The 112,777-nt window shown below is 72.2% G+C and carries 103 protein-coding genes, 8 pseudogenes and 1 riboswitch (1 of these 112 only partly in view); of the genes and pseudogenes, 66 read left to right on the top strand and 45 right to left on the bottom strand.

Features of this window, described 5'->3' with window-relative positions; genetic code table 11:
* The 3 genes from AB0D67_RS10150 to AB0D67_RS10140 all read left to right on the top strand — a co-directional run.
* On the top strand, positions 1-908 hold the 3' end of the coding sequence (locus tag AB0D67_RS10150) for an excinuclease ABC subunit UvrA (RefSeq protein ID WP_362932005.1). It extends 1,399 nt beyond the left edge of the window; the window shows 908 of its 2,307 coding nt (coding positions 1,400-2,307); the start codon falls outside the window, past its left edge; its stop codon occupies positions 906-908.
* A gap of 215 nt (positions 909-1,123) precedes the next feature.
* Positions 1,124-3,928 carry a LuxR C-terminal-related transcriptional regulator gene (locus AB0D67_RS10145; RefSeq protein WP_362932003.1) on the top strand — a complete coding sequence of 935 codons (2,805 nt, stop codon included), beginning with the start codon at positions 1,124-1,126 and terminating at the stop codon, positions 3,926-3,928.
* Positions 3,929-4,393: 465 nt separating this feature from the next.
* Entirely contained in the window at positions 4,394-4,807 is a 414-nt protein-coding gene (locus AB0D67_RS10140; protein WP_362932001.1) for a hypothetical protein, read from the top strand.
* Between the two features lie 115 nt (positions 4,808-4,922).
* On the opposite strand, the gene AB0D67_RS10135 is transcribed toward AB0D67_RS10140, so the two are convergent.
* The 4 genes from AB0D67_RS10135 to AB0D67_RS10120 all read right to left on the bottom strand — a co-directional run bounded on the left by AB0D67_RS10135 (position 4,923) and on the right by AB0D67_RS10120 (position 10,353).
* Positions 4,923-6,035, bottom strand: coding sequence for an ABC transporter substrate-binding protein (locus AB0D67_RS10135; RefSeq protein WP_362931999.1), 1,113 nt, complete (start codon positions 6,033-6,035; stop codon positions 4,923-4,925).
* Entirely contained in the window at positions 6,032-6,841 is an 810-nt protein-coding gene (gene map / locus AB0D67_RS10130) for a type I methionyl aminopeptidase (RefSeq protein WP_362931997.1), read from the bottom strand. Before map ends, AB0D67_RS10135 begins: the two co-directional genes overlap by 4 nt.
* Positions 6,842-7,043: 202 nt before the next feature.
* Positions 7,044-9,608 carry a glycosyl hydrolase family 18 protein gene (locus AB0D67_RS10125; protein ID WP_362931995.1) on the bottom strand — a complete coding sequence of 855 codons (2,565 nt, stop codon included), beginning with the start codon at positions 9,606-9,608 and terminating at the stop codon, positions 7,044-7,046.
* A 121-nt stretch (positions 9,609-9,729) separates the two neighbouring features.
* Entirely contained in the window at positions 9,730-10,353 is a 624-nt protein-coding gene (locus AB0D67_RS10120) for a LysE family translocator (RefSeq protein ID WP_362931993.1), read from the bottom strand.
* Between the two features lie 110 nt (positions 10,354-10,463).
* Between AB0D67_RS10120 and AB0D67_RS10115 the strand changes: the two are divergent.
* A pseudogene (locus AB0D67_RS10115) lies at positions 10,464-11,437 on the top strand (LysR family transcriptional regulator).
* Positions 11,438-11,526: 89 nt separating this feature from the next.
* Here the strand turns inward: AB0D67_RS10115 and AB0D67_RS10110 are convergent.
* The gene (locus AB0D67_RS10110) at positions 11,527-12,531 is read right to left on the bottom strand and encodes a serine hydrolase (RefSeq protein ID WP_362931991.1); all 1,005 of its coding nucleotides are present in this window, start codon (positions 12,529-12,531) and stop codon (positions 11,527-11,529) included.
* 190 nt (positions 12,532-12,721) lie between these two features.
* Between AB0D67_RS10110 and AB0D67_RS10105 the strand changes: the two genes are divergently transcribed.
* The 3 genes from AB0D67_RS10105 to AB0D67_RS10095 are packed head-to-tail and all read left to right on the top strand — an operon-like array spanning position 12,722 to position 15,373.
* Complete coding sequence (locus tag AB0D67_RS10105; RefSeq protein WP_362932118.1) at positions 12,722-13,384, top strand: response regulator transcription factor; 663 nt, start codon at positions 12,722-12,724, stop codon at positions 13,382-13,384.
* Between the two features lie 7 nt (positions 13,385-13,391).
* Positions 13,392-14,882, top strand: a complete 1,491-nt coding sequence (locus AB0D67_RS10100; protein ID WP_362931989.1) for a HAMP domain-containing sensor histidine kinase — start codon at positions 13,392-13,394, stop codon at positions 14,880-14,882.
* Positions 14,879-15,373 carry a hypothetical protein gene (locus AB0D67_RS10095; RefSeq protein WP_362931987.1) on the top strand — a complete coding sequence of 165 codons (495 nt, stop codon included), beginning with the start codon at positions 14,879-14,881 and terminating at the stop codon, positions 15,371-15,373. The genes AB0D67_RS10100 and AB0D67_RS10095 overlap by 4 nt, the downstream gene beginning before the upstream one ends.
* A 97-nt stretch (positions 15,374-15,470) precedes the next feature.
* Here the strand turns inward: AB0D67_RS10095 and AB0D67_RS10090 are convergent, their stop codons facing one another.
* The 3 genes from AB0D67_RS10090 to AB0D67_RS10080 all read right to left on the bottom strand — a co-directional run bounded on the left by AB0D67_RS10090 (position 15,471) and on the right by AB0D67_RS10080 (position 18,700).
* On the bottom strand, positions 15,471-16,163 hold the full coding sequence (locus AB0D67_RS10090) for an aspartate/glutamate racemase family protein (protein ID WP_362931985.1): 693 nt from the start codon (positions 16,161-16,163) through the stop codon (positions 15,471-15,473).
* A gap of 132 nt (positions 16,164-16,295) precedes the next feature.
* A complete protein-coding gene (gene murF / locus AB0D67_RS10085; protein WP_362932116.1) occupies positions 16,296-17,666 on the bottom strand; it encodes a UDP-N-acetylmuramoyl-tripeptide--D-alanyl-D-alanine ligase in 1,371 nt (456 codons plus the stop codon).
* Between the two features lie 5 nt (positions 17,667-17,671).
* Complete coding sequence (locus AB0D67_RS10080; protein ID WP_362931983.1) at positions 17,672-18,700, bottom strand: D-alanine--D-alanine ligase family protein; 1,029 nt, start codon at positions 18,698-18,700, stop codon at positions 17,672-17,674.
* 463 nt (positions 18,701-19,163) lie between these two features.
* On the opposite strand from AB0D67_RS10080, the gene AB0D67_RS10075 reads away from it, so the two are divergent.
* The 9 genes and pseudogenes from AB0D67_RS10075 to AB0D67_RS10035 all read left to right on the top strand — a co-directional run bounded on the left by AB0D67_RS10075 (position 19,164) and on the right by AB0D67_RS10035 (position 26,525).
* Entirely contained in the window at positions 19,164-19,340 is a 177-nt protein-coding gene (locus AB0D67_RS10075) for a hypothetical protein (protein ID WP_362931981.1), read from the top strand.
* A gap of 140 nt (positions 19,341-19,480) precedes the next feature.
* A complete protein-coding gene (locus tag AB0D67_RS10070; protein WP_362931979.1) occupies positions 19,481-20,248 on the top strand; it encodes a class I SAM-dependent methyltransferase in 768 nt (255 codons plus the stop codon).
* A gap of 422 nt (positions 20,249-20,670) precedes the next feature.
* Positions 20,671-21,609 carry a cyclase family protein gene (locus AB0D67_RS10065; RefSeq protein WP_362931977.1) on the top strand — a complete coding sequence of 313 codons (939 nt, stop codon included), beginning with the start codon at positions 20,671-20,673 and terminating at the stop codon, positions 21,607-21,609.
* 233 nt (positions 21,610-21,842) lie between these two features.
* Positions 21,843-22,733 carry an RNA polymerase sigma-70 factor gene (locus AB0D67_RS10060; protein ID WP_362931974.1) on the top strand — a complete coding sequence of 297 codons (891 nt, stop codon included), beginning with the start codon at positions 21,843-21,845 and terminating at the stop codon, positions 22,731-22,733.
* 100 nt (positions 22,734-22,833) lie between these two features.
* Positions 22,834-23,577: an NAD(P)H-binding protein gene (locus AB0D67_RS10055; RefSeq protein WP_362931972.1), complete on the top strand. Its 744-nt coding sequence runs from the start codon at positions 22,834-22,836 to the stop codon at positions 23,575-23,577.
* Positions 23,574-23,972: a hypothetical protein gene (locus AB0D67_RS10050; RefSeq protein ID WP_362931970.1), complete on the top strand. Its 399-nt coding sequence runs from the start codon at positions 23,574-23,576 to the stop codon at positions 23,970-23,972. The genes AB0D67_RS10055 and AB0D67_RS10050 overlap by 4 nt, the downstream gene beginning before the upstream one ends.
* 166 nt (positions 23,973-24,138) lie before the next feature.
* Positions 24,139-25,602 carry an FAD-dependent monooxygenase gene (locus tag AB0D67_RS10045; RefSeq protein ID WP_362931968.1) on the top strand — a complete coding sequence of 488 codons (1,464 nt, stop codon included), beginning with the start codon at positions 24,139-24,141 and terminating at the stop codon, positions 25,600-25,602.
* 34 nt (positions 25,603-25,636) lie between these two features.
* A pseudogene (locus tag AB0D67_RS10040) lies at positions 25,637-26,101 on the top strand (SAM-dependent methyltransferase); the annotation flags it as partial.
* Positions 26,102-26,276: 175 nt separating this feature from the next.
* Positions 26,277-26,525 carry a hypothetical protein gene (locus AB0D67_RS10035; protein WP_362932130.1) on the top strand — a complete coding sequence of 83 codons (249 nt, stop codon included), beginning with the start codon at positions 26,277-26,279 and terminating at the stop codon, positions 26,523-26,525.
* A gap of 541 nt (positions 26,526-27,066) precedes the next feature.
* On the opposite strand, the gene AB0D67_RS10030 is transcribed toward AB0D67_RS10035, so the two are convergent.
* The gene (locus AB0D67_RS10030; protein WP_362931966.1) at positions 27,067-27,669 is read right to left on the bottom strand and encodes a TetR/AcrR family transcriptional regulator; all 603 of its coding nucleotides are present in this window, start codon (positions 27,667-27,669) and stop codon (positions 27,067-27,069) included.
* A gap of 147 nt (positions 27,670-27,816) precedes the next feature.
* Between AB0D67_RS10030 and AB0D67_RS10025 the strand changes: the two genes are divergently transcribed.
* Together AB0D67_RS10025 and AB0D67_RS10020 are read left to right on the top strand one after the other, a co-directional pair.
* Positions 27,817-29,259, top strand: coding sequence for an MFS transporter (locus AB0D67_RS10025; RefSeq protein WP_362931964.1), 1,443 nt, complete (start codon positions 27,817-27,819; stop codon positions 29,257-29,259).
* A 65-nt stretch (positions 29,260-29,324) separates the two neighbouring features.
* Positions 29,325-29,750 carry a hypothetical protein gene (locus AB0D67_RS10020; protein WP_362931962.1) on the top strand — a complete coding sequence of 142 codons (426 nt, stop codon included), beginning with the start codon at positions 29,325-29,327 and terminating at the stop codon, positions 29,748-29,750.
* A 430-nt stretch (positions 29,751-30,180) separates the two neighbouring features.
* Here the strand turns inward: AB0D67_RS10020 and AB0D67_RS10015 are convergent, their stop codons facing one another.
* Complete coding sequence (locus tag AB0D67_RS10015; protein WP_362931960.1) at positions 30,181-30,537, bottom strand: metalloregulator ArsR/SmtB family transcription factor; 357 nt, start codon at positions 30,535-30,537, stop codon at positions 30,181-30,183.
* Between the two features lie 155 nt (positions 30,538-30,692).
* Between AB0D67_RS10015 and AB0D67_RS10010 the strand changes: the two genes are divergently transcribed.
* On the top strand, positions 30,693-31,682 hold the full coding sequence (locus AB0D67_RS10010; protein ID WP_362931958.1) for a cation diffusion facilitator family transporter: 990 nt from the start codon (positions 30,693-30,695) through the stop codon (positions 31,680-31,682).
* 242 nt (positions 31,683-31,924) lie between these two features.
* Here the strand turns inward: AB0D67_RS10010 and AB0D67_RS10005 are convergent.
* A pseudogene (locus tag AB0D67_RS10005) lies at positions 31,925-32,011 on the bottom strand (transposase); the annotation flags it as partial.
* A 451-nt stretch (positions 32,012-32,462) separates the two neighbouring features.
* Here AB0D67_RS10005 and AB0D67_RS10000 point away from each other — a divergent pair.
* From AB0D67_RS10000 to AB0D67_RS09990, 3 genes and pseudogenes are all read left to right on the top strand, one after another.
* Positions 32,463-33,006, top strand: a pseudogene (locus AB0D67_RS10000) (Tn3 family transposase); the annotation flags it as partial.
* Positions 33,007-33,146: 140 nt separating this feature from the next.
* On the top strand, positions 33,147-33,656 hold the full coding sequence (locus tag AB0D67_RS09995) for a DUF4158 domain-containing protein (protein ID WP_362932114.1): 510 nt from the start codon (positions 33,147-33,149) through the stop codon (positions 33,654-33,656).
* A pseudogene (locus AB0D67_RS09990) lies at positions 33,611-34,696 on the top strand (transposase); the annotation flags it as partial. The gene AB0D67_RS09995 and the pseudogene AB0D67_RS09990, both read left to right, overlap by 46 nt.
* Positions 34,697-34,814: 118 nt before the next feature.
* Here the strand turns inward: AB0D67_RS09990 and AB0D67_RS09985 are convergent.
* A complete protein-coding gene (locus AB0D67_RS09985) occupies positions 34,815-35,453 on the bottom strand; it encodes a response regulator transcription factor (protein WP_357705956.1) in 639 nt (212 codons plus the stop codon).
* Positions 35,454-35,769: 316 nt separating this feature from the next.
* Entirely contained in the window at positions 35,770-36,897 is a 1,128-nt protein-coding gene (locus AB0D67_RS09980) for a sensor histidine kinase (RefSeq protein WP_362931955.1), read from the bottom strand.
* A gap of 165 nt (positions 36,898-37,062) precedes the next feature.
* Here AB0D67_RS09980 and AB0D67_RS09975 point away from each other — a divergent pair, with 165 nt between their 5' ends.
* From AB0D67_RS09975 to AB0D67_RS09960, 4 genes are all read left to right on the top strand, one after another.
* Positions 37,063-38,532: an alpha/beta fold hydrolase gene (locus tag AB0D67_RS09975; protein ID WP_362931953.1), complete on the top strand. Its 1,470-nt coding sequence runs from the start codon at positions 37,063-37,065 to the stop codon at positions 38,530-38,532.
* The gene (locus AB0D67_RS09970; protein ID WP_362931951.1) at positions 38,529-39,488 is read left to right on the top strand and encodes an ATP-binding cassette domain-containing protein; all 960 of its coding nucleotides are present in this window, start codon (positions 38,529-38,531) and stop codon (positions 39,486-39,488) included. The genes AB0D67_RS09975 and AB0D67_RS09970 overlap by 4 nt, the downstream gene beginning before the upstream one ends.
* Positions 39,485-40,237: an ABC transporter permease subunit gene (locus tag AB0D67_RS09965; protein WP_362931949.1), complete on the top strand. Its 753-nt coding sequence runs from the start codon at positions 39,485-39,487 to the stop codon at positions 40,235-40,237. Before AB0D67_RS09970 ends, AB0D67_RS09965 begins: the two co-directional genes overlap by 4 nt.
* Positions 40,238-40,522: 285 nt before the next feature.
* Positions 40,523-41,107 (top strand): recombinase family protein, encoded by a 585-nt coding sequence (locus tag AB0D67_RS09960; protein ID WP_362931947.1) that lies wholly within the window; start codon positions 40,523-40,525, stop codon positions 41,105-41,107.
* Positions 41,108-41,262: 155 nt separating this feature from the next.
* Here AB0D67_RS09960 and AB0D67_RS09955 read toward each other — a convergent pair whose 3' ends face one another.
* Positions 41,263-41,649, bottom strand: a complete 387-nt coding sequence (locus AB0D67_RS09955; RefSeq protein ID WP_362931945.1) for a PPOX class F420-dependent oxidoreductase — start codon at positions 41,647-41,649, stop codon at positions 41,263-41,265.
* 8 nt (positions 41,650-41,657) lie between these two features.
* The gene (locus tag AB0D67_RS09950; protein WP_362932112.1) at positions 41,658-42,593 is read right to left on the bottom strand and encodes an alpha/beta hydrolase; all 936 of its coding nucleotides are present in this window, start codon (positions 42,591-42,593) and stop codon (positions 41,658-41,660) included.
* Between the two features lie 87 nt (positions 42,594-42,680).
* Here AB0D67_RS09950 and AB0D67_RS09945 point away from each other — a divergent pair, with 87 nt between their 5' ends.
* Together AB0D67_RS09945 and AB0D67_RS09940 are read left to right on the top strand one after the other, a co-directional pair.
* Complete coding sequence (locus tag AB0D67_RS09945) at positions 42,681-43,115, top strand: MarR family transcriptional regulator (protein WP_362932110.1); 435 nt, start codon at positions 42,681-42,683, stop codon at positions 43,113-43,115.
* Between the two features lie 774 nt (positions 43,116-43,889).
* Positions 43,890-44,021, top strand: coding sequence for a hypothetical protein (locus AB0D67_RS09940; protein WP_362931943.1), 132 nt, complete (start codon positions 43,890-43,892; stop codon positions 44,019-44,021).
* Between the two features lie 248 nt (positions 44,022-44,269).
* On the opposite strand, the gene AB0D67_RS09935 is transcribed toward AB0D67_RS09940, so the two are convergent.
* Complete coding sequence (locus AB0D67_RS09935) at positions 44,270-44,668, bottom strand: nuclear transport factor 2 family protein (RefSeq protein WP_362931941.1); 399 nt, start codon at positions 44,666-44,668, stop codon at positions 44,270-44,272.
* Positions 44,669-44,756: 88 nt separating this feature from the next.
* On the opposite strand from AB0D67_RS09935, the gene AB0D67_RS09930 reads away from it, so the two are divergent.
* From AB0D67_RS09930 to AB0D67_RS09920, 3 genes are all read left to right on the top strand, one after another.
* Entirely contained in the window at positions 44,757-45,530 is a 774-nt protein-coding gene (locus tag AB0D67_RS09930) for a helix-turn-helix transcriptional regulator (protein ID WP_362931939.1), read from the top strand.
* 195 nt (positions 45,531-45,725) lie between these two features.
* Positions 45,726-46,244, top strand: coding sequence for a SigE family RNA polymerase sigma factor (locus tag AB0D67_RS09925; RefSeq protein ID WP_362931937.1), 519 nt, complete (start codon positions 45,726-45,728; stop codon positions 46,242-46,244).
* Positions 46,241-47,374, top strand: coding sequence for a hypothetical protein (locus AB0D67_RS09920; protein ID WP_362931935.1), 1,134 nt, complete (start codon positions 46,241-46,243; stop codon positions 47,372-47,374). Before AB0D67_RS09925 ends, AB0D67_RS09920 begins: the two co-directional genes overlap by 4 nt.
* A gap of 354 nt (positions 47,375-47,728) precedes the next feature.
* Here the strand turns inward: AB0D67_RS09920 and AB0D67_RS09915 are convergent, their stop codons facing one another.
* Positions 47,729-48,748: an aldo/keto reductase gene (locus AB0D67_RS09915; protein ID WP_362931933.1), complete on the bottom strand. Its 1,020-nt coding sequence runs from the start codon at positions 48,746-48,748 to the stop codon at positions 47,729-47,731.
* Positions 48,749-48,906: 158 nt separating this feature from the next.
* On the opposite strand from AB0D67_RS09915, the gene AB0D67_RS09910 reads away from it, so the two are divergent.
* A complete protein-coding gene (locus AB0D67_RS09910) occupies positions 48,907-49,497 on the top strand; it encodes a TetR/AcrR family transcriptional regulator (protein ID WP_362931931.1) in 591 nt (196 codons plus the stop codon).
* A gap of 82 nt (positions 49,498-49,579) precedes the next feature.
* On the opposite strand, the gene AB0D67_RS09905 is transcribed toward AB0D67_RS09910, so the two are convergent.
* Entirely contained in the window at positions 49,580-50,059 is a 480-nt protein-coding gene (locus AB0D67_RS09905; RefSeq protein ID WP_362931929.1) for a CGNR zinc finger domain-containing protein, read from the bottom strand.
* Between the two features lie 106 nt (positions 50,060-50,165).
* Here AB0D67_RS09905 and AB0D67_RS09900 point away from each other — a divergent pair, with 106 nt between their 5' ends.
* Positions 50,166-51,032 (top strand): alpha/beta hydrolase, encoded by an 867-nt coding sequence (locus AB0D67_RS09900; RefSeq protein WP_362931927.1) that lies wholly within the window; start codon positions 50,166-50,168, stop codon positions 51,030-51,032.
* 222 nt (positions 51,033-51,254) lie between these two features.
* Here the strand turns inward: AB0D67_RS09900 and AB0D67_RS09895 are convergent, their stop codons facing one another.
* A complete protein-coding gene (locus tag AB0D67_RS09895; protein ID WP_362931925.1) occupies positions 51,255-52,436 on the bottom strand; it encodes a hypothetical protein in 1,182 nt (393 codons plus the stop codon).
* Positions 52,437-52,748: 312 nt separating this feature from the next.
* Between AB0D67_RS09895 and trpB the strand changes: the two genes are divergently transcribed.
* Genes trpB through AB0D67_RS09880 form a run of 3 tightly spaced genes read left to right on the top strand, consistent with a single transcriptional unit; the run spans position 52,749 to position 55,468 of the window.
* Complete coding sequence (gene trpB / locus AB0D67_RS09890; RefSeq protein ID WP_362932108.1) at positions 52,749-53,903, top strand: tryptophan synthase subunit beta; 1,155 nt, start codon at positions 52,749-52,751, stop codon at positions 53,901-53,903.
* Positions 53,900-54,703 carry a tryptophan synthase subunit alpha gene (gene trpA, locus AB0D67_RS09885; protein ID WP_362931923.1) on the top strand — a complete coding sequence of 268 codons (804 nt, stop codon included), beginning with the start codon at positions 53,900-53,902 and terminating at the stop codon, positions 54,701-54,703. The genes trpB and trpA overlap by 4 nt, the downstream gene beginning before the upstream one ends.
* Before the next feature lie 9 nt (positions 54,704-54,712).
* Positions 54,713-55,468: a GntR family transcriptional regulator gene (locus AB0D67_RS09880; RefSeq protein WP_362931921.1), complete on the top strand. Its 756-nt coding sequence runs from the start codon at positions 54,713-54,715 to the stop codon at positions 55,466-55,468.
* 21 nt (positions 55,469-55,489) lie between these two features.
* On the opposite strand, the gene AB0D67_RS09875 is transcribed toward AB0D67_RS09880, so the two are convergent.
* The 3 genes from AB0D67_RS09875 to AB0D67_RS09865 form a co-directional block, all read right to left on the bottom strand.
* A complete protein-coding gene (locus AB0D67_RS09875) occupies positions 55,490-56,638 on the bottom strand; it encodes a hypothetical protein (protein ID WP_362931919.1) in 1,149 nt (382 codons plus the stop codon).
* Positions 56,639-56,721: 83 nt separating this feature from the next.
* On the bottom strand, positions 56,722-57,915 hold the full coding sequence (locus AB0D67_RS09870; protein ID WP_362931917.1) for a hypothetical protein: 1,194 nt from the start codon (positions 57,913-57,915) through the stop codon (positions 56,722-56,724).
* A gap of 4 nt (positions 57,916-57,919) precedes the next feature.
* Entirely contained in the window at positions 57,920-59,008 is a 1,089-nt protein-coding gene (locus AB0D67_RS09865) for a ThiF family adenylyltransferase (RefSeq protein ID WP_362931915.1), read from the bottom strand.
* Between the two features lie 229 nt (positions 59,009-59,237).
* Between AB0D67_RS09865 and AB0D67_RS09860 the strand changes: the two genes are divergently transcribed.
* The 3 genes from AB0D67_RS09860 (at position 59,238) to wrbA (ending at position 63,879) form a co-directional block, all read left to right on the top strand.
* Complete coding sequence (locus AB0D67_RS09860) at positions 59,238-62,147, top strand: BTAD domain-containing putative transcriptional regulator (RefSeq protein WP_362931914.1); 2,910 nt, start codon at positions 59,238-59,240, stop codon at positions 62,145-62,147.
* A 227-nt stretch (positions 62,148-62,374) separates the two neighbouring features.
* Complete coding sequence (locus tag AB0D67_RS09855) at positions 62,375-63,058, top strand: TioE family transcriptional regulator (RefSeq protein ID WP_362931912.1); 684 nt, start codon at positions 62,375-62,377, stop codon at positions 63,056-63,058.
* A 206-nt stretch (positions 63,059-63,264) separates the two neighbouring features.
* Positions 63,265-63,879, top strand: coding sequence for an NAD(P)H:quinone oxidoreductase (wrbA, locus tag AB0D67_RS09850; protein WP_362931910.1), 615 nt, complete (start codon positions 63,265-63,267; stop codon positions 63,877-63,879).
* A 36-nt stretch (positions 63,880-63,915) separates the two neighbouring features.
* Here the strand turns inward: wrbA and AB0D67_RS09845 are convergent, their stop codons facing one another.
* The gene (locus tag AB0D67_RS09845) at positions 63,916-64,821 is read right to left on the bottom strand and encodes a helix-turn-helix domain-containing protein (protein WP_362931908.1); all 906 of its coding nucleotides are present in this window, start codon (positions 64,819-64,821) and stop codon (positions 63,916-63,918) included.
* Positions 64,822-65,073: 252 nt separating this feature from the next.
* Here AB0D67_RS09845 and AB0D67_RS09840 point away from each other — a divergent pair, with 252 nt between their 5' ends.
* The 10 genes from AB0D67_RS09840 (at position 65,074) to AB0D67_RS09795 (ending at position 75,276) form a co-directional block, all read left to right on the top strand.
* Positions 65,074-66,090: a zinc-dependent alcohol dehydrogenase family protein gene (locus tag AB0D67_RS09840; protein ID WP_362931906.1), complete on the top strand. Its 1,017-nt coding sequence runs from the start codon at positions 65,074-65,076 to the stop codon at positions 66,088-66,090.
* Between the two features lie 123 nt (positions 66,091-66,213).
* On the top strand, positions 66,214-66,606 hold the full coding sequence (locus AB0D67_RS09835) for an SDR family NAD(P)-dependent oxidoreductase (RefSeq protein WP_362931904.1): 393 nt from the start codon (positions 66,214-66,216) through the stop codon (positions 66,604-66,606).
* A 250-nt stretch (positions 66,607-66,856) separates the two neighbouring features.
* Positions 66,857-68,104 (top strand): hypothetical protein, encoded by a 1,248-nt coding sequence (locus tag AB0D67_RS09830; RefSeq protein ID WP_362931902.1) that lies wholly within the window; start codon positions 66,857-66,859, stop codon positions 68,102-68,104.
* Positions 68,105-68,189: 85 nt separating this feature from the next.
* Positions 68,190-68,459 (top strand): metal-sensitive transcriptional regulator, encoded by a 270-nt coding sequence (locus AB0D67_RS09825; RefSeq protein WP_362931900.1) that lies wholly within the window; start codon positions 68,190-68,192, stop codon positions 68,457-68,459.
* A gap of 430 nt (positions 68,460-68,889) precedes the next feature.
* The gene (locus tag AB0D67_RS09820; protein ID WP_362931898.1) at positions 68,890-70,287 is read left to right on the top strand and encodes an MBL fold metallo-hydrolase; all 1,398 of its coding nucleotides are present in this window, start codon (positions 68,890-68,892) and stop codon (positions 70,285-70,287) included.
* Positions 70,288-70,366: 79 nt separating this feature from the next.
* On the top strand, positions 70,367-70,960 hold the full coding sequence (locus AB0D67_RS09815; protein WP_362931896.1) for a rhodanese-like domain-containing protein: 594 nt from the start codon (positions 70,367-70,369) through the stop codon (positions 70,958-70,960).
* Between the two features lie 79 nt (positions 70,961-71,039).
* Positions 71,040-71,822, top strand: a complete 783-nt coding sequence (locus AB0D67_RS09810; protein WP_362931894.1) for a sulfite exporter TauE/SafE family protein — start codon at positions 71,040-71,042, stop codon at positions 71,820-71,822.
* Positions 71,823-72,016: 194 nt separating this feature from the next.
* Positions 72,017-72,646 carry a class I SAM-dependent methyltransferase gene (locus AB0D67_RS09805; protein WP_362931892.1) on the top strand — a complete coding sequence of 210 codons (630 nt, stop codon included), beginning with the start codon at positions 72,017-72,019 and terminating at the stop codon, positions 72,644-72,646.
* Positions 72,647-72,784: 138 nt separating this feature from the next.
* Entirely contained in the window at positions 72,785-73,555 is a 771-nt protein-coding gene (locus tag AB0D67_RS09800) for an ABC transporter ATP-binding protein (RefSeq protein ID WP_362931890.1), read from the top strand.
* Complete coding sequence (locus AB0D67_RS09795) at positions 73,540-75,276, top strand: hypothetical protein (RefSeq protein ID WP_362931888.1); 1,737 nt, start codon at positions 73,540-73,542, stop codon at positions 75,274-75,276. The genes AB0D67_RS09800 and AB0D67_RS09795 overlap by 16 nt, the downstream gene beginning before the upstream one ends.
* Positions 75,277-75,303: 27 nt before the next feature.
* Here the strand turns inward: AB0D67_RS09795 and AB0D67_RS09790 are convergent, their stop codons facing one another.
* The 4 genes and pseudogenes from AB0D67_RS09790 to AB0D67_RS09775 all read right to left on the bottom strand — a co-directional run.
* Positions 75,304-76,380 carry an epoxide hydrolase family protein gene (locus AB0D67_RS09790; RefSeq protein WP_362931886.1) on the bottom strand — a complete coding sequence of 359 codons (1,077 nt, stop codon included), beginning with the start codon at positions 76,378-76,380 and terminating at the stop codon, positions 75,304-75,306.
* Positions 76,381-76,669: 289 nt separating this feature from the next.
* Positions 76,670-78,265 (bottom strand): polyketide antibiotic transporter, encoded by a 1,596-nt coding sequence (locus tag AB0D67_RS09785; protein WP_362931884.1) that lies wholly within the window; start codon positions 78,263-78,265, stop codon positions 76,670-76,672.
* The gene (locus AB0D67_RS09780; protein ID WP_362931882.1) at positions 78,262-78,906 is read right to left on the bottom strand and encodes a helix-turn-helix domain-containing protein; all 645 of its coding nucleotides are present in this window, start codon (positions 78,904-78,906) and stop codon (positions 78,262-78,264) included. The genes AB0D67_RS09785 and AB0D67_RS09780 overlap by 4 nt, the downstream gene beginning before the upstream one ends.
* Before the next feature lie 361 nt (positions 78,907-79,267).
* Positions 79,268-79,681, bottom strand: a pseudogene (locus tag AB0D67_RS09775) (AfsR/SARP family transcriptional regulator); the annotation flags it as partial.
* Positions 79,682-79,770: 89 nt separating this feature from the next.
* On the opposite strand from AB0D67_RS09775, the gene AB0D67_RS09770 reads away from it, so the two are divergent.
* Together AB0D67_RS09770 and AB0D67_RS09765 are read left to right on the top strand one after the other, a co-directional pair.
* Entirely contained in the window at positions 79,771-80,487 is a 717-nt protein-coding gene (locus tag AB0D67_RS09770) for a DUF4158 domain-containing protein (RefSeq protein WP_362931880.1), read from the top strand.
* Entirely contained in the window at positions 80,477-81,241 is a 765-nt protein-coding gene (locus AB0D67_RS09765) for a DinB family protein (protein ID WP_362931878.1), read from the top strand. Before AB0D67_RS09770 ends, AB0D67_RS09765 begins: the two co-directional genes overlap by 11 nt.
* A 421-nt stretch (positions 81,242-81,662) precedes the next feature.
* On the opposite strand, the gene AB0D67_RS09760 is transcribed toward AB0D67_RS09765, so the two are convergent.
* The 3 genes from AB0D67_RS09760 to AB0D67_RS09750 form a co-directional block, all read right to left on the bottom strand.
* Entirely contained in the window at positions 81,663-82,061 is a 399-nt protein-coding gene (locus tag AB0D67_RS09760; RefSeq protein WP_239128398.1) for an MmcQ/YjbR family DNA-binding protein, read from the bottom strand.
* Positions 82,062-82,180: 119 nt separating this feature from the next.
* On the bottom strand, positions 82,181-82,435 hold the full coding sequence (locus AB0D67_RS09755; RefSeq protein WP_362931875.1) for a hypothetical protein: 255 nt from the start codon (positions 82,433-82,435) through the stop codon (positions 82,181-82,183).
* A complete protein-coding gene (locus tag AB0D67_RS09750; protein WP_362931873.1) occupies positions 82,432-83,484 on the bottom strand; it encodes an STAS domain-containing protein in 1,053 nt (350 codons plus the stop codon). The genes AB0D67_RS09755 and AB0D67_RS09750 overlap by 4 nt, the downstream gene beginning before the upstream one ends.
* Positions 83,485-83,636: 152 nt before the next feature.
* Here AB0D67_RS09750 and AB0D67_RS09745 point away from each other — a divergent pair, with 152 nt between their 5' ends.
* Entirely contained in the window at positions 83,637-84,638 is a 1,002-nt protein-coding gene (locus AB0D67_RS09745; RefSeq protein ID WP_362931871.1) for a tyrosine-type recombinase/integrase, read from the top strand.
* On the opposite strand, the gene AB0D67_RS09740 is transcribed toward AB0D67_RS09745, so the two are convergent.
* From AB0D67_RS09740 to AB0D67_RS09730, 3 genes are read right to left on the bottom strand one after another with little or no spacing between them, the layout of a single operon-like run.
* Positions 84,625-84,840, bottom strand: a complete 216-nt coding sequence (locus AB0D67_RS09740; protein WP_362931869.1) for a DUF4158 domain-containing protein — start codon at positions 84,838-84,840, stop codon at positions 84,625-84,627. The genes AB0D67_RS09745 and AB0D67_RS09740 overlap by 14 nt on opposite strands.
* Positions 84,841-84,881: 41 nt before the next feature.
* Positions 84,882-85,436, bottom strand: coding sequence for a substrate-binding domain-containing protein (locus AB0D67_RS09735; protein WP_362931867.1), 555 nt, complete (start codon positions 85,434-85,436; stop codon positions 84,882-84,884).
* Between the two features lie 15 nt (positions 85,437-85,451).
* Entirely contained in the window at positions 85,452-85,937 is a 486-nt protein-coding gene (locus AB0D67_RS09730) for a bacterial transcriptional activator domain-containing protein (protein WP_362932106.1), read from the bottom strand.
* A 3-nt stretch (positions 85,938-85,940) separates the two neighbouring features.
* On the opposite strand from AB0D67_RS09730, the pseudogene AB0D67_RS09725 reads away from it, so the two are divergent.
* Positions 85,941-86,363 (top strand): annotated as a pseudogene (locus AB0D67_RS09725) (alpha/beta hydrolase); the annotation flags it as partial.
* A 102-nt stretch (positions 86,364-86,465) separates the two neighbouring features.
* On the opposite strand, the gene AB0D67_RS09720 reads toward AB0D67_RS09725, so the two are convergent.
* The 3 genes from AB0D67_RS09720 to AB0D67_RS09710 form a co-directional block, all read right to left on the bottom strand.
* A complete protein-coding gene (locus AB0D67_RS09720) occupies positions 86,466-87,752 on the bottom strand; it encodes a DUF6596 domain-containing protein (protein ID WP_362931865.1) in 1,287 nt (428 codons plus the stop codon).
* A 131-nt stretch (positions 87,753-87,883) separates the two neighbouring features.
* Positions 87,884-88,237: a YciI family protein gene (locus tag AB0D67_RS09715; RefSeq protein WP_362931863.1), complete on the bottom strand. Its 354-nt coding sequence runs from the start codon at positions 88,235-88,237 to the stop codon at positions 87,884-87,886.
* A gap of 138 nt (positions 88,238-88,375) precedes the next feature.
* Entirely contained in the window at positions 88,376-89,005 is a 630-nt protein-coding gene (locus tag AB0D67_RS09710) for a DUF899 family protein (RefSeq protein ID WP_362931861.1), read from the bottom strand.
* Positions 89,006-89,302: 297 nt separating this feature from the next.
* On the opposite strand from AB0D67_RS09710, the gene AB0D67_RS09705 reads away from it, so the two are divergent.
* Positions 89,303-89,947, top strand: coding sequence for a flavin reductase family protein (locus AB0D67_RS09705; protein ID WP_362931859.1), 645 nt, complete (start codon positions 89,303-89,305; stop codon positions 89,945-89,947).
* 268 nt (positions 89,948-90,215) lie between these two features.
* The gene (locus AB0D67_RS09700) at positions 90,216-91,352 is read left to right on the top strand and encodes a hypothetical protein (protein ID WP_362931857.1); all 1,137 of its coding nucleotides are present in this window, start codon (positions 90,216-90,218) and stop codon (positions 91,350-91,352) included.
* 203 nt (positions 91,353-91,555) lie between these two features.
* Here the strand turns inward: AB0D67_RS09700 and AB0D67_RS09695 are convergent, their stop codons facing one another.
* Positions 91,556-92,251: an alpha/beta fold hydrolase gene (locus AB0D67_RS09695; protein ID WP_362931855.1), complete on the bottom strand. Its 696-nt coding sequence runs from the start codon at positions 92,249-92,251 to the stop codon at positions 91,556-91,558.
* A gap of 134 nt (positions 92,252-92,385) precedes the next feature.
* On the opposite strand from AB0D67_RS09695, the gene AB0D67_RS09690 reads away from it, so the two are divergent.
* A complete protein-coding gene (locus AB0D67_RS09690; protein WP_362931853.1) occupies positions 92,386-93,273 on the top strand; it encodes a LysR family transcriptional regulator in 888 nt (295 codons plus the stop codon).
* A gap of 204 nt (positions 93,274-93,477) precedes the next feature.
* On the opposite strand, the gene AB0D67_RS09685 is transcribed toward AB0D67_RS09690, so the two are convergent.
* Complete coding sequence (locus AB0D67_RS09685; protein WP_362931851.1) at positions 93,478-94,215, bottom strand: SDR family oxidoreductase; 738 nt, start codon at positions 94,213-94,215, stop codon at positions 93,478-93,480.
* Positions 94,216-94,308: 93 nt separating this feature from the next.
* Here AB0D67_RS09685 and AB0D67_RS09680 point away from each other — a divergent pair, with 93 nt between their 5' ends.
* The 3 genes from AB0D67_RS09680 (at position 94,309) to AB0D67_RS09670 (ending at position 97,083) form a co-directional block, all read left to right on the top strand.
* Positions 94,309-95,163: a LysR family transcriptional regulator gene (locus tag AB0D67_RS09680; RefSeq protein ID WP_362931849.1), complete on the top strand. Its 855-nt coding sequence runs from the start codon at positions 94,309-94,311 to the stop codon at positions 95,161-95,163.
* A 424-nt stretch (positions 95,164-95,587) separates the two neighbouring features.
* Positions 95,588-96,142 carry a DUF2243 domain-containing protein gene (locus AB0D67_RS09675; protein ID WP_362931847.1) on the top strand — a complete coding sequence of 185 codons (555 nt, stop codon included), beginning with the start codon at positions 95,588-95,590 and terminating at the stop codon, positions 96,140-96,142.
* Positions 96,139-97,083 (top strand): cytochrome c oxidase assembly protein, encoded by a 945-nt coding sequence (locus AB0D67_RS09670; RefSeq protein ID WP_362931845.1) that lies wholly within the window; start codon positions 96,139-96,141, stop codon positions 97,081-97,083. Before AB0D67_RS09675 ends, AB0D67_RS09670 begins: the two co-directional genes overlap by 4 nt.
* Before the next feature lie 86 nt (positions 97,084-97,169).
* Here the strand turns inward: AB0D67_RS09670 and AB0D67_RS09665 are convergent, their stop codons facing one another.
* The 4 genes from AB0D67_RS09665 to AB0D67_RS09650 all read right to left on the bottom strand — a co-directional run bounded on the left by AB0D67_RS09665 (position 97,170) and on the right by AB0D67_RS09650 (position 100,270).
* Positions 97,170-97,583, bottom strand: a complete 414-nt coding sequence (locus AB0D67_RS09665; protein ID WP_362931843.1) for an STAS domain-containing protein — start codon at positions 97,581-97,583, stop codon at positions 97,170-97,172.
* On the bottom strand, positions 97,580-98,800 hold the full coding sequence (locus AB0D67_RS09660) for a SpoIIE family protein phosphatase (RefSeq protein WP_362931841.1): 1,221 nt from the start codon (positions 98,798-98,800) through the stop codon (positions 97,580-97,582). Before AB0D67_RS09660 ends, AB0D67_RS09665 begins: the two co-directional genes overlap by 4 nt.
* A 92-nt stretch (positions 98,801-98,892) precedes the next feature.
* A complete protein-coding gene (locus AB0D67_RS09655) occupies positions 98,893-99,666 on the bottom strand; it encodes an alpha/beta hydrolase (RefSeq protein ID WP_362931839.1) in 774 nt (257 codons plus the stop codon).
* A 118-nt stretch (positions 99,667-99,784) separates the two neighbouring features.
* On the bottom strand, positions 99,785-100,270 hold the full coding sequence (locus AB0D67_RS09650; RefSeq protein ID WP_362931837.1) for a GNAT family N-acetyltransferase: 486 nt from the start codon (positions 100,268-100,270) through the stop codon (positions 99,785-99,787).
* 134 nt (positions 100,271-100,404) lie between these two features.
* On the opposite strand from AB0D67_RS09650, the gene AB0D67_RS09645 reads away from it, so the two are divergent.
* The gene (locus AB0D67_RS09645; RefSeq protein ID WP_362931835.1) at positions 100,405-101,535 is read left to right on the top strand and encodes a hypothetical protein; all 1,131 of its coding nucleotides are present in this window, start codon (positions 100,405-100,407) and stop codon (positions 101,533-101,535) included.
* A gap of 60 nt (positions 101,536-101,595) precedes the next feature.
* On the opposite strand, the gene AB0D67_RS09640 is transcribed toward AB0D67_RS09645, so the two are convergent.
* Complete coding sequence (locus tag AB0D67_RS09640; RefSeq protein ID WP_362931833.1) at positions 101,596-102,531, bottom strand: LysR family transcriptional regulator; 936 nt, start codon at positions 102,529-102,531, stop codon at positions 101,596-101,598.
* A gap of 134 nt (positions 102,532-102,665) precedes the next feature.
* Here AB0D67_RS09640 and AB0D67_RS09635 point away from each other — a divergent pair, with 134 nt between their 5' ends.
* The 3 genes from AB0D67_RS09635 (at position 102,666) to AB0D67_RS09625 (ending at position 108,622) form a co-directional block, all read left to right on the top strand.
* Positions 102,666-104,093 (top strand): MFS transporter, encoded by a 1,428-nt coding sequence (locus AB0D67_RS09635; RefSeq protein WP_362931831.1) that lies wholly within the window; start codon positions 102,666-102,668, stop codon positions 104,091-104,093.
* Positions 104,050-107,223: a BTAD domain-containing putative transcriptional regulator gene (locus AB0D67_RS09630; RefSeq protein ID WP_362931829.1), complete on the top strand. Its 3,174-nt coding sequence runs from the start codon at positions 104,050-104,052 to the stop codon at positions 107,221-107,223. Before AB0D67_RS09635 ends, AB0D67_RS09630 begins: the two co-directional genes overlap by 44 nt.
* Positions 107,224-107,419: 196 nt before the next feature.
* Positions 107,420-108,622, top strand: coding sequence for a cytochrome P450 (locus AB0D67_RS09625; protein ID WP_362931827.1), 1,203 nt, complete (start codon positions 107,420-107,422; stop codon positions 108,620-108,622).
* Between the two features lie 130 nt (positions 108,623-108,752).
* On the opposite strand, the gene AB0D67_RS09620 is transcribed toward AB0D67_RS09625, so the two are convergent.
* Positions 108,753-109,262 carry a helix-turn-helix domain-containing protein gene (locus AB0D67_RS09620; protein ID WP_362931825.1) on the bottom strand — a complete coding sequence of 170 codons (510 nt, stop codon included), beginning with the start codon at positions 109,260-109,262 and terminating at the stop codon, positions 108,753-108,755.
* A 79-nt stretch (positions 109,263-109,341) separates the two neighbouring features.
* Between AB0D67_RS09620 and AB0D67_RS09615 the strand changes: the two genes are divergently transcribed.
* A complete protein-coding gene (locus AB0D67_RS09615; RefSeq protein WP_362931823.1) occupies positions 109,342-109,776 on the top strand; it encodes a tautomerase family protein in 435 nt (144 codons plus the stop codon).
* Between the two features lie 147 nt (positions 109,777-109,923).
* A pseudogene (locus AB0D67_RS09610) lies at positions 109,924-110,388 on the top strand (NAD-dependent epimerase/dehydratase family protein); the annotation flags it as partial.
* 40 nt (positions 110,389-110,428) lie between these two features.
* On the opposite strand, the gene AB0D67_RS09605 reads toward AB0D67_RS09610, so the two are convergent.
* Positions 110,429-111,178, bottom strand: a complete 750-nt coding sequence (locus AB0D67_RS09605; RefSeq protein ID WP_362931821.1) for a GH25 family lysozyme — start codon at positions 111,176-111,178, stop codon at positions 110,429-110,431.
* Positions 111,179-111,189: 11 nt separating this feature from the next.
* A riboswitch (cyclic di-AMP (ydaO/yuaA leader) is annotated at positions 111,190-111,339 on the bottom strand.
* Between the two features lie 610 nt (positions 111,340-111,949).
* On the opposite strand from AB0D67_RS09605, the gene AB0D67_RS09600 reads away from it, so the two are divergent.
* The gene (locus tag AB0D67_RS09600; RefSeq protein WP_362931819.1) at positions 111,950-112,753 is read left to right on the top strand and encodes a hypothetical protein; all 804 of its coding nucleotides are present in this window, start codon (positions 111,950-111,952) and stop codon (positions 112,751-112,753) included.
* Positions 112,754-112,777 lie beyond the last annotated feature (24 nt).

Below are 112,777 nucleotides of genomic sequence, written 5' to 3'. Positions count from 1 at the left end.
GGAGGCTGGAGATCCGCGGCGCGACGGCGCACAACCTGCGCGACGTCGACGTCGACGTCCCGCTCGGGGTGCTCGTCGTCGTCACGGGCGTCGCCGGCTCCGGCAAGAGCTCGCTCGTGCACGGGTCGATCCCGGCCGGCGCGGGCGTCGTGTCGGTCGACCAGGGCGCGATCCGCGGGTCGCGGCGGAGCAACCCGGCGACCTACACCGGGCTGCTCGACCCGATCCGCAAGGCGTTCGCGAAGGCCAACGGTGTGAAGCCGGCGTTGTTCAGCGCCAACTCCGAGGGCGCCTGCCCCAACTGCAACGGCGCCGGCGTCATCTACACCGACCTGGCGATGATGGCCGGCGTCGCCACCGTCTGCGAGGAGTGCGGGGGCAAGCGGTTCCAGGCGTCGGTGCTGGAGTACCGCTTCGGCGGCCGTGACATCAGCGAGGTGCTCGCGATGCCGGTGACCGAGGCCGAGGAGTTCTTCCGCGCCGGCGAGGCGCGCACGCCGGCCGCGCACGCCATCCTCGCCCGGCTCGCCGACGTCGGGCTCGGCTACCTCAGCCTCGGCCAGCCGCTCACCACCCTGTCCGGCGGCGAGCGGCAGCGGCTCAAGCTGGCCACCCACATGGCCGAGAAGGGCGGCGTGTACGTCCTCGACGAGCCGACCACCGGCCTGCACCTCGCCGACGTCGAGCAGCTGCTCGGCCTGCTGGACCGGCTCGTCGACTCCGGCAAGTCGGTCATCGTCATCGAGCACCACCAGGCGGTCATGGCGCACGCCGACTGGATCATCGACCTCGGTCCCGGCGCCGGCCACGACGGCGGCCGGATCGTCTTCGAGGGCACGCCCGCCGACCTCGTCGCCGCCCGCTCCACCCTCACCGGCGAGCACCTCGCGGCCTACGTCGGCGCCTGACCGGAACCGCCGGGACCACCAGAGCCGCCGGGGCCGTGGGAGTCACCGGAGCCGCCGGGCCCGTGGAGGCCCGTTTCCGGAGGTTCCGCGGCGGAGATCCGTACCGTGCCCGCCGGTGTGACCCGCCGCCTCCCCGGAGGCGCCGGGTCGCACCGGGCGGGCGGGCGGTCCGGTTCCCCGCCGGCCCCCTGACGGGGGTGCGGCAAACTATGACGGTGGTTACAGGAACGGACATCTCACCTCGGGAGGCCGAGGTGCTGGAACTGGTCGGGGCCCATCTCAGCAACGCCGAGATCGGGGCACGGCTGTACATCTCAGTGCGCACCGTGGAAAGTCATGTCTCCTCGCTGCTGCGCAAACTGGAGGCTCCGGACCGGCGGGCGCTCGCCCGGCGCGTACCCGAGTCGTCCGGCGCCGGCCCGTCCCACCCGGCGCCGGTTCTGCCGGCCTCGCTGACCTCGTTCGTCGGCCGGGGGAGCGAGCGGGCCGAGCTGACCGGGATGATCAAGACGCACCGTCAGGTGACCGCGACCGGCCCCGGTGGAGTGGGCAAGACCCGGCTCGCGCTGGCGGTGGCCGCGGAGGCGGCCGGCGAGTACGCCGACGGGGTGTGGTTCGTCGACCTGGTCCCGGTCACCGACCCGGGGATGATCGCCGCCGCGGTCGCCGGAGCGCTCGGCCTCGGTGAGCAGCCCGGCCGCGACATGACCGCGTCCGTGGTGGGCGCGCTGGCCGACCGTCAGGCGCTGCTGGTGCTGGACAACTGCGAGCACGTGGTGGACGGGGTGGCGCTGTTCCTCGGGCGGCTGCTGGCGGCGTGCCCCCGGGTGACGGTGCTGGCGACCAGCCGGGCCCGGCTGATGGTGCCGTTCGAACGGGTGTATCCGGTCCCGCCGCTGTCGCTGGCCGCCGACGGCGGGTCGGACGCGGTCGCGTTGTTCATGGAGCGGGCGGCGGCGGTCGGCCGGCCTCCGGATCTCCTGCTGCGCGACAGGATCGCCTCCATCTGCGAGCGGCTCGACGGGATGGCACTGGCGATCGAGCTGGCCGCCGCCCGGTATCCCACGCTCGGGCTGGACGGCATCACCGCCGCGCTGTCCCATCCGCTGCGGATGCTCACCGGCGGTTCCCGCGCCGACGAGCGGCACCGTTCGGTACGGGCGGCGCTGGACTGGAGCCATGCCCTGCTGGAGCCGGCCGACCGGGCGCTGCTGCGCCGGGTGTCGGTGTTCGCGGCGTCGTTCACCGCCGCCGCGGCGGCGGAGGTGACCGGGGCGGAGGAGGGCATGGTCGCCGACGTCCTGGCCCGGCTCGCCGAACAGAGCCTGCTGGTGGTGACGGCCACCCCGGGCGGTACGGAGTACCGGGCGCTGGAGACCATCCGCCAGTACGGCACGGAGCGGCTCGCCGAGGCCGGTGAGCTGGCCGACGCCCGGTCCCGGCACCTTCGCTGGTGCCTGGAGCGGGCCGCCGGCCTGGCAGTGGCAGGACCGGACTGGCGGGCCCGGTTCGACCTGGTGGCGGACGACCTCCGTGCGGCCCTGGTGTGGGCGGCCGACCGGCCGGAGCGGCGCGCGGACGCCTGCGAACTCGCCCGGCACCTGGCGGAACTGTCCTTCACCCGCAACCTGGTCGGGGAGTCGCAGCGGCACTTCGAGCAGGCGGCCGAGCTCGCGACCGACCCCGCCGTCACCGCGTCGATGCTCCGGCAGGCCGCGGCCGTGGCCGGCTGCCGGACGGCCGGCGATGACATGTACCGCCTCCATCTCGCGGCCGCGGACGCCGCCCGCAGGTCCGGCGACTCGGTCGGCGCCGCCGCCGACCTGGCGACCGCCGCCACCGTCGCGTTCCGGTTCTCGACCATGTTCGTGCGCCTCCCGTCCGGGGAGGAGGCGCTCGAGCTGGTCGCCGAGGCGCGGGAGCGGGCTGGCGACGACCCGGTCGCACAGGCCGCGGTCGCCCTGGCCGAGGCCGCGGTGCTCGCCGACGCGTTCGGCGCCGCCCAGGGGCCGCCCGGCAACGCCGTACCGGAGACGACGGCGTACGCCGAGCGGGCGGTCGAGCTCGCCCGCCGGACCGGTGACCCGCTCGCGGAGTCGGCCGCGCTCGACGCGCTCACCGGCGCTCAGAGCTGGGCCGGTGACACGTTCGCCACCGCGGCCACGGCCCGGCGCCGGATCACGATCCTGTCGTCCACGCCGATCTCACCGGCCGGAACCCACGAACTGATCGACGCGCTCGGCATAGCCGCCGAGGCCGCCCTCGGCGCGGGGGACGTGCGGGACGCCCGCCGATGGGCACGCCGGCTGGCCGGCCATCCGTCGCTGGCGGAGGCCGGTCACCGCGCCACATGCCGGCTGCTGATGGTCGACGCTCTGGCGGGCGACGTCGACGAGGTGCTCACCGGCGGCGTCCGGTTCCTCGACGCGTGGCAGCGGGCGGGCAGCCCGTCCCGGTCGCTTCTCCGCCCGGCGGCGGCCGCTGTCGCGATGATCCACGATCTCCGCGACGACCACGCAGCCCGGCGCGAATGGCGAGAGGTCCTGGATCGGCTCGGCGCGACACCGGAGCACACCTTCGGCTACGGTGCGGTCTTCGACTCGATGGTCCTCCTGCACCGCGGACGGGCGTCGGAGGCTCTGCGGCGGATGACCCCCGAGCCTGAGCAGGTGTGGAAGTGGGTCACCTGGATCTGGCACCACTGGTATGTCGCGCTGCGTGCCGAGGCCGCCGTGCTCGCCGGGAGTCCCGGCGCGTGCGACCGCCTGGCCGAGGCCCGGACCATCGTGGCCGGCAATCCGGTCGCCGGTGCCATCGTCGAGCGGGCCGGGGCGCTGTTCGACGACGACCGGGAGCGGGTGCTCGCCACGGTGGACGCGTTCGACGCCGCCGGCTGCCGCTACCAGTCCGCACGGACCCTGGTGCTCGCCGGCGGTGACCACGCGGCCCGCGGCGCGGCCGTACTGGCCGGCCTCGGCCTCGCCCCGATGGCCCCGCCCGTCCGCCCGGCAGCGCCATGAGGCCCACGCCGCGGCATCACCACAGGTCACAGCCATATCCGGCCGAAACTTCGTGAGTGCCGCCGGAACCCTTCAGGCTGCTCCCGCAGCCCGGCCACCGGGAATCCGGCCCCCGTTCGCCCCTTTTTGCGCAGGACCAAAAGGCATTGCGGCCGGGATTCGGCTGGGGGAGCATTTCCGCCACGGGCCGATGGGAGGTCGTCGCCTCGTCCGTCTCACGAAGGACGGCCGCACTGTCGACCCCCTGCCGGGCCTAATCATCTCTCAACGGTCCAGAAAGGGTGATGGCAGTCATCCGGCTCATGAACGATTTATCTGCAGATCACGGAGAGATCGGTCAGTCCCGGCTGTCACAGACACCCGGACGGCGCGATGCTCGCGTTCTGCACTCCCGTGCTTGAACACGCCTGCCGACTTCCCTGAACCGTCCGGCACTCCACCCGTTCCCTTGTTAAGGAGACCGTCATGCCCATCGCCGTCTCAACCCACCGCAAGCCGATACGGAGGACCAGGAACGTTCTGGCCGCGGCTCTGGCCGCGGGCGCGGTAGCGATGATCTTCGCCCCCCAGCCCGCGTCCGCGGACGGGGTGGTCCGGACCTACTGCGAGAGCGGCCGTGCGTGCGCCATCGACACGGGCCCATCCCCGGACAAGGTCTGGAACGCCCTTTGGTGCGGGTTCCACAACATGGGAGATGAGGGCTTCAACGACAAGACCGATAGATACCAGACGAGCGGCAACAGGATCCAGTTCGGTAACTACAAGGGGTCTGGCGACACCCACACCACGTCCAGCTTCGTCTGGGATTCGATTCTTCCCGCGAACAGCAGTGGATCCGTCCCCGCGAACAAATACGACGCCATGTGGGTGTACTGCTGATCAGCGGGCCCGGGTGACGCCGGGTGGGGAGAGGCCACCCGCCGTCCGGGCCCTCTGAACAGCGCGGACGCTCCACTTTGCGTCTGGTGACACCGATCCGGGCGCCGGGGGCCTCTCAGCCGGTGTGAAGGACCCGGAAGCGATCAGGTCTCGCCGGGTCCCGGTCGGCGACCTGGATCGGCGCCCAGGCCCACTGCCGGACGCCGATGCCCGGCACGCGGGAGAACCGGATCGGCCCGCGGGTGCCTTCGACCTCGACGCGCGGCCAGGCTCCGGCGATGCGCGCCCGGTCCGCGCCGTGGGACCGCAGCACGTCGGCGAGGACGGCGACCGTGTCGTACCCCTCGAAGGCGACGAAGGAGGGCGCTTCGGCCAGCCGTTCACGCAGGGCCGCCTCGACCCGTGCGCCGAGCGGCCCGAGGCGCTCGGGCAGGTAGCGCAGGAACGGGATCGCGGCGCCGTCGCCGCCCAGCGACGTCGCCCATCCGGCGAACTCCGGCTGCCCGGCCGGAGCGCCGATCATGACCTCGGCGAGGCGCCGGTCACGGCGGACGGCCCTGACGATCGGCACCGCCGGCTCCGGGTGGCCCGCCAGCAGGAGGAGGGCCGTCGCGCCGTCGGCGGCGAGTCGGTCGCACACCTCCGCGGGGGTGAGTGCGCTCACGTCGAGTTCGGCGACGGCGCCGCCGTGGGGAGCGAGGTGGTCCCGCAGGATGCGGGTCCCGGAGGCCCAGTAGACGCTCGGCTGGGTCGCCACGGCGATCCGGCGGTGGCCCGCGCCGAGGAGGAAGTCCGCGTAGACCCGCCAGCCGCGCGACTGTGCCGGGGCGAGGCGCGCGACCAGTTCCGTCGGCTGCTCGGTGAGCGCGTCGAGGACCGCCGACGAGCAGAGGAACGGCAGGCCGAGGGCGTCGGCCCTGGCCGCGGCGGCGCGGGCGACGACGCTGTGGTACTCGCCCGCCAGGGCGGCCACGCCCAGGCGGGCCAGTTCGTCCACGGCCTCCGCGGCCCTCCGCGGATCGGCCGCGGTGTCCCGGATCACCAGATCGAGGGGCCTTCCGGCGATCCCGCCGGCGTCGTTGACCTCGCGGACGGCCAGTTCCAGTCCGGCGAGCAGATGCCGGCCCGCCTCGACCCAGCCGGGCCGGGTCAGCGGTACGAGGACGCCGATCCGTACGGATGACCCATCGGTCCGCCCCGCTCCGGGTGACGACGGTCGCGGGTTCATGCGGCGTCCTCTCCCGCGTGACGGTTCCGCCGGGTCTGCGCCGGCAGGGTGAGGATCTCGGCTCCGTCGTCGGTGATGGCGATCGTGTGCTCGCTGTGGGCCGTCCGGCAGCCCGTCGCGCTCCGGAGCGTCCACCCGTCGGCGTCGGTGACGAGTTCGGCGGTGTCGGCCATGACCCACGGCTCCAGCGCGAGCAGCAGCCCGGGACGCAGCGTGTATCCGCGGCCGGGCCGTCCGGTGTTCGGGACGTGCGGGTCCTGGTGCATCGTCGATCCGATGCCGTGGCCTCCGAACTCGGTGTTGATCGGGTATCCCGCCTCGCGGAGGACGGTGCCGATGGCGTGGGAGATGTCGCCGATGCGGGCCCCGGGCCCGGCGGCGGCGATCCCCGCGGCCAGCGCGCGTTCGGTCGCGCTGATCATCGCGACGCTCTCCGGGGGCCGCGTGTCGCCCACGATGAAGCTGATGGCGGCGTCCGCGGCGACTCCGCCCTTGGAGACGGCGAGGTCGAGGCTCAGCAGATCGCCGTCGGCGAGCGTGTAGTCGTACGGCCGTCCGTGGAGCACGGCGTCGTTGACGGCCGTGCAGATGTGGTGGCCGAACGGGCCGCGCCCGAAGGACGGCGCGTAGTCGACGTAACAGGACAGCGCCCCCGCCTCGACGATCATGTCCTTGGTCCACCGGTCGATGTCCATGAGGTTCGTGCCCACCGCGCTGCGGCTCTTCAGCGTCTGCAGGATGTCGGCGACCAGGGCGCCCGTGTCCTTCGCGCGGGCCAGCAGGGTGGGGCTCAGGATCTCGATCATGCGGCGTCCTTCTCACGTAACCAATAGCTATACCGGCCATACTATACCGGTATAAGAATCGGGTCGCGGCCGGGCCGCCCCGGTGGCACAGCGGGGGAGGCCCGGCCCGACGGTCGTCCGCGGTTCATCTCACGTGCGTGTCACGGCTTCTTCCGGCCGCTCCTTTCTCCGCCGCCGGGCCTCACGGGTTCCCGTCTCCGGTTCACCTCAGGCCCGCGTCCACCGCGGCGGTCAGGACCCCGGGGTCGCCGGACATCTCCCAGATCATCACGCCGAGCAGGCCCTTGCTCCGCAGCCAGGCGGTCTTCTTCCCGATCGACCACGCGTCGTCGAAGGTCCACCACTGCCCGCCGTTGCCGGTGTGGCAGTAGGTCGCGACCGCCTGCTCGTCGTGCTTGACGGTGCACCCCGGCACACCCGCCAGCAGGTTGGCGTAGCCCCGGGTGCCCGCCTCCTCCTGGAACTGCCCGGGAGCGGCGCCGGTGGCCGGCTGCCACTCGCCGGATTTCCCGCCGTCGGCGACGCCCTGCCAGCCGCGCCCGTAGTAGGCGAGGCCGACGGTGATCTTGCGGGGGTTCACCCCGGCCTTGAGGTAGACGTCGACCGCGTTCTCGACGCTGAAGTGGAACGGGTAGGGGTCGTCGGTGTCGGCGTACAGGTTGCCCTGGTGGCCGGTGCGGTTGGGCTCCCAGGAGTTGTCGCTCCCCGCGCCGTGGAAGTCGTAGCCCTGCACGTTGAAGATGTCCAGGGACTTGGCGACCTCGGGCAGGTCCCAGCCGGCGGCCACCTTCGCCGGGTCGGCCGGGGTGAACGCGGTCAGCTGGTAACGCTTGCCGGTCTCCTGGGTCAGGGCGTCGAGCTGCCTGCGGAACTCGGCGATCAGCAGCGTGTTGTTCGCCTTGTCGTCGGCGCCGATGTGGTTGCCGGCGTGGCCCTCCGCGCCCGGCCACTCCCAGTCCAGGTCGATGCCGTCGAAGATCCCGGCGGCGCTTCCCGGACCGCCCGCGGCGTTGTAGACCGGCAGGTTCCCCTTGATGTACATGTCGATGCAGGAGCTCACGAACTTCTTGCGGGAGGCGTCGGTGGCGGCCACGTCGGAGAAGTACTTGGAGTAGGTCCAGCCGCCGAGCGAGATCAGCACCTTGAGGTTCGGGTACTTCGCCTTGAGCTTGCGCAGTTGGTTGTAGTTGCCGCGCAGCTTCTCCCAGCCGGTGTCGGCCACGCCGTCCACCGACTGGGCCGCGCTCATCGGCCTGCCGTAGTCGGCGTCCGCGTCACCGGCGCCGTCACCCTGCTTCGGATCCTGGGGGTCGGCCGTGGTGCCCTTGGTGACGCCGTGCAGGCAGGTCAGGTTCACCGGGTCGATGTTGCCGAAGGCGTAGTTGAGGTGGGTCAGCCTCCCCGCGACGCCGGTCGTGTCGAGGTTGCGCACGAAGTACTGGCGGCCGTAGATGCCCCACTGCACGAAGTAGCCGACTCTGGCGTAGCCGCTGCCGACGATGTCGTCGGTGCTCACCTTCAGCGCGTCACTGGCGGCCGAGACGTTGTCGTACAGGTCACGGGCCCTGACGGTGAAGGTGTACTCGGTGGACGGCGACAGCCCGGTCACGGTGGCCGAGGTGCCGGTCACCGTCGCGGCCAGGGTCGTCCCGGTGTAGACCTCGTATCCGGCGATGCCCTTGTCGTCGGTGGAGGCGTTCCACGCGAGGGAGACGCTCGACGAGTTCTTGCCGGTGCTGCGCAGGCCGGTGGGCGCGGTGGGCGGCCGGGTGTCGTCGCCTGCGTTGTTGGTCGTCACCTTCAGCGCGGCACCGGCGGGGGAGAGGGTCCCCTTGCGGTCCTTGGTCTTGACGGTGAAGGTGTACTCGGTGTTCGGGGTCAGACCGGTGAGGGTCGCCGCCGTCCCGGTGACGGTCGTGGCGAGGGCGGCGCCGTTGTAGACCTGGTAGCCGACGATGGGCAGGCTGCCCGGGGTAGCGGCGTCCCACTCCAGTGACACGGTCCTGGTGGTCTTGACCGGTGAGCGCAGGTTGCCCGGCGCGGCGGGCGGGGTGTCGGCCGAGCCGTCGCACCTCACGTCGTTGATCCGGCAGTTCGCCGGTTCGGCGGACGCGCTGAGCGTGAACGCGGGGCTGTAGGGCTCGGTGGACCCGTGCGCGGCCACCGACGTGTTGTAGTGGGCCGGGCTCAGCGTGACCTGACGTCCGCTCTGGCTGAGTGAGCCGTTCTGGGCGTTGCCCGCGGTGACCCCGGCGGGCAGGTCGAAGGTGATCGTCCAGCCGTTGAGCGCGGCGTCGGTGTTGTTGGCGACCACGAACCTGCCCTGCGTCCCGCCGGCCGAGTAGGTCGCGGTGACGGGCGCGTCAGGAGGAGGCGGATCACCGCTGCCGTCGCAGTTCGCGCCGTTGATCGTGCAGCTCGTGGGCCGGGCCGCGGCGCTGAGTGTGAACGTGGGGCTGTAGGGCTCGGTGTCGCCGCCGGCGCGCACCGTGTTGATGTAGTAGGCGGGGGTCAGCCTGACCCGCGTCCCCGTCTGGGAGACGGTGGCGTTCTGGGCGCCGCCGGCGGTGACCCCGGCGGGCAGGTCGAAGGTGATCGTCCAGCCGGTGACCGCGGCCGATCCGGGGTTGCTCACCACGAACTTGCCCTGGGTCCCGGTCAGGGTGAAGGCGGCGGTGAGGCGGGCGGCGGCGCCGGCGGGTGCGGCGAGGGCCGCGAAAGCGATCGCCAGGACGGCGGCCAGTAGAACGGAGACGCATCGGCGCATGTAGAAACCCTTACTTTTAGTAAAGTTTACTAACAATTAGGCGGATGCTAACTCCGCCCCGCTGCTCCTACAAGGCCCAAAACAGCAGTGAGACGATCGGGAACGCAAGGCCGTACGGCCTTCAGACGCCTGCCATCACCGCGACGCCCAGCCCCAGCAGGACGACGCCGGTGGTCACGCTGAGCCCCCGCAGGACGGCCGGCCGCGACACCAGGGCCCGCCCCCGGCCGACGGTCCAGGTGAGCAACGTGTACCAGGAGGCGCTGACGAGCGCCCACAGGGCTCCCAGGGCGACGGTCGACAGGAACACCGGGCCTTCCGCGGTCACGAACTGGGGCAGCACCGAGACGGCGAACACACCCGCCTTGGGATTGCCGAGGTTGGTGATCAGGCCGGTGAGATATCCGCCCGCGAAGCCGGTACGGCGCCCGTCCTCGCGGGGCGGGCGGGCGGAGACGGCGGTGAGCGCGGTCCGGATCGTCTTCACCCCGAGGATCATCAGCACGACGCCGCCCGCGATCCGCAGCGCCGCGTACGCGGTGGGACTGGCCAGCAGGACGGCGGACAGCCCGGCCGCGGCGGCCGTGGACCACAGCAGGAAGCCGGTGGCGTTGCCCGCGAGCGTGCCCCGGACCGTGCGTCGCCCGCCTTCCAGGACCTGCCGGATCATCAGGGCCTGGCTCGCGCCCGGCAGCATCGCCAGCAGCAAGGTGGTGAGAACGAAGACGGGCACATGTGTGGGCATGGGAAAAGAGCCCCTTCCAGGGATGGCGGCCGGTGGATGCACCCCCAGGCTTCCTGTCTCGCGCCCGTAAGAGAAGTTAAAAGAGAAGGGTGCAGCGTTAAGATCGGTGAATGGTGGTGGATCCGGGACAGCTGCGGCTTCTCGCGTTGATCGAGCGGCACGGCTCCCTGACGGCGGCTGCCCACGCGCTCCGCCTCACGCCCGCGGCGGTCACCCAGCAGGTGGTCAAGGCCGAGCGCGACTGGCAGGTTCCCCTGGTCATCCGCGGTCCTCGCGGAGCGAGGCTCACCGCGGCCGGCGCGCTGCTCGCCTCCCACGGCCGGACCGTGCAGGAGGCGTCGGACAGCGCCGAGGCGCAGATGGCCGCGCTGCTCGGCCACCTCTCGCTCCGCCTGCGGATCGGGGCGTTCCAGGCCGCCGCCCTGCACCTGCTGCCACCCGCCCTGACGGCCCTGCGGCACCGCCACCCGGACGCCGACGTCTCGGTCGTGGACGTGGTGTCCGGACGTGGAGCGGACGAGATCAGCGCGGGGCGCCTGGACCTCGCCGTCGTCGCGTCCTGGGGCGCGCCGCTCGCGCCGCCCCCGCACCTGCGGGCCCATCCGCTCTGTCGGACCCGATGGTCGTGGTCCTCCCCGATGACCACCCACTGGCCACCGGGCAACCCGCCGGCACCGAACTCCACCTGGAACGACTGCGCGACGAATCGTGGGTCTCCATCCTGGCCGGGCATGCCGCCCGCGAACAGTTCCACGACGCCGCCCGCGAGGCCGGCTTCACCCCCGCCGTGCGGTTCGAGACCGAGTCCTACGACGTCGCCCAGGCCCTCGTCGGCACGGGCATCGCGGTGGCCCTGGTCTCACGCCTGGCCCTGACCCGTACGCCGGGCACCACCCATCGCGAACTGGCCCACCCCAGGCCCTACCGCCGGATCTACGCCGTGACCAGAACCGACACCGGCCTCACCCCGCTCGCGGGCATGCTCATCGACCTCCTGCGTGATGTCGCCCGCGACGTCACCGCCACCTGGGAGGCCCTCCCGCAGGGAGAACGACCCTCACCGAACCCACCCCACGAAGCCTGAAAGGCCCTCGTTCCCGGATCGACTCCGCCGGCCGTGGCCGTGCGGGCGCGGGGCCGGGACCCGCGGTGCGACGGGAACGGCCGGGGCGTTCACGAAGCCGGTGCTCCGGAATCCACGTGCCGCCGGGCCGCCGCGATCAGCCTCCTGCTCGCGGCGAACGCCGCCTCCTTCCTCTCCGCCAGCGTGTCCCCGGGTCCGCCCTGGCGCAGGACCACCCCGAGGATCAGCCGGTCGCGGTCCCCGGAGGCGGGACGGACGGCCCACAGCAGCGCTCCGCCCGCCGCCGTGCTGGTGCCGGTCTTCATGCCGACCACCCCGCGCAGCCCGAGCAGCCTGTTGCTGTTGACGATCTCGCCCGCGACGCCCGGGACGATCGTCCTGACGGTGGCGACGATGTCGCGCAGCACCGGGTTCCTCATGGCCTGCCTGGCCAGCCTGAGCTGGTCCACCGCCGTGCTGACCGTGGTGGACTCGTATCCGCTCGCCCCGGTGTAGACGGTGTCCCTCATGCCCAGCTCGGCGGCGACCGCGTTCATCCTGCGGACGAAGGCCCGCTCCGAGCCCGCGTCCCAGCGGGCCAGCAGACGCGCGGCGTTGTTCCCCGAGGGGATCAGCATCAGCTCGAGAAGCCGCCGCTCGGTGAGGACCTGGCCCGCGGTGATCGGCACCGTCGACTCGTCCCGGTTCCCCGCCTCGATCGCCGCCTGCCGGTCGACCTCGATGGACGGCCCCGCGGCGTCCACGCCGAGCGGATGGTCGCGGAGGATCACCAGGGCGGTCATCACCTTGGTGAGGCTCGCGATCGGCACGGGCCTCTGCTCGCCGTGCACCCTGAGACCGTTCGCCCGCCCGGTGAACTCGACCGCCGCCTGCCCCGTCGACGGCCAGGGCAGCGCGGGCGGGCGGGGCAGGGCCGGCGGCCGGGCCGCGGTGGCCGGCGCCGGCCTGGAGCTCGACGACGGCGACGGCCGGCCTCGCGCGCCGCCGTGGACCGTACAGCCCGTGGCGGCGAGGACGGCGGACACGGCCGCCGCCGGCAGCAGCACGGAGAACAGCCGGTCCCGTGACCGGGGGAGGATGCGTGGTTCGCTCATGCCGAACTACGATTGGCGCCTGATGTGCGCGCGTCGTCCGCCGTATGTCATGGTTCATCGACGGCGGCCACCGCCGGCGCGACCGTGACACGACCATGACACGGCGCGGACGAGGCGGGGACACGGCCGGCCGACAGTGGACGGAGTTGACCGGGGGCGAGTTACGGAGCGTGCTGTGGTGCTCGGCGGCGTGTCGCGGGTGTTGCTGATCGAGGACGATCCGGCCGTGCGGGAGGGCCTCGAGCTGGCCCTGGGCCGGCACGGGCACCGGGTGCGCGCGGTGGAGTCCGGCGAGCAGGGGATGGAGCGGCTGCGCGCGGACCTTCCCGACGTCGTCGTGCTCGATCTGATGCTGCCCGGCATGGACGGGTTCGAGGTCTGCCGCCGCATCCGGGCCATCGGTGAGACACCGATCATCATGCTGACCGCGCGCGGCGACGACATGGACGTGGTGGCCGGGCTGGAGGCGGGCGCCGACGACTACGTGGTCAAGCCGGTGCAGCCCAGGGTGCTGGAGGCGCGCATCCGCGCGGTGCTCCGGCGGATCGGCCGGGACCAGGCCGAGCTGGAGCGGCACGGGGACCTGACCATCGACCGGGCCGCGCTGACGGTCTCCCGCCGTGGCGTGCCGGTGGGCCTCGCCCCGACCGAGCTGCGCCTGCTGCTCGAACTGTCCGGCACGCCGGGCCGGGTGCACAGCCGCCAGCAGCTGCTGGAGTCGGTGTGGGAGCACGACTACTTCGGCGACTCGCGTCTGGTGGACGCGTGCGTGCAGCGGCTTCGCGCGAAGATCGAGGACGACTCGGCGGCGCCCGTCTACGTGCAGACGGTGCGTGGGTTCGGGCCGGTGTGAGCCGCCGGTGACGCCTCGGCCGAGCCTGGGGCTGCGCACCCGGCTGCTGTCCGCCTTCGCGCTGCTGTGCGTGGTCACCGCGACGGCGGTGGCCGGCGGCGGCTACGTCCAGGCCCGCATCGCCATCCTGGAGCGGACCCAGGACGCCGCGGTGAAGGCGATGACCGGCCGCCTGCAGGCGCTCTACCCGTTGCGGAGCGCGGTGCCGGGCCCGGAGGAGCTCGGTGAGATCGCCGAGGCCGCGGCCGACCCCGACCAGGGCATGCGCGCGGTCGCCGTCTACCGCGGGACGCACTCGCCGTTGCCGCCGGGCCCGCCCCAGCCTCCGGGACGGGGGCGTCCGAGCCTGAGCCCGCCGGTCCTGGACCCCGGGGTGATCCCCAGAGGACTGCGGCGGGTGGTGGCCGGCGGCGACACCGCCTGGCAACGCGTGGTGTGGCGGGGCACCCCCTTCCTGATCATCGGCACGCCGTTGCTGATCACCGAGCGGGACGGGGCGGCGCGGATGTCCGGCATCGAGGTGTACGTCGCGCGCAGCCTGCTTCCCGAACAGCAGAGCATCGACGAGCTCGCCACACGCGCCTGGCTCATCGGCGGGGCGGCCCTGGCGTTCGCGGTCCTCCTGGCGTCGCTGGCCACCCGTGGCGTGCTGCGCCCGGTGCGCGAGCTCGGCCGGGCGGCGCGTCTGCTGGGCGAGGGCGAGCTGCGGACCAGGATCGCGGTCCGCGGCTCCGACGAGCTGGCGGAGGTGGCGCGCACGTTCAACGACACCGCCGCGGAGCTGGAACGGCACGTCAGGCAGCTGCGCGAGATGGAGGCCGAGGCCCGCCGGTTCGTGGCCGACGTGTCCCACGAGCTGCGCACCCCGCTGGCCGCGCTCACCGCGGTCGCCGACGTCCTGGACGAGGAGGCGGCCCGGCTGCCCGAGCCCGCCGGCCGGGCCGCCAGGCTCGTCAGCCAGGAGACGCTCAACCTCACCGTTCTGGTGAACGACCTCATCGAGATCAGCAGGTTCGACTCCGGCGTCGCGGCCCTCGCGCTGAACGAGGTCGACATGGCCGAGCTGGTGCGCGCGACCCTGCGCGTCCGGGGCTGGTCGCAGCGGGTGAGCACCGACCTTCCCACCGGGGTGACGGCGCGGCTGGACCCGCGCCGGGTGGACGTCGTCCTCGCCAACCTCGTCGGCAACGCCCTGCGGCACGGTGAGCCGCCGGTGTCGATACGGCTCCGCGCCGACCCGCACCGGATCTCCCTGGAGGTCCGCGACCACGGGCCGGGGCTGGACGAGGCGGTGCTGCCGCACGTGTTCGACCGGTTCTACAAGGCCAGCGCGGCACGGGCCAGGTCCGAGGGCAGCGGCCTGGGCCTGGCCATCGCGCGGGAGAACGCGCGCCTGCACCGAGGCGACCTCACCGTCGCCAACGCCCCGGACGGCGGCGCCGTCTTCACGCTGCACCTGCCGCGCCGGGCACACGAACCGGACGGAGGCCCCGAGTGAGAACCGGACCCGCCCGCCGCGCGCTCGCCGCGGGCCTCGTGTCGCTGGCCGCCGTGACCGGCTGCGGTGTGCAGCCCAGCGACGCCATCCCCGCCGGCGACCCACCGAGCGGGCCCGTCGCGCCGACCATCGCGCAGGCCATGAAGATCACCCTCTACCTGGTGAAGAACGGCCGGCTCCGCGCGGTGACGCGGACCGGTCTCCGGCTGCCCCAGGCGGACACGCTCGCGTTGCTGGCCGTCGGGCCCACCCCGACGGAACGGACGCACGGGTTCACCACCGCCGTCCCGCCCGGAGCCGTCCCCTTCTCGGTGGCCGTCGGGCCGGCCGGCCGCGTGGCGGTGAACCCGTCCGTCCCGGCCGGTGAGCTGTCCGCACTGGCCGTCGCGCAGATCGTGTGCACGGTCGCCGCCACGATGCCGGAAGGCCCCGCCCAGGTCACCGTCGTCGGCGCCGGGCGCGGCGCCGGCCCCCGCGACTGCCCGGAGTGACGGCGGCGACCCGTCCTCCGCTCCGGGCTGATCGCCGTGGCGCCGGAGAGACCGGGCGGAACGTACGGCAGGCGGCGGCGACCGCGGCGAGGGCGCGTCAGCGGGCCAGCGCGAAGCCGGCCGCCGCCTCCGCGTGCAGCCGGGCGCTCGGCAGCAGCGGCACGGCCGCGTCCTTCTCGGTGATCAGGAGCTCGATCTCCGTGCAGCCGAGGATGACGCCTTCGGCTCCGTCGGCTGCGAGATCGGCGACGACCTGGGCGTACGCGTCCCTGGACGACTCCCGGAGCACCCCGCGCACCAGCTCGTCGAAGATCACGCGATGGACCAGCTCCCGCTGCTCACGCCGCGGGACGACCACGTCGAAGCCGTGGGCGGCCAGCCGGTCCCGGTAGAAGGGCTGCTCCATGGTGAAGCGGGTGCCCAGCAGACCGACCCTGCGCATCCCCCTGGCCCGGACCTCCGCGCCCACGGCGTCGGCGATGTGCAGCACGGGCACGCCCGCGGCCCGCGCCACGTCGTCGCTCACCCGGCTGAAGGTGTTGCTGCAGACGAGCAGGACCTCGGCGCCGAGATCCTCCAGTTTCCGGCCGGCGTCGGTCAGCAGGGCGCTCACCTCGTCCCAGCGGCCGGCGAAGACGAGGTCCTCGACGGTCGTGTAGTCGACCGACCAGATGATGCTGTTGGCGGAATGGCTGCCGCCGAGCCGCTCGCGTACCCGCCGGTTGATGACCTGGTAGTAGATCACCGTTGATTCCCAGCTCAATCCGCCGATGAGACCGATGGCGCGCATGGAACTCCGTTTCGCTGGTCTGCGCCGGCACGCCGATCGGTGCCGGTCGTGGTGACGGTGCCGCCACCGGCCGGGGCGGTGCGTCGGCAGGGACTTTCCGGACCCGCTCGGTCCTTGGGGACGCACCGGCGGTCAGGCGCCGGCCAGTGCGCGGGCGCAGGCACCGAGCCCGACCTCGCTGGAGGCCTTGACGAACACCACGTCTCCCGGTTCGAGAAGCGCGGTGGCCAGCCTGAGGGCCTCGGTCACGTCCTCGGCGGCGTGGACGGCCACGCCCCGGTCCGCCGCCTCCGCCGCCTCGGCCATCGCGAGCGGATCCCCGGCTCCCACCGCGATCAGCACGTCGAAGCGGAGGTCGGCGACGAGCCGGCCGATCTCCGCGTGCCGGGCGCGGGAGGCGTCCGCCTGCTGCCCCATCGCACCGAGCACGGCGACGGTACGGCGGGCGCCGGCCAGGGCCTTCACCGCCCGCAGCCCGGCCCGCATGGACTCGGGGTTGGCGTTGTAGGCGTCGTCGACGACGGTGACGCCGTCCGGCCGTTCCACGATCTCCAGCCGGCCCGCCGATCGCCGCCGCGCGGCGCTCAGCCCGTCGGCGATCCCGGCGGCGTCCAGGCCGAGTGCGGTGGCGGCGGCGGCCGCGGCCAGGGCGTTGCCCACCTGGTGCCCGCCCATGAGGTCCAGCTCGACCGGGGCGCGGCCGGAGGGCGTCACCAGCTCGAACGCCGTCCGCGCCCGGTCGCGCATCCGCACGTCCTCGGCCCGCACCCGCGCCTCCGGCGACCTGCCGTACAGCAGGATCTGCGCCCTGGTGCGGCCCGCCATGCCCAGGACGTACGGGTCGTCGGCGTTGAGCAGGGCGAACCCGTCCGCCGGAAGCGCCTCGACCAGCTCGCCCTTGGCCTCGGCCACGTCGGTGATCCGGCCTCCCATCCGCTCCACGTGCGCGGTGCCGACGTTGAGCACCAGCCCGACCCGGGGCGGTGCGATCCCGGTCAGATACCGCAGATCGCCCTTCCGGCCCGCACCCATCTCCAGCACGAGGTACCGGGTGGCGGCGTCGGCGCGCAGCACGGTGAGCGGCAGGCCGAGCTCGTTGTTGAACGACCTGTCGGTGGCGACCGTCGCGGCGTGCCGTTCGAGCACCTGGGCCAGCAGGTCCTTGGTGGTGGTCTTGCCCACGGAGCCCGTCAGGCCGATCACGGTCGGGCTGATGCGTCCGAGCAGGTGCCTGGCCAGCAGGCCCAGAGCGTACTGGACGTCCTCGACCACGAGGGCGGGCACGCCGACGGGCCTGGAGGCCAGTACGGCGACGGCGCCGCCCGCGACGGCGCCGGCCGCGTGGTCGTGGCCGTCGGCGCGGACGCCGACCGTCGCGGCGAACAGGCCGCCGGGCGCCACCTCGCGGGAGTCGACCGCCGAGGGCGCGGTCACCGGCGTCTCCGGGTCGCGTACGTCGTGCATCGTCGCGCCGACGACCCGCGCGATCTCGTTCAGCGTCATGGGGATCACGAGCCGCTCCCCGTGGTGCTGCCGGCGGCACTCCTGGCGGTGCTTCCGGCGGTGCTCCTGGCGGTGCTTCCGGCGGTGCTCCTGGCGAACGCGAGGTCGATGAGGCGGCGCAGCAGGTCCGGGTACGGGACGCCGCCGGCGGCCCAGGCCCTGGCGTAGACGGAACGGGAGGTGAAACCGGGCATGGTGTTGATCTCCAGTGCGTACAGCCGCCCCGTGTCCTCCTCGTAGAGGAAGTCGGCACGGGCCAGGCCGTAGCCGCCGATCGCCCGGAAGGCGCGCAGGGACAGCTCACGCACCTCCTCGGCCACCCGTTCCGGCAGAGCGGCGGGGATGACGGCGATCTCGGCCGAACTGAGGTACTTGGCCTCGTAGTCGAGCCAGTCGCCGGGCGCGATGAGCTCGCCGGGCACAGAGGCCTCCGGCGCGTCATGGCCGCCGAGCACGCCGCAGATGATCTCGCGCGCGGTCACGCCCTGCTCGACGACGACCTCCCGGTCGTAGGTCAGGGCCAGGTCCACGCCCGCGCGCAGCTCGTCCACGGAGGTGACCCGTGAGACACCGATGGAGGAGCCCAGACCGGCCGGTTTGACGTACATCGGCCAGTCGAGCGGCTTCACCAGCCCCCGGTGGTCGGTGGCGGCGCGCCATTCATGGTCGGTGAACCACACGTACGGGGTGACCGGAATGCCCTCAGCCAGGAACGCCCGGCGCATCGCGACCTTGTTCATGGCCACGGCCGACGCCAGGACGCCGCAGCCCACGTACGGGATGCCCAGCGTCTCCAGGTGTCCCTGGACGACGCCGTCCTCGCCGAACGGCCCGTGCAGCGCGGGGAAGACCACGTCCGCCAGACCGCGTCGCAGTTCCACCGGCCATCTGCCCTGCCGGTCGATGATGACGGCGACGGGCTCGTACAGCTCCCTCGGCAGCGCGTCGAGCACGGCCTGCGCCGACTGCAGCGACACCTCGTGCTCGGCGGACGGCCCACCCGCCAGCACGGCCACGCGTACGCGTTCGGTCACGATCGATCAGCCTTTCTCGGTGACACGGAGCCGGCCGGACCCACCGCCGGAGAGCGGGCGCCGGTCGACTCCGTCCACCGTCGACCGGCCGTGTCCCCGCCCCGTCAGCGCCGTGTCATGGTCGTGTCACAGCCGCGCCGGCCGCCGTCGTCACGCCCGGCGGCCGGCGGCTGTCCCGTGAAATGCGCGGAGGCGGGTCACTTGTAGTCCTGCACCCAGTACTCGACGGTGTGCTTCTTGTCGAGGTCGGTCATCGCTGCACATACGACAGAACCCGCCGCCTGGCTGTGAAGGCAGGGAAGGGCGAACCCGCCGTGCGCGGGTGTCGCTGAGCGGGGAGAACCGGCCTGTCGGATCGGAGCGTTGCGGACCCCCTGTTCATCGCCGCGGCGGTGGGCGTCAGGTCGGCCGCGCGGCGAAAACCCATGGATGCGGGTCCGTGTCCTTCCTAGAATCGTGACCTGTGTTGTCCCGCCCTTCCTTCGTCAGCGACGAGGCGATCACGCGTGAGGTCGCCGCGCACTGGCTGCCCGAGATCACCGGGTACGCGCGCTGGTTCGCCGCTCCGCACACCGGCACCGAGGACGACCACACCGTCCTGGAAGGGCTGTACGAGGCACTGGCGGCGGACGCGGAATAGGCCCCGTGGATCCGGCCGCGTCTTCGGCCGCCGGGCAGGCCCGGGTGCCGGCCGTGTCGGTACCGGGGATCATCCGCTCGATGGCGGTCCAGAGGCCCTGAAGTCACGGCGAGCCGCAAAGTAGCGGTTGGATGTTCGGTATGTCTGATCGCGCGCTGAGCTTCGGTGTGGTGGCGGAAGCCTATGAACGGTTCCGGCCGGGATATCCCGTGGAGCTCTTCGACCTGGTGACGACGTACGCCGCCCGGCCGGTCAGGGCCGTCCTGGAGATCGGCGCCGGGACGGGCAAGGCCACCCGCCTGTTCGCCGGACGAGGGATCGCGGTGACCGCGACCGATCCCGATGGGGCCATGCTCACCGAGCTGCGCAGACACGTGCCGGCGGACGTCAGGACCGTACAGGCCGCGTTCGAGGACCTTCGGCCGGGCCAGAGGTACGGCTTGGTCTACGCGGCCGCCGCGTTGCACTGGACGAACCCGGAGGGCCGATGGTCGCGGGTGGCTTCGCTGGTCGAGCCGGGTGGCGTGTTCGCCTCGTTCGGGGGCCCGATCGAATTGGCCGACCCCGCTGTGCGGCAGGCGGTCCGCGCGGCACGATCACCGTTCCTGGCAGATGATGGCGTTCCCTCTCCGGACGGGACGCCGCCGGAGGCGGAGATGCAGTGGCCGGGTACGGAGCTTCGACGGTCCGAGTGGTTCGCCGATGCCCGGCAGGCTGTGATCGAACGCCGCCTGACGTTGACCGCTCACGACTACATCGGTCATCTCTCGACCGTCTCGGCTTATCTCGTCCTACCGGACGCGGAGCGCGAACAGGTGTTCAGCCGGATCATCAAGGTTCTACCGGAGACGGTGGAGATCACCGCCGACATCATCGTCCACCTCGCGCGCCGGCGCGACGAGCCCTGACGGTATGGCCACGCGCCCGTTCTCCTGGTCTCGTTCCGCTCCGCGGCTCGCTGTGGCTTCAGGAGCTCGGGGCTGTCATTCAGGCATGGCCGGACGGATGGCGGCTTCGGCGGGCACGTCACCGGATCCGCGGTGATCTCGATCTCGGTGTGCGTCACGGGGATCAGCTGTAGTCAGGCGCCCGTGCAGCCCGTCGGCGCGGCGATGAAGCTGACCGGCGTGCTGACGGCCGTGCCCGGCCGTGCCCGGCTATGCCGCCGACCTCACACACCACCTCCGTGGCGGACGATCGGTCCGCTGATCTAGTACCATGCCGGCTCAACGGGCCTCGGCGCGTCGGGGGAGAGGGCGGGACACTCCGCCTTCGGCGGCTCGGACCACAAGACGGGAGGAGCCCGATGCCAGGATCGGCGGGGCGGCCGATGCCCACACAGGAAGACGTGCTCGGATACTTCGGCACGCTGTCGAACTGGGGACGGTGGGGCGAGGACGACGAGTTCGGCACGCTGAACCACATCACCGACGACGTCCGGCTGGAGGCGGCGCGGGCCGTACGCCACGGCAGGAGCGTGTCGTGCGCGTGGGAGGTCGCCGTACCGGAGGAGATGGAGCGGTCGACGACGACGTGCCCGTGCGCCGCCGACATGCCGGGTGCCGAGAACATGCCGCTGCCCGGATTCCGCAACGACCGGCGCTGGGGTTTCTCGTCCGAGCGACTCGGCATCACGTTCCACGGCAACACCCTCACCCACGTCGACTCGCCGTGCCACATCTTCTGGGACGGCACGATGTACAACGGCCGGTCGCACTCGCTGGTCGACGCCGCGACGGGATCGGCGTGGGGAGCCGTCACGGCGGCGGCGAACGGGATCATCACGCGTGGTGTCCTGCTGGACATCGCGAGGGTCCGCGACGTGCCGTGGCTGGAGCCGGGGCAGGGCGTGTTCCCCGAGGATCTGGAGGAGGCCGAGCGCCGCCAGGGTGTGCGGGTGCGATCCGGTGATGCGGTACTCCTGCGGACCGGCCGTGGCCGTGCCCGGCACGAGGCCGGTGAGTCCGGCGGTTTCACGCAGGCCGGCTGGCACGCGTCCTGCCTGCCGTGGCTGCATGAACGGGGGGTCGCGCTGATCGGCGCCGACACTCCCCAGGAGGTTCAGCCGTCGGGGTACGACGACGTGTTGATGCCGGTTCACGCCGTGGGACTCGTCGCGATGGGTCTGTGGCTGCTCGACAACTGTGACCTGGAGGCGTGCGCGGCGATGGCCGCCGAGCTCGGTCAGTGGGACTTCCACCTGGCGGTCGCGCCGGTCCGCTTCGCCGGCACGTCCGGCAGCCCGGTCAACCCGATCGCCACATTCTGACCTCGGTTCACGAGGGGTGCGACGCCGTGAAGGACCCGGCCCGCCTCTGGAACGCGGTCATGGCCGGTGCGGACACGCCGTGCCGGTCGGGGCGGAGGAGACGTGCCGTCCGCGCCCACCGGGGAAACGGCAAGGCAGCCCGCATCATCCGCGCGCCGTGACCGCCGGTTGATCGTTGTTCCTCATGGCCTCCAGGCGACCGGGCCCGTAAGGGGGCTGAGAGTCTGGTGCGCGTGACAGTTGATGCGGTTGAGGAGTTCGAGCGGCATCGTTCGAAGCTGTTCGGGTTGGCCTATCGGATGCTGGGTTCGGCTGAGGAGGCCGAGGACGTCGTCCAGGAGACCTTCCTGCGTTGGCATCAGGCGAGTGCCGTCGCGTCGCCGTGGGCGTGGCTGGCCAAGGTCGCCACCAACCTGTGTGTGAACCGGTTGACGTCCGCTCGTGCACGCCGAGAAAGTTATGTCGGTTTCTGGCTGCCGGAACCGGTGCTGACCGCGAGCGGCGCTTTGGGCCCGCTGGACAGCGCCGAGCAGCGGGAGTCCGTCTCACTGGCCTTCCTGGTGCTGCTGGAAAGGCTCAACCCGGTGGAGCGCGCGGTGTTCGTCCTGCGCGAAGCCTTCGGCTACAGCCATCGGGAGGTGGCCGGGGTCATCGACTCGTCCGAGGCGAACTCCCGGCAGCTGTACGCCCGAGCTCGCCGGCGCCTGACCGAGGCGCGTGGCCGCTCCGATCGCCGCCTGGACCAGACCCGCCGCCGCGACCTGGTGGAGAGCTTCCTGAAAGCAGCGGAACAAGGAGACCTGCCGGGGTTGGAGAAGGTGCTGGCCGAGGACGTGACCGTGTGGGTGGACGGTGGCGGCAGAGTCAGCGCCGCCCGGCGGCCCATCTCCGGTGTCTCCAAGGTGGCGCGCTACTTGGTGGGGACGTTGAGCATCGCCGGTGAGGGGGTGCGGTTGTCGGCCACGGAGGTGAACGGCGTGCCGGGGCTGCTGGCCCGGGCCGGCGGGGAACTGGTCGGCGTACTGGTGCCGGAGACGTCGAACGGCCGGATCAGCGGGATTCGCATCATCGCCAACCCCGACAAGCTGCGGTTGTCACATTCCGGAGGTCCATCCGGTTCCTAACGGGTGACCGCGAACGCCGGGACCCGGCGTGAGGCGGTGACCTGACAGCCGCGCGAGGCCGGACCACCGGCATCGCGCTCCCCATGGAGGATTGCCACTCATGACGAACCCGATCCTGGTGACGGGCGGTACCGGCCGGCTGGGCCGCGCGCTCGTGCCACGGCTTCTGTCGGCCGGTCATGCCGTCCGCGTGCTGAGCCGCAGACCGTCGTCGGACGAGCGGATGTGGCGCGGTGACCTGGTCACCGGCGAGGGCCTGGAGGGAGCGGTCGGCGGCGTCGGTGTGATCGTCCACTGCGCGACCGGTAACGGCCGTGCGGACATCGCCGGCACGCGCAACCTCATCCGGGCGGCGGCGCGAGCCGGACGCCCGCATCTGATGTACGTGTCCATCGTCGGCGTCGGCCGGGTGGACATGGCCTACTACCGGGCGAAGCTGGCATGCGAGCGGCTCGTGGAACGCTCCGCCCTGCCGTGGACGATCCAGCGTACGACCCAGTTCCACGAGCTCATCGTCTGGATGTGCACGAGCCAGCGGTGGCTGCCGATGATCGTGATGCCCGGCGGGGTCAGCTTCCAGCCCGTCGACGCCGGCGAGGTGGCCGACCGCCTGGTCACGCTGGTCGGCGCGCCGCCGGCAGGCCGGGTGCCGGACATGGGCGGGCCCGAGGTGCGCCCCGCCACCGATCTGGCCCGCGCCTATGCCCGCTCGCGCTCCAGTCGCCGGCCGGTGGTGTCGGTGCCGATGCCCGGGGCCGGCATCCGCGGCTACCGCGAAGGGGGCCATCTGACCCCTGAGCATGCTGACGGACGGATCACCTTCGAGCAGTTCCTCGCCGCATGAGTGCCCGCACCTGGCTCCGTGCCGGCCTGGCCTTCCTCGCCGTGGCGCAGTTCGCCGTGGGAGGCTGGGCGCTGTCGTCGCCCCGCTCGTTCTTCGAGATTCCGTGGGTGGGGATGCGCATGCCGTACAACGCGCATCTGATGATGGACTACGGCGCGATGAGCCTGGCCACGTCGGTGGTGCTGGGCGTGAGCGTTTTCATCGTACGGCGGAGCATGACCCGTACGGCGCTCGCCGTGTACCTGGTGTTCGCCGCGCCGCACCTGGTGATCCATCTCCGGCTGCTGCACCACCTCACGCCCGGCGAACGCGTGCCGTTGCTGGTCGCACTCACGGCGGCCGTCGTGATCCCGCTGGTGCTGCTTCCGCTCACCAGCCGGCTCGAAAAGGCATAATTCCTCCACCTCTCGGCGAGGGCGGCGAGTTCTGTCTGGTCGCTCCCCGGACTCGCCGCCGGCGGATTCGGTGGCGGGTGGTTCCATACGGCTCAGGCGATGAAGCGGTGCCGTCACCGCGCTCTTCGCTCAGGAGGCCGCGAGCAACAAGGCCACGGTTGTTCCGGTGACCACCGCCAGCAGCACGGGTGCCACGGCGTGGGAGCGAGGCGTCCCGCTGCACACGCTGACCTTCTGCCAGGGCACGACGGCCCTGGCCGAGATGGACGTGACGGCCGTGGACTCCCCGTTCCCGCTGGACCTGTGCATCCCGCAGTGGCAGACGGTCGCGCTGCTGCGCGAGCGCGCCGAGGAACTCGGAGTCACCATCGAATGGGGCACCCGCCTGGTCGGACAGCAAGCCGGTGAGCATGGCGTCAGCGTGGAACTCGGCCACGAGGACGGTCGCGGCGAACAGTGCGAAACCGGGTGGCTGATCGGCGCCGACGGCGCCCACAGCGCCGTGCGCGAGACGGCGGGCATCACCCGGGAGAGAGCCGACCTGAAGCGGGGGTTCATCCTGGGCGACGTCGCCGTGGACTGGCCGCTCACGCGGGACCGCTCCCATGTCTACTCCGGCAAGTCCGGCCTCGTGGCGGTCTTTCCCATGGTCGGGGGCTACTGGCGCATCCTGGCCAGCACGCCCGACGACCGGCCGCCGCAGACCCCGGGGCTGGACGACTTCGCCGCCTACGTCGCCGAACGCACACCCCTGGACTCCCGCGCACGCGATCTGCAGTGGAGTTCGTCGTTCGTGGCCCGCGAGAGCCCGGCCGACCGGCTTCGCCAGGGCCGGATCCTCCTGGCCGGCGACGCCGCGCACAGCCACAGCCCGGTGGGCGGCCAGGGCATGAACACCGGCATGCAGGACGCCTACAACCTGGGCTGGAAACTCGCACTCGTCGTCACCGGGCGCGCCGAGGAGTCCCTCCTGGACAGCCACGAGGCCGAACGCCGGCCCGTGGTCAAGGCCGTGGTCGACGCGACCTCGACCACCACGAAGGCCGCCACCGGCAGCACACTGGTCGCCCGCAGAGCCAGGCGGCACGCGCTGCGCCTGTTCGGCCGGCTCAATCCCGTGCAGCAGCGGCTGTCGAACGCCTTCGGCGAACACCTCGTCCACTATCGCGACAGTGACCTCGTCTTCGAACGCTGGCACGAGTCGCAGGCCAGGGCATGGAATGACGTCGCCCGTACCGGACCGGAAGCCGGCGAGCTGGTGCGGGACGTCTACGTTGAGAACCGTGAGGGGCCGGTGGCGCTCCGTCGCATCCTCCGGGCGCCGGGCCATCGCCTCGTCCTGTTCGCGGCGGACACGACGGACTCCGCCACCCTGGCCGCCTGGCATGTCTCCGCACACGAGGCGATGGCCGGGCACGGCGAGGTCCATGTCATCACCCGCGGCCACCTGCCGTACGAGCCCATGGACGGAGTCTTCGCCGACCTGCGCAGCGAGGCGCACAACCGCTACGGCGTGCGCCGCCCCAGCCTGTACCTGATCCGCCCGGACAAGTACGTGGGCTTCCGCGGCGACAGCGTCGACTTCGCACCCGTGAGCGACTACTTCCGCGCCCTGGGCGCCCGTCCGTGACACCGCCTGCCGAGATGAGGAGCCGGACAACCCCGTGACGCAAGAACCGACCGTCCCTGAAAGCCTGGCCGGAATCGGCGCGACCGCCTTGGGTGTGGCTCTCCTGCGAGCCCAGGAGAGCAGCCGACCGGACAGGCTGTTCGATGACCCCTGCGCACGGCACTTCCTCCAGGCCGTCGATCCGGCGTTCAGCCCTTGGGCCACCGGGGCCTCTCCGGCGACCGCACGTTTCCTGCAGGTCATGGCCGAGCAGGTCGCCGTCCGCACCCGGTTCCTCGATCGCGCGCTACTGGAAGCCGCCGAACGAGGATGCGAGCAGGTGGTCCTGCTGGCGTGCGGCATGGATGCCCGCGCGTTCAGACTCGCCTGGCCGCCCGGCACCAAGGTCTTCGAGCTGGACTTCGCCGACGTGCTCGCATTCAAGGCTGCCGTACTCGACGGCCGCGGCGCGACCGCCGCGTGCCACCGCGTCGAGGTCGCCACCGACCTGCGCCAAGACTGGCCGCGCGCGCTGACGGCGTCCGGCTTCGACCCGGGGCGGCCGGCCGGCTGGCTGGCTGGCTGGCTGGCTGGCCGAGGGCATCCTGTACGCGCTTCCGCCCGAAGCCGCCGACCTGCTCCTCGACCGGATCACCACCCTCTCCGCCCCGGCGAGCATGCTCGCCCTGGATCACATGAAGGACTCCGAGCTGCTCCGCAGCGCCCGCGCGGACATCTCCGCCGAGCTCGTCGACCTGTGGCGCGGCGGCCCCACCGAGAACCTCGATGCCTGGCTCACCCGCCGCGGCTGGCAGCCCGCCGTGACGGACATCGCCGAGGCCGCGGCCGCCTGCAAACGCCCGGTTCCACCCGCGTTCGATCCCGCCCGCGCCGCCGCCGGCCGCGGCCGGCTGGCCACGGCACACCTCCCGGAACCTCGCTGAAAGGCCCCCGACGTGCCACCCCGCGGCCATCGGGCATGCGCGGTGCGCACGTACACACTCGAGATCCATCGGCTCTGAAGGGCGCCGGCCTCCGCCGGCCTCCACCAAGGCCCGGCCGGCATCCGCTCCTTGAGAGCTGACACACCCTAGGGGGTAGGTTGACTTCCTGGGCGACAAATATACCCACTAGGGGTATAAAAAGGAGGGTTGAGTGTGCACGGCATGTGCGTGCGGCACCACGGACGCCGTCACCGCCGACAGCGGTGACGGGGGCGCGTACTCGGTGAGCGGCATGGCCCTGCGCGCCCACCGGCGGCTCCGGTCCGATTCGAACATCACCCCGGACCCCTCCATCGCAGGCCGTGCGGTCATCGACAGGCTGTTGGCCCGGATGACGATGGCGACGCGGCGGACGGGGTGGCGGCAAAAGGGGGCACGCGGTTCCATGGAGCGTCTGGAACAAGGTCGGGGGAGGGTGCCGGGCTGACTCCGCCCAGACAGGCTGTCAGCCGACACGCCGCCTTCATTTTGAAACGTCCTGTTACTGGGGCTTGAACGCGGCCAGCAGGGTCTTTTCGAGGATCTCACCGACGGCGTCTGTGTCCAGCCGCCCGGCCGCCGCCTCGTCGGCGGCCGCGTGCAGAAGTGTGTAGACGGTGGTGACCAGCCACTCGACCGGCAGGTCGGTGCGGAAGGCCCCTTCCACCCGGCCGCGGGCGATGAGTCGTCCGACATGGGTCATCGGCTGGTCGTGGCGGCGGCGCACTTCGTCGGCGGGCAGGGTGCGCCGCGCGGCGGCATGCAGGCTGCCGAACCGGCTGAGCAGCGGCCAGCAGGACCGGATCACCCGGGCCAGCGCCTCGGCGGGCGGCCCTTCATCGGGTGAGGCGGCCTCGATGACGCCGATGCTCTCGGCGATCGTCTCCGCGAGCACGGTCCTCAGCAGCTGTTCCCTCGATGGGAAGTGCGCGTACAGGGTGACCCGCCCCAGACCGGCGGCCCTGGCGATGTCGGCCATGCTGGCGTCCGGGTCACGGGCGAAGGACTCGGTGGCGGCGGTGACGATCGCCGCGATGTTGCGCTCGGCATCGGCCCTCTTACGCGTCCCGGCCTTCCGATCCCCGTGGTCTGTGGTGTGCGCCATGTCCGAAGCATAGAAGGTAGTCGAACACCCCTGTTTGACTTGTTACCCGTACCCGGTATCTTGAAAGTCGTACATACATGTACGACTTATGTCGGCGGGGTCACCGGCGTCGCCGCCCACCCCTCGATGCCGGAAACGGAGTGCCCGATGTCTCATCCCTCGCATGCGCCGCACAGTCCGCCGAAGCCCCAGGCCCCGCCGCATCCGCGCCGCTGGGCGGCGCTCGCGCTGATCGGAGTGGCCCAGTTCATGCTGATCCTCGATGTGACCGTGGTGAACGTCGCTCTGCCCGAGATAGGCGTCGATCTGCGGCTGGACCGCACCGCGCTGACCTGGGTGATCACCGCCTACACCCTGTTCTTCGGCGGGTCGATGCTGCTCGGCGGGCGACTCGCCGACCTGTTCGGAGCCCGCCGGATGATGCTGATCGGCCTGACGGTCTTCACCCTCGCCTCGCTGGGCACCGGACTCGCCCAGAACGAGGTGCTGCTGATCGGCGGACGCATCGCACAGGGCATCGGGGCGGCTCTGCTGTCTCCGGCGGCGCTGTCGACCGTCACCACGACCTTCCACGGCGCCGAGCGCAACAAGGCGCTCGGCGTGTGGGCGGGGCTCGGAGGCATCGGCTTCGCGGCCGGGGTGTTGCTCGGCGGGATACTCACCGCGGGTCCCGGCTGGCGATGGGCGTTCTTCGTCAACGTGCCGGTCGGCACCGCGGTGCTGGCCACCCTCCCGGCAACCGTCCCCGCCGCCCTCCGGCCGCACCGGGACCGGCGGCGTGTCGACCTTCTCGGGGCCCTGGCCGTCACCGCCGCCACCGGCTCGCTCATCTACGGGCTGGTCACCGCCGGGGACGACGGCTGGGGCTCCGCGGCGACCCTGGTGCCGCTGGCCGCCGCCGCCCTGCTGTACGCGGTGTTCGCCGGCATCGAACGGACGGTGCGTTCCCCGCTGATGCACGTGGGCATGCTGGTCCGCCGCCCCGTGGCCGCGGGCGCGTTCCTGATGCTCACCGGCTCCGGCCTGCTGATCTCCCTGTTCTTCCTCGGCTCGCTCTACCTGCAGCACCTGCGCCACCTCGGCGCGCTGGAGACCGGGCTGCTGTTCCTGCCCGCCGCGCTGGCCACCGGGGCCGGGGCGCACCTGGCCGGCCGTCTCGTCGGCGGCGTCGGCATCCGGCCGGTCGCCGCCACCGGCCTCGCCCTGGTCGCGGCCGGCACCGGGCTGCTCGCCCGGCTTTCGGCGGACGGCAGCGTCTACACCGGCCTGCTGCCCGGGATCGTCATCGCCGCGGCCGGAGTCGGCCCGGTCTTCGTCGCCGCCACCACCTCCGCGCTGGCCCACGTCGATCACGGTGAGGAAGGGCTCGCCTCCGGCGTGATCAATACCTTCCATGAGCTGGGAGGCGCCATCGGTGTCGCGACGGCCTCCTCCCTCGCTGCGGCGGGGCTCACCGGCCTGCCCTCCATCGGCGGGTTCACCGGCGCCTACACCGCCACGGCCGTCGCCGCCGCCGCGGCGGCCGTCCTCGCCCTGGCACTGGTCCCCCCGGGCAAGCCGGAGATCAGCGGCCTCCACCACGCCCACTGAGATCACCGGACACAGCGCCGACGCCGATCTCCACCGCGATTCCGCAAACCCTGGGAGGAACACAGATGGAACTGGGTGCCGATACCGAACTCGTCCTGCTGGCCGCCGGGCTGATCTTCTTGTGGGCGTTGGTGCTGGGCGGGTGGAAATACCGGCAGATGGCCCGGTCCGAGGATCACCTGGCCCATCCCTACGTGGGCATGGCGCATCGCGCCGCCCTGCTCTACTCGTTCGCCACCCTGCTGGTCGCCGCCTTCGTCCAGTTCAGCGGCTGGAACACGATCGTGAACCTGCTGTCCGCCGGGGCGATCGTGCTGTTCTTCGTAGGTGCGATCAGCGCATACGTCTATCACGGCCGGCGCCGCGACACCGACAACCAGTTTCGTGATCCGGTCCGTGGCACCGCCGCATTCATGATCGCATTGATCGTCGCCGAGACCGGCGGCTTCGCCGTCCTGCTCCTCGGCTTCGTGCGGGCGCAGCTGCTCTGAGTCGCCTCCGTGACGGCCCCGTCCGCACTCACGCCGACGGAGTCGCTGAAGCGATCCGGGCGGTGCGTCTGGCCCGCTCGGGTATGGCCGAGGTCCGCACCGCGTGCATCAACGAGGTGTGCAAACCTCCCGCTCGCCGCGCCCGCCGGGCTGTGCGAGGGATGACGGGTATCCCCACGACCAAGACCTGCGTCGCTCGCCGCGGTCACCGTGGTCGCCGGCGGGCTGGCCAGGACCAGCCCGCCGGGCCGCTGCATCGACGCGATCTTCCCCGATGACCCCGCCCGCTACCACGCCACCGTCTGCGACGACGCCTACTGCGCCAGCCACGATCTGCTGGAGCGGCCTCCGGTCCCCGAACCCGAGGAGATCAAGGATCCTGGCGAGGCCGAGGCGACGCGCTGGACGCGGATGGACCCCGACACCCTGCTCAGTCATGCCGTGGCAGGCCCGAGACCTCGTGATCGGCATGAAAGAGGGCCTCGGCGATGAGGGAGCGGACATGGGCGTCGCGTGCGCGGTACAGCACGCGGCGTCCGTCGCGGCGGGTCCGCACCAGCCCGCCCATGCGCAGCTTGGCCAGGTGCTGGGAGACCGACGGGCGGGCCACGCCGGTCATGGCGGCCAGCGAGGTGACGTCGTACTCGCCGCCCGACAGCAGCCACATCAGGCGCAGCCGGGTGCCGTCGCTGAGCATGCGGAACGCCTCGACCGCCGTCTCCACCTGCGCGCCGGTCGGTTGCTCCTGCAACGGGTTGGCACCTGCTTCGTTGTCGCGTGCATACATGACTACATATAATCCGGCCGAACACGTCTCATGCAAGCGAGGTGCGCACCGTGGCCGACCCGATCCCCCCGCACAACCAGCACGACCACGCCGATCATCACGGCCACGGACACGGACACGGACATGGCCACGGGCACGGACATGGGGATGAGGGCGTGCGCGGGTTCAGGCGCCTGGTCTCCGCGGCCGGCCATGCCTTCACCCCGCACAGTCACGACAGCGCGGACAAGACCGACGCGGCCCTGGAGTCCAGCAGCCGCGGCATGCGGGTGCTGGCCATCTCCTTCGCCGCACTCATGATCACCGCTGTGGCGCAGGCGGTCATCGTCGCCTTCTCCGGCTCGGTGGCCCTGCTGGGCGACACCCTGCACAACTTCGCCGACGCGCTGACCGCGATCCCGCTGGCGATCGCCTTCTCGGTCGGCCGGCGCGCGGCCACCCGCCGCTTCACCTACGGCTACGGCCGGGCCGAGGACCTGGCGGGCATCGTCATCGTGCTGCTGATCGCACTGTCAGCCGCGCTGGCGGGCTACGAGGCGGTCAAGCGCCTCCTCGATCCGCAGGACGTGCGGGCCCTGGCCTGGGTGGCCGCCGCCGGATTCGTCGGCTTCCTGGGCAACGAGCTCGTGGCCCGCTACCGGATCAAGGTCGGCCGCCAGATCGGCTCGGCCGCCCTGGTGGCCGATGGCCTGCACGCCCGCACCGACGGCTTCACCTCACTGGCCGTACTCGCCGGCGCAGGAGGCGCCGCGCTGGGCTTCCCCGTCGCCGACCCGATCGTGGGGCTGCTGATCACCGTCGCCATCGTGTTCGTGCTGCGCGACGCCGCCCGCGAGATCTACCACCGGCTGATGGACGCCGTCGACCCGAAGCTGGTCGAGCAGGCCGAACAGACCCTCGCCGCGATACCCGGCGTCCGGCGGGTGGGCTCGGTACGGCTGCGCTGGATCGGCCATGTCCTGCGCGCCGAGGTGGACATCCAGGTCGATCACCGGCTGTCCCTGATCGAGGCGCACGCCGTGGCCGTGGAGGCCGAGCACCGGCTCATTCATGACGTGCCGAGGCTGAAGGCCGCCACCGTGCACGCCGATCCCGACGGCCCGGCCGCGGCTGAGCATCACGCCGTTTTGCTGGCGCACCGCTAGCCCGGGCACGGCTGCGCGTTCGCCCCGCACCCGGCCAGGGACGGCACCGGAAAGCCCAGAGCACTGGTGTGGGTGCGGATCCTGAACGCGCTCGGCGCTTATGCGTTGTCCTTCTTGGCGGTACTGGCCGGGCCGCGGCTCGCCGCGATGGCGCTGGCGCTCTTCGGGCTGACGGCGCTGGTGTGGGTGCGTTCCTGCTGGATCGTTTCTCCTCCCGCGGGGTGCTGGCCGTCGGGCTGGCCGCGGCGGGTGGAGACCCCGAGCAGGTAGCTGGTGGCCATCACGCTGATCAGTGCCTGCTCGGCCCGCCGCCGGCGCCGCACAGGCCATCGGCCTCGGCCGACATCAACGTCTCGGCCACGGTCTTCACCATGGATCGCAACAGATCCGGATCGCCGTGCTCGATCTGCTGGGCCGGCCACGCGGTACCACCGACATCCCGATGCAGAGTTGCATCGTGCCCGCGCCACTTTCACTGAGGCGGCGCCACCTTCACCGGGCGAGGACAACAAGGACAGTCGAAGCGCCCATACCCGGATATCCAGGGTTGCGATAATGGAGCTTATCGCAACCCTGCTTCATGGAATCCCTTGCTTCATATTTCGTTTCGTTGCGTAACGAATAGAAATATTGCTTGAATGAAACGAAATCATTCGCCGGGGAGGCCGGTGTCCCGCTGGCCTTGAGGAGGCGGAAGGCGGCACCCAGCGCCCGTCGCTTCGTAGAACAGTCCACTGGAAGCGATGCCGGTCGACTCCGTGCCGGGAGGGTCGCCGGGGCAACGCCGTGAATGACCAGGTCGCCGGGATCGGGCAGATGGTGGTTCCGGGCACTCCGCGCGATTCGCTGCACGTCCTGGACACCCTGCTGAATCTGGACGCCGGGGTGCGGCCGGAGATGGTGGCCACCGACAACGCCTCTTACTCCGACATGGTGTTCGGGCTGTTCTCACTGCTCGGCTACAACTTCTCGCTCCGCTTCCGGGACCTGGCCGACCAGCGGTTCTGGCGGGCCGGACTGCCCGGGTCAGCGGGTGGCGACTACGGGGTGCTGGAGCCGCTGGCCCGTAACCGGGTCAACCTCGCCCAAGGTGACGATGCACTGGCCGGACATGCTGTGGGTGGCCGGCTCCCTGGTGACCGTTCAGGTGCGCGCCTACGACCTGCTGCGGATGTTCGGCCGCGCGGGGCGGCCGACGCCGCTGGGCACTGCGTTCGCGGAGTACGGGCGGATCGCCAAGACGCCGCACCTGCTGCGGGTGGTCGATCCTTTGGACGACCCCTACCGGCGGCAGATGAACCGTCAGCTCACGGTGCAGGAGTCCGGGGTTGAGGAACCCAGGAACAGCCATTGGCGCCGAGAATGATCTTGCTCGAAGTGTGACGTCCGGCTTCGGTGTGTGATCGGGCCAGCTTCGAGATCCGGGCATCTGGCGCGATCGTCGCTTTGACGGTGATCAGTGACATGTCTACTGTTGTCGCCCATGCTGGTGGGGTTTTGTCTGATGACCAGGTCAGGGCGTATACGGCGCTCGATGAGCTGCCGTCACCGTCGGACCTGGAGAAGTTCTTCTTCCTGGACGCGTTCGATCGGGACGTGATTGCGAAGTCACGCCAGGACTCGCATCGCCTGGGCGTGGCCGTTCAGATCGGGACGGTCCGGTACAAGGGGCTGTTCCTAGAGGATCCGCTGGCGGTGCCGTGGCCGGTGGTGGACTATCTGGCCGCGCAGTTGGGAATCGGCGATCCGTCGCAGGTGAAGAGGTACGGGGAGCGGCTGAAGACGGCGTATGAGCACGCGTGGATGATCCGGGACGCTTACGGTTACCGCGACTTTGATGATCACGAGCCGTGGGAGGGGCGGGTGCTGGCGAGGCGGTTCCGGACGTTCCTGCATGGTCGGGCGTGGACGCATGCCGAGGGGACCAGAACTACGTGCGGGCCGAGACGCACGCCGCGGCGAACGCGATCCTGATCGAGGCCCAGCGCGGCGTGCCGATCGTGGCGCTGTGGGGCGGCGGGCTGCTGGCCTCGGTCGACGGGCTGCGGTTCGTCGTCCCGGTCCAGACGATCAACGCCGCCCCCTCGCCGAAGTACTTCGGCTACAAACGCGGCCTGACGCTCTTGAACGCAGTCAATGATCAAGTGATGGGGATCGGGCAGATGGTCGGGCCCGGGACGCCGCGCGATTCGCTGTACATCCTCGACACCCTGATCAACATCGACGCCGGTCCGCAGCCCGAGGTCGTCACGACCGACCAGGCGTCCGATTCGGACACAGTATTCGGCATCTTCTCCATGCTCGGCTACCGGTTCGCGCCCCGCTTCGCCGACCTGGGCGATCAGCGGTTCTGGCGCTCGGAGGTGCCCGGCAGCAACACCCCGGGCGACTACGGGCCGTTGGAGGCGATCGCCCGTAACAAGATAACCCGGCAGAAGATCTGCACCCAGTGGTCGGATATGACCCGGGTTGCCGGGTCGCTGGTGACCAACCAGGTCCGCGCCTACGACCTGCTGCGCATGTTCGCCCGCAGCGGGCGTCCGACGCCGCTGGGGCAGGCGTTCGCCGAGTACGGCCGGATCGACAAGACGTTGCACCTGCTTTCCAACTTGGACCCGATCGACGACACCTACCGCCGCAAGCTGAACAAGCAGCTCACCGTCCAGGAGTCCCGGCACCGGCTCGCCCGTAAGATCTGCCACGGCAGCAACGGGCAGATCCGCAAGGCGTACCGTGAAGGACAAGAAGACCAACTAGCCGCGTTGGGGCTGGTCGTCAACGCGGTCGCGCTGTGGAACTCGAAGTATCTGTCGGCCGCGGTGGACCGGCTGCACGCCGAAGGCGTCCCGGTCAAGGATGAGGACGCTGCCCGGCTGTCCCCGCTGGGCCACGCCCACCTCAACGTCCTGGGCCGCTACTCCATCTCCTCCTCCGCCCCGGCCGAAGGACTGCGGCAGCTCGGCGAGATCCCGGACCTCCCCGATGGTGGCGGCGTGAACGAGGAGGGGGTGTAGATGCCCGGGCTCGCGGGCCACGACATGCGTCCTGGTCCCGATGCCTTCCTCGCATGCCCGGTGTGCGGGCCGGCGTGGTGGAGCGCTGACGCCGCCGGCGGTCACGGCGCGCGGTCGGCTAACGCGGCGTGACCAGGCGGGCCTCGTAGGCGGCGATGACGAGCTGGGCGCGGTCGCGGGCGTTGAGCTTGGCCAGCAGACGGCCGATATGCGTCTTGACGGTCCCGGGACTCACCTGGAGCTGCACGCTGAGCTCGGCGTTGGACAGTCCGTGGGCCACGAGGGTGAGCACTTCGCGCTCCCGGTCCGTCAATGTGTCGAGCCCGTGAAAGGGCTGCTGGGGCGGCCGCTGTACGAACTCCGTGATCAGTCGGGTGGTGACGGTCGGCGCGAGCAGCGTCTCACCCGAGGCCACCACTCGGATCCCCTTCAGGAGGTCGTCCGGAGGCGCGTCCTTGAGCAGGAACCCGCTGGCGCCCGCGCGCAGCGCCGAATAGACGTATTCATCGAGGTCGAACGTGGTCAGGATGAGGACCCGAGTGTCCGCGGCGATCTGCCCGGTCGCGGTGATGCCGTCCATCTCGGGCATTCTGACGTCCATGAGCACCACGTCGGGTGACTCTGTACGCGCGAGCGCCACCGCCTCCCGCCCGTCGGCCGCCTCTCCGACCACGGTGAGATCGTCCTCCGAGTCGATCAGCAGGCGGAAACTGCCGCGCAGGAGCGCCTGATCGTCGGCGATGAGCACCCGAATCACGAGCCTCCCCCTGCCGCACCCACCCGGAGCAGGCCCGGCCCGGTCCGCGGACGTCCTGTCCGGACCCGCCGGCTCCGCTTCCTCCGGCTCATGCTCGTGATCCTCGTCATCACGTCCATCATGACCGATTCGCGCCTACCGCTCGCACCACGTCGATGCTTTCTCGGAACGCCGGCCGTACGTACATCCATCATCCATGCGCCACTGCGGCGCTCTGTCGAATGGACCTGCCGTTCGCGCACGCACGCGCTCGCCGGAAGGTGTCCGGCGCCGCACCCCCTCCCTCCGTCGAGAGAGAGTGGAACTCCCAGGCGGGTCACGGGATCTCCCATGACGCGTGCACGCCGAACCCCCGTCCCGGGAGCGGGCCGGCCTCGAAGGTGCCGCCGTACAGCAGCGCCCGTTCGCGCATTCCGGCCAGCCCGTGCCCACCCGGCCGCCCCGGCAGCACCCTCTGCCCAGGCCCGTCGTCGAGCACGGAGATCCGCAACCTCCCATCGGCGACCGACACGCTGGCCTGGCAGTGGGCGGGAGCGGCGTGCTTGACGACGTTGGTGATCGCCTCCTGGACGATGCGGTAAACGGCCAGCGCCATGCTGTCGGGCACGGCTCCGTCCACCGACAGATCGACTTGCACGCCGGCCTCCGCCGCCTGGCACGCCAGGGACGGCAGGTCGGCGAGCCGGGGGAGCGGTGTGCTGTCGGGCGCGCTGCCGGGTGCGCGCAGCACGCCGAGAAAATGGCGCATCTCCGCGAGCGAGCTACGCCCGATCTCCTCGATGGCCCGCAACGCCTTGCGCCCTTCCTCTGGGTGCTTGTCCAGGACCTTGGCCGCCACCCCCGCCTTGACGGTGATCATGCTCATCGAATGGGCGACGACGTCGTGCAGCTCGCGCGCGATCCGCAGGCGTTCGTCGGCCGCCGCCTTCTCGGCCTGCATCCTGGCCTCGCGGGCGGCGAACTCGCGGCGGGTGCGCGCCGCCGTGCCAAGACTCCAGCTCGCTGCGAGGAGCAGCCAAACCGTACCGAGGATGAAGACGGGGTCGGGCCAGCCGTTCGAATATCGTGCTGGGCCCGGCATCGAGACCAGCAGCGACCCTCCGTTGACGAGCAGGCCCGACACCAGGGCGATCGCCGATCGCCACACCGGCCGGCCGGCCGCCACCGGGTAGATGGCCAGGGCCATCACGGCCGTCGCCATCAGCCGGTTGCTCTGCAGCGCCAGCACGGCAAGGCCGATCAGGAGCGCACCGTAGTAGGCGGGCTCCGGCCATACCCGCCGCACCGCCACGGGCACCGCGAGCAGCCAGCAGAGCACGGTGGTCACGGCGTTCGTGGTCAGTTCCGGCGGACTCGCCGTGGACGCCAGCGCGAGCAGCACCGCGACCACGGTGTCGGCCAGGATGAGCAGCCAGGGCGGAGGCCGTCGGGCGAGCAGATTCACAGCCCGACGTTATCGAGGAACGGCCGGGGGCGAATCGGAGCACGGTCCGTCAGACCAGGGTCATACTCCGCCCACATACGCCCGCACCGTATGACCCTGGTCCAATCCCAAAGATCAGATCTGGCTCCGATGTGCGGCCCACCGCCGTACAGCATCGTTGTTGCCATGAACCGACGCAGACTCATCGCCCTGTGCCTGGCGGCCTGTCTCGCCGTGCCGCTCGGTGGTATCGCGCTGGCCTCGGCGCAGGCCCACGGCCTTGTGTGGAAAGACTGTGGTGACGGCCTGCGATGCGCCGAATTGGTCGTTCCCGTGGACTGGGCCGATCCTGGCGGGCCCAGAACCTCGGTGCACGTGGCCAAACTGCCCGCGACGGGCAAGAGCATCGGGCCGCTGATCGTCAACTTCGGAGGGCCCGGCACCAGCACGTCGATGCTCAGGCGGAAAAGCCAGCCCGATGCTCCGGCGGAGCTGCCGAACCTGCTTGATGAGTTGCAGAGGAGCTTCGACGTCATCGCCATCGATCCGCGCGGGATGTCGGAGCCCGCGGGCGGCAAGAGAGTGAGCTGCGCGGAGCCCGGGGCCTCCATCTTCGGACTGCTCCTGGCCAGGACGAAGCAGGACTGGGACGCCCACGCCGCAAAGAACGCGGCCCACCAGGCAAGTTGCCGCAAAATGGCCAAATCGGCCTGGCGCGGGATAACGGCATGGAACGTGGCGCACGACATCGACGCCCTGCGCGCCGCACTCGGCCAGGACAAGGTCATCTACGCGGGCAACTCCTACGGGACCGTCTACGCCCAAGCCTACCTGGAGCTGTTCCCGCAGCGGGTCGGCCGGATGTACTTCGACGGCACCGCCGATCACACCCAGCAGGACTTCGAGCCCTGGATCCGCAACTACGCGCTCACGCAGGAGCGCCATCTCACTCGCTTCCGCGACTGGTGCGCCCGCCGCACCGACTGCGCCCTGCACGGCAGGGACGCGGGCAAGGCATGGGACGAGCTCGTCGCCAGGGTGCAGCGCGCGCCACTGCCGGCGTCGGCCGGACGGACGGTGACCGAGGGTCAGCTGTACGCCGGCGCGGTCAAAGGCATGAATCCGGCGCTCTGGCCCCAGCTCGCCACTGCCATTCGCAATGCCCTCGACAGCGACGCCGGCGGCTTCCTGGAGGGGGAACTGCTCCCGGATGAGGGCGGCACGTCCGTGAGCCAAGACTCCTTGTGCAACGACTTCATGCCGAAGCCGCCGACGTACGAAGAGTTCCAGGGCATCGAGGCCAGACTCCATGAGATCGCGCCGAGGTTCGGCTGGCTCGAGGGACGCTTCGAGCTCGGGCGGTGCTGGGGCCGCAGCGGGGGCGCGTCCTGGGCGCCGCACCCGTTGCGTGTGAAGGACGCCCCGCCGATCCTCTTCGCGATCGGGGAGCTCGACAACAACACCAACTATCGCGGGCAGGCGCACGTGGCCGAGCAGATCCCGTCCGCGCGCGTCCTGTGGCACGGCGACGGCCACGCGTCGTGGGCAGCCAACATCTGCCTGCGGCGGCACGTCAATGCTTACCTGACCACGGGGGGGCTGCCCGCGCCGGGCACGCGTTGCCCGGCCGAGCGGATTCAGAAGGTGGGCAAATGATCGAGGTCACAGACCTGACGAAGCTGTACGGCTCCACCCGCGCGGTGTCCGGGCTCACGTTCGACGTCAAACCCGGACAGGTCACCGGCTTCCTCGGGCACAACGGCGCCGGCAAGTCCACCACCATGCGCATGATCCTCGGCCTCCACACGCCCACCTCGGGCAAGGCGTTGATCAACGGCGTCCGCAAACACGACCTGCGCGACCCCATGCGCGAGGTCGGCGCCATGCTCGACACGGCCGAGGTGCAGGGCGGGCGCAGCGCGTTCGCTCACCTCCAGGCGCTGGCGCATGCCGGCGGGATCGGGCGCCGCAGGGTCGTGGAGGTGCTGGAGGAGGTCGGCCTGGCCGGGGCGGCGCGCAAGCGGATCGCCGGGTTCTCTCAGGGGATGCGCCAGCGCCTTGGTATTGCGGCGGCGCTGCTCGGTGACCCGGGCGTGCTCATTCTCGACGAGCCGGTCAACGGTCTCGACCCCGACGGCATTCGCTGGCTCAGGACACTGCTCAGATCCCTGGCCGCCGAGGGGCGCACCGTCCTGCTGTCGAGCCACCTCATGACCGAGATGTCCCTTACCGCCGACCGGCTCATCATCATCGGCCAGGGCCGGCTGATCGAGGACACCTCAACGGCGGACCTGCTGGCCCGTTTCCAGAGCGGCGTACTGGTCCGATCCCCCCACGCGGCCCGCCTGTCCAGGGCACTCGAAGCGGCCGGCGCAACCATACACCCCGCTCAGGACACCGACACCGATGAGGAGCCGGTGCCTGGCCGGCCCGCAGCGGCTGGAGTCGATACGCGCCCCGTGCGGGACGCCCGGGCCGGAGAGGAATTGCTGGTGACCGGCCTGACCGCAGCCGCCATCGGCGACATCGCCCTGGCGAACGGCTGCGCCGTTCACGAGTTGGTGTCGCGCCGGACATCACTAGAGGAAGCCTTCATGGAGATCACCCAATGATCAACGTCGTCGCATCGGAATGGCTCAAGCTACGCTCGCTCCGAGCCACCTACTACGTCCTGGCCTCCACGCTCTCGGCCCTTGCGCTCACCGGCTTCGCCGCCTACTCGATCTCGCGCAACTTCGACACCAACGGCCCCGGCGGCGATCCCGTCGGCACGGGTATCAGCCTCAGCGCCGACATTCCGCCTGTGCTGTTCGGCATGCTGGGCGTGTTCACCATCTCCGGCGAGTACGCCACCGGCATGATCAGACTCACGCTGACCACGATCCGGAGCCGGTGGACGCTCCTTGTGGCCAAGGCCGTTGTGGTGGCCGCCGTGGCCGCTGTCGCGGGCCATGTGCTGGCGTTCGCCACCTACTTCACCGCACAGGCCGTGGTGGCCGGGCGTCCGATCGGTGCCTCGTTCGCCGAACATGCGGCCCTGGCCGAGGTTCTGACTACCGGCGCCGGCTCCGCCGTCGCCGGAGTGATGGGGCTGGGCCTGGCCACGGTCCTGCGGTCGACACCGGGAGCGCTCATCGTGCTGGTCGTCCTCCCGCTGTCCCCGACCGTGCTCGAGCGCTTCCTCCCGGCTCCGTGGAACGACTGGATCAGCTCCTTGACGATTCCGTCGCTGGCCAGGCAACTGGCCACCGTACCCGACACAGGAGCCTTCGATCCCTCAACGGCCGCCGTCATCCTGGTGGGTTACGTCGTGGTGTCCCTCCTGCTGGCAACCCTGGCGATCAACCACCGCGACGCCTGACCGGACACTTATGGGCGGCCATGTACGTGGAAGGACAGCTATCACGTACATGGCCGCCCGCCGCTTCGCTACGGGTCGGGGCCGCGCCCGAGGTATGTGGGGTGAGTGCCACCACAGCCGCGCACAAGGGAGATCCAGAACGTGGCCGGGATGAATTGACGTTCCGTAAGGGGATCCTCAACCGGAACACCCACCAGCCGAGACAGACACCCAGGTCGAGGTGTTCCGTATAGGTGTTCCACACACTGCTCCGGTGAAGGCCCCCTATCCGGAACACTTGGGCACGTGAACGGAACCCGCGTCGGCTACGCCCGCTGCTCCACCGACGAACAAGACGTCATCATCCAGACCGAGCAGCTCCTGGCCCTCGGCGTCCCCGAGGATCGCATCTACATCGACCGCGGCTTCTCCGGAACCACCCGACGCAACCGCGCCGGCCTCGACCAGGCCCTCGCCGCCGTCTGGGACGGGACGGTCTTCACCGTCACCAAGTTCGACCGGTTCGCCCGCAACATGGCCGAGGCCAACGAGACCCTGACCGGCCTGTCCGGCCGTGGCGTCCTGTTCGGACTGGGCGCCTCCGTCTACGACTGGAACGACCCGTTCGGCCGGCTGTTCCTGCAAACCCTCGCCATGGTCGCCGAGTTCGAAGCCAACCTCGGGCACCTGCGTACCCGCGAGGGCATGGCCCTGGCCAAGAAGAACGGCAAGCTCAAGGGCAAGCAACCCAAACTGCCTGAACCCGCCCGGCGCTCCATCCGCCGGCGCTACGCCGAGGGCGAGGTGTCCCTGGCCGACCTTGCCACCGAGTACAGCGTCGGCCGCTCCACCATCCACCGCATCATCCACGGGCCAGAGACCTCCAGGTAGAGCGATCACGCACCGAAGCTGGACGTCACACTTCACCCAAGATCATTCTCAGCGCCAACGGCTGCTCCTGGGTTCCCCGACCCCGTGGACGGCGGCCGAGGTCCACTCGGCGCTCGACAGTGACCAGCATGCACTCGCCGCGCTCCGTATGCGCGTCACGGCGTCGGCGTCACCCGGATGCCGAGCGTTCCGGCCTCACCTCGGCGCAGTCGGCTGCCGAGGAGGCTGAGGCGGCCGATGATGCCGTACTTGCGGGCGATGAGCTGCCGATAGCGGGCCGTGGTGGCGGCGTCACAGATCTCGGCGGTGGCGGGAACCTGGTCGCCCGTCGGATTGCCGCGTAGATCGCAGGGGCCGACGAGGACATCGGCGCGGGCCCGGATCCGCTTGACCTTCCAGGAGTCCGCGGCCGTCCAGACGCCGAGCGCGTCGCCGTCACGCACCACCCAGACGGGGGTGGCGACCGGGGTGCCGTTCCTGCGGTAGCTGGTGACCAGCAGGTACTTGCCCGTACCGAGCCGGTCCAGTGAGGCGTCGTCCATGCCCGCGGTCACAGGTTGTTCGCGTAGAAGCTGGTGAGTCGTTCGACGGCGGCGTCGACGTATGCGGGTTCGTCGTACATCTCGTAGTGGCCGGCGCCGTCGATCACCATGAGGTCGACGGGGTTGGGGGCCATCTCCCACAGCTGCATGCCCATGTCGTAGGAGCCGGTGTTGCCGATGCGTCCGGCGAGGATGACCTGCAGGGGCTGGGCCATGAGCTGATCGGCCAGGTGGAACGCGTCGTAGCCCAGCAGGAGGGAGTCGCTGCGCAGGAGGCGCCGGTTCGTGGAGTGTTCGTTACCGCCGCGCTCGGTGCGGTAGTAGGTGACGGCCTGAGTGGTGTCGATGTCGGTCAGGCCCGCTGCCGCGGCGTCCTCGAGGGTGTCGGGCAGCCAGTTCACGCGGGTCATCTCGCCGGAGCGGGCCTCTTCGGTACGTGCGGCCGCGAGGGCGTCGAGTGCTGCGGCCGGACCGTCGGGGGAAAAGCTGCGGAACGCGGCGCCGATGTTGACGGGGACGACCGTGCCGACCGCCTTGATGCGGTGGTCCGTGCGGGCGGTGTTCACGGCGTAGCCCCCACCGGCGCAGATGCCGAGGACGCCGATGCGCTGCGGGTCGATGCCGGGGGTCGTGGTGAGCAGGTCGATGGTGTAGGAGATGTCCTCACCGCGGCGGTAGGGGTCTTCGAGGTCACGGGGCTCGCCCTCGCTCTGGCCCTGGTGGGCGGGGTCGAGGACAAGGGCGGCGATGCCGCGGGCGGCGAGACGGGAGGCGTAGTTGGCGCCGATCTGCTCCTTCACGCTGCTGCCTGGGGTGGAGAGCACCACGGCGGGCAGCGGTGCGCTGCCGTCGGCGTTGTCGGGCAGGTGGAGGTTTGCGGTGAGGTTGATGGGACCGCGCGGGATCGTGAGGTGCTGGATCATGCCTGGCTTCCTTCGTGAGATTGTTGTTCCATAGAAGCCTAGTACAAGAAGATGTCTTGTACGATATGAAACTAATACGAAATTGTACCATATGGATGGAGGATCGCAGTGCCGGTCGACGGGGCGCAGCTGTGGACGCTGAACCAGCGGCTGCTGGCAGTCGTGATGGATGCCTGCACGGAGGAGCTGACCGAGCTCGGGTTGGAGACGAAGGAGTTCTTCGTCCTGGCCGAGGTGGAGGCATCGCCGTACCCGGCCGAGATCGCGACCGCGCTGCTGCTGCCCAAGGCGAGCGTGACGGTCTACGTCCGCAACCTCGTCGCCAAGGGCTTCATCCGCCGCGAGATCGACGAGGCGGACTTGCGGCGTCATCGGCTCGTACTGACCGACGAGGGCGCGCAGGCACGCGATCGAGCGCTTGCAGCCCTCGCAGCGGAGTACGACCGCAGGCTGGCGAGGGTCACCCCCCACGACCGCGTTGAGCTGCAACGCATCCTCAAAGCGATGCTCGCCTCGCCCGCGTCAGGCAGTATGCGCGAGTGATTCGTCTGTCCGGTGCTCTGCTGCTGGGATGTGCTTGTCTCGGTCGGCCTTGACCGCGGCTGCGGCGGTCGCAGGATCCTTGTCCACCGGTCGCGCCTGGCCGTGCCAGATGCACTGGCATTCCGCGCGCACATGCTGAGGCTCACCGTGATGGTCCGGGAACGTCACGAGCCCCGTTTCCTGCCAGGAGTCCCACTGCCGCCAACGACGCCGGTTTCAGGCGCGACCGCCGGTGACCGGCCTCGCCAAGCCCTCGGGCAAGTCCCTCACGGATGCGCTGGCCGTCTCGCTCGTCATTCCACATTGCGGCGCTCTGGCGCTTCATCGACGGACTGTCAGGTATTCCTGGTAGGAGCTGCCGAGGGTGCTCTTGTCGGCAAACGATGGCATCCTCAAAGGATCAATGCACCACCCATGGATGATCATGTGAGCCATGGAGATGCATGTGCGGGACTACGGGTTCTCCCCTGCTCAGCAAGACGAGATATGGCGGCGCTGGCGCGATGGGGAGTCGTTCAACGCGATGGGCCGTACGGAAGGGGCTCCCAGTGGCGAACCTGGTCTACAAGCGGGTCTCGACCGACCAGCAGTCGACCGCCCGGCAGAACCTCGTCCTGGACGAGGCTGGCATCGAGGAGCCGGTCGTCTTCTAGGAGGCCCCCGGCACCTCCAGCCGCCTCCATCCCCTCCAGCGGCCGAATTTCGGCGAGCTGCTGGCATACGCGCGGCCGGGCGACACCGTCCACATCTCCGAGATGTTCCGCCTCGTGCGCAGTGCACCGCCGGCTCCTCGCCCGCCGCCAGCCACTCGACGGCAGCCAGGGCCTCCCAGCTGTTCCGGCCCAGCGCAAGGCCCGCCGCGAGTACGAGATCCGCGTCGGCGCCCTCATGCCCATCGAACCATGATCGTTCTCACCGATAACCACGGTTCCATTGATCCCCGAGGCCGGGAAAGGCGGGCCGTGGCCGGCTGGCCGGGACACCCGTCGAGATCTCCTGACGGAATGATCTCCGCTGCGCTTCGACATCCCGCTGTAGCCGGATGAGAGTCGTCCGGCGATGATGTTTCCGGCCAGGACACCGGTTCCCCAGGCCACCGGTACACGGTCTCCAGCACCACGCCCTCGCGGGCCTGCCCGCGGCGGGGCCGGCGATCAGCGGATCTCCCACCACCTCAGGTTGGCCGCCGCCTGGGACACCGGTTCGATGATCTCCCACGCCTCGGCGATCAGGCCGCCGTCGAGCCGCCAGACGTCGACGACCACGATCTCCGGCCCGGTGCCGGGCAGCCGTCGTCGTGAATGCATCACGACGTGATCGCCGTCGGCCAGCATGTGCTGGATCTCGACCTGCATGCCGGCGAGCGGGACGAGCGCGGCGCCCACGGCGGCCAGCCATTCCGGTTTCGTCCGGGAGGTCGCGTCCGGCCGGTGGTGGAGGAAGTCGTCGCTCAGCAGTGGCGCGAGCGCGTCGACGTCGCCGGTCGCGACCAGTGCCGTCAGCGCTCGCTGAACGATGTCCTTGTTGTCATGGGTCATGTGCTGTGTGTTCACGGGCAGCAGTGTTTCCACCGGCCGGGAGAGTTGTCGATGAAATCCCATTTCATGGCGTCCGGCCGTCCGATGAGTAGCATCGACGTCCATGTACACGGTGGGGGAGCTGCTGCGGCAGTGGCGGCATCGCCGGCGGCTCAGCCAGCTGGATCTCGCGATCGCCGCCGATGTGTCGGCTCGTCACGTCAGCCTGGTCGAGACCGGCAGGTCCCGCCCGAGCGCCGAGATGATCCTGCGTCTGGCCGGGCAGCTCGACGTGCCGCTGCGTGAGCGCAACCGGCTGCTGCTGGCCGGCGGCTTCGCACCCCGCTACGCCGAGCGGCCGCTCGATCCGGAGACGCTGCCGGGGGCCTGGGACGCGATCGAGCGTGTACTGCGCGCGCATGAGCCGTATCCGGCACTGGCCGTCGACCGCCGGTGGAACATCGTGATGAGCAACCGCGCCCTCGGCCCGTTCCTCGCCGGCGTCGCCCCCGACCTGCTGGCCCCGCCGGTCAACATGGTGCGGCTGGGGCTGGATCCGCGCGGGCTCGCCCCGCACATCGTCAACCTGGCGCAGGTGCGCGCACTGCTGCGCGTCCGGATCGCACGGCAACTCGCCACGGCTTCCGATCCGGAACTCACCGCACTCTACGAAGAACACCTCGCCCCCCGCCCGGGAGACGCGGACCAGCCGGTCGAATCCGAGATCGCCATCCCGATGGTCTTCCGCTTCGGCGATCGGGAACTGCGGCTGTTCTCGACGACCACCACCTTCGGGACCCCGATGGACATCACCCTGGACGAGGTCGCGATCGAGGCGTACTACCCGACGGACGCCGAGAGCGCCGCCTACTTCACCTCGCCCGACGCCGACGTGTAGCCGGTCGGGGCAGGGTCGGATCAGGGCCCCTCACCGGCAGGCCCTGTGACCCTCCTTCCGAGCCGGCGGCGCTCACGGCGCCGGTGTTCCTCTCGCGGCCGACGGCGGGAACGGGCCGGTGCGGATCGGCGTCGCCGTACCCCTGCAACCTTTCGCCCGGCGGGCCGCGTTGGGAACGGGCGAGAGGAGATCACATTGGATCGTCACGACGGCTTCCGCGAGTTCGTGCTCGCCCGCCAGCAGGCGCTGATGCGGACCGCGTACCTGCTCACGGGAGACGCCCACCTCGCCGAGGACCTGCTGCAGAGCGTACTGATCAACGTCGTGGGGCGGTGGCCCAAGCTGTCCGCGGACGGCAACCCCGAGGCGTACACGCGCAAGGCGCTGGTGAACCAGTACATCTCGTGGAGGCGCCGGTTGCAGCGGGAGTGGCCGAGCGCCGATCCGCCCGAGTACGGGGCCTCCCACGACGAGGAGACGGTGGACCGGATCATGCTGCGCCAGGCGCTGGACAAGCTGACGCGCAAGCAGCGCGCCGTGATCGTGCTGCGTTTCTGGGAGGACCTCACCGAGACGCAGACCGCCGAGGCGCTCGGCTGCTCGGTCGGCAACGTCAAGAGCCAGACCCACCGCGCGCTGGCCCGTCTACGCACGGTCGCACCCGAGCTGGCCGGCCCGCGTTCCCTTTACGAGTTCCAGGAGGTGACACCGTGACGAGGCTGCGCAGAGCACTGAGCGGCATCGCCGAGGAGGCCCCCACGGCGGACCTGACCGGTTTGATCGACCTGGCCGTGACGGGTCACCGGCGCAGACGGCGCGCGACCGCCGTGCTGGCCGCCGCCGCCACGATCGTCACCGTGGTGGCGACGGGTGCGGTGACGGCCGCAGTGGTGCCGTTCCGGTCCCACCAGGCGGCCGCGCCGACACCGGCGCAGGCGGTGCCCGACCTGCCCGAGGGCGGTGTGGGGCCGCTCGACCACGCGTACGAGACGCCCTGCGAGGTCGACAAGAAGCGGCGGACCGCCGACTGCAGCGCCGTGGAGTGGCGGGTGGTCACCCGTACCGGCCGTACCTACCGGCTGCCGCAGGCGCTCAACAGGACCGCCCAGAACCGTCGCGCACCTATCGCGATCAGCCGGGACGGGCGCATGCTCGCCTACTACAGCAGGCAGGCCCAGGCGCACGTGGTGCGCGACCTGGTGAGCGGAGCGCAAGTGACGTCACCCGTCCCGTTGAAGGAGAAGCGGATCGGCGGGGGCTCCATCCTCGTGCTCTCCGACGACGGCCGCCACATCGTGTTCGACCCGCGCGAGGGGAACAAGGAACCCAGTCTGCTGATCGACGTGCGTACCGGCACGACGGTGCGGATATCCGGCAAGTACGAAGCGATCGGTGTGAGGGACGGGGCCGCCGAGCTCGTCCGGTACGGCAAGACCGACCTGTGGCTGATGCCCATCGCCGGCGGAGGAAAGCCGGTGCGCTTCGACGGCGCGTTCATCGGCTTCAGCGAGCTCGCGCCGGACGGCCGTACGGTCGCCGCCTTCGCCAGACGCGACCACAGGAAGTGGATCCAGGAGATGCGCACGCTCACCCTGCTCGACTCCCGAACCGGACGCCGGCTGCGTACGGTGCCCATCCGCGGCCTCCCGGAGGGCGAACCCGTTTTCGCCACCGGTCTTTGGCGGAGCGGATCGGAGCTCACGGTGCTGACGGACGGGAAGCGCCGGCGCGCCTACGGGGTCGACACCCGCACCGGGAAGGCCCATCGGCTGGCCGACTACCCGGCAACGGCGGCCCTGGTCCTGCCGGGGCTCGCGAGCGACTCGATGGTCATCTCCGGATAAGAGCGGATCCGGCGGTCCGAGGCGCCGTACCCTACGGCGCCTCGGCGGGCGTGGTCAGTCGCCGTCCCTGTGGTCCTGGAGACGGAGGTCCCGCCTCACGTGCGTGCTCCTCCCGGAGGCCCGGCGTCCGGAGCCGCCGACGTGGCCGACGCGACGGCGGCGTCGGCGCGGGCCTGCAACGCGTCCAGCACTTCGATACCAGCGACGCCGACTGGGGCGCGGCCGAGGTTCAAGCGGAACATGCTTCCGAAAAGATGCGGGACTTGATTCGGCTGGAGGAGCTTCTCGCGGGGCACATCCCCTCCCGCGGACCCGAGAGCTGCGGGAGGGGATGTGGACGCTGCCCCTCGGCGGTCAGCGGCGCCGCAGTGACGGGTCGAGCAGGGCGGGCGGGGTGTCGTTCTTCTCGTGTGCGGCGAGGTCGGTGCCGGGGGCGACGATCGCGTCGATGGCGTCGAGCACATCGGCGGACAACACGGTGTCGGCGGCGGCGAGCTGCGAGTGCAGGTGGTCCAGTGTGCGGGGGCCGATGAGCGCGCTGGTCACGGCGGGATGCGCGGTCACGAATCCGAGCGCGAGCTGGATCATCGTCAGGCCGGCTTCGTCGGCGACCTTGGCCAGCTGCTCGACGGCGTCGAGCCTGGCCCGGTTGGAGGGGATGGCGGTGTCGAAGCGTTGCGGCATGAACGTGGAGCGGCTGGTGGTGATTTCCTGGCCCTCGCGGATCGCGCCCGACAGCCAGCCCGAAGCCAGCGGCCTCCACACCAGCACACCGAGCCCGTACTGCTCGGTCACGGGCAGCACGTCGGTTTCGATCCCGCGCTGCAGGATCGAATAGCTCGGCTGCTCGGCGACGTAGCGGCTCAGGTGATGCTCGCGGGCGGCCCACTGGGCTTGCACGATGCGGTAGGCCGGGAAGGTCGAGGAGCCGAAGTAGCGGATCTTCCCCGCGCGCTGCAGGTCGGTCAGGGCCGACAGTGTTTCCTCGTCGCTGGTGCTCGGGTCCCACCGGTGGATCTGGTAGAGATCGACGTGGTCGACATCGAGGCGGCGCAGGCTGCCTTCCAGCGCGGTGACCAGCCAGTGGCGCGAGCTGCCCTGATGGTTGCGCTCGTCGCCCATCGGCAGGCTCGCCTTCGTGGCCAGCACGATGTCGTCGCGGCGGCCGGCGATGGCTTTGCCGACCAGCTCTTCCGACTCTCCGCCGCTGTACACGTCGGCGGTGTCGATGAGGTTGATCCCGCCTTCGAGTGCGGCGTCGACGATGGCGGTGGCCTCGTCTTGTGTAGTGCGTCCGATCTTGCCGAAGTTCATCGTGCCGAGCGCGAGGGAGCTGACCTGCACACCGGTGCGGCCCAAGGTGCGGTACTGCATGACCGTGTCTCCTTCTATTGCGGGTGAAGCGGTGCCAATGCGTGGAGTGGTTGTCAGGCCCCCTGCTCTGGCATCATAAGGAAGCGGAACCTTGTCCCGTTTGAAGATACGGAACGCTGTCCCGTTTAGCAAACTCGGGTAGCGGAGGGAGTGGCACGATGAGCGACAGTGATGAGGGCGCAGGGCGCGCAGCCCGGCCCAAACGGGCGGACGCCCGGCGCAACAAGGAGACTCTGCTCGACGCGGCCGCCGCGATCTTCGTCACCTCAGGCGTGGAAGCGCCGGTACGCGACATCGCTACCAAGGCCGGCGTCGGGACGGCCACGATCTACCGCCACTTCCCGACGCGAGCGGATCTCATCATCGCCGTCTACCGGCACCAGGTCGAGGCCCTCGCCGAGGCCGGTCCGGCCCTGCTGGCGACCGGCCCGACTCCTCACGCCGCACTGGAGCGATGGATCAGCCTCTTCGTCGACTTCCTGGTCACCAAGCACGGTCTCGCCGCCGTGCTGCGGTCCGACGACGCCGGCTTCGACACGCTGCACGCCTACTTCCTCGACCGCCTCCTGCCGGTGTGCACCCAACTCCTCAACGCTGCTGCCGCCTCCGGTGAGATCCGCTCCGGCCTCGACGCCTACCAACTCATGCGCGGCATCGGAAACCTCTGCATAGGCGCCGACAGCGACCCCCGCTACGACGCGCGCCGACTGGTCGCGCTCCTCGTCGCGGGACTGTGCCAACCATGCTGACCGTGGCACCCGCGAACGGCAGGATCCTCGCATAAACGACCGTTTGTGAGAACGCTGGCCGCGTGCGGTGCGTGGGGACGGGTCAGCGGGTGCGTTCATAGTGGCGACGTGCTTTTTCGCGGTTGCCGCAGACGGCCATTGAACACCAGCGGGCGCGGTTGGCGCGGCTGCGGTCGAGCAGGAACAGTTGGCACTCGTTGTTGGCGCAGGGGCGCAGTCGGCCAGGCAGTTGCTTCTCGGTGGCGGCCCAGGTGAGGACCATCTCAACGGCCAGCCGGGCGTGCGGGGGAGTCTTGAGTGTCCACTGAAGGCCACCCGAAGTGATCTCTGGGGTCTGGTGGACCCCTTCGAGCAGCGGGCTCATCGTGGCGGGCGAGCTTTCTCCGCGCACTATGCCCTGCAGGATGTCTCGCGTCTCGCGCAGCAGCGCGAGCTCCGCGAGGCTGCCATCGCCGCCGCGCTCCTGCGCCCAGCGCCTGCCTTCGGACGGGTCGCCGAGCGCGTCCCGTTCCTCGCCGTTGACCAATGGCCTGCTGTTGAGCAGGTCCAGTAGTGCGTCCATCGGGTGCCACTCCCCTTCTAACCAGATCGAATAATTTGACAGGTTAGACCATCCCGTGCTTGCATGGCGAGTGACTAACCAGATTAGAAACTCAAAGGGGTTAGATATGAGCTCGGTGCACCACAGGACCGCCACTGTCGACGGTCATGAGATCTTCTACCGCGAAGCCGGCCCCGCCGACGCTCCCGTGATCGTCCTGCTGCACGGCTACCCGACCAGCTCGTTCATGTTCCGCGAGCTCATCCCGCTGCTGGCCGACGACTACCATGTCATCGCGCCCGACCACCTGGGCTTCGGCCACTCCGATGCCCCCCTCGTGGGAGAGTTCACCTACACCTTCGACGCCCTCGCCGAACTCACCTCCGGACTGCTCGACCAACTGGGCCTGGACCGCTACGCCCTCTACGTCCAGGACTACGGCGCCCCCATCGGATGGCGCCTCGCGCTCCAGCACCCCGAACGGATCTCCGCCCTCGTCACCCAGAACGGCAACGGCTACGAGGACGGTTTCGTCGAGTCGTTCTGGACCGACGTCTGGGCCTACGGGGCGAACCCCGGCCCCGACACCGAACCCGCCGTCCGCGCCGCGCTGAGCATCGACGCCATCCGCTGGCAGTACATGCACGGCGTACCCGACCCGAGCCTGGTCAGCCCGGACACCTGGGAGCACGACTTCGCCCTCGTCTCCCGCGAGGGCAACGACGAGGTCCAGCTGGCGCTGTTCCGCGACTACCGGAACAACCGCCCGCTCTACCCGCTGCTGCACGAATTCCTGCGCACCAGCGAGGTCCCGGTGCTCGCCGTGTGGGGCCGCAACGACGAAATCTTCGGCCCGGCCGGCGCGCAGGCCTTCGCCCGCGACGCAAAGGACGCGGAGGTGCACCTGATCAACGGCGGTCACTTCCTGCTGGAGAGCCACCTGGACGTCGTCGCGGGCTACCTGCGCGGCTTCCTCGGACGGGTGCTGGGATGAGTAGGGACGGGGCTGCAAACGGAGGGCCACCGCGCCGGTCCCCACCCTAAAGCCGCATGCCATAGGTGTGACTCCAGTCGCTTGATGGATCGGAGTCCCGGCGGTATGTGGCATCCGCCTGTGTGGGAAGGGCTGGAGCGTACGGATTGCCCCCGCTCACCGTGCAGATCACCGAACACCCCTAGGGGTCCCAGACTGGTGAGGTCGCGTATTCAACTGTCGTCAGTTCGTCGCTTGGGTAGCGGTCATGGTGACCGTGTGTGGTCGCCTGGAGCGTAGCGGCTGTAGGTGGTTCCGGTCTCGGCGGCGAGCTTGGCCGCGGCGACGGGGTGGAAGCCGAGGGCGTCGGCGACGATGGGTGCGGGGCTGTCTTGGAGGTGCTGGCGGAGTGCGGCGCCCTGAGCTGCGGTGGTCGGGACGCCCATCTGGGTGACCTGCTTGGCGAGCCATTCGGGGCGGAGAGGCTGGCCGGTGCGGCGGCCGGGGAACAGCCATCGGGAGCTGGGATTCGTTGCTGTGCGCATGTTCGTGCGGTGGGCGATGTAGTCCAGGAGCAGGGCGGCGAAGGGTTCGGGGATGCTGCGGGGTGAACAGGTAGGTGCCGGGGTCGGCGTAACGGCGCGAGCCCGGCACGAACACATCCCCCGACCGCAGGCCATCGCGTAACGCGAGGATGGTGCAGATCTCCCAGTAGTGCCGAAACGCCGTGTCATCACCGCTCCTGCGGGCCTTGGTCAGGTAGTCGGCGTAGCGGGCCGGAACGAACGACGTCGGCGCCCCGGCCGGGACCTTCCGGCCGCCGACCCGGTTCAGCTCCTTCAGAATCTCCACGGCCTCCATCAGGTCCGCGGTGCCCGGCCCACCATGGAAACCCACCGTCTCCAGCACCTGCGGGGTGAACCTGCGCAGGTAGGTGTGAGATGCCTCCAGCGCCGCCAGACGGCCGTGGTCCCTGGGCAGCGGCTTCCAGCTCACCGAGGCCACCTCGCGCAGCTTGTCCATCCCGATCCGCTCACGCAGCAGACCGCCCACCTGCTCGTCCGGGGCACCCGGGTCGATGAGCACCGGCAGGATCACATCCATCAGCAACTGGCGGGCCTCGCCCTTCTCGGCCCGCTCCGCCAGGGCCGCGTCGGTCTTGGCCTTGGCGTGGGACTCGCGTGCCGACACCGCCTGGTCGAACAACGCCACGACCTCGTCCAGCTGATCGACCGCCGACTGGGCGACCAGCGCCAGCAGGATCGGGTAGCGGCGCTCCCCGCGCCGCTGAAGTCCCTGCACCGTCGAGCGCCGCCCCGATGTCGCCAGGAACCGGCGCCGCTCGGTCGGCAGCATCGACAGATCCAGATGGTGGGCGTCCATCCCGCGCAGATACCGCAGCTTGGCGATCGCATCCTTCACCACCGCGGGCGTCGCCTCCATCGCCGGCGTCGTCAACCACGCCAGTCGAACTCGGCCACCCGCAACGGCTGCTCGGCGGTCGGCGGCGTGCACGCCGGCGGCACCCATGCCCGGTCGGAGGCGATGTCGTCACTCATGCCTCGACGGTAAGCCCGTACCCGGGTACCGGATGCAACGTCCTCGCCGGGGTGGCGCGTCCATGCCGCTCCATGCCACACTCACTGTTATAGAACTCATAAATGAGTTATAGAACGATGGGAGCGTGACATGCGAGACGTGCTGCCGCGGCGCGCACCGGCCCCGCCGGACGGGACGATGGGCGAACCCCGGCCCCGGGGCCGGTTCGGCGGGTACGGCGGACGGTACGCGCCGGAGTCCCTGGTGGAGGCGTGCCGCGAGGTGGACGAGGCGTTCCGGGAGGCATGGGCGGATCCGGGGTTCCGCGGCGCACTGGCGGAGCTGCTCGCCCTGCACGCGGGACGGCCGACCCCGCTCACCCCGGCCCGCCGGCTGTCGGAGGAGCTGGGCGTGCGGCTGTACCTCAAGCGCGAGGACCTCACCCACACCGGATCCCACAAGATCAACAACGTGCTGGGCCAGGCACTGCTGGCCACCCGGATGGGACGGCGCAGGCTGATCGCCGAGACCGGAGCGGGCCAGCACGGGGTGGCCACCGCGACCGCCGCCGCGCTGCTCGGGCTGGAGGCCACGGTCTTCATGGGCGAGCGCGACATCGAACGCCAGGCGCTGAACGTCTTCCGGATGCGCATGCTGGGCGCCGAGGTGATCCCGGTGACCACGGGCAGCCGCACCCTCAAGGACGCGACCAGCGAGGCCATGCGCCACTGGGTGGGAGCGACCGGCGACTCCCACTACTGCATCGGCTCGGTCATCGGGCCGGACCCGTACCCATGGATGGTCAGGGAGTTCCAGCGGGTCATCGGCGACGAGGCCCGCGGGCAGTGCGCCGCCGAACTGCGGACCGGCGTGCCGGACCACGTGGTCGCGTGCGTCGGCGGCGGCTCCAACGCGGCCGGCACGTTCGCCGGATTCGCCGACACCCCGGCGCGCCTGATCGGTGTCGAGGCGGAGGGCGGCGCCGGGGCGGCCCTCGGCCGGCCCGGCGTCCTGCACGGCTGCCGCTCGCTGTTCCTCCAGGACGACGACGGGCAGATCCCGCAGGCGCACTCCATCGCCGCCGGCCTCGACTACCCGGGGGTCGGCCCGGAGCACGCCCACCTGCGCGACCTGGGCCGGGCCCGCTACGTCACGGTGACCGACGACGAGGCGGTCGGCGCGGCCGTACGGCTGGCACGCACCGAGGGAATCGTCCCGGCGCTCGAATCGGCGCACGCCCTCGCCTGGGTGATCCGCGCGGCGGGCGGCGACCTGCCCGCGGGGTCGACGGTGCTGATGACGCTGTCCGGCCGGGGCGACAAGGACGTCTCAACCTTGAAGGAGCTGCTGTGACGAACCCCGCCACCCTCACCGCGGGCGCGGTCGAACGCCGCCTGCGTGCCCGCCGGGACGCCGGCCGCGGCCTGCTCATGCCGTACGTCACCGGGGGGATCACGCCCGGCTGGACGGAGTACCTGCGGGCGTTCGCCGCCGCCGGGGCGGATGCGATCGAGGTCGGCCTGCCCTTCTCCGACCCCACGCTGGACGGCGTCACCATCCAGCAGGCCGGTGACACGGCGCTGGCCCGGGGGGCGAGCACCCGCCGGATCCTCGCCGACCTGTCCGAGGTGCGGGGCCTGGACGTGCCGCTGGTCGCCAGCACCTACTACAACCTGGTGTTGAACGACGGCCCCGAGGCGTTCTGCGCCGCGCTGCGCCGGGCCGGCGTCACCGGGCTGATCGTGCCCGACCTGCCGGTGCACGAGGCGGACGAGCTGGCGGACGTGGCCGCCGACGCCGGGATCGACCTGGCCCTGCTGGCATCGCCGTCGACGCCGCAGCCGCGGCTGGCGGAGATCGCGCGCCGCAGCCGCGGATTCGTCTACGCGGTGTCGCTGATGGGCACCACCGGCGAGCGGGCCGTCCTCGCCGCTTCGGCGGCGGAGCTCACCGGGCGGGTCAGGAGCGTCACCGACCGGCCGGTCTTGCTAGGATTCGGTATTTCCACCCCGGCCCAGGCACGCGAAGCCCGCCGGTACGCCGACGGCGTGGTGGTCGGCGCCGCGGTCATGCGGCGGGTGCTCGACGGGGCCGGGCCGGACGACCTGCGGACCTTCCTCACGGCGCTGCGGCAGGCCCTCGACCAGGAGTGACCGATCACGATGACCCCCGACGCCGGGCACGAGGCGAGATACCGCGCCATCGCCGCCGACCTCGCCGCGAAGATCCGGTCGGGACACTACGCCCCCGGTGAGGCCCTGCCGCCGCAGCGGGAGCTGAGCGCCTCCTATGGGGTGACCCTCATGACGCTGCGCCAGGCGCTGCGGGAGCTCAGCGACGAGAGGCTGATCGTGCAGCGGCCCGGCAAAGGCACGTTCGTCGCCCCGCCCCACCTGGCGTACCAGCTCGACTCGCTCCGCAGCCTGGTCGACGACCTGCGTAAACAGGGTCACGACGTGCGCACCGCGGTGACCGGGCGGGCGGTGCGCCGGGCCCCCGGCCGGATCGCCGCACAGTTGCGGTTGCGTCCCGGCGACACCGCCCTGCGGCTGGAGCGGGTCCGTGAGTTCGCGGGACGTCCCGCCGTGCACCAGGTGTCCTGGGTCCGCCGGCCGGTGGCCGACCGGATCCGCGACCGCGACTTCACCGCCGTCTCCCTCTACACGGCCCTCGCCGACGAGGGGGTGACGGTCGCCCGGGCGTCCGAGGTGGTCCGGCCCGGCCTGCTCGACCCCGCCGCCGCCCGCCACCTCCAGGAGCCGGAGGGCAGCCCGGTGCTCGTCAGCACCCGGATCACCTACACGCTCGACGCCACGCCCGTGGTGTCCGACCACGCCACCATCCTCGGCAGCATGATGGAGATCCGCACCGAACGCGCCGCCACCGGCCTCTCGCTCACCTGGGGCGCCACCAGCTGAGCCGTGGGCTCCCGATCATCGTCAGGACGGTTCGGGAGCCTCCCAGCGGGTGACCGAGAAGGTCGCGGAGACGGGGTCCCCGGCGGTCACGGCGGTCACCTTCAGCAGCGCGACGTACTTCTCGAAGCCGTCGAACATGCAGAACCGGTCCCCGGTCCGCAGTTCGGGCATCGGCACGTCGAGGTCGTCGCGCCCGCCGCGGATCGCGGCGTCCTGGCAGGCGGTGATGTCCGGGTCGACGTCGCCCTTCACCCGGGCCGCGTATCCGCCGAACCGCACCTTCGGGCTTCCCAGGCAGCTCGGGAAGTACTCGACGTCCCCTCCGCCGCCGGACAGCATGTGCCGGTACCGGACGCGCGGCATGTCCGAGGCGATGCCGACGCCGCCGGGGCTGCAGTCGTTCGCCTTGGCCACGTCGTCGGACACCGTGAACGGCTGGTTCTCGTAGCTCCTGTCGCCGGGCTTCGCCGGCGGCCCCTCGACCTCGGGCGGTACGGCCCACAGGGTCGCCGACAGCGTGAGCTCCGCGACCGGGGAGCCGCTCACCTTCACCACGCGCAGCAGGAGCACGCGGCCCTCCGCGGCGAAGTCCTCACAGAACCGCTCGCCTTCCGCCAGGGCCCGGGTGCGGTAGCGGTCGATGGCCGTGCCGCTGCCGACCGCCGCCCGTGCGGCGTCCCGGCAGCCCGTCTCGTCGAGGTCCCCGGCGTCCGCCGCCGCCTGGGCGACGGCCACGTCGTCGAAGTCGAACGACCCGTCCGCCGAGGAGCAGGGGGGCGACCACGCCAGGACGGGCGGTCTGTCCTCCTCCGTCTGCTGTCCGTAGTCGTCCTGGCGCGGGTCCGACTCGTCGGTCCCGAGGACGCGGGGACCGTCGTCGGCGAACTCCACGTAGACGTTCGACGGGCAGCCGTTCTTGATCGCCTGGATGTCGCTCAGCGAGACCTCCCTGTCCCGGTAGAGCAGCCCGTTTCTGGGAGCCGTCGGCGTGGCGGACGGCGTCCCTTCCGATACCGGGGACGGCGATCCTTCCGGTGTACGGGACGCCGATGCGACCGGGTCCGCGGACCGTGTATCGCCGTCCCCGCAGCCCGCGAGAACCGCCGCCAGCAGCAGGACGAGGCCGGCGCCTCGTGACGCCCTTCCCCGGCGGTCGTCGATTCCCCACACGTCAACTCCTTGATCGGATTCTTTGGGCCAACCACCGTAGCGGCGACCGGAGCCCCGAGGGCCGGTTTCGTACGATGTCCGGTCTATCGCCGGGTGTACCCCCGGGCGGCCAGGGAGGCGGCCAGGAGATACGGGCCGAGCAGCAGGACGGCGCACAGCAGCGCGTACCAGAACCGCGGGCTGAGCGGCCCGAGCAGGAACCCGTCGGCCGCCCAGGCCAGCACGGTCACCGCGACGGGGGCCACGAAGAAGACGAACCAGGCCAGCACTCCGGCGAACCCGGCCAGCCACAGCCACCGGAACCACCGCCCGGCCCGCACGTCGGCGGGCGCGGCCGAGAGCAGCTCCGCCGCCTGCGCCGGGGTGAGCCTGCCGAACGCGCGCCGCAGCATCAGCGACTTGACCCGCCACAGGTCGCGGCAGCCGAGCGCGTTGACCAGCACGCCGTACAGGTCGGTGCGCAGGAAGACCATGCACTGCCACAGCAGGCCCGCCAACTTCACGAACACCCATGTCGAGAGCGTCGCGTCCACCAGGGGGTCCGGCGACCACATTCCCCGCAGGATCAGCAGGCGGGCGCCCAGCAGCAGGCTGAGCAGGACCACGTCCACCGCCATCCCGCCGAGCAGCGGCCCGTAGCGGCGGCGGCGCGGCACCGTCCAGATCTGGGACAGGTCGGTCTCCAGGACGGGCAGCATCATCCGCCGGTCCACCCCGAACCGGGACTCGACACCGATCGCCCGGGCGGCGAGCCAGTGCCCGCCCTCGTGCAGAGCCGTCGAGACCAGGAAGAACGGCACGAGCAGCAGCGCGCTCAGCCCGACGTCGCCGAGCAGGAACGCGTCCCGCGCCGGGTTCGGGAACAGGGACGGCGAGGTGGCGAAGACGGCCAGGCAGAACAGGGCGAGGACGGTGTAGCAGGTCCAGGCCACCGGTCCGAAGAAGGGACGGGCCGCGCGCTGGCTGACCCCCGCCATCCAGTTCCGCATCTGGATGGGCGCGGTGCGCACGGCCCGGCGCTCCTCGTCGGGCCGGTCGTCGAGGAACCCCAGTTCGGCGAGGGTCGCCACGAACGACGGCATGTCCACGGGCTCACCGGCGAACGCCTCGGCCTCGGCCGCGGCCTCCTCCTCGGTCGCGCCGCGCAGCAACGCCGAGATGACCACCCCGCCCACGGCCGGCATGGTCACGAAGGTGCCGGTGGCCGGATCGCCCACCAGCACCTCCTCGCCCTCCTCGACGACGCTGAGCGGGCGCAGCGGGACCCCGCCGCTCATCGGCTCACTGCCGGGCCAGCGCGCACGCCGGGCACGCGGGGTCGCGGGGGAAGGGCTGCCACACCGGGACGAGCCCGTTGAGCAGGTCGACGACCACCCGGAACCCGGCCGCGCGGGGCGGCTCGACGCCGGTCAGGTACCGCATGGCCTCGTAGGCGACCAGCGACCCGACCTGCATCGCCATCGGCCCGGTGAGGCCGTTGGCGAGCCGCAGCCCGCGGGTGATCCGATGGGCGACCGCCGTGGTCGTGGGTTCGTCGGGGCCGGGCAGGTCGGACTCGTCGCAGCGCAGGCAGGCGCTCTGGCCCGGGTCGACGGAGAAGTAGATGAGCTGGGTGCGGGTCATCCCGCCGGCCACCCAGGGGACGCCCGCGCGCAGCGCCGCCTCGTTGACCCACAGGTTCGCGTCCATCTCGCCGTCGAGGCCGCCGGCGATCAGATGGACGTCACCGGTCAGGTCCTTGAGGTCGTCCGGGCCGGAGATCCACCGGTCCACGGCGCGGACCTCGATGCCCGGGTCGTACTCGCGCACCCACTCGGCGGCGCGTTCCACCTTCGACCGGCCGATGTCGGCGTGCCGGTAGAGGAACTGGCGGGCGAAGTTGCGCGGAGCGATGTCGTCGCGGTCCACCAGCGTCAGCGCGCCGACGCCGAGCCCGGCCAGGCACTGCACGAGGGACGAGCCGCCGCCGCCCGCGCCGAGCACCAGGACGTGGGAGTCGCGCAGCCGCCGGACGAACTCCGCCCGCGACCTGCCGAGCCGGGCGAAGACCCCGAAGAACGTCAGGTTGGAGAAGTGCCGCTCGTCGGCCTCCGGGTCGCCCAGCAGGCGTTCGCCGGCGTCCTCGACCAGGCCGAGGGAGTCGAGCCCGGCGAGACCGTCGCGGACGTCCTCCACCGTGACGGCCACGCCCCGCGCGGTCAGCGCCTCGCTCAGCGCCTCCGCCGTGGCCGGCCCGCGGGCCAGCTCGTCGAGGAGCGCCGCGATCCGGCCGTCCGGGTCGGCCAGCGTGTACGCCTCGCGCGGGTCGTGGACCACCACAAGTTCGTCGCCGAGAGACTCCCAGGCGCACTCTTTCAACATCACTGTCATCGCAGCATCACCGGCATCGTTCATCCGCGTCGCTTCCGCATCGCTCGTCGGGACGGCGCCGGCCGGGGGGCGGCCCGCGCCGTCCCCCCGACCGGCTGAGAGGCGGTGCCTCAGGTCATGACCTGGGTGGCCTTGACAGCCTCCACCTTGCGAACCTCGATCTTCATCTCATCCACCTCCTTCCGGACGTCTTTGATCAAGGTCCTCCCTTCGCCCACACAAACCGCATATGGTCGCCATAGAAGAGGCAGAACCGCTGATCGTTCCGGGAGACGAAGTGGACTTCGCGGTCCTCGGACCGGTCCGGGCCGCCGACGCCAGGCGGCCGATCCGGCTGACAGCCAAGGCGCGCGCGGTGCTCGCCGTCTTCCTGCTCCACCCGGGCGCCGTGCTGTCCAGGGACCGGCTGATCGCCTCGGTGTGGGACGACCCGCCCCGGTCCGCCCTGCCGAACCTCCAGACGTACCTGACCGCGCTGCGCCGCGCCGCGATCGACGTCGAGACCGTGCCGTACGGCTACCGCCTGCGCCTCGGCCCCGACCGGCTCGACCTGCTCGCCTTCGACGAGGCCGTACGGCGGGCCCGGCTGGAGGCGGCGGGCGGCGACGCCGCCACGGCGGACCGGCTGTTCGCCGAGGCGCTGGCGCTGTGGCGCGGCCGGCCGGCCGAGGACGTGCCGCTGGCCGCGACGATGCAGGCGCGCGTCGCCGAGCTGGAGGAGCGCCGGGAGAACGCCCGGCTCGGCTGGATCGACGTGCGCCTGCGGCTCGGCCTGCACGACGAGCTCGTCGGCGAGCTGACACCGCTGGTGGAGGCCGCGCCGCTCAACGAACGCCTGTGGCACCGGCTCATGCTCGCGCTGCACCGGGCGGGCCGGCGCGCCGAGGCGCTGGAGGCGTACCGGCGGGCCCGCTCGACGCTCGTCGCCGAGCTGGGCGTGGAACCCGGCCAGGAACTACGCGGCCTGCAGGCGGCGGTCCTCGACGACGCCCCCGTCCCGGCCCCCGCGCCGGAGGAGGCCCGGGAGCCCGCCTGGACGGGGATCTGCCTGCTCCCGGCCGACATCGCCGACTTCACCGGCCGCGAGGACGAGACCCGCGACCTGGTCGCCGCGCTGGACGGCACCGGGACGGCGCCGGTGATCGTGACGGTGTCGGGTCCGCCCGGGGTCGGCAAGAGCACCCTGGCGGTCCACGTCGCGCACCTGGTGCGGCGGCGGTATCCGGACGGCCAGCTGTTCATCCGGCTGTGCGACGCCTCGGCGTCGCCCCGCGACCCGGCCGACGCGCTCGCGGAGCTGCTGCGGGCGCTCGGCGTGGACACCGCCGGCCTGCCCTCCTCCGCCGGGGAGCGGGCGGCGATGTACCGGGCCAAGCTCGCGGACCGGGCGGTGCTCGTGCTGCTGGACGACGCGGCCGGCGAGGCCCAGGTGGAACCGCTGATCCCCGGGACATCGGGATCGGCGGTCCTCGTCACCTCCCGCGGGCCGCTGCCCGCGCTGCCCGGCGCGACCGCGTACGCGCTGGGCGTGCCGCCGCCCGCCGACGCCCGCGACCTGCTCGCGGGCGTGGCCGGGGCGGGCCGGGTGGCGAGCGACCCGGAGTCGGCGGAGACGATCGTGAACGCCTGCGGGCGGCTGCCGCTCGCGCTGCGCATCGCGGGGGCGCGGCTGGTGACCCGTCCCGCCTGGCCGCTGGCCGAGCTGGCGCGGCGGCTCGCCGACGCCTCGGCGCTGAACGAGCTGCGTGCGGGCCACCTGGACGTCCGCGCCACGTTCGGGGCGAGCTACGCGGCGCTGTCGGCCCCCGCGCGGCACGTGTTCCGGCTGCTCGGATCGGTGGCCGCCGACGGCGTGGCCGCCTGGACGGTGGCCGCGCCGTCGGGCGCGACCGCGCGGGACGTGGACGGCCCTCTGGAGGAGCTGGCCGCCGCCGGACTGATAACCGCCGGTGACGCCGACGCCGCCGGCCAGCCCCGCTACCGCATGCACGACCTGCTGCGCGGCTTCGCCGCCGAGCTGTTCGCCGCCGAGGAGAGCGAGCGGAGCCGGACGGAGGCGCTGCGCCGGATCGCCGCCGCCGCCCGGGACCGCGCCATCGACGCCGCCCGTGAACTGCCCCTCGCCTTCGCCCCGCCGCCGCCCGGCGTCCCGGCCCGGACGCCGCCCTGCCCCCGGGGCGGCGCCTGGCTGGAGGCGGAGCGCGGCGTGCTCGTCGCCGTGGCCGAGACCGCCGCCCGCGCCGGGCTGGCGCGCGAGGCGGTCGGACTCGCCTGCGCGCTGGCGCCGTTCCTGGTCGTGCGCGGTTTCCACGACGACGCCGTCCGCATGCTGGGGACGGCCGCCGGCGCCGCCGCCGCGGCGGGTGACGCCGCCGCCGAGACGCGCCTGCGGCTGGTGCGCGCCGACGCCGAGGTGGACCGCAGACGCGCCGGCGAGGTGGCCGGTGAGTTCCGCCACCTGCTCGACCGCTGCTCACGGGCGGGGGACCTGCACGCCGCCGCGTACGCGTCGCTCGGTGTCGCCGCCACCCTGGAGGCGGACCTGGGATCCGCGCTCGCCTTCGCCACCCTGGCCGCCGAGCGGTTCGAGGCGCTGGGCGACGGGCACGGCCTGCTGAGCGCGTGGACCGAGATCGCCGCGATCCAGTTCTTCCTGGGCCGTAACGACGCGGCCGTGGTGACCTGCCGCCGGGCCCTCGCCCACGCCGGGGGACACAGCGCCGTCCACCGGGCCCGCTTCCTGCGGATGCTCGGCATCGCCTGCTACGAGACGGGCCGCGTCGAGGAGGCGATCGGCCTCTACCGGGCCTGCCGGGACCTGTGCCGGGATCTGCGGTGGAGCACCGGCGAACGTCTGACGCTGCACCGGCTGGCCCAGGCCGAGGCCGCGCTGGGCCGCCACGACACCGCCACCGGCATCCTCCTGCGGTGCGCGGAGATGTCCGTCAACGCCGGGGACACCCGGGGGGAGGCGCTGATCTCCTACACGATGGGCGAGATCAGCCGGTGGCGGGGCGACGAGCGGGCCGCGCTGGCCCACTTCACCACCTGTCTCGATCGGCTCGACCCGCTCAACGAGCACTTCTGGTCCGCCCGTACCCGCGACCAGATCGCCCGCTCCCGGGCCGTCCTCGGCTGACCGTCCTTCGGGTGGCCGTCCTTCGGGTGGCCGTCCTTCGGGTGGCCGTCCTTCGGGTGGCCGGACGCGGCGCTTCGCGGTCCGGCCGTCCCGGCGGCCGCCGGCGAGAGCGGCCTTCCGAGGGCGCGGCCGAAGGTGCCTTCAACGGTGTCATTGGACATCCTGTGTAGGCTCTCCCCGGAAAACTCCGCTCTCGTCGCGATGGACCTTCAACCGGTGACACATCCATGAGGCCGGTGGACCTGGCACGCGAGCACGGCCTGTCCACCCAGGCGATCAGGAACTACGAGGACGCCGGCATCCTGCCCGCCGCCGGACGCACGGTCCACGGCTACCGCGTCTACACGCCGCTGCACGCGAAAGCCCTGCGCGCGTTCCTCGCCCTCGTGCCCGGACACGGTCACCAGACGGCCACCTCGATCATGCAGGCGGTCGGCAGGGGAGCCGTCGAGGACGCGCTGCTGCTCATCGATGAGAGCCACGGCCGCCTCCTCGACGACCGCCGCACCCTCCAGGCCGTCGAGGCCGCGCTCCGCGATCTGGCTCCCGTGCCACAGGAGCGCGGCGACACGTTCATCGGCCCGCTGGCCAGGAATCTCGGCATCCGTCCCGCCACCCTGCGCAAATGGGAGAACGCCGGGCTGGTCCGGCCGCGCCGCGACCCGCAGACGGGCTACCGGGTCTACAACGCGGCCGACGTGCGGGACGTCCGGCTGGCCCACCAGCTCAGACGGGGCGGCTACCTGCTGGAGCAGATCGCCCCGCTGATCGCCCAGGTCCGCTCCGCCGGAGGCGTCGTCCCGCTGGAGTCGGCCCTGCACGACTGGCGGGCCCGCCTGTCCGCCCGGGGCCGCGCCATGCTCAGGGGCGCCGGCGAGCTCGACGCGTATCTCCGCGCCCGGGAACTCTGAGCCCGATCCCGGATCCGAAGCGGGCGCCGGACGTCGGCGGGCCCGCGCGGGCACGGTGTCACCGGTCTCGCCCGGTGGGTCCTCCCTCCCGTTCATCCGGCCCTGCGGAACGGAGCGTCCGGGGCGTGGGGCCGGTGCGCCGCCTCACATTCGGCGGGGGTGCGTCGTCGTACCGCAGAGACGGACGCTGAGAAAGGAAGCCGAGCGTGGAGCCGGTGAATGTCGCGGTCATCTACTACAGCGCCACGGGCACGGTGCACGCCCTGGCACGGGCCGCCGCGGAAGGCGCGGAGAAGGCCGGCGCGCGTGTGCGGCTGCGCAGGGTCGCCGAGACGGCCCCGCAGGAGGCGATCGCCGCCAGGCCTGACTGGGCCCGCCACCTGCGGGACACCGCCGACGTCGTCGAGGCGGGCCTCGACGACCTGGACTGGGCCGACGCGGTGCTGTTCGGCACCCCCACCCGCTTCGGCAACCCCGCCGGCCAGCTCCGGGCGTTCATCGACACCACCGGGCCCCTGTGGTACCAGGGAAGGCTCGCGGGCAAGGTGTACTCGGCCTTCACCGCCTCCAACACCGCCCACGGCGGGCAGGAGTCCACCATCCTGGCGCTGGGCAACACCTTCTACCACTGGGGCGGTGTCATCGTGCCTCCCGGCTACACCGACCCGATCCGGTTCCGGTCGGGCAACCCCTACGGGGCCTCCCACGTGACCGGCGACGGCGTGCCCGGCGACGTGTCCCTGGAGGCGGCCCGTCACCAGGCCCGCCGCGTCGCCGATGTCGCGGCCGCGCTCAAGAGGGGCGGCTGGAGCGCGGGATGACGCCCGTGACGGCCCACGAGGAAGCTGAGTGCCCTGTCATCGATCGGCATCGGATCCGATGGGATGGACGCCGCCACGGCGTTCAGGAATCTCCGGGGTGGCGGCCCAGGAGGCGAGCAGGCGCAGTCCTTCTTCGGAGGGGGAGCCGGGTTCGGCGGTGTAGACGGTGAGGGTGAGGCCGGGTTCGGCGGCCATCTCCAGGCTCTCGTAGGCGAGGGTGAGGTCGCCGACGGCCCGGTGGTGGAAGCGTTTGGTGCCGGTGCCGTGGTGGCGGACGTTGTGGGCGCCCCAGCGGATGCGGAATTCGTCGCTGCGGGTGGACAGTTCGCCGACCAGGTCGTGCAGGTCCTTGTCGTGAGGGTTGCGGCCGGCTTCGGTGCGCAGGATGGCGACGGCGATGTCGGCGGCCTGGTCCCAGTCCGGATAGAAGCGGTGGGAGGCGGGGTCGAGGAAGTTGAAGCGGGCCAGGTTGGCCTGGTTGCCGGGGACGGCGTAGACGTCGCTGTAGAAGGCGCGGGCGAGCTGGTTGGCGGCGAGGACGTCCATGCGGCCGTTGCGGACGAACGCGGGCCCGGCGGTGATGGCGTCCAGGGTCCATTGCAGGCTGCGGTGCGGCTTCCACCGGCCTTTGGCGGGCCGGTGGCGGGTGAAGGCGTCGGTGCCGTCGGCGGCCCGGGTCAGGTTCAGCAGGTGGGCGCGTTCGGCGTCGTCGAGCCTCAGGGCGCGGGCGAGGGCTGCCAGGACGGCCGGGGAGACGCCGGCGAGGTTGCCGCGTTCGAGCTTGGCGTAGTACTCCACGCTCATGTCGGCCAGGGCGGCGACCTCGCTGCGGCGCAGTCCCGGAACCCGGCGCCGGGAACCGGCGGGCAGCCCGGCCTGCTCGGGGGTGATCTTTGCGCGCCGCGAGGTCAGGAACTCGCGGGCTTCCTCACGGTTGTCCACACCTCGACATTACGTGCCGGCGGCGGCCGTAGGGATGTACTGCCGGCACACCCTTCACCGGTGACTGGTTACGTGCGCCGACCAGGGGTTATCTAGGAAGTGTGGGCTTCCTCCCGCCGGGTGTCGGGCCGGTGATCGGAGAGGCCCGTGCCCGGCCCCGGCGGTCCGCCGTCTGAGGTTCCGGGCTCCCACGCGCACGCGGCACGGCCGGAGGCCTACCGGTGCGCCCCTATCGAGCAAAGGACTCTCCTCATGCGCGGAGCAGTGATCCACGCCCCTGGCGACATCCGTTTCGAGACCCTGGACGACCCGGAGATCCTCTACCCCACTGACGCGATCATCCGCACCGCGGTGACGTGCGTGTGCGGCTCGGACCTGTGGCCCTACCGCGGTGCGGAGCCGACCGACGCGCCGCATCCGATGGGCCACGAGTACGTCGGTTTCGTGGAGGAGGTCGGCTCGGAGGTGACGGCGGTGAAGCCGGGGCAGTTCGTCGTCGGGTCGTTCGCGACCTCGGACGGCACCTGCGCCAACTGCCGCAACGGCTTCCAGTCCAACTGTGTGAACCGTGAGTTCATGAGTACCTGCCAGGCCGACCACGTCCGCATCCCCAACGCCCAGGGCACGCTGGTGGCCACCGACGGTGTGCCCGGTGAGGAGTTCTGGCCGGGTCTGCTGGCCGTCTCCGACGTGATGGGCACCGGCTGGTGGGCCGCCGACGCCGCCGAGGTCCGCCCCGGCTCCACCGCCGTGGTGGTCGGTGACGGCGCGGTCGGCCTGTGCGCGGTGATCGCGGCCAGGCAGATGGGCGCCGAGCGGATCATCGCCATGTCCCGGCACGAGCCCCGCCAGAGGCTGGCCCGCGCGTTCGGCGCGACCGACATCGTCACCGAACGCGGCGATCAGGGCGTGGCACGGATCAAGGAGCTGACCGGCGGAATCGGCGCCGACAGCGTGCTGGAGTGCGTCGGCACTCCCGAGGCGATGCGCCAAGCCCTGCACTCGGCGCGGCCGGGCGGCAACGTCGGGTTCGTCGGCGTCCCCCACGACGTGACGGTCGACGGGCAGGAGCTGTTCTTCTCCCACGTCGGCCTGCGCGGCGGTCCCGCTCCCGTACGCCGTTACCTGCCCGACCTGATCGAGCGCGTCCTGACCGGCGCCATCGACCCGGGCAAGGTCTTCGACCTCACGCTGCCCCTGGACCAGGTCGCCGAGGGCTACAAGGCCATGGACGAACGCCGCGCCATCAAGACCCTCCTGAAGCCATGACCCCGAAGTCCTGACCACGTCCGCACGCCCGCGCCGCCGCCCCCGCTACCGCCTGGTTCCGCACCATCCAGGCCACGTCCCGACTCAGGCCGTACCGCGCACCTCCGACAGGAGCGATTCCTCATGAATCCCGTCTATGACTTCACCGGCCAGGTCGCCTTCGTCACCGGCGCCTCCTCCGGGATGGGGCTGGCCGCCGCCCGCGCCTTCGCCGCCTCCGGTGCCGCCGTCGGCCTCGCCGACGTCAACGCGGGCGCCGTCGAGCGGGCCGCGAAAGAACTGACCGACACCGGCCACCAGGCCCTGGCTCTGGTCTGCGACGTCACAGACGAAGACCAGGTCGCCGCCGCCGTCGACCGCACCGTGGAGACCTTCGGACGGCTCGACATGGCCTACAACAACGCCGACATCATGGTCCCGCCCACCGACGCCGCCGACGAGAGCGCCTGCAGCCCCGGCGCCGGCTACGTCACCGGCGTCGCCCTGCCCGTCGACGGCGGCTACACCGCCCGATGACGGCTCGACGCCCTGGCCCGGTGAGCCGGCGCGGCTGAGCCCTCACCCCTCGGCGGCCGGGAGGGGAGGACCGCCGCGCCTCGCCGCCGGTGCGCTTCGGCTCCCACACCGTCGCCGGTAACGTGGTGCCGCTCTCATCGGCCCGGCCCCGGCCCTCTCCTGCGACAGGCGGTAACCCACGCTCATGGCGGAAACAGGATCCCCTCCACCGGCACCCCGTACGGAACCCGAGGGTGAGGGCGCGGGCCTCGTGACGCGGCCGGCCGGCGGCGAGGGCCCGCCCGGCCGTCAGGGGCCGCTGTGCGCCCGTTCCGGCTGCGGAAACCGGCTGGAGATCTCCGGACGGCGCGCCGGGCGACCGGCCGTGTACTGCGGTGACTCCTGCCGGGCCGCCGCCCACCGCGCCCGCGCCGCCGCCCACACGCCGGTCGTGGCCGAGGCGTTGCGGCGTGCCGAGGCGCTGGCCGCGCCGCTGCTGAGCGCGGGGGAGCAGTGGTCCGCGGCGCTGTCGGCGCTCACCGCCCAGCTGAACGCCGCCACCACCGGCGCCCTGGCCCAGCTCGACGCCGCCGAGGAGGCCGCGGAGGAGTCCCGGGCCGCCGCCGCGCTCGCCGAGCAGCGCGCCGCCGAACACGTCACCGCCGCCGAACGCCGCGCCGCGGCGGCCGAGGACAGGGCGAAGGCCGAGGTCGAGGCCGCGCGTACCGCCGTGAGCGAGGCCGCCGTCGTACGGGAGCGCGCCGAGGAGAGCGAGCGGACGGCCTGGCGGGCGGTCGGGGAGCACCAGAGTGAGCGCGCCCGCGCCGAGCAGACCGCCGCCGAGGCCGTACGGCGGGCCGCCACCGCCGAGGCGTCCGCGCGTGACCGGGCCGCCGAGCTGGCGGCGCTGACCGCGGCGGCGGCCGGTGAGCGCGAGCGGGCCGCCGCGCTGCAGGCCGAGCAGGCGGCGAGGATCACCGCGCTGGAGGGCGAGCTGGCCGGACGCGCCGCCGAGCTCGCCCGGACGGGGGAACGGCTGGATGCCGCCGAGGGTCGCGCCGGCCGCGCCGAGTCCGAGCGTGACCGGGCCATGGCCGACGCGGAGCAGGCCCGTACGGAGATCGGGGAGATCCGGGCGGAGGCCGGGCGGATCCGCGAGGAGCTCACCGCGGAGCTCACCCGGCTGCGGGAGGAACTGGCCGGGGAGCGGGCCGCGGCGCGTCAGGCGGGCGGCGAGCGTGACCGGGCCCTGGCCGAGCGCGACGCCGCCGGTGAGGAGTTGTGGGCCGTCCGTGCGGAACGGGACGCGGCGCGCGCCGAGCGCGATGAGGCGCGTACCGCCGCCGCGGTGGCCGAGGCGCGCTCCCAGACCGGGGAGGAGGCGCTGCGCCAGGTCGAGACGGCCGCCCAGGAGGCCGTACGCCGCCTGCTCGCCGGGTGGGAGACGCGCGGACGGGAGACGGAGTCCGACGATTCCACGGGGAAGAATACGGGTGGGGGTATGGTTGCGGGGGAGTGAGGGCGTCCTCGGGACGCCCCGCCCGGAGTGGGGGAGACCTCCGTCTCTTCCGCGTCCGGGTGCGCGCCGGGCGGGAAGGTGAAACATGGAGATGGATGCGACGGTTCTGTCCGACGCCCTCAACCGGCTCAAGCGGGCCCACGGCCAGCTGGGCGGGGTGATCGCGATGATCGAGAACGCCGAGGACTGCGAGCGGGTGCTGACGCAACTGGCGGCGGTGTCCAAGGCGCTGGACCGCGCCGGATTCAAAATCATCTCAACCGGCCTGCAGCAGTGCCAGCTGGCACGGGAGAACGGCGAGGAGCCGCCGATCACCCCCGAGCGGCTGGAGAAGCTGTTCCTGGCCCTGTCCTGAAGCGGCCCGGGGTCCTGAAGCGGCCCGGAGTCCTGAGACGGCCTGGAGTCCTGAGACGGCCCGGAGTCCTGAGGCGGCCAGGGACCTCGTAAGCCGAAGCCTCGCGGACCGGGATCCCGCGGGCCGGAGCCTCGCGGGCCGGCACCTCTCGGGTCGGGTGGATGCGTCGGGCCCGGATGCCCGTTCGCCGGCCTGCCGAACGGGTACCCCCTCCGAACTGGGGATACCCCTGACCGATGGGTACCCCCATGGGTATATCCTTCTAACCGATGGATACCCCCCTGGTATTTTTGACGAGGAGTCGCGTGATGACGGTCCCCGAAGCGGCCGGCTGTAAGCCGTACCGCGACGACCCGGTCCTGATTCCGGCTCCGGCCACGCGAAGGCCCCGCCGGCGCGAAGGCCCCGACGACACGAAGGCGGTAACACGGTGACCACGATCCACGTCGAGGTGGTGGAGACCTCCTCCCTGGGCGACCGCAGCTACCTGGCCCACGACGGCCACGTCGCGCTGGTGGTCGATCCGCAGCGCGACATCGACCGGATCCTGGCTCTGGCCGGCCGGCTCGGCGTGCGCGTCACGCACGTGGCCGAGACCCACCTGCACAACGACTACGTCTCCGGCGGCCTGGCCCTGGCCCGGGTGACCGGCGCGACCTACCTGGTCGCCGGGGCCGACACCGTCGGCTTCGACCGGCTGCCGGTGGCCGGCGGCGACGAGATCGTCCTGTCGGAGGCCATGCGCGTCTCGGCGGTGGCCACCCCGGGGCACACCTTCCACCACCTGTCGTACGTCCTGTCCGGCCCCGAAGGGCCCGAAGGCGTGTTCACCGGCGGGTCGCTGCTGTTCGGCACCACCGGCCGCACCGACCTGCTCGGCGAGCAGCACGCCCACACCCTGGCCCACCACCAGCACGCCTCGGTGCGCCGCCTGGCCGACCTGCTGCCCGACGGCGCGCAGGTCTGGCCCACCCACGGGTTCGGCAGCTTCTGCTCGGCCGCCCAGTCCGACGCCCCCGACTCCACCATCGGCCGCGAACGGCGGGCCAACCCGGCGCTGAGACTGGAAGCCGACGACTTCGTCGCCGAGACCCTGGCCGGACTGGACGCCTACCCGGCCTACTACGCCCACATGGGCGCGCGCAACGGCGCCGGCGCCGACCTGATCGACCTGACCCCGGCCGGGATCGCCGACGCCGGGCAGCTGCGGGAGCGGATCGCGGCCGGAGAGTGGGTGGTGGACCTGCGTTCGCGCAAGGCCTTCGCCCGGCGGCACCTGACCGGCACCCTGAGCTTCGGCCTGGACGGGCCGATGTCCACCTGGCTGGGCTGGATGGCCCCGTGGGGCGCGCCGATCACGTTGCTGGGCGAGTCGCCCGAGCAGGTCGCCGAAGCCCAGCGCGAGCTGGCCCGCATCGGCGTCGACCGCCCGGCCGCCGCCGCGACCGGAGGCCCGGAGGAGTGGGCCGCCGGCGACGAGACCCGCCTCGGATCGCTGGCCGTCGCCACGTTCGCAGACCTGGCCGCCGCCCGCGCCGGGCGGGCCCCGCACGGGCTGCCCGCCCCGGACGCGGTGCTGGACGTGCGGATGACGAACGAGTGGCGCGCCGGGCACATCGACGGCGCCGTGCACATCCCGCTGCCCGACCTGCCGGACCGGCTGGCCGACGTGCCGGACGGAACGGTGTGGGTGCACTGCGGCTCCGGCTACCGCGCCGCCGCGGCCACCGGCCTGCTGCGGCGGGCCGGGCACCGGGTGGTGCACATCGACGACGCCTACGCGGAAGCCGCCGGCGCGGGCCTGACCGTCACCGCCCCCGAGAGCTGACCGCCCGGAAACCACCCATGCTGAAGCGGTCTGCCCGGGAAGCGGCCGGCCGCCGTCACGTCCCGACAAGGAGCACCACATGACCACCGACACGAACCCGGCGACCCCCGCCGCCCTGGACGCCGCGTCCCTGCGGGACCTGCTGGAGTCCGGCCGCGCGCCCCGGCTGATCGACGTGCGCACCCCCGGCGAGTTCGAGACCGCCCACATCCCCGGCTCCTACAACGTGCCGCTGGACCTGCTGCGCGAACACCGCGCCGAGCTGCGCGCCCACCTGGACGAGCAGGTGGTGCTGATCTGCCGGTCCGGGCAGCGCGCCACGCAGGCGGAACAGGCCCTGGCGACCGCGGGCCTGCCGGGCCTGCGCGTGCTCACCGGCGGCATCACCGCATGGCAGGCCGCCGGAGCGCCGATCGCGTCGGGCAGGCCGCGCTGGGACCTGGAACGTCAGGTCCGCCTGGTGGCCGGCTCGATCGTGCTGGGCTCGGTCCTGGTCAGCACGGTGTTCCCGCCCGCCAAGTGGCTCGCCGCGGCCATCGGCGGCGGGCTGACCTTCGCCGCCCTGTCCGGCACCTGCGCGATGGGCATGATGCTGGCCAAGCTGCCCTACAACCGCGGCCCGCGCGCCGACATCGCCACCGTGCTGGGCGCCCTGGCCGGCGGTCACGGGTGAGCCGGCGCGCGGCCGTCCCGGCACGGGAACGCGCCCCGGCTCGCTGAAGACGATCGAGACGACCGAACGGAGAAAAGCCATGCCGACCGCTCTGGGCCTCGGCGCCGCGATCGGTGTCCTGCTCGGGCTGCTGGGCGGCGGCGGATCCATCCTGGCGGTGCCCGCCCTGGTCTACGGCGTGGGCCTGCCCCTGAGCTCCGCCGTGCCGGCCTCCCTGCTGGTGGTGGGGATCTCCTCGGTCACCGCCGTCCTGCCCCGAGTCCGCGCGCACCAGGTTCGCTGGCGCATCGCCGCCGTCTTCGGCGGCGCCGGAGCGGTGGCCGCGTTCGGCGGCGCCGCACTCAACCGGCTCCTGCCACCGCAGGCGGTCCTGATCGGCTTCGCCGCGCTCATGATGGTGGCCGGATGGCGGATGCTGGCCGGGGAGGCTTCCACGGGCGGGGCGTGCGAGCTGCCCGGCGGCGGCGTCAACTGGCGCGGCTGCCTGCCCAAGGCCATCGGCGCCGGCACCGCGGTGGGCGTGCTGACCGGCCTGTTCGGAGTCGGTGGGGGGTTCCTCGTCATCCCGGCCCTGGTGCTGGGGCTGGGACTGCCGATGACGGCTGCGGTCGGCACCTCGCTGCTGATCGTGGTGGTCAACTCGGCCGCCGGGTTCGCCGCCCACGCCGGGGAGTCGGCGCTGGACTACGGCGTCATCGCGTCCTTCACCGCGGCGGCGGTGGCCGGGTCGCTGACCGCGGCCCGGCTGGGCCGCCGCCTGGATCCGGTACGGCTGCGCCGCTGGTTCGCCTACCTGGTCTTCGCCGTGGCGGCATTCGTCGCCGCCCAGGCGGTGTTCAACCCGGCCGCGCTGAGCCACTGAACCGGGCCGCCGAACCGCGGACATGCCCCGGCCACGCCCCGGGAGCCGGGTGACGATCCCGGCTCCCGGGGCATCACTCGCGGTATGAACCGTGAGAGCCGTCCGAAGAACAGGAGAACTCCGTTGAGCCGCCCCCGAATCATCACCTTCCGCACGCCGCCCGGCGCCACGGTCACGATCGGCGAGGCCCCGTGATGGACGCCTCCGCCTGGGACGAACGCTATGCCGCCGCCGAGCTCATCTGGAGTGCCGAGCCCAACCGGTGGGTCGCCCAGGCGCTGGACGGCCACCCGCCCGGCACCGCCGTCGACCTGGCCTGCGGGGAGGGCCGCAACGCCGTGTGGCTGGCCGAGCGCGGCTGGCGGGTCACCGGCGTGGACTTCTCCGCCGTCGCCCTCGGCAAGGCCGAGGCGATGGCCGAGCGCCGCGGGGTGCCGGTGACCTGGGTGCACGCCGACGCCACCGCCTGGAGCCCGCCCGAGCCGGTCGACCTGGTCGTCCTGGCCTATTTCCACCTGCCCGCCGCCGAACGCCGCCGCGTGCACCGGACGGCCGCGCACGCCCTGGCCCCGGGAGGCACGCTCCTGGTGGCCGGGCACGACACGACGAACCTGACGCGCGGCGTCGGCGGGCCGCAGGACCCCGCGGTGCTGTTCACCCCCGGTGACGTACTGGCCGACGTCGAGGGCCTGGGGATGGAGACCGTACGCGCCGAGCGGCTCGCCCGGCCGGTGACCGGTCCCGGCGGGACCCGGGACGCCATCGACGCGGTGGTCGAGCTGCGCCGCCCGGATCCCGCCGGCGACGTCGACGCGCCCGCGTAGGTGCCCGCTCTGCCGCGCCGGGATTATCGGAAACACTTTATGTAGGCGGCAGTCCGCCCATAAGGTGCTGTTTGCCGAACAATGACCCGTGTCATGTTCCGGGGAAGGCCCGTTCGCCAACGTTCGACAAGGAAGTCCGTGAGCGCATCAACCGACGTTCCCGCACTGCGCCTCAACGGCCTGGTCAAAAGATTCAGCCACGGACTCGCGGTCGACCACGTCGACCTGGAGGTGCCGGGCGGGTCGTTCTTCGGCCTGGTCGGTCCCAACGGAGCCGGTAAGACCACCACGCTGTCGATGGCCGTGGGCCTGCTGCGGCCGGACGCGGGCCGCGCCGAGATCTTCGGCCAGGACGTGTGGGCGGCCCCTGAGCGGGCCAAGGCCACGGTGGGGGTGCTGCCCGACGGGCTGGCCATGCCCGAGCGGCTGACCGGGCGGGAAGTGCTCACCTACCTGGGCCTGCTGCGCGGCCTGGCCGAAGACGTGGTGACCAGTCGGGCCGAGGAACTGCTGGCCGTACTGGAACTGGACGGCAAGGACGGGACGCTGGTCATCGAATACTCGACCGGCATGCGCAAGAAGATCGGGCTGGCCATCGCGCTGCTGCACGCGCCGCGCCTGCTGGTGCTGGACGAGCCGTTCGAGGCCGTGGACCCGGTCTCGGCCGCCTCGATCAAGAAGATCCTGCGCGGCTTCGTCGCCGGCGGCGGCTCGATCGTGCTGTCCAGCCACGTGATGGCGCTGGTGGAGCAGCTGTGCGACCGCGTCGCGGTGATGGACAAGGGCCGGGTGGCCGCGGTCGGCACGGTGGACGAGGTGCGTGGCGGGCTTTCCCTGGAGGACGCCTTCGTCGGGCTCGTCGGTGACCAGGACGACGACGTCAGGGAGCTGTCGTGGCTGTCGCGCTGACCATGACCCGGATGAAGCTCGCCGTACTGCGTCACGCCTTCCACGGCACACGCGCGCAGATGGCGGGCACGGGAGCCGTGCTCGGCGTGCTGCTCGCGGCCGGAACGGTCTACCTCGCCTTCGTCGGCCCCGACCTGCTGGCCGCCGGGTACGCGGTCTGGCTGCTGGGCTGGATGCTCGGGCCCGTCTTCATGGGCGGCGGCGACGAGACGTTGCGTCCGGAGTACTTCTCCCTGCTCGGCCTGCCGCCCCGCCGCCTGGCGACGGGGCTGCTGGTCGCGGCCTTCGTCGGCGTCGCACCGCTGGTCAGTCTCGGCGCGCTGCTCGGGCTGCTGGTCGCGGGCGTCCGCCTCGGTGCGGTGAACGCCCTGGTGGCCGTGGTCGCGATGGTGCTGCAGCTGGCCGTGTTCGTGCTGCTGTCGAAGGTGAGCGTGGCGGTGGTCGGGCTGGCGCTGCGGTCCCGGCCGGGTGCGCTCGCCTCCGGCCTGATCAACGGCGCCATCCTGGCGGCGCTCGGGCAGATCTGGGTCTTCTTCTGGGCCTTCGGCCAGACGGGCGTGCCCGCCGCGGTGTGGTACCTGCCCTCCGGATGGGGGCTGCTCGCCGTACGGGGCCAGTGGTGGGCGCTCGGCGCGCTGGCCGTACTGGCGCTGCTGCTCCTGGGCGCGTGGGCGGCCCTGATCACCCGGCGCGTGGGCGCGGCCCGGGTCTCCGCGGGCGGCCGGCGCCCGATCACGGCGGGTACCGCCGTCGGCGCGGTCGTCGCCAAGGAACTGCGCACCTGGTCACGCGACCTGGTGCGCAACCACCAGTTCGCCTTCGCCCTGTCGTACGCGCTCTGCTTCACCGCGAGCCCGCTGCTTCTCGGCTGGGACGCCATGCTTCCCTACGCGGGCCCCGTCTTCGTCGTGATGGCGGCCGCCATGACCGCCAACCTCTACGGCACGGACGGCACGGCCCTGTGGCTGACGCTCATGACACCCGGCGCGAGTGACGTGCGCGGCCGGCAGCTGGCCTGGCTGTCGGCTCACGCGCCGGTGACGATCGTGCTCGCCGTGGCGTTCACCGCGATCGCCGGCGGCCCGTGGCCGCCGGTCCTGGCCCTGGTGCCCGCCCTGCTCGGCGGCGCGGCCGGACTGGTGCCGTTGATCTCGGTGTACGCCCTGGTGCCCGGCACCGACCCGCACCGCCGCGCGGGCAACCCGCTGCGTACCAGTGAGGACGACGGCGGCCTGACCGGCCTGGCCTACCTGATGCTCGTCCTCGTGGTCCTCACCGGCGCGCCCGCGGTCCTGACGGCGATCCGGTACGGCTGGGCCGGTGTGGCCGTCGGCGCCGGATCCGGCGCGCTGTGCTACTGGGGTCTCGGCCTGCTGGCCGAGCGGCGGCTGCGCGCGCACGGCCCCGAACTGCTGGACGTCATGCGGACCGGCCGCAGGCCGCGGACGTCGATGACCTCCCGCTTCGACCAGCTGTCCAGGACCCAGAAGACCGTCGCCGGCTGGTGCTTCGGCTTCGGCGCCATCCCGCTGATCCCGCAGGGCGTTCTGGCCGCCGTCTTCGTGTCCGACGACATGCTGCGCCACAGCTGGTTCCTGGCCACGTACATGCCGCCCGGCCTGCGCTATCCGGTCGCCGCCGCCTTCGTCCTGCTCGGCCTGGCGATCTACGGCACGGGTGTGTGGATCATCAGGCGGCGATCGGCTCCGGCGGCGTCATAGGGCGCGCGGACCGGAGGAGGGGCCGGGTCAGGCACGGGCGAGGAAGAAGGCCCGGACGTCCCCGGCGAGCAGCTCCGGCACCTCCATCGCGGCGAAGTGGCCGCCGCGGTCGAACTCCGACCAGTGCCTGACGTCGTACAGCCGCTCGGCCAGCGGCCGCACCGACTGGGTGATGTCGTGCGGGAACACCGCCACGCCGAGCGGCACCGGGCACGGCTGCCCGCTGCCTCGCGGGGCGTCGCGGTGGAGCCGGCCCGAGGAGGCCGCAGTCGCGGTCAGCCAGTACAGCGAGACGTCGGTGAGCATCCGGTCGTCGCCGACCGGCGTGGCGGGGTCGGTCCACTGCGCGAACCGCTCGGCGATCCAGACCAGCTGGCCGACCGGCGAGTCGGTCAGCGCGTAGCCGATGGTCTGCGGGGTGAGCGCCTGCAGGGCCTGGTACGGCGGGCGGTTCGTCATAAGCTGCCGGACCTTGTCCAGCCGGGCCTCGTCCGCCTCGGACACCTCGACGCCGGGGTCCGGCCGGGTCGGCAGGTAGTTGACGTGCACCCCGACGACGTGCTCGGGCGCGACGGCGCCGAGTGCGATGGAGATGCCCGCGCCGAAGTCGCCGCCCTGCGCGCCGTAGCGCTCGTATCCGAGGCGGCGCATCAGCTCGGCCCAGGCTTGGGCGACCCGGACGGTGTCCCAGCCGCGCTCGTGGGTCGGCCCGGAGAAGCCGAAGCCGGGGATGGACGGGATCACCAGGTGGAAGTCGCGCGACAGCGGCTCGATCACGTCGAGGAACTCCAGGAACGACCCGGGCCAGCCGTGGGTGAGGATCAGCGCGAGCGCGTCCGGCTTCGGGGACCGGACGTGGACGAAGTGGATGTTCTGGCCCTCGATCTCGGTCGTGAAGTGCGGAAGCTCGTTGAGCGCGGCCTCGTGCTCGCGCCAGTCGTAGCCGGTGCGCCAGTGTTCGGCCAGTTCCCTGAGCCGCGCCAGCGGGAACCCGTAGTCCCATCCGGCGTCGGCGACCTCGTCAGGCCAGCGGGTGCGGGAGAGCCGGTCGTTCAGGTCGTCGAGGTCCGCCTGGGGGACGGCGATGCGGAACGGCTTGATCATGGTCTTCACTCCGGGGGACTGGTTCGACGCCTGATGGCCGGAGGGTTTCCATGACCATGGCGCCCAATTGATTGGCATGGCCAACGTTGGTGTCACCAACTGTACATGCATTCATTGGCTACGCCAACGGTATGTGGCGGCCGGTTCGGCGTGGTGGCAGGCCGGGCGCCTACCTGGCCGGGCTCCATCGATGCGGTCGGGCTCGGGGACGGGTGCGCCACCGGCCCGATGCGCCGGGATACACGACCGGCCCGTTCCGGCCGGGTTCGGCCGGGTTCGGCGTGGGAGGTCAGCCGAAGTCGCGACGGCGCAGGGACAGCAGGCCGCCGATGAGAAGGAGGGCGGTGACCGCGGTGAGCGCGAGGGTCGGGCGGGCGTCGTACGGCGTCCCGGTCATCGCGTTCGCGACATAGTGGAACGGCTCCACGGGGAGACCGCCGAAGAATCCGTAGAAGGGGGTGATGATCTGGCCCAGTGCGGAGGTCAGGACCCAGGCCGACCAGGAGATCGCCACGACGGCCCGCGGTGTCAGCCCGTACGCGAGCACACAGACCGCCCCCACGCTCCACGCCGCGGGCACGGTGGTCAGCGCTCCCGCGACGAAACGGGGCAGATCGATGGCGAGGTCGCCGACGAGCAGCGAGAACACCGTGCCGAAGACCAGGCCGGCGACGGCCATCAGCGCGGCTGTGCCGAGCCCGGCCACGAGCAGGTGCCCGCCCGCCCAGCGCAGACGGGTCAGTGAGGTGGCCAGCACCGCCTCCCCGCGGCCCGAGACCTCCTCCGCCCGCAGCCGGATGACCATGAGCACCGGGTAGAGCGCGACGGCGTACGCCATGATCATGATCAGGTACCAGACGTACGCGGCGAGTGACGGCGATCGCATGCCGGTCATGGTGGTGATGGTGTCGAGCATGATGCTCGGCCGCGTGAGCAGGTCGTTCGTCAACGGGGACAGCCCGCCTGCGGCCCCCGCGAAGACCCCGACCCCCACCGCCCATTTCAGGAGCAGGCCGCGGTGCAGCCGCCAGGCCAGGCTGACCGGGCCGCGCAGCTTCGGGGCCGTGGCCGGGCCCGGCCGCTCGGTCAGCACGCCCGCGCCGAGGTCGCGGCGGTCGAGCAGCCGGCACGCGAGCGCGTGCGGCGCCGCGCCGGCCACGAACACGACACCGGCCAGCCACCACCGCTCGTCCTGGTACGGCTGCACGAGATGACTCCAGCCGATGGGGGACAGGTACTTCAGCCAGGGCTGTCCCATGGCGTCCCCGGAGAAGCGCATCACGTAGGCGAGCCCGAGCACGGACAGAGCGATCGTGGTGGCCGTGCGGGCCCCGGCGGCGAGCTGGGCGGCGACCGCGGCGACGCCCCCGAACAGCCAGCCCGCGAGCGCGATGGCGGCGCCGTACGCGACCGATCCGATCGGCGGGAGCCCGACCGTGATCAGCGCGGCCGCGGTCAGCGCCCCGGCGAGCAGACTGACGCCCGTCGCCACCAGCACGGCGGCGATCAGTGGGGCACGACGGCTCACGACGGCGGCGCGGACCAGCTCGGCCCTGCCCGCGTCCTCCTCCCTGCGGGTGTGCCGGATGACCGACATCAGGGCGGCGAACGCGCTGGCCACGTACAGGAAGCCGCCGCTGCGCCAGGTCGCGAGCACCTCGAGCCGGGGTTCCACCCGGCCGCCGCCGATCGCATGGAGGAAGGGCGTCCTGGTGATGATGCCGAGATAGGTGAGCTTCAGCTCCCTGGTGGCCATGTAGCGGTTGATGTAGGCCACCATCACCAGGCTCATGCCCACGATCAGCAGGATCCACCAGGGGGCGATGGCCCGTTCGCGGCGCAGTGCCAGGCGGACCAGGTGACCGGTGCCGGTGAAAGGGCTCATTCCGTCCGGGTCCTGTCCAGGGCGTCGCGGTGGGCGGCGGCCTCTTCGGGACTGAGCCAGGGGTGGGAGTAGAGGTCGAGCAGGGTCAGGGCGAGCAGGTGGGCGCCTTCTTGACTGGAGACGTCGGCGCCCAGCCCTCGGGACACGTGCTTGTGGAGGATCGCGACGGCCAGGGCCATCGCCGTGCCCACCGTCGCCCTGGCCTTGCGGCCGGTGAAGGGGGGATCAGAGCGGCGCTCGTCCAGCCTTGCGAGCCACTGCTCGCTCATCTGGACCATCGCGTCGAACACCGGCTCGGCCCATCCCTCGGTCAGGGCGCGCGCCAGGTATCGCTGGTAGGGCCCGAGGGCCGCCATGGAGGCCGCGACGTGGTTCACGCCGTTCACACCGGCGGTCATGTCGGCGTCGGCCTGCTCGTTGATCCTGCTGATCAGCTTGATCAGGTGGGCGTCACACGCCTCGCGCAGGGCCTGCTTGGACCCGAAGTGATGACGCAGCAGTCCCGGGGAGACGCCGGCGGTCTCGGCGATCGCCCGGGTCGTCGCCCTGTCGAAGCCATGCTCCCCGAAATGCCGCAAGGCCGCGTCTCTGATCCGCGCGCGAGCGGTCAGGTCCTCAGCCTCGTGTCCCGATGTCGTCACTGCCCGTAGCTCCTATCCGCTTGCATAGTAAATTGCCCTTCTGAAGAGAATGCTATGCAAGTGCATAGTACGTCTGAAGCGCGGGAGTGAACAGGGGAGAGGCCGAGCACAAGAGAAAAGGGACGGTCATGTCGCCGGCAAAGGCGATCACACGGCTCCCGCGAGCGCGCCGCATGGCCGGGACGGGTGTGCTCCGAAGCCGGCGACGGCCCGGCCCCGGCGGGTGCCGAACCGGCCTGGCACGTGCGCATCGGTCACGCTCGCGCCTCCACCGTCCGGCGGTCCTCGGACGGCGGCGCCGCCGTCACAGCGCTGCGCGGCGAAGGGCGGCGCAGGCCGTACGGCCCGCTCACCGGGTGCGCACGGCGCGGTCGTAGGCCGCGGCCGCCCGCGCCCACACCCGGGCCGCACCGGCCGCCGCGGAGCCGTGGTCGAGATCGGGGCCGGGGTCGGGGTCGGGGTCGGGGTCGGGGTCCAGAGGGTCGAGATGGCGGGCCTGGCCGAGGATGTCCGTCTCCAGACGGCGCAGCCGCGGCCCCGGATCCACCCCGAGCTGCTCGACCAGGAGCGTCCGCGCCCGGCGCAGCACCGCCAGGGCGTCCCCCTGGCGGCCGGCGCGGTACAGCGCGAGCGCCAGCAGCCGCCAGGCGTCCTCGCGCCAGGGATGCCCGGTCACGTGCGCGTCCAGGTCCGGCACCGCCTCCGCCGCCAGGCCCAGGGCCAGCCGGGCCTCGGCCCGGCGCTCGACGGCGTGCAGCCGCAGCTCGGGTGCCACCGGAATACGGCAGAAACGGGCCGCGTGCTTGATCACGGTCAGTAGGATCTAGGTATTCGCGCCGGTTGTGACGGTTTCCGGAGTTTCGGGTGGCGTCTATCGATCGGACGGCGTACCCGAGGTTCGCACGTGCCGTGTCGGCGCGGGAACTGGCCGAGGTGTTCACCCCGTCCACTGACGAGATGGAGTGGGCCCGCAGTAAGACGCAGGATGATCAGCATTTCCTGGCGTTGCTGGTGTGGTTGAAGGCCTACCAGCGGCTGGGCTACTTCCCCAAGCTGGCGGATGTTCCTGCCGTAGTGACCCAGCGCGTGCGGTCCGTCGTCGGGCTGCCTGACGACGTGGTACTGGCCGAGGCCGCAGAGCGGTCGGCCAAGCGCCACTGTAGCTTCGTCCGTACACACCTGGGTGTCGACTACGACCCAGCAGGAGTCCGGGCGGTGGCCACCGAAGCGATCCGCAAGGCGGCCCAGGCCAAGGACAACCCAGCCGATCTGATCAACGTGGCGTTGGAAGAACTGGTCCGAGCGCGGTGTGAGCTGCCCGGTTACACGACCTTGGATGACCTGACCAAGACGATCCGGACGGAGGTGAACCGCGGCTTCTACACCCTCTTAGTGGGTACCGGGTCGAGATCGGCGAGGTGGAGCACAACCTGCGCACATGCCGAGGCGTGGTCGACGCGGCGGCACTGTTGCGCGAGGACACCCCGGGCGGCGCGCCCGGACGCACCACGCAACCCTCATGTTGTGCCATTCACTGGCGCGGGCGGGACGGATACGGGAAACTGTCCCGATGTCTGCTGAGTACACCCAAAGTGACCAGTTTCGTGGTGCCCGCATCCACCTGTGCGACCTCTCCGGCCTCAAGATTCGCGATTGCGACGTCACCGGCCTGAAGATCGTGGACTGCTATGGGGGCAACGTCTCCCTCGGTGGCGGCTTCGAGCGTGTCGTTGTCAACGACGTCGACGTGACCGCCTACGTCGAGGCCGAGCTCGACCGGCTGCATCCCAACCGGGTGCTGGCCCGTGAGGCCACGTCCGCCGCCGAATACCGGGCCGCTTGGGATGCCATCGAGAAGCAATGGGAGGAGACGCTCGACCGCGCCAGGCGCTTACCCGAGGCGAAGCTGCACGAGCAGGTCGACGGCGAGTGGTCGTTCATCGAGACGCAGCGGCATCTGCTGATGGCCGCCGATGCCTGGATCGGCAACGCCGTGCTCGAGGAGGACGCGCCGTACCACCCGTTGGGCCTTCCTGGCGGCTGGATGCCGGCCGAAGTATCGGCGAAGCTCGGGCTCACCCTCGATGCCACCCCGACGCTCGACGAGGTACTCGCGCCGCGGCTGGCCCGCATGGCCACGGTGCGCCGAGCCGTCGACGAGCTCACCGAGGCCGAGCTCGACCGGGTATGTGGTCGCAAGCCGGCCGACCCCTACCCGGACAAGGACTACGTCGTACGCCGCTGCCTCAGCGTCGTGCTCAAGGAAGAGGCCGAGCATCACCGGTACGCGGCCCGCGACCTCACCGTGCTCGAGGCCGGTGCCCGAACCGAGTGAAGGCGCGTCCCGGCAATGGACGGCGATCTCGCGATCCTGCGCTTGACCAGCCCATCTTGCTGTCGGAGCCCCTCATTGCACCCGCACTGCCCAGCCAGGGCGCGGTGCCGACCGGCGAGGTAGTCATGACCGGCTACGGAAAGACCAGCAATGCGGGCTTCCCCAACGAACGACGCGAGGTCTTCCTCGATGTCACGCCGCGGTGGACCTGCGAAGGCATCTGCCAGTTCGTGAAGCCGATCACGCCCGGAATGAACTGCACCCCGCAAATCCGGCCAGACGGTCGGAGCGTGCGGCACTGGGTGATGTCGTCATCGGAATCGTCTCCTGAAATATCTCTGGCCAGTGCGGCAACCCGACCTATCCCACCGTGAATAGGAATGTTTCTCAGCACCGAACCTGGATAAGGGGAGCCGGCGGTTCATCCACCTGCCTTCAGCCGGAACGCGAGGCGGCGGGGCGCCTGCACGCGATAGCTGTCCGTCACCAGCTCGGCTACCTCGACCCAGTCCGTCTCGTCGTCCAGCATCATTCCCACGACATTCACAGCCCAGTCGGCCCGGAAGAACGGAGGGCCGGCATGCGCCAGCGCGGCCAACTCCCCGGGCGGCGCCCGGAAGGTCATCAGGATGGCCGGATCGTCCATATCGATGTACGCCGACCCCCTCTCGTCGGTGGTGTAGACGTGCAGGAACGTCCGCCGGCGAATCCGCCACCGCAGGCCGATCCACGCTGGCTCCTCGTACGCCTCGGGCAGCTCCCCGCAGATCACCCGGAGCCGGCCCACAACGGCGGGTGGAACGTCCGCGATGTCGCTCATCTGTACCTCCCACGCCCATCCTGCCCGCCGGGTAGGACATCAGCAGTCTCCGGGGTTGGCGGGGCCGCGCCGACGTTCATAGGACTATCGGGCCCAGCTCGGTGACGACGCTGGCTCCATCAATCCCGGCGCGGTTCAGTCACCCCCAGCCCGGTCACGATGTAGAAGACGGCGGCCATTAGCAGGTCGGTGAGGGTGATCCCTCTTCCCCAGGCCAGCCAGATGCCGGTGCCCAGCGCGATGAACGGCGCGATGACGATCGTGGCCGTCAGCGCCACCTGCCCGGCACGGAGGCCGAGGCGCTGCTGGACGTGCGGGAACGGAGATCGCCCGTCGTATGCCGGGGCCGGGGCCTGAGTGCGCACCCTGGTCACGTCACCATCGGCAGGCCGAGGTCCAGGCCGGTGATGTGCAGCAGCCGGGACATGAACGGGCGGGGCGCCCTCAGGGCCAGGGTGATGCCCATCAGCCGGGCGCGGTGCTGGATGCCGACCAGGACGGCCAAGCCGCAGGCGTCGCAGAACGACACCTGCGACAGGTCGAGGACGAGCAGGCTCGCGCTGGAGTGCAGCGTGTTCAGCAGGTGCCGGCGAAGCGCCGGACTGGTGAAGATGTCGATCTCGCCGGACAGGTGAACGATGGTCGGCCTTGATCGGTCGGCCATGCCGAGTGGCGCGGTGTCGGTGACGGTTATGGAACTCTCCTTCGGAGAGGCCGGAACGAGATGGGATGCCTGCCGGCCGGAGATCGGTCCGCCGTCAGGACAGGCGAGTCCTGGGACTGTCCGCTCCGGCGGGCAGAGGGCGCGCGGGTCACGCCGACGCTGACGTCCGTCTGGTGAGAAGGACGCCTTCTGGTCGGTGACCGAGCCGTCCTCGTTCTCCCAGCGGGCCGTGCCGTCGGCGGCCGTCCCGCGCAGAGGCGGAACGGGGCCGGGCGGCAGATGTGCGCCGGTTCGAGCGTCGACGACGCTCAAACCGGCGGTGTCCTGGGCGGTGAGGTCCTGGGCGGTGAGCCTGAGCGTGGCCTCAGCAGGCGCGGCGGCGGTGTCCGGCGGGACGACCAGCAGGACGACCGGCTCGCCGGCCGCGAAGATCAGAGTGATCAGACGCGGGTCGGTATGGTGGAACCAGCCGATGTGCACCTGCCGCCCCCGTGCCGGGATCCGGCGCGGGATGCATCGCCACGCGTCGCTATGCAGGCCGACGCGGAGCGTGACCCGGCCGAGCAGCCGATCCACGGCGGCGATGAGGTCGGGTAGCTCAGCGGCCGCGTCGCGGGAGTAGGGCCACCAGGTCCCGTCCACCGCGGCTCGTCGGTCAAGCATCGGGTGAAGACTGAGCCGCAGCGCGGAATCGGCCCGAGGGATTGCGGACGAGGTGGAGCTGAATGGTGTGGGTTGAGAAAGAAGTGTCGGCGTCATGGTCGCCTGACCCGTCCAGGCCCCTGCGAAGGGGCCGGTGGTGGTTCGCCGGGGGCGACGCCGACCTGAATGCCAACGCTCGAGAAGTCCTCGGTGTCTTCATTCTACCCTCTACTTCCGGAATCCTCCGATTCCGGAAGTAGAATGGGCGCATGGCTTCCGGAAACTCTCCCTCAGGGATCCCAGAACCAGCCGGACCAGCTTCCGGAAACACAAGCCGGTCGCGTGCCGTCCCGCTCCCCGGCCCGTACGCGACGATCCTCACCGACTACGCCACCGCGCTCGAGCGCTCCCCGCTGGCCAACTCCACCAAGACCAAGTACACCTCCCGGCTGCGCGGCTACCTGGCCTGGCTGGCCGACCAAACCGACGCCGGCGCCCTGGACGGCGACCCGCTCACCGACCCGATCGCGGCCACCGGCGCGGTACGCGACTTCCGCCGCCACCTGAAGAACGGCCGCCGCGCCCCCAACACCATCGACACCTACCTGTCGGCCATCGACGACTTCTACGCCCGCCGCGGCCTCGGCAAGCCCCAGGCCCGCCGCGAGCGCGACGTCGGCCGCACCGCTCCCCGCGCCCTGGACGCCCGCCGCGCCCGCCGCTACATCCGCCACGTCCAGCTCACCGCGCCCCCGCGCGACAAGGCCATCGCCCTGCTGCCGTATTACGCGGGCCTGCGCATCTCCGAAGTCGTCGGCCTCGACCTGGCCGACGTGCGCCTGTCAGCCCGCAAGGGTGAGCTGCGCATCCGCGGCAAAGGCCGCGACGGCGGCAAGATCCGCCTGCTGCCCGTCCATCCCGACCTGCGCCAGGCCATCGCCGGCTGGCTGACAGCCCGCGCCGACTGGAAAGGGGCCCACAGCAGCGCGGTGTTCCTCAACCACCACGGCGGCCGCCTGAGCGATCGCGCCGCCCGCGACATCATCACCGGCCTCGGCGACGCCGTCGGCCTCAACGACGACCCCACCGAGCCCTTCAGCCCGCACGTCCTGCGCCACACCTTCGCCACCCAGCTCATCCGCGACGGCAAGGACCCCATCCTGGTCGCCGAACTGCTAGGACACGGCTCGTTGGACACCACCCGCCGCTACGCCCTGCCCACCGAAGCCGACAAGGCCGCCGCCCTGGACGCCCTCATCACCGACCACTGAACAGCCTCCTCAGCAACGCTCGCCCCGGCGCTCCATACTGAACCGCCCAGCCCAGCCGGTTGTGCGGGCGCCGCTTGAGCCGCGCCCGCTCCAGCGCCGAAGCGTCCAGCCGGAAAAACGACTCCAGTTCCTGCGGTGATGGCTCCCCGGCGAACTGCCCGTATCGCGCGACCTGCTCATCCGACAGGTACTCGATGGCCATGAGCCCCGACCGTATCGACCCAGAACCATCAAGATCAATCCTTAGCGTTCAATCTCGCAGGAATACCGGTCAGACCCCGTCACGGGTGCGATGGCCTCGCCGGTGAGCAGGAGTGGGATCTCCTGGCCGAAGCTGGCGACTTTCGGGCCGATGGTGATCGGTCGGCCGCTGGGGGTGTGGGTGGGGATGAAGGTGTGGCGCCAGTAGTCCGGCGCGGCGCCGCCGATCACCGTCCGGTCGGCGAGGGCCTCCAGGGAGACCGAGTCCTGTTGGGCCAGGGGGTCGGTGGCGGACATCGCCATCACGATGGGTTCGGTGAACATGACGGGGCCAACGGTGAGGTCGGGCTCGCGGATGGGCAGCCACGGGAGCATCGCGTCCAGCTCTCCGGCGCGCAACGGACCGAAGGGGTCAGCGAAGGTGAGGACACGGATCCGCACCTCGCTGTTCGGGCGGCGCTCGGCCAGGGCGTCGAATAGGGGGCGCAGGTCGTCGAGGTTCCACCCGAAGATGCCCAGGCGCAGCACGGCGGCTTCGGCCCGGGAAGACTGCCGGGCCCGTTCCAAGCTGTTCCGCAGGTCGTCGCGCAGCCGCACACCGGCCGACGTGAGTTAGACATTTCGGTTGTTCCGGGCGAAGAGCAGGGTGCCGATGGCGCGTTGGCCGCGCAGCAGGTGACAGCCCATTGGCTGCGCCATACGACGCTCACCTGGGTCGAGCGCAACTTCGGATACTGTGTCGCCCGGGCCTACATCGGGCACAACGGCCGCAACGACGTGGGCAGCACAGCGACCTACCTTCGCGCCGACCTGTACGAGGTGGTACGGGCGCTGGTCGCGCTCACTGGCGAGGACCAACGCCGGGTGGCAGGTAGGCGGCACAAGCACCGCTCCAACTGTCTGACCAGCCGTCACCTTGAGTCGCGGCCCGTTTCTGCCGTATTCCGGTGGCACCCGCAGCTCAGCCAGACGGGAGCGTTCGGCGCGGGTCCAGTCCTCGTCGGCGAACTCGGCGTAGGCGGGTCCGCGCCATCGGTCCAGCGCCTCTCCCAGCCATGCCGCCGCCTCGGCGGGAGGCAGCGCCGCGGCGGCGGTCACCGAATCCTCCTGATGGCCCAGCCGCCCGGCCTGCCGGAGCGGATGATCGCCGCGAGCGCCGACGCGTTCTTCGGCCACTTCCTCGACGCCTGGACGGGCGACCCCGGAGCCGTGCCCGCCGACGTCCGCGCCGCCTACCTGGACGCCTGCCGCGACGCGGTGCCCTCGATCGTCGCCGACTACCGCGCCTCGGCCGGCATCGACGTCGAGCACGACCGGGCCGACCGCGAGGCCGGGAACCGGCTGCGGATGCCGGTGGCCGTGCTCCAGCAGGACTGGGGCGCCGCCCTCGGCTACGACGCCGCCGCGCTGTGGGGCGCCTGGGCGGCCGACCTGCGGCACGTCACCGTCACCCACGGCCACTTCATGGCCGAGGAGGCCCCCGCCGAGGTCGCCGCGGCCCTGCGGGACCTGCTCACCCGTTGAGAACCGCCCCGTCGTACGGCGAGGCGGGCGCAGGCGGTGGCCGTACGGCGGGGCCACGCGGCCCGGACATCGCACGCCCCGGACGTCATGCGGTCCTGGACGTCACGCGACCCCGGATGGGCCTGACAGGCCGGTCGTTCCGGGGAGGAGGACCTTCTCCAGCCTGCGCCGTAGGTGGGCCCGTTCCGGCTCGGTCCCGGCCAGCGCGAGCGCCTCCCGGTAGGCCGCCGCGGCCTCCCCGAGGCGGCCGAGCCGGCGCAGCAGGTCGGCGCGAGCCGCCGGATAGGGGTGGTAGGCACGCAGCAGCGGCTCGCCGGCCAGCCCGTCCAGCAGCGCCAGACCGGCCTCCGGGCCGTCGCGCATCGCCACCGCCACCGCCCGGTTCAGCGCCGCGACCGGGGACGGCGCGAGAGCGAGCAGCACGTCGTAGAGCGCCACGATCTGCGGCCAGTCAGTGGTCGCGACGTCGGCGGCCTCGTCGTGCAGGGCGGCGATCGCGGCCTGCACGCCGTACGGGCCGGGCGGGCCGCCGCTCAGCGCGGCGACCACCAGGCCGCCGCCCTCCTCGATCATCGCCCGGTCCCACCGGCCGCGGTCCTGGTCGTCGAGCAGCACGACCCCGCCGTCCGGGCCGGTGCGGGCCTCGCGCCGCGCGTGGACCAGCAGCATCAGCCCGAGCAGCCCGGCGACCTCCCGCTCGGCGGGCAGCAGCCGGCGCAGGATCCGCGTCAGCCGGATGGCCTCCTCGGCCAGGTCGAGCCGTTGCAGGTCTGGACCGGAGCTGGCCGCGTACCCCTCGGTGAAGATCGAGTAGATGACTCCGAGGACCCCCGGCAGCCGCCGCGGCAACTCGTCCGCGCCGGGCACGCGGAACGGGATGCGGGCCTGGCGGATCTTCTTCTTCGCCCGCACGATCCGCTGGGCCATCGTCGCGGGCGGGACGAGGAAGGCCCGCGCGACCTCGGGCGTCGCCAGCCCGGCCAGGCAGCGCAGCGTCAGCGCCACCCGGTCCTCGGCGGCGAGAGCCGGGTGGGCGCAGGTGAAGAACAACTGCAGCCGCTCGTCGGGCAGGTCGCCGTCACCGCCCGGGTCCGCGGGCGCGGCGGGACCGGCCCGGTCGGCCTCCACCTGCAGGATCGCCAGCCGGGCGGCGTAGGCCCGGTCGCGCCGCAGCCGGTCGACGGCACGACGCCGCGCCGTCGTCATCAGCCAGGCCCCGGGCCTGTCGGGCACACCCTCGGCCGGCCAGTGGATCAGCGCCGCCTCGACCGCCTCGGAGGCGACCTCCTCGGCCAGGTCGAGGTCGCCGAAGCGGCGGACGAGGGCGGCGAGCAACCGGCCGTGCTCCTCCCGGAACACCGCCTCCACCGACGCCCCCACCGGCTCCACGGGTTTCCCCGGCCCGCCGGGACCCCCGAGGTCACCGGACGTCTCCGGACCCTCGGATTCCGCGGGGCCCTCGAGGCCGTCGGGAGCCGACGGCGCGGGGTCCCCGCCGGCTGCTCGCTCCTCCACCGTCGTCAGTCGAACTCGGCGATCGGCCGCACCACCATCGACCCGGCCCGCGCGCCGGGGCAGCGGGCGGCCCAGTCGAGCGCGACGTCGAGATCGGGCACGTCGAGGACGTAGTAGCCGCCGAGGATCTCCCGCGCCTCGGCGAACGGCCCGTCCGTGGTGACGGACCGCTCACCCGAGGCGTCGACCCGGACCCTCGTGGCGGTGGTCAGGTCGGCCAGCGCGTGCCCGCTGACGTAGGCCCCCGACTCCCTGACGGCCTTGTCGTAGACCATCCAGTCCTCGAAGGACGGCCCCTCGGCCGACTCGACGTCGCCGTCGGTCGTCGCGGCACTGTAGATCAGCAGCATGTACTTCATCGCGGAACTTCCCGTTCTCGTGGTCATCATGGTTCTCGTACGGCGGGCTCGCCGTACGTGATGACGACGAACGGGACCCGGGCGTATCGACACGCCTCCCGGATTTTTCCCAGACCGTTTCTCGGTGGTCCGGTGTCCTTAACCATAGGTGGGGTGCTGCGGCCAGCCGGGCGGGGAGTCCTCCCAGTCCTCCTGCCGGCCGTACGGGGTCAGGTCGAGGACGCTGTGCAGGAAGACGAGCCGGTCCACGCCGCGGGCCGTGGTGCCGTAGGTCCGGTAGACCTCGTCGCCGTCGCGCAGGAACACACTGAGCATGAACCCGCCGCCGGCGCCGCAGTCGTCGGAGAACGACGTGCCGCGAGAGGACACGAACGGCAGCGTCCAGCCCATCCGCGCCTTGTACGCCTCGATCTGGGCGAGCGGCATGTTCGACACGGTCACCCAGGTGACATCGCGGTCGGCCAGCCCGGCCAGCGCCGCCACCGGGACGTTGTTCGTGAAGCCCGTGCATCCGGGGCAGTAGTGGTCGGGCCCGTTGTCCATGAACTGGTAGACGACCAGTTGCCGCCGGCCCTCGAACAGGTCGAGCAGGGTCTTCGGGCCTGCCGGCGTGTCGAAGGCGTATTCGCCGCCGAACCTGACCATCGGCAGACGGCGGCGCCGCGCGGCCAGCGCGTCCAGCGCCCGGGTGGCCTCCTTCTCGGCCTTGAGCAGGTCCTCGCGGGCCCGCCGCCACTCCTCGGCCGAGACGATCTCCGGTTTCTCCATCGGCCGATGATGCCCTGAGGGACCGACAGAATCGCGAACCGGCGGAATCGCGGACCGGCGGGGGCGATCCCGGCGCGGCCGCGCGGCCGGTCGCCTCGTGAGCGGTGCCGGACGCCCGCCGTACGGGCCCGGCTCCGGAGACCGTACGGGCCCGGCTCCGGAGACCGTACGGGCCGGGTTCCGGAGAACGCCGTGGTCTCCGGAGAACGACGTCCGATCGCCGCCAGCGGTCCGGGGACGGATGTCCGCATAGTGGGGTCCGCCCGGACCGGACAGAACTCGCAGAAGGACTCGTCAGTGCACAAGCCCCTCGATTTGAAAGTGATGTACTTCGGCACGCCCGTGGTGCTCATCGGCTCCCGCAACGAGGACGGCACCGCCAACCTCGCGCCGATGTCCTCGGCGTGGTGGCTGGGGGAGTGCTGCATGCTGGGCCTGGGGAACAGCGCACAGACGACGGCGAACCTGCTGCGCGAGCGCGAGTGCGTGCTCAACCTGCCCTCTTCGGCGATGGTCGACGCCGTCGACCGGCTCGCGATGACCACCGGGACGCGGACGGTGCCGCCGCACAAGGCACGGCAGGGCTACCGGTACGAGCCGGACAAGTTCGGCGTCGCGGGGCTGACCGAACAGCCGGCGGACCTGGTGCGGGCGCCCCGGGTCGCCGAGTGCCCGGTCCAGCTGGAGTGCCGGGTCATCGGGGTCCATCCCTTCGGCGTCCCCGAACCGCACGCCACCGCCTTCCAGGTCGAGGTCGTGCGGGTCCACGTCGAGGAGGATCTGGTCATTCCGGGGACGGACCACATCGACCCGGTCGGGTGGGACCCGCTCATCATGAAGTTCTGCGAGTTCTTCGGTGGCGGGGACAACCTCCACCCCTCCCGGCTCGCCGAGGGCTGGGAGATGCCCCACGACCTCCGGCGCGCGGACGCGACCGCTTAGGAGCCGGAGCCGGGCGAGGAGGAGGCCGCCGCGTTCCTGAAAGGCGGGCGCGACCGCTTAGGGGCCGGGGGCCCGCGGGGCGGAGTCCGGACGCTCGCCGGGGTCTCGGGTTTGGCGTCCAGGCTGGGCTTCCCGCAGGGGCGAGAAGAGGCCCACCGGACAGGTTGGGCCTTCCCGGCGGTCCCGCGGCGGGTTATCAAGGGGCCGGGGACCGTACGAGCCGTACCCGCTCACGGACACCGCCCCGCCGCGGATGGAGGACGACGTCATGCGCCGGTTGTGGAAGGCGATCGCCCGCACGCTCTGCGCCGCCGCCCTGGTCGCGGCCGGACTCACCGTGCCCGCCGTATCAACCGTGTCAGCCGCGGCCGACCTGCCCCGCTGGGCGTGGGCCGTCGTCGGGGGCGGCTCCGCCCCGACCGTCTACTACCAGTTCGGCACGTGGGCCTCCGGGCTCGCGGCCGAGGCCGTCTCCGGAGATCCCGGCCAGGTGCTCGTGAGGTTCCCGCAGTTCGGCGCGGCGGGCGGGGGAGTGGCCCACGTCACGGCGATCTCCTCCTCCGCCGACTGGTGCCAGGTCCAGAACCAGTGGCCGTCGGGTGACGACCTGATCGTGGCGGTGCGGTGCCAGCGGTACGGCGTCGGCCCGGTCACCCCGTGGTTCTCCGTGGTCTTCGGGTACGGCGGCGGGTATCCGAGCCCGATGCCGCGCCAGGCGCTGGGGTACGTGCGCTGGGACGGCTCCGCCGTGGCCACGCAGTTCAACTCCGCGCGGTTCGGCTCCCCGGCCCCCGCCCCCGTGAACACCGTGACGCCGGGGACGTCCCCGGGCCTGTGGCGGGTCACCCTGCCGGGGCTCGGCTCGGCGGGCCTGGCCGGGAGCATCCAGGTCACCGCGGTCGACCCGGCCGTTCCGGCGCGCTGCAAGGTGGGCGGCTGGACCGCGACGACGGCCGCGCAGAACATCGTGGTGCGCTGTCACGACGCCGCCGGCGCCCCGCTGAACACCGGGTGGAACCTGACCTACCACCGGGAGAGCGCCGTCGTCTGGGCGCCCGTCGCGCCGTACCCGGCGTTCGCCTACACCTTCGACAACGCCCCCGGCACCGCGAGCCCCTACGTTCCGACGCCGTACCCGGTGAGTCACAACTCGGTACCCGGGGGCCTGCAGATCAGCGGGTACGGGACCGGGCTGAGGCGGGTCGCCTTCGGCGACATCGACGCGCAGTACGGGCACATGGGCAACGTCCAGGTCACCGCGTTCGGCTCCGGGGCGGAGTTCTGCAACCTGACCGGTCTCTGGACGAAGTCCGTGACGGGCGTGCTCACCCTGCACGCCTGCTATGACGGCGCGACCCGGGTCGTCCGTCCGGCGACGGTCACCTACGTGACCCGGCCCCGGTAGCCGGGCCTCCGCCACGCCGGGCGGCGGTGAGGGCCCGGGGCCGCCGGCCCGTCACCTTCGCCGGCTCCCGCGCCTGCTCCGCTCGATCCTGTAGGCGATGACGAGCGCGATCACGATGCCGATGACGGCGATGATCCAGGTCGGTTCCATGACGTCTCCCTCCGACGGTCCGCGACCGTGGTGGCCTACCCGTCCGGTGCGGCTCAAACGGGTGTGCCGGAGCCCGAGGCGGAGCGGGCGACGTCGAGCAGGATCTTCAGCAGGTCGTCGGGCGCGTCCCGCATGAGGTTGTGCCGGGCGGCGAGCGCGTGCGTCGTCCACGACGGGTCCTCGCTCAGCCGCCGGTAGACGGGGGCGAACGGCGACTCGCGGTCCCACTCGGTGGCGTACACGTAGTCCCTGCGCCGGAACCGTGAGAGGTCGCCGGCCAGCCGGATCGGCTGGAGCAGCGAGGCGAGGGGGTGGGGTGTGGCGCGCGGGTCGAAGAACGGCAGCGGCCGGGTCGCGTACCCGGCCTCCGTCACGTCGAGGTACCACTCGCGCTCCCAGGCGGGGACGAGGTCCCAGCAGGATTCGCCGTCCCCCGGCACGACGGCGTCCAGGTACACCAGGGAGTCCACCCGGTCCGGGACGCGGTCGGCGACCCCGGTGACGACCATGCCGCCGTAGCTGTGGCCGACCAGCACCGCGTCGTCGATCTCCTCGGCCTCCAGCACGGCGGTCACGTCCACGATGTGGGTCTCCAGGTTCACCCCGGCGTCCAGCAGGTGGGCGCGTTCGCCGACCCCGGTCAGCGTCAGCGGGTACACCTCGTGGCCGTGCCGGCGCAGCCGTTCGGTGAGGGGCCGGTAGCTCCAGCCGCCGTGGCACATGCCGGGGACGAGGACGAAGGTCGCCATGGTCGTGCTCCTTGGATCGCCGGGATCGGCGGATCGGTCCGGGAACCGGCGCGGACCGCCGGCGCCTCCAAGCCTGGACGGCCTCCTTCCAGAAGTCCAACAGATGGTTCTTCTCGGAACTAGAATCACTGCTTATGGAGTTGCGCCAGCTGGAGTACTTCGTCGCCGTCGCCGAGGAGCGGAGCTTCACCCGTGCCGCCGAGCGGGTGCACATCAGCCAGTCCGGTGTCAGCGCCCAGATCCGCCGGCTGGAGCGCGAGCTGGGCGCCGAGCTGTTCGACCGATCGGCCCGCGTCGCCACCCTCACCGTCGCCGGCGAGGCGGCGCTCGGACACGCCCGCGCCGCGCTCGCCGCCGCCGGGGCGACCGGCCGGGCGGTGGGTGAGGTGACCGGCCTCCTCCAGGGACGGCTCACCGCCGGGATGGTGGTCGGCTGCACCGTCACGCCGCTGTTCGAGGCGCTGGCCGCGTTCCACCGGGCCCACCCCGGTGTGGAGGTCTCGCTGCTGGAGGACGGCTCCGACCGGCTCGTGGAGGGGGTGCGCACCGGCGCCCTCGACCTGGCCCTCGCCGGGACGGCCGCCCTCCCCGAGGGGCTGGAGACGCTGACGGTGGTCAGCGAACGGCTCGTCGCGGCGGTCCCGGCGGACCACGCCCTGGCGGAACGGCGGCGGGTGTCCCTGGCCGAGCTGTGCGCGTACCCGATCGCGTGCATGCCGTCCGGCACCGGCGTGCGCACCGTGTTCGACCGCGCCTGCGCCGCGCGCGGCCTTGAGGCCGCGGTCACGCTGCAGGCGAGCGCCCCCGACGCCGTCGCCGGCCTCGCCGCCCGCGGGCTGGCCGTCGCCGTGCTCAGCGCCTCGATGACCGAGGACCACCGCGACAGGCTCGTCACCCTGCCCCTCGACGACGTCGAGACGCCGGCCCTGCTCGTCCTGGTGTGGAAGGACACGTCCAACCCCGCGGTGCGCGAGCTGCTCACACACGCCCGCCGGGCGTTCGCCGTTCCCGCCGCCGGCTGACCACCGTTCCCGTCACCGGCCGGAGGCGGGTCCCGGGAAGCGTGTCAGGACCCGTTCAGGCAGGTGAGGACGGCGAGGACGCGGTGGTCGCCGTCGTCGTCGGTGATGCCGGGCTCGTCGAACATGGAGGTGGTGTACCTGCCGATGGTGCTCTCGCTGAGGAACAGCCGTCGTCCGGGGCGGCGCGGGTCGCGGCCTCCGGAGTCACCAGGGGATGACGCCGTCGTCCTCGAAGAACGAACCGGTCGGGCCGCCGTCGGGCAGCGTGGCGAGCCGGATCGCGGTGGCCGCGCCCTGCTCGGGGGTACGGGGTCCCTGGAAGCCGGTGAAGTCGGTCGCGACCAGGCCGGGACAGGCGGCGTTGATCAGGATGTCCGTGTCGGCGAGATGCCGGGCGTACTGCACGGTGACGGCGTTGAGGAACGACTTCGACGGCGCGTAGGCCGCCATGACGGGGCCGATCTCGATGTCCGGGTCCGCCTGCCGCGTCAGGGAGGCGACGGCACTGGAGACGTTGACGATGCGCGGTGACGCCGAGCGCCGCAGCAGCGGCAGCATCGCGTTCGTCACCCGGATGACACCGATGACGTTGGTCTCCACGACCCGGCGGACCAGGTCGAGGTCGAGCCTGGTCGGGTCCTGCACCCACCCCGGCTCCATCTCCCCTGAGATACCGGCGTTGTTGACCAGGACGTCCAGGCGTCCGGCCCGCCGTTCGATCAGTTCCGCGGCGTCGGCGGCGCTCCGGTCGCCGGTCACGTCCAGGGGCACCCCGAACGCGTCGGCCCCGGCGGCGCGCAGCTTCCCGACGGCGGACTCCCGCCGGGCCTCGTCGCGCGCCCCCACGCCCACGCTGTAGCCGAGGGCGCCCAGCCCGGCCGCGATCTCGTATCCGATCCCCTTGTTCGCGCCGGTCACCAGCGCGATCTTCGTTTCGCTCATGCCGCCGATGCTCGCTCACGGGTGAGCGGCGCATCCAACACCGGTGCGGTGCCCTGTGATACCCGGCGGGTATCACCCGGGTATGGTGTGGCCGTGGACACCCTGGAGACCCGCGAGCTGAGGTACTTCGTGGCCGTCGCGGAGGAGCTGCACTTCGGCCGCGCCGCCGAGCGCCTCGGCATGGCCCAGCCGCCGCTGTCCCGGGCGATCCAGCGGCTCGAACGCCGCCTCGGCGTCTCCCTGCTGGAGCGCGACCGCCGCGGCGTCTCCCTGACCGGCGCCGGAGAGGTGCTGCTGCACGAGGGCCGTGCGGCCCTCGACGCGGTCACCGCCGCCGCGCGCCGCGCCCGCCGCGCCGGCGACCCCGGCGGCCCCCGTGACCGGCTGGTGCTGACGGTGAAGGCCGCCGCGTCCCACGAGCTGCTGCAGAAGCTCCTCGCCGCCTACGCGGCCGAGCCCGGTGCCGCCGAGATCGAGGTGCTGCCGAGCGGCATCTGCGAGCAGGGGGAGCTGCTGCGCGACGGCCGCGCCGACGTGGCGCTCATGCACACGCCGTTCAACTCCCTCGCCGGGTTCGACAGCGAGGAACTACTGACCGAGGGGCAGGTCGCCATCCTGCCCGCCGGGCACCCCCTCACCGCGCGCGGGACCCTGTCCATGGCCGAGATCAGCGACATCCCCGGCCTTCCACTCGCCCGCTGGGCCCGTGACGGCGCCTACCCGCCCGGTCCCGGACCCGAGATCCGGGACCAGACGCAGCTGGCCCAGCTGATCGCCCTCGGACGCACGGCGGCCGTCATCCCCGACTCCGCCCGCGCCTGGCTGTGGGCCGAGCACGCCGCCGTCCCCCTGACCGACGCGCCCCCCGTCGTCACCCACATCGTCTGGCCCGCGCACAGCCGTTCCCTCGCCCTCGCCGGGCTGATCCGCACGGCCACCCGGCTGTGACCCCCTCCCTGCCTCCGACACCGCCTCCATCGCCGCCGTCATCCCGACGGCGCACCGCCTGAGCGCCGGCCCCGCACCCCGCCGCCGCACAAGCCCGGCACGGGGCGTTCCCAGGCGCGGGTGAGCGCCGGGCTCCGGGGTTCGCCCCGATGCCCCTCGACCCTCGTCCAGACCAGGCCGCACCCGGGTAAGGGCCGGGCCAAGGACCGCCCGCGGCGGCGTTTCCGCACCTCACCGCAGTGATCCAGAGATCTACCATTCGATCCGTTCCGGGCTTTTCGCGGCCCGTTCTCCCGTCCTCCCCGCCATGGCGGGGGAGCGCGGACATATTCACCCGGATCGGCGGCAGGTACCGGTGGGCCGCCGCCTCGTCCCGGACGGACGAGGCGGCGGTACCGGGCGGGACGGACGAGGAGGTTCGCACATGACAGACACCACGGCCGGAACGGTGGCGACGAGACGGGAGATCGTCCTGCCGGGCACGCTCCTCGGGGTCGGGCTCGGAGGGTTCGTCGACGGGATCCTCCTGCACCAGATCCTGCAGTGGCACCACATGCTGACCAGCACGGACACCGACAACATCGGGGTCGGGTACTACCCGCCGAACACGGTTCCGGGCCTGCGGATGAACACGCTGTGGGACGGCTTCTTCCACGTGTTCTGCTGGCTGGCGGTGCTGGTGGGCCTGAGCCTGCTGCACGCGCGGGTCACCCACTCCCGCGGCCGGGTGTGGGGCTCGCGGATGCTGTGGGGCTGGATCCTGTTCGGGTGGGGGCTGTTCAACCTCGTCGAGGGCGTCGTCGACCACCACATCCTGGGCATCCACCATGTGCGCACCGATGCCTACCAGCTCTGGTGGGACCTCGGTTTCCTGCTGCTGGGCGTCCTGCTGATGGCCGGCGGCTGGCTGCTGCAGCGCGGCGGCCCGGCGGTGGACCTCTGCCGCGACACCCCGCGCACCACCACGGCGGCCCCGTGACCTCCACCGTGATCTCCACTGTGGTCTCCACTGTGACCTCCGCCGGAGCCTCCGGATCGCACGCGACATCCGTCGCCGTCGCGGACCTCCTCACCCGGCGGGCCGGCGACGTCCCGCTCCTGGCACACGAGGCACACCACCACGGCGGGCTCTCCGGCGCGCTGCCGGCGGCGGGCGTCGCCGTACTGCTGGCGGCCTACCTGGCGATGGCGGCGCTGCGGCGGCGCGAGCCCAGGGGGTGGAGCCCGTGGCGCACGGCGGCCTTCACCGTGGGCGCCGCGCTGCTCACCGCGGGCCTGACCGGGCCGGTCGCCGCGTTCGCCGGGACCGACTTCCGCGGGCACATGCTGCAGCACCTGCTCATCGCGATGCTCGCCCCGCTGGGACTGGTGCTGGGCGCCCCGGTGACGCTGCTGCTGCGGTCGCTGCCCGCCGCCCGCGCCCGCCGCGTCACCGCCGTGCTGCGCAGCCGCCCCGCGCACGTGCTGGCCGACCCGTGGGTGGCGCTCACACTGAACGCCGGCGGCATGGCCGCGCTGTACCTCACTCCCCTGTACGGCCTCTCCCACGCCGACCCGTTGATGCACTCGCTCGTCCACCTGCACCTCGTGCTGGCGGGCTGCCTGTTCACCTGGGTGATCGCCGGGCCGGACCCGGCGCCGCGGCGCCCCCCGGTGCCCAGGCGGCTGGTCGTGCTGGGCGTGTCGATCGCCGCCCATGCCACGCTGTCGCAGCTGATGTACGCCGGCCTGTCCGTCGGCGTGACCGCCCCCGGGCCGGAACTACGGGGCGCCGCGGAGATCATGTACTACGGCGGCGACATCGCCGAGCTGCTGCTGGCCCTGGCGCTGGTGACGACCTGGCGGCCCGCCCGGCCGCGCGTCGCCCCGCGGAGCCGCCCCACGCCCGAACCGGCCGCGCCGGCCGTATCGGCGCCGTGAGCCCGAGGCCCCGCACATGGCCCGGGACCTCACCTGGCGGCCGAGGACCTCACACGGCGACCGGGGGCCTCACGCGGGCCTCGCCGTCACGTCTCCGGGGCCGTCCGCGCCACGGCCCCGGGGGGATCGGTCTCGCGGACCGGCGGGCCGGGCGCCGGGGCGGCGGGGACACCGGCCGCTGCGGCGTCCGGGTGGACGGGAAGCACCTGGTCGAGGCCGATGATGCCCAGGACACGCAGGGTGGGGGCGGGGACGGCCGCCAGCACGACGTCGGCCCCGGCGTCCAGGGCGACGTTGCGGGCGGCCAGGAAGGCGGTGATCCCGGTGGAGTCACAGAACGTCAGCCCGCTCAGGTCGATGACCAGCCGTTGCCCGGGACGCAGGACGAGGCGCGGGAGCACGTCGTGGAACCCGCCGGCGGTGGCGAAGTCGAGATCCCCGGCCACCTCCAGGACCGTCCCGGCCGGGAAGGCGCGGACGCCGACGGTCAGGCCGTTCACGCCGGTTTCCCGGTCGCGCCGAGGGCGGGCACGCTGAAGGCCATGGTCGCGGTGTCGTCGTCCAGGCCCTCGCCGAAGCCGTGCAGCAGGGCGGTGACCGCGGTGATCGTGTCCCCGGCCGTCGCGGGGGCAAGCCGGGCGGCGAAGTCGAGCAGCGCTCCGTCGCCGAAGAGGGCCCGGCTGGAGTCGACGCGGGCCTCGGTGAGGCCGTCGGTGTACATCAGCACGGTGTCGCCGGGGGAGAGCACCGTACTGGTGCGGGTGAACGGCGGGCGGGGCAGCACGCCGACGAGCACGCCGCCCGGGGTGGGCAGGTACTCGGCGCCCCCGCCGGCCCGCAGCAGCAGCGCCGGGGGGTGCCCCCCGCTGGCCAGGGTGAGGGTGAAGCCCTTCCCCTCCGGTTCGAGGATCCCGAACACGACCGTGCAGAAGCGGGGCTGGCCGGTGTAGCGCTCCAGCAGAACGGTGTTGAGCGTGGTCAGCACCGTGACCGGGTCGGAGTTGTGGACCGCCGCGGCGCGCAGGGAGTATCGGGTCAGCGAGGTCATCGCCGCCGCGGCCGGGCCCTTGCCGCACACGTCGCCGAGGAAGAAGCCCCAGCGCCCGTCGCCCAGGGAGAACAGGTCGTAGAAGTCGCCGCCCAGGCGGTCGGGGGAGGCGGTGTGGTAGTGCGCGGAGGTCTCCAGTCCGGGGATCTCCGGCAGGACGGGGGGAAGCAGGCTGAGCTGGAGGGTCGCGAGCACGTTCTGGAGCCGCTCGCGTTCCCGTTCGGCCCGGAGACGGGCCTCCTCGGCCTCCCGCTGGGCCTGCTCCGCCTCCCGGCGGGCCTTCTCGGCCTCCTTGCGGGCCCGCAGCAGCTCGGTCTCGTAGGCGCGGCGATCGCGGGCGTCGAAGACGCTGGTGCGGATCAGCAGGGGCTGACCGTCGGTGCCGGTCGTGACGGTGGAGGTGACGAGGACCGGCAGGCGGGAGCCGTCGGCGGCCTTGAGGTCGAAGGCGATGCCGCTGATCTCCCCCCGCATGCGCAGCAGGGGGGCGTAGTGGGTCTCGTGATAGAGCCTGCCGCCGACGGTGAGCAGGTCGGTGAAGCTCATGCGGCCCACCACCTGCTCGCGGGTGTATCCGAGCCAGGCCAGCAGGGTTTCGTTGATCTTGGCTATCTTCCCGTCCAGGAGAGTGGAGAGATAGCCGCACGGAGCGTTCTCGTACAGGTCCACGGCGCTGTCCTCCAGAAGGGCCGTGAAAGCCGCGTCCTGCGTCAGGCTACCGTCGCCGCCGTTCTGCTCCGGTTCCTGCTCGGTCCGGGACATCACCGGGCGGCCCCGGCGAAGGAGAGGATGGCCTGGGCCGTCGCCTCGGGGGCGCTCAGCTGCGGGCAGTGGCCGGTGGCGTCGAGGGTGACCAGCGTGCTGCCGGGGATCGCCGCGTGGACGTAGGCGCCGACCTCGCGCGGGGCGATGAAGTCCTGCGTGCACTCCAGGATCAGGGTCGGTACGGTGACCGCCGCCAGGTCGGCGCGGTTGTCGGACAGGAACGTGGCGTGGGCGAAGACGCGGGCGATGTCGGGGTCGGTGGCGCAGAAGCTGCCGGTCAGCTCCCGGGCCAGCTCCGGGCGGTCGGGGTTTCCCATGATCAGCGGAGCCATCGTCGCCGACCAGCCCAGGTAGTTGGCGTCCAGGGACTCCAGCAGCTCCTCGATGTCGGCCTCGCTGAACCCGCCGCGGTAGTCGCCGTCGTCGATGTAACGGGGGGAGGGGGTGACCAGGACGAGGCGGGCGAAGCGGCCGGGCTCCCGCGCCGCGGCCAGCACGCCGATCATCGCGCTGACCGAGTGACCCACGAACGTCACGTCCCGCAGGTCCAGCTCCCGGCAGATCTCCACGACGTCGCGGGCGTAACCGTCCAGCGACGCGTACCGCTCCTCGTGCCACGCCGACAGGTCGGAGCGCCCCGCCCCCACGTAGTCGAACAGCACCACCTCGAAGTGCTCGGCGAGGGCGGGCACGACCAGCCGCCACATGTTCTGGTCGCAGCCGAACCCGTGCGCCAGCATGACCGTCGGCGCGCCCCTCTGGCCGGTCACCGTCACATTGTTCCGTTTCGCAACGTTCACACCGCCCATCCTCTCACCGCGCCACGGCTTCTCCGCGGGACGCGGTGAGACCAGAGCGCGGTGAGACCGGGACGCGGTGAGACCGGGGTCAGCGGGGCAGGTCGAGGCCGTAGGCCAGCAGCGTGAGGGAGGGGACGGGCCGCCAGTCGCGTTCGGGGAGGCGGCGGAAGCCCTCCGAGAGGTACAGCCGCCGGGCGGTCGTCATCGCCGGTTGCGTCGACAGCAGCAGGAGCCCGACGCCCCGGCGGGCCGCGAGGTCGATGGCGGCCCGCACCAGCGCGCGGCCGACGCCCCGCCCGCGGGCGTCCGGCGCCACGGCCAGCGCCCTGATCTCACCTTCTCCGGGGTCGCGCGCCACCTCGCTGCCCTCGTGCCGGGGCTCGAACATGACCGTGCCCAGCAGCCGGTCCTCCTCCGCCGCGACCAGTACCTCGCCGGGGCCGTCGGCGCCCAGGACGCGCAGGGTGGCGGCGTAGCCGGGGCTGGCGTCCAGCAGCCCCTGCGCGTCGTAGGCGGCGACCCGGAGCTCTCCGGCGCTCTTCATCTCCTCGGGGCGGACATCACGCACGATCATGCGGACATCCAACCACCACGCCCCACCGGACGGATGGTCTCAGGGACGTGCCCGGCGGGCGAGCACCACGACACGCCCATGAACGAATTACTGTTTTTTTATTTCTGGAAATTGGAAAAGGCTACGCTCGTCCGGTGGTCAAGGACGCGGGCGTGGTGACGGCATGCAGGCACTGCGGTGCGCCGATCGAGCAGCGCCCCGGGCGGGGCCGCCCCCGGGCCTACTGCCCGCAGGGGGGCTGCCAGGCGATGGCCAAACGGGAGCGGGAGCTGAAGCGGGCCGTGCCGGGCCTGGAGGGCGCGCTGGCTCGGGCCGAGGAGCTGTACGACCGCATGGAGAAGGGCATGGCGGCGGCGATCGCCCCGCTGGCCCAGGCCCTGTCCGACGAGCTGAGCCCGGCCGGGGTGGAGGCCAGGCTCAGCGCCGTGCAGGCCGAGGCGCACACCCGGGTGGCGCTCGCCCACGCCGAGCGCGAGCAGGCGCTGGAGCAGGTACGGCTGGCCCGCGAGGCCGCCGGTCACGCCCGGCGCGAGCGCGACGCCATGGTGCGGCAGGTGGAGGAGGCCAACGCCGAGCGCGACACCGCGCTGGCCGACGCCGAGACCGCCCGGGAGCAGGCCCTGGCCGCGCTGCACGAGGCCGCCGCCACCGAACGCCTGGCCAGGAACGCCGAGCAGCAGGCCAGGCGGCGGGCCGAGCGGGCCGAGGCCGCCATGGACACGGGCGTGCGGGAGATGGCGGAACGGGTGGAGGCGGCCGAGACCGCGGCCCGGCAGGCGCAGGCGGGCGCCGCGCACGAGCGGGAGCTGGCCGGGCGGGCGCACGCCGAGCGCGACCTGGCCCGGCGGGCGGCCGAGGAGGCGCAGGAGGCGCGGGCCGCGGCCGAACGGGCCGTCGCCGCCGCCGAGGCCCGCGCCCGGATGCTGGAGGCGGAGCGGGACCGGGCGCTGGCCCGCGCCGACGAGGAGGCGCGGGCGCGGGCCAAGGCCCAGGCCGAGGCGTCCGAGGCCAGGATCAGGACGACCCGCGCGGAACGCCGGGCGGCCGACGCCGAGAAGCGGGCGGCGCGCCGGGCGGCCGAGGCCGGCGACCGGGCCGCGGACGAGGTCGCCCAGGCCCGCGCGGAGCGGGACGAGGCCCGCACCCGGCTGGCCCTGGAGCAGATGAGGACCGCGGACCTGCGCGAGCGGATCGAGGCGTTGCAGGCCGAGGCCGCGGCGCTGCGGGAGCGGGCGGTCACCGCCGAACTACGCGCCGCCGGATAGCGCCGGCACGGCGGGGCCCCTGGAGGCCCGGAGACTCCGGTCCCCCAGGGGCGGCGGCGCTCAGCGCGGGATCGCCCAGTCCGGCACCCAGGTCCCGGCGGCGCCGTGGCCGGCCGCCGTGGCCGCGAGGTGGGCGCGGAGGACGGCCAGCGCGGGGTGGGGGTTGTCGCGGTGCCACAGGAGCGAGTGCGGGTAGACGGGCGTGGGGTCGGTCACCGGGATCCGGCGCAGGCCGTGGCCGGCGGGCCAGACGAGGCGGGTCTGCCCGCCCATGAAGGTGGCCAGGGCCGGGGTGTCGGCGACGGTGTCGAGGAGCGCGTCGGAGCCGAAGTTGGGGCCGGTCACCTCGATGGTGAGGCCGAACTCGGCGACGAGGTCGTCGTAGTAGGCGGCCCACTCGGTGCCGGGGACGACGCCGGGCATCCAGATCCGGTGCCCGGCGAGCCGGGCGAGGGGCACCGACCGGGCGGCCGCCAGCGCGTGGCCGGGGCCGACGAGGAGCTGGAGCGGCTCGTCGATCACCCGGACGGACTCGACGCCCTCGGGAAGGGGCCGGCCGGGCGCGGCGACGGCGCGGAAGGACGCGTCGATCGCACCGGACCGGATGGCGGCGACGGCCCTCTCGATGTCGAACAGCATCACCACGTCGAGTTCGATCTCGGGGTGCGCGCGGTGGAAGCCACGCATCAGGCCCGACTGCGCGCTGCGTGAGGTGATCACGTCGACGCGCAGCGGACGGCTGCCGGCGCGCACCGACGCGACGGCCCGGTCGGCGGCGCGCAGCAGCTCCCGGGCGTGGGGCAGGAACGCCTGCCCGTCGATGGTGAGCTCGGCGCCGCGCGGCGTGCGGGTGAACAGCCGCACGCCGAGGTCGCGTTCCAGTGCGGCGATGCGCTTGGAGACGGCCTGCTGGGTGACCGCCAGCTCGGCGGCGGCCTCCTGGAACCGCCCCGCGTCGGCGGCGGCGACGAAGGTCCGGACGGTGTCGAGATCCATGCGGACACCCTACGGACACAACCATCGGTTGTATCCGGGTGGCCTTTCGGTTGTTTGATCCCAGGAACGATGCTCGCTTTGATGCTTCTCGATCACGGATCGGTTGTACGGACGAGAGACGAGGGGCGTCGGGCATGCGGGAAGGGCATCGGCTGGGGCGGCGGTTCGGGTGGCTCTGGGGAGCGTACGGGACCAGTGCCCTCGGCACGTGGCTCGCCTTCGGCGCGTTTCCGCTGATCGCGGTCCAGGTGCTGCACGCCGGACCGGCGGAGGTCGCGGCGCTGTCCTCCCTGGGAGCGGCGGCGGGCGCGGCCGTGGCGGTGCCGCTCGGCCCGTGGGTGGAGTTCCGCCGCAAGCGGCCGGTGCTGATCGGGATGGACCTGCTGCGGTTCGCGACGCTGCTGACGATCCCCGCCGCGTTCGCGTTCGGTGTGCTCTCCTTCGTCCAGCTCCTGCTGGTCTCGGTCGTCACCGTGGCGGCCGACATCACCTTCCGCGCCGCCTCCGGCGCGTACCTGAAGACGCTGCTGCCATCGGGGGACCTGCTCGTCGCCAACGCCCGGTTCGAGGCCACCTCCTGGACGACCACGATCATCGGGCCGCCGCTGGGCGGGGCCGCGATCGGGCTCCTCGGCCCGGTGGCGACGGTGACGGCCGACGCGGTCAGCTACCTGCTCTCGGCCCTGGGCATCCGTGCGATCGGCGCTCACGAGCCGCCGCCCGAACGCCGGGAGGCCACGCGCATGCGAGCCGGGGACCTGCTCGACGGCTGGCGGTACATCCTCGCCGACCCGGTGCTGCGCCCGCTGTTCCTCAACATCGCCCTGTTCAACGGCCTGGTGATGGCCATCGACGCGCTGCTCGCCGTCCTGATGCTCGGCGAGCTCGGGTTCGCGCCGTGGCAGTACGGCCTCGCCTTCGCCGCGCCCGCGATCGGCGGACTGCTCGGCTCGCGGCTGGCCCGCCCGCTCGTCTCCCGGTTCGGGCAACGCCCGGTCCTGGCCGTGACCGGTACGCTGCGCGCGCTCTGGCCCGTCGGCCTGGCCTTCACGGGGCCGGGCACCGGGGGGCTGCTGCTGGTGATGGGCGTCGAACTCGGGCTCATCCTCTGCTGCGGGGTCTTCAACCCCGTCTGCGCCGCCTACCGTCTGGAGCGCACCGCGACCGGCCGGGTCACCCGCGTGCTGTCCGCCTGGACGGTGACGACCAGAGCCTCGACCGCTCTCTTGACGGCCGTCTGGGGAGTGCTGGGCGGCCTGCTCGGCCCGCGCACGGCCATCGGCCTGGCAGGCGTGCTCCTGCTGGCGACCCCACTGCTGCTTCCCCGCCGCGCCGCGACGCTTCCCGCTGAACCGGAGCCGTCGCCGGCATGCGGGCCCGCGGCGCCGTCATCGCCTCCTCGGCGGCCGGACCACCGGGGACTCTCGTCGGGCCGGGGCCGGGGCCGGGGCCGCTCCGCTCCGGAGGACGGCTCCCGGAGCCCGGGGACGGTGGCCGATATGCGGGACAATCTCAGTCGTGCGAGTCGGGCTGCTGGGACCGTTCGAGGTCCGGAACGGTGACGGGACCGTGGTGGAGGTCCCCGGGGTCCGGCTGCGCGCGCTGCTGGCCGTACTCGCCCTCGAACCGGGCCGGGTCGTCACGCGGGCGAGGCTGGTCGACTGGATCTGGGGGCGGCGGCCGCCCGCGGACGAGGCGAACGCCCTGCAGGCGCTGGTGTCCAGGCTGCGCAGGGCGCTGCCGGACGGTGTGATCGAGGCGGACTCCGGCGGGTACCGGCTGGTCGCCGACCCCGACGCCGTGGACGTGTGCCGGTTCGAGCACCTGACCGGCCTGGCCCGCGCCGCCGGGCCCGCGGCGCGGGCGGAGCTGCTGCGCTCGGCCCTCGCGCTGTGGCGCGGCACGGCCATGGCGGACATCGCGCCGCGTGACAGCGACGCGTTCGACGCCGCGGTCGCGCGCCTGGAGGAGCTCCGTGTCGCCGCGCTGGGGGATCGGGTGGAGGCGGACCTCCGCCTCGGCCGCGGTCCGGAGCTGGTCTCCGAGCTGACCGGGCTGGTCGCCGCGTATCCGCTGCGGGAGGGGTTCGCAGCGGCCCTGATGCGGGCGCTCGCCGAGGCGGGGCGCACGGCCGAGGCGCTGGCCGTGTACCGGCGGACGCGCGAGCGGCTCGCCGAGGAACTGGGCGCCGACCCGTCGGCCGGGCTCTCCGCCCTGCACGTCGCGCTGCTCCGTGGCGAGCCGGGCGAGCCGGGCGGGCGTACGGAGAACCGCGGGACGAACCTGCGCGCCGAGCTGACGAGTTTCGTCGGCAGGGACGACGACGTCTCCGCGGTCGCCGCCCTCGTCCGCGGGCACCGGCTGGTCACCCTGACGGGGCCGGGCGGCTCCGGCAAGACCAGGCTGGCCGCGGAGACCGCCCGGACGATGCTCGCCGGGCTGCCGGACGGGGCGTGGCTGGTCGAGCTGGCCCCGGTGCGGGCGGACGGCGACCTGGCGCAGGCCGCGCTCACCGCGATCGGCCTGCGCGACCAGGGCCTGCTCGGCGGCGCGCGGGGCGGGGAACCGGCGGACCGGCTCGCCGCCGCGCTCCGCGAGCGCGCGACCCTGCTGATCCTCGACAACTGCGAGCACGTGATCGAGGCCGCCGCGGCCTTCGCGGACCGGCTCCTGGGGGAGTGCCGGAGGCTGCGGATCCTCGCCACGAGCAGGGAACCGCTCGGCATCACCGGGGAGGTGCTGTGGCAGGTCGAACCGCTCGCGTCGCCCGCCGAGGGAGCGGACCCCTCCGAGGCCGGGTCCTCGCCCGCGGTGCGGCTACTGCTGGACCGTGCGGGTCTGGTGCGCCAGGACATCGGCACGGGTGCGGGCACCCTGTCGGCCATGGCTCGGATCTGCCGGGCTCTCGACGGGATGCCGCTGGCGATCGAACTGGCCGCGGCGCGGCTGCGCACCATGTCCGTCGACCAGCTGGCGCACCGGCTCGACGACCGGTTCCGCCTGCTGACCGGCGGCAGCCGTACGGCGCTTCCCCGGCACAGGACGCTGCGCGCGGTCGTGGACTGGAGCTGGGATCTGCTGACCGAGGCCGAACGCCGCGTGCTGCGGCGGCTCTCGGTGTTCTCCGGCGGGGCGAGCCTGGAGGCGGCCGAACGGGTGTGCGGGGACGGCGTGTCCGGCGGGGAGCAGGTGTTCGACCTGCTGACCGCGCTGGCCGAGAAGTCGCTGCTGATCGCCGGCGGCGACGGCGCGCCGCGCTACCGGCTGCTCGACACCATCGGGGAGTACGCGGCGCACCGGCTCGCCGAAGCCGGGGAGACCGAGCGGGCGCACCGGGCGCACCTCGCCCACTTCACCGGACTGGCCGAGACGGCCGAGCCGCATCTGCGCCGGGCCGGGCAGCTGGAGTGGCTGGCCGTGTTGAGAACCGAGCACGACAACATCGGTGCGGCCCTGCGCCGGGCGATCGCCGCCGGATGGGCGGGGGAGGCGATGCGGCTGGTCACCGCGGCGGGCTGGTACTGGTTCCTCAGCGGGTACCGGACCGAGGGCGCCGAGTTGAGCGTCGCGGCGGCCTCACTGCCCGACGAGGCGCCCGGCGAGGTGCCCGACGAGGTGCGGGCGATGGCGTACCTCCTGGTGACGGTGTTCGCGACCTCCGGGCCCGGCCGCGACCAGTACCGGGCGCGGGAGTGGATCCTGCGGGCGCACCGGCTCACCCTTCGCGGCGGGCATCGCAACCCGCTGCTGGGGTTCGTCGCGCCGCTGGAGCGGATGCTGCGGGAGCCGGCGGAGTTCCTGCCCGCGTTCGAGCCGCTCATCGCCGGCGACGATCCGTGGGTGCGCGCGCAGGCCAGGCTCACGCGCGGCCGGCTGCGGCTCACCCACGGCGGCGACGAGACCGGCGTGGACGCCGACGCCGGGATCGCCCTCGCCGAGTTCCGCGCGCTGGGAGAACGGTCGGGGATCTCGCTGGCGCTGACCTTCCTGGCCGACCGGCTCGCCATGCGCGGTGAGTTCGCGCGCGCGTGCGAGCACTACGAGGAGGCGGCCGTGGCGCTGACCGAGGTCGGCGCGGCCGAGGACGTGGTCGGCCTGCGGGCGCGGCAGGCCCAGCTGTGCTGGCTGCTCGGCGATGAGCGGGCCTGCGCCTCCGCCATGGCCGAGGCGCAGCGGTGCGCGGACGGGATCGCCTGGCCGGACGCGTACGTGCTCGCGGAGCTGGCGCTTTCGAAGGCGCAGCTGGCCCGCTGGCGCGGCGAGCCGGAGCAGGCGCGACGGCATCTGGCGGAGGCCAGGGCGGTGCTGGGCGACGACGGGGAATCGGACGTCTGGCTCCGCGTCAGGGCCTCGGGCCTGTACGGCCACCTCATCGAGGATCTCGACGAGGCCCGCGCGCACTGGAGCGAGGCGCTCCGCGCGACCGCGGAGACGGGGTATCCGCCGGCGATCGCCGGGGTGCTGGTCGGGATCGCGGATCTCGCGCTGCGCCGGGGGGACCACGAGCGGGCCGCGCGGCTGCTCGCGGCGAGCGACGCCGTACGCGGCACCCCGGATCTCTCGCAGCCGGACGCCTCCAGGATCGCCGGGGAGGCACGGAGCCGCCTCGGCGGGACCGCGTTCGCCGAGGCGATCCGCGACGGGCGGCGGCGCGATTGGCGCGAGCTGGCCGAGACCGCCCTCGGTCCGTGAGCGTCGCGCGCCGGTCGGCGGCGCGGACGCCGCCGGGGCCCCTGCGGCGACCGGGTCCGGCGCGGGGCGGCGCCGGCGGCCGTGTCAGCGGCCGTGTCAGCGGCCGTGTCAGTACGGCGACGGCCCGGTGTCAGCGCGGCGGGCGATGGTGGACGCCGTCGACACCCGGCTCTGAAGGCCGACGAGAGGAACCACCATGGAACACACCGTCACCGGGCTGCCCGCCGAGCGCCGGCCCGGCTGTCCCTTCGACCCGCCGTCGGAGCTGGTCGAGGCGCGCGAGCACGGCCCCATCAGCCGCTACGTCTTCCCCGACGGGCACCGGGGCTGGCTGGTCACCGGGTACGACCTGGTCCGGTCGGTCCTGGCCGACCCGCGGTTCAGCTCGCGCAAGGAGTTCATGCTCCATCACCCGTACATCGACTACAGCGGCGTGGAGACCGTCCCTCCGGCGGGACCGGGCGAGTTCATCCTCATGGACGACCCGCGGCACAGCCGGTACCGCAAACCGCTGATGGGGAAGTTCACCGTACGGCGGATGCGCCTGCTCACCGAGCGGATCGAGCAGATCACCGCCGAGCACCTGGACGCCATGGAGAAGACCGGGCCGCCGGCGGACCTGGTGACCGCGTTCGCCAAGCCGATCCCCGCCGTCGTGATCTGCGAGCTGCTGGGCGTGCCGTACGAGGACCGGGGTTCCTTCCAGGAGAACATCGACAAGTTCCTCAACGGGGAGACGAGCGACGAGGACCTGTTCGCGGCCTACACCGCGACCCAGGGCTACCTCGCGGAGCTGGTGGCCTCCAAGCGCGCCGCCCCGACCGACGACGTGCTCAGCGACCTCACCGACGGCGACCTGACCGACGAGGAGCTGAGGGGGATGAGCCTGATCCTGCTGGCGGCCGGGCTCGACACCACCGCGAACATGCTGGCGCTGGGCACCTTCGCACTGCTGCGCGACCCGGAGCAGCTCGCCGCGTGGCGCGCCGATCCGGCGCTCACCGACGGGGCCGTGGAGGAGCTGCTGCGGTATCTGACCGTCGCCAAGATGTTCATGAGGACGGCGCTGGAGGACGTCGAGCTGGGCGGCCGGATCATCGAGGCCGGTACGACGGTCGTCCTGTCGAACCACGCCGCCAACCGCGACCCCGAGCGCTTCACCGACCCCCACGTGCTCGACCTGCGCAGGCGGGAGGGCGGGCACGTGGCCTTCGGCCACGGCGTCCACCAGTGCCTGGGCCAGCAGCTGGCCCGGGTCGAGATGCGGGTCGCGTTCCCCGCGCTGCTGAACCGCTTCCCCTCGTTGCGCCTGGCCGTACCGGCGGAGGAGGTCGCGCTGCGCCCGGAGGTGGCGGACATCTTCGGGGTGAAGAACCTCCCGGTCACCTGGGACGCCTGACCGCCGAGGGCGGGCGCCCGTCCCACCCGGTGGTCCGGGTGGGAGGGCGCGCGATCGGGCCGGCCGGGGGCATCGGCCCGACACGGCGCGGTCGCGCCGGCGCGCGGACACGGCGCCGCGGTCCCGCCGGTCATGACCCCTCGGGCGCGAGGCCGCTGCGCCGGGCCAGCACCCTGGTCCCCGGCCCGGAGGCGGCTCCCGGACCGGGCAGTGCCGTCACGTCGGCGGTGGTCGCCGGTTTCCCGCACTCCGAGCAACAGACCCGCGGCGTGAACTCGGCGCCGCACTCGTGGTGCACCAGGCGCACCGGCGGACCGCCTGCCGGTGTCACCCATTTGTCGCCCCAGGCCATCAGGGCCATCAGCACCGGCACGAGTTCGAGGCCGGCCTCGGTGAGGTGGTACTCGTGCCGTGGCGGCCGCTTCTGGTAGGCCCGGCGCTCCACGATGCCGCCGGCGACCAGCGTCTCGAGCCGGCGGGTGAGCAGGTTGCGGGAGATGCCGAGGTTCTCCGCGATGTCGTCGAACCGGTGCAGGCCCAGATGGATGTCCCGCACGATCAGCAGTGTCCACCACTCGCCCACGCGCTCCAGTGACTGTGCGATCGAGCAGTGCATCTCCGCGAAGCTGATCCGTTGCATGACCCCAGCATAGTCAGTTGAATCATTGAACTCACTGCTGTACGTTCGTGGATCAAGAGTTCAATGAAAGGACTGACAGATGCCGTTCGTGGAGTTGTTCGTCCCCAAGGGATCGCTCGACCAGGAACGCCGCGAGATGATCGGCGGGCGGCTGGTGTCGGAGGTGATGATCGCCGAGGGCGCCCCGGACACCGAGACGGCCAGGTCCATCTCGTGGCTGGTGGTGAACGAGGTCGACGCCTGGTTCGTCGGCGGCCGGCGACTGCCCGCCGGGGAGAAGCCGAAGTACGTGGTGCGGGTGGGGGTTCCGGCCGGCTCGATGGACGACGGCAAACGCCGCGACATCGTGCGGCGCGTCACGCGGGTGCTCGCGGACGCCGACGAGGATCCGGAACGGTTCACCCAGGCCGCCACCGCGTGGGTGCACATCAACGAGATTCCGGAGGGCAACTGGGGAGCGCGCGGCGAGATCGTGCGCGTCGAGGACATCGTGGCCCTGGTGGCCGGCGGTTGACCCCTCGGCCGGAACCCGGCGCGACGCCCGCGGGGATCGGGGGCCTGCCGGGCCGGTGGCCCGTTTGACAGTCGTGTCGCGACGCCGTTTCATGGCGCTTCTTCGAAATCCGCGAACGGGAAGGCGTCATGCCCCCCTGCATCTGATCTGCACGTCGTCCTCGGCGCGGGAGGAGCCATCGGCGGCTCCGTGGTCCGCGAGCTCGTCTCCCGGGGGCACCGCGTCCGCGCGGTCAACCGCAGCGGCCGGGTGCCGGAGCCGCACGGCGTCGAGGTCCACCGAGGTGACGTGACCACCGCCGAGGGCGCCAAGGCCGCCTGCGCCGGGGCCGAGGTCGTCCACCACTGCGCCGCCCCCGCCTACGACCGGTGGGTGGAGGAGTTCCCCCGCATGACCGGCGCGGTGCGCCGGGGCGCGGCCGCGGCCGGCGCGAAACTGGTCCTCGCCGACAACCTGTACATGTACGGCCCCGCCGACGGACCCCTGACCGAGGACCTGCCGTACGCCGCCGCCGACCCCAGGGGCCGGGTACGCGCCGAGATGGCCGAGGCGCTGCTGGCCGCCCACCGTTCCGGCGAACTGCGCGTCGCCCTCGGCCGGGCCTCGGACTACTACGGTCCCGGCGGCGTCAACACCATCGTCGGCCCGCCGGTCACGCCGACCGGCGGCCCAGGGCGCGGAGCTGGTCCGGGCTCAGCGCGGAGACGTTCTGGTCGATGGGCGAGTCCGAGTACTGGTGGATCGTCCACGCCTTCCAGCCGGCCGGGGGCGTCACGGCGCCCTTCTCCCGGCCGTAGGCGGCCACCCACAGCGGGTACTGCTCCAGCCCCGCGCCGTAGGTCTCGGCGAAGTTCAGACCGCTGTAGAACATCGGCGTGACGCCGGTCCTGGCCTTCACGTGTGCCAGCCACGCCTTGGCCCAGGCGTTGACCTGCTCGACGGAGCGGTCGTCGGTGGCCTCCAGGTCCAGGACGAGCAGGTCGCCGCGCCTGGCGGGCTGCGCGTCCACGACGGACAGGAAGTGCTCGGCCTCGGCGATCGGGTCGTTGCCCGGGTGGCCGAAATGGTAGGCCCCGCGCACGATGCCCTTCTTGTCCAGCTCCCTCCAGTGCCTGGCGAAGGAGCGGTCGCGGAACGTCGTGCCCTCGGTGGCCTTGATGATGCCGAACTGGGCGGAGCTGGTGCTCCAGTCGTAGGCGGGCTGGTAGTTGGAGACGTCCAGTCCGTACGTGAGCGGGCCCGCCTCCTGCTGGGAGACGCGCTGGGCTGCCGTGACCTGCCCGGCGGGCGAGGCGGAGGCCGTGACGGGGGCGATGCCGCCGAGGGCGGCGCCGGTCAGGACCGTGCCCGCGAGGGCCAGGCCGAGACGGTTTCCGAGCGTGCTGATCCGGGGGTTGCGCATGGGGTGTCGGCTCCTTGCTTCCATGTCGCCTACCGGGTTAGCTGTCGGGTTCGGGCATGGAAGTGCCCTACGGACGCTTCGATGAGAGGTCGTCCGATTCACCCCAGAAAAGGTGGGTCCCCGGTTCCGCTGGGAAGGCGCGGATTCGGCGTCCGCACGCCGTCGGCGGGCATTGCCACGGAAACGGCGTCGGGTCCGGTCGATGGAGCGGCTCTCGTGCCGCTGGGGCGGCTTTCGCGCCGCGATGACAAAAGGTATGCGTTGCCCCACGGAAAGGGCAAGTGACCTGCGACGGAGCGGATCGCGCCGGTGATCGGGAGGGTGCCGGACCACCCTGCCCGCAGGGGATCGGGGCCCATGGTAAAAATTGACGCCTCGCCGTCCCGGACCGGGCGGGAACCGGGCCGCCCGCCGTGGCGACCGGACTTCCCGGCGGTCGCCACGGCGGCCGCATCTCGGCCATACGTCCGGTCTGTAGGGATTCGTGGTGTCCCCTTGGTAACAGCTCCGTAAGAGCGCGCCGTTACCTGACGCGTACGGACCGTGATGTTCGGCAGGCTGGGGGGAGATCGGATCCGGCGACGGGGAGGCGAGATGCAGGATGATCATGGTCCGGCCCGCGGGCGCGGTTCCGGTGCGGGCCCCCGCGGTCGCATGCCGTACGGCGGGCCCCCGGGCGGCCCGCCCGGGTCCGCCGCGTCCCCGTCCCGTCCGCCGGTCCGCCCCGAGGCCCGGTACGACGGTCCGGCGCAGAGCCCCGGAGACCCGTTCATGCACGGCTCGCTGGTGGACGCCGGCATCGCCCTCGCCGGCCGGCCGCGCCACCCGGCCGGGGAACGGCCGCGTTCCTGGACGGGTCCGCGTCTCCGGCGCGACCGGCTGCTGCGCCCGGCGCTGATCGGCGCCTTCCTGGCGGCCGCCGGGCTCGGCGTCTGGACCTCCGGCTGGTCCCCGCTGGACGACCGGCCCTCCGCCGTGGCGGCCCCGCAGCCCGCGCCGTCGCTCGCCCCGCACGGCACCGCGGTCGTCCACCCGCCGCAGGCCGCCCGCACGCCCTCCGCCGAACCCGGCAGGGTCATGGTCGTCCGCGAGCTGAAACCACGCCTGGTGCGGCCCCGGGCCGACGCGGCGGACACCCCGGACGGCCGCGCCCCGGGGGAGGAGCGGCGGCACGCCGCGGCACGCCGTACGCCGGAGGCCGCTACGCGGACGGAAGCGGGAACGGAGGCGGGGGCCGGAGGCGGCGGGCCGGGCCACCGGGAGACACGGGGCCTCTCGCGCCCGCCGCACGCCCCGCACGACCGCGGGCACGGACACGGGCGCGGCCCGGGGGCGCCCGCCCCCGAGGCCGGACCGCGGGGCCGGGCCGACGGCGGCGCCCCCGGTGCCCCGGCCCGTGACACCCGTGACGCCCGGGACACCTCCGCCGGTCCCGGCGGCCACGACGGCTCCGGCGGCGTGGGTCTGCGGTTCGACACCGCCTACGCCTGCCGCAACTTCCGGCCGGACGACTGGCGCCACGACTTCTGCGTCCGGGCGTGGAACGACTACCGCAGAAGCAACGGCCTCCCCTGACCCGGGGCGCGTCCGCTCGCCCGT

This window comes from Streptosporangium sp. NPDC048047 (genome assembly GCF_040653115.1).
In the GTDB taxonomy this organism is placed as follows: domain Bacteria; phylum Actinomycetota; class Actinomycetes; order Streptosporangiales; family Streptosporangiaceae; genus Streptosporangium.
Note: the sequence above shows the minus strand (reverse complement) of the source record. Positions and strands in the feature narration are given on the sequence as shown.

Excerpts from the sequence above, each read along its gene's own strand:
- AB0D67_RS10140 (WP_362932001.1), top strand. The coding sequence starts at position 4,394 with ATGCCCATCGCCGTCTCAACCCACCGCAAGCCGATACGGAGGACCAGG.
- AB0D67_RS10135 (WP_362931999.1), bottom strand. The coding sequence starts at position 6,035 with ATGAACCCGCGACCGTCGTCACCCGGAGCGGGGCGGACCGATGGGTCA.
- map (WP_362931997.1), bottom strand. The coding sequence starts at position 6,841 with ATGATCGAGATCCTGAGCCCCACCCTGCTGGCCCGCGCGAAGGACACG.
- AB0D67_RS10125 (WP_362931995.1), bottom strand. The coding sequence starts at position 9,608 with ATGCGCCGATGCGTCTCCGTTCTACTGGCCGCCGTCCTGGCGATCGCT.
- AB0D67_RS10120 (WP_362931993.1), bottom strand. The coding sequence starts at position 10,353 with ATGCCCACACATGTGCCCGTCTTCGTTCTCACCACCTTGCTGCTGGCG.
- AB0D67_RS10110 (WP_362931991.1), bottom strand. The coding sequence starts at position 12,531 with ATGAGCGAACCACGCATCCTCCCCCGGTCACGGGACCGGCTGTTCTCC.
- AB0D67_RS10090 (WP_362931985.1), bottom strand. The coding sequence starts at position 16,163 with ATGCGCGCCATCGGTCTCATCGGCGGATTGAGCTGGGAATCAACGGTG.
- murF (WP_362932116.1), bottom strand. The coding sequence starts at position 17,666 with ATGACGCTGAACGAGATCGCGCGGGTCGTCGGCGCGACGATGCACGAC.
- AB0D67_RS10070 (WP_362931979.1), top strand. The coding sequence starts at position 19,481 with ATGTCTGATCGCGCGCTGAGCTTCGGTGTGGTGGCGGAAGCCTATGAA.
- AB0D67_RS10065 (WP_362931977.1), top strand. The coding sequence starts at position 20,671 with ATGCCCACACAGGAAGACGTGCTCGGATACTTCGGCACGCTGTCGAAC.
- AB0D67_RS10055 (WP_362931972.1), top strand. The coding sequence starts at position 22,834 with ATGACGAACCCGATCCTGGTGACGGGCGGTACCGGCCGGCTGGGCCGC.
- AB0D67_RS10050 (WP_362931970.1), top strand. The coding sequence starts at position 23,574 with ATGAGTGCCCGCACCTGGCTCCGTGCCGGCCTGGCCTTCCTCGCCGTG.
- AB0D67_RS10035 (WP_362932130.1), top strand. The coding sequence starts at position 26,277 with ATGAAGGACTCCGAGCTGCTCCGCAGCGCCCGCGCGGACATCTCCGCC.
- AB0D67_RS10030 (WP_362931966.1), bottom strand. The coding sequence starts at position 27,669 with ATGGCGCACACCACAGACCACGGGGATCGGAAGGCCGGGACGCGTAAG.
- AB0D67_RS10025 (WP_362931964.1), top strand. The coding sequence starts at position 27,817 with ATGTCTCATCCCTCGCATGCGCCGCACAGTCCGCCGAAGCCCCAGGCC.
- AB0D67_RS10020 (WP_362931962.1), top strand. The coding sequence starts at position 29,325 with ATGGAACTGGGTGCCGATACCGAACTCGTCCTGCTGGCCGCCGGGCTG.
- AB0D67_RS10015 (WP_362931960.1), bottom strand. The coding sequence starts at position 30,537 with ATGTATGCACGCGACAACGAAGCAGGTGCCAACCCGTTGCAGGAGCAA.
- AB0D67_RS09995 (WP_362932114.1), top strand. The coding sequence starts at position 33,147 with ATGTCTACTGTTGTCGCCCATGCTGGTGGGGTTTTGTCTGATGACCAG.
- AB0D67_RS09975 (WP_362931953.1), top strand. The coding sequence starts at position 37,063 with ATGAACCGACGCAGACTCATCGCCCTGTGCCTGGCGGCCTGTCTCGCC.
- AB0D67_RS09970 (WP_362931951.1), top strand. The coding sequence starts at position 38,529 with ATGATCGAGGTCACAGACCTGACGAAGCTGTACGGCTCCACCCGCGCG.
- AB0D67_RS09965 (WP_362931949.1), top strand. The coding sequence starts at position 39,485 with ATGATCAACGTCGTCGCATCGGAATGGCTCAAGCTACGCTCGCTCCGA.
- AB0D67_RS09955 (WP_362931945.1), bottom strand. The coding sequence starts at position 41,649 with ATGGACGACGCCTCACTGGACCGGCTCGGTACGGGCAAGTACCTGCTG.
- AB0D67_RS09930 (WP_362931939.1), top strand. The coding sequence starts at position 44,757 with ATGTACACGGTGGGGGAGCTGCTGCGGCAGTGGCGGCATCGCCGGCGG.
- AB0D67_RS09915 (WP_362931933.1), bottom strand. The coding sequence starts at position 48,748 with ATGCAGTACCGCACCTTGGGCCGCACCGGTGTGCAGGTCAGCTCCCTC.
- AB0D67_RS09910 (WP_362931931.1), top strand. The coding sequence starts at position 48,907 with ATGAGCGACAGTGATGAGGGCGCAGGGCGCGCAGCCCGGCCCAAACGG.
- AB0D67_RS09905 (WP_362931929.1), bottom strand. The coding sequence starts at position 50,059 with ATGGACGCACTACTGGACCTGCTCAACAGCAGGCCATTGGTCAACGGC.
- AB0D67_RS09900 (WP_362931927.1), top strand. The coding sequence starts at position 50,166 with ATGAGCTCGGTGCACCACAGGACCGCCACTGTCGACGGTCATGAGATC.
- trpB (WP_362932108.1), top strand. The coding sequence starts at position 52,749 with ATGGGCGAACCCCGGCCCCGGGGCCGGTTCGGCGGGTACGGCGGACGG.
- AB0D67_RS09880 (WP_362931921.1), top strand. The coding sequence starts at position 54,713 with ATGACCCCCGACGCCGGGCACGAGGCGAGATACCGCGCCATCGCCGCC.
- AB0D67_RS09870 (WP_362931917.1), bottom strand. The coding sequence starts at position 57,915 with ATGAGCGGCGGGGTCCCGCTGCGCCCGCTCAGCGTCGTCGAGGAGGGC.
- AB0D67_RS09865 (WP_362931915.1), bottom strand. The coding sequence starts at position 59,008 with ATGACAGTGATGTTGAAAGAGTGCGCCTGGGAGTCTCTCGGCGACGAA.
- AB0D67_RS09860 (WP_362931914.1), top strand. The coding sequence starts at position 59,238 with ATGGTCGCCATAGAAGAGGCAGAACCGCTGATCGTTCCGGGAGACGAA.
- AB0D67_RS09855 (WP_362931912.1), top strand. The coding sequence starts at position 62,375 with ATGAGGCCGGTGGACCTGGCACGCGAGCACGGCCTGTCCACCCAGGCG.
- AB0D67_RS09840 (WP_362931906.1), top strand. The coding sequence starts at position 65,074 with ATGCGCGGAGCAGTGATCCACGCCCCTGGCGACATCCGTTTCGAGACC.
- AB0D67_RS09835 (WP_362931904.1), top strand. The coding sequence starts at position 66,214 with ATGAATCCCGTCTATGACTTCACCGGCCAGGTCGCCTTCGTCACCGGC.
- AB0D67_RS09825 (WP_362931900.1), top strand. The coding sequence starts at position 68,190 with ATGGAGATGGATGCGACGGTTCTGTCCGACGCCCTCAACCGGCTCAAG.
- AB0D67_RS09815 (WP_362931896.1), top strand. The coding sequence starts at position 70,367 with ATGACCACCGACACGAACCCGGCGACCCCCGCCGCCCTGGACGCCGCG.
- AB0D67_RS09810 (WP_362931894.1), top strand. The coding sequence starts at position 71,040 with ATGCCGACCGCTCTGGGCCTCGGCGCCGCGATCGGTGTCCTGCTCGGG.
- AB0D67_RS09805 (WP_362931892.1), top strand. The coding sequence starts at position 72,017 with ATGGACGCCTCCGCCTGGGACGAACGCTATGCCGCCGCCGAGCTCATC.
- AB0D67_RS09790 (WP_362931886.1), bottom strand. The coding sequence starts at position 76,380 with ATGATCAAGCCGTTCCGCATCGCCGTCCCCCAGGCGGACCTCGACGAC.
- AB0D67_RS09785 (WP_362931884.1), bottom strand. The coding sequence starts at position 78,265 with ATGAGCCCTTTCACCGGCACCGGTCACCTGGTCCGCCTGGCACTGCGC.
- AB0D67_RS09765 (WP_362931878.1), top strand. The coding sequence starts at position 80,477 with ATGTCTGCTGAGTACACCCAAAGTGACCAGTTTCGTGGTGCCCGCATC.
- AB0D67_RS09760 (WP_239128398.1), bottom strand. The coding sequence starts at position 82,061 with ATGAGCGACATCGCGGACGTTCCACCCGCCGTTGTGGGCCGGCTCCGG.
- AB0D67_RS09750 (WP_362931873.1), bottom strand. The coding sequence starts at position 83,484 with ATGACGCCGACACTTCTTTCTCAACCCACACCATTCAGCTCCACCTCG.
- AB0D67_RS09745 (WP_362931871.1), top strand. The coding sequence starts at position 83,637 with ATGGCTTCCGGAAACTCTCCCTCAGGGATCCCAGAACCAGCCGGACCA.
- AB0D67_RS09740 (WP_362931869.1), bottom strand. The coding sequence starts at position 84,840 with ATGGCCATCGAGTACCTGTCGGATGAGCAGGTCGCGCGATACGGGCAG.
- AB0D67_RS09715 (WP_362931863.1), bottom strand. The coding sequence starts at position 88,237 with ATGAAGTACATGCTGCTGATCTACAGTGCCGCGACGACCGACGGCGAC.
- AB0D67_RS09710 (WP_362931861.1), bottom strand. The coding sequence starts at position 89,005 with ATGGAGAAACCGGAGATCGTCTCGGCCGAGGAGTGGCGGCGGGCCCGC.
- AB0D67_RS09700 (WP_362931857.1), top strand. The coding sequence starts at position 90,216 with ATGCGCCGGTTGTGGAAGGCGATCGCCCGCACGCTCTGCGCCGCCGCC.
- AB0D67_RS09695 (WP_362931855.1), bottom strand. The coding sequence starts at position 92,251 with ATGGCGACCTTCGTCCTCGTCCCCGGCATGTGCCACGGCGGCTGGAGC.
- AB0D67_RS09690 (WP_362931853.1), top strand. The coding sequence starts at position 92,386 with ATGGAGTTGCGCCAGCTGGAGTACTTCGTCGCCGTCGCCGAGGAGCGG.
- AB0D67_RS09685 (WP_362931851.1), bottom strand. The coding sequence starts at position 94,215 with ATGAGCGAAACGAAGATCGCGCTGGTGACCGGCGCGAACAAGGGGATC.
- AB0D67_RS09675 (WP_362931847.1), top strand. The coding sequence starts at position 95,588 with ATGACAGACACCACGGCCGGAACGGTGGCGACGAGACGGGAGATCGTC.
- AB0D67_RS09650 (WP_362931837.1), bottom strand. The coding sequence starts at position 100,270 with ATGATCGTGCGTGATGTCCGCCCCGAGGAGATGAAGAGCGCCGGAGAG.
- AB0D67_RS09640 (WP_362931833.1), bottom strand. The coding sequence starts at position 102,531 with ATGGATCTCGACACCGTCCGGACCTTCGTCGCCGCCGCCGACGCGGGG.
- AB0D67_RS09635 (WP_362931831.1), top strand. The coding sequence starts at position 102,666 with ATGCGGGAAGGGCATCGGCTGGGGCGGCGGTTCGGGTGGCTCTGGGGA.
- AB0D67_RS09625 (WP_362931827.1), top strand. The coding sequence starts at position 107,420 with ATGGAACACACCGTCACCGGGCTGCCCGCCGAGCGCCGGCCCGGCTGT.
- AB0D67_RS09620 (WP_362931825.1), bottom strand. The coding sequence starts at position 109,262 with ATGCAACGGATCAGCTTCGCGGAGATGCACTGCTCGATCGCACAGTCA.
- AB0D67_RS09615 (WP_362931823.1), top strand. The coding sequence starts at position 109,342 with ATGCCGTTCGTGGAGTTGTTCGTCCCCAAGGGATCGCTCGACCAGGAA.
- AB0D67_RS09605 (WP_362931821.1), bottom strand. The coding sequence starts at position 111,178 with ATGCGCAACCCCCGGATCAGCACGCTCGGAAACCGTCTCGGCCTGGCC.
- AB0D67_RS09600 (WP_362931819.1), top strand. The coding sequence starts at position 111,950 with ATGCACGGCTCGCTGGTGGACGCCGGCATCGCCCTCGCCGGCCGGCCG.